Annotated in this window: 84 protein-coding genes, 9 tRNA genes and 2 pseudogenes; 28 read left to right on the top strand and 67 right to left on the bottom strand. The window is 45.2% G+C overall.

Annotated features, from left to right (window positions below):
• Positions 1-117 (top strand): annotated as a pseudogene (locus ACO0K1_RS08865) (IS30 family transposase); the annotation flags it as partial.
• Between the two features lie 222 nt (positions 118-339).
• Here the strand turns inward: ACO0K1_RS08865 and ACO0K1_RS08870 are convergent.
• A complete protein-coding gene (locus tag ACO0K1_RS08870; protein WP_423024810.1) occupies positions 340-924 on the bottom strand; it encodes a hypothetical protein in 585 nt (194 codons plus the stop codon).
• Between the two features lie 237 nt (positions 925-1161).
• Positions 1162-1596 carry a hypothetical protein gene (locus ACO0K1_RS08875; protein ID WP_423024812.1) on the bottom strand — a complete coding sequence of 145 codons (435 nt, stop codon included), beginning with the start codon at positions 1594-1596 and terminating at the stop codon, positions 1162-1164.
• A gap of 270 nt (positions 1597-1866) precedes the next feature.
• On the opposite strand from ACO0K1_RS08875, the gene ACO0K1_RS08880 reads away from it, so the two are divergent.
• Positions 1867-2439, top strand: coding sequence for a phage integrase N-terminal SAM-like domain-containing protein (locus ACO0K1_RS08880; RefSeq protein ID WP_423024814.1), 573 nt, complete (start codon positions 1867-1869; stop codon positions 2437-2439).
• Positions 2440-3054: 615 nt separating this feature from the next.
• Here ACO0K1_RS08880 and ACO0K1_RS08885 read toward each other — a convergent pair.
• From ACO0K1_RS08885 to leuC, 22 genes are all read right to left on the bottom strand, one after another.
• A tRNA-Leu gene (locus ACO0K1_RS08885) sits at positions 3055-3147 on the bottom strand.
• A gap of 70 nt (positions 3148-3217) precedes the next feature.
• Positions 3218-3291 (bottom strand) — tRNA-Cys (locus ACO0K1_RS08890).
• Positions 3292-3389: 98 nt separating this feature from the next.
• Positions 3390-3465, bottom strand: a tRNA-Gly gene (locus ACO0K1_RS08895).
• Positions 3466-3500: 35 nt separating this feature from the next.
• Positions 3501-3576 (bottom strand) — tRNA-Gly (locus ACO0K1_RS08900).
• Positions 3577-3606: 30 nt separating this feature from the next.
• Positions 3607-3682, bottom strand: a tRNA-Gly gene (locus ACO0K1_RS08905).
• A gap of 50 nt (positions 3683-3732) precedes the next feature.
• Complete coding sequence (gene pgsA, locus ACO0K1_RS08910; protein WP_423024816.1) at positions 3733-4314, bottom strand: CDP-diacylglycerol--glycerol-3-phosphate 3-phosphatidyltransferase; 582 nt, start codon at positions 4312-4314, stop codon at positions 3733-3735.
• 39 nt (positions 4315-4353) lie between these two features.
• Positions 4354-6228: an excinuclease ABC subunit UvrC gene (uvrC, locus tag ACO0K1_RS08915; protein WP_423024818.1), complete on the bottom strand. Its 1875-nt coding sequence runs from the start codon at positions 6226-6228 to the stop codon at positions 4354-4356.
• Complete coding sequence (gene acpS / locus ACO0K1_RS08920; RefSeq protein WP_423024820.1) at positions 6221-6631, bottom strand: holo-ACP synthase; 411 nt, start codon at positions 6629-6631, stop codon at positions 6221-6223. Before acpS ends, uvrC begins: the two co-directional genes overlap by 8 nt.
• A gap of 16 nt (positions 6632-6647) precedes the next feature.
• Positions 6648-7412 carry a pyridoxine 5'-phosphate synthase gene (locus ACO0K1_RS08925; protein WP_423024822.1) on the bottom strand — a complete coding sequence of 255 codons (765 nt, stop codon included), beginning with the start codon at positions 7410-7412 and terminating at the stop codon, positions 6648-6650.
• Positions 7409-8254 carry a DNA repair protein RecO gene (gene recO, locus ACO0K1_RS08930; protein ID WP_423024824.1) on the bottom strand — a complete coding sequence of 282 codons (846 nt, stop codon included), beginning with the start codon at positions 8252-8254 and terminating at the stop codon, positions 7409-7411. The genes ACO0K1_RS08925 and recO overlap by 4 nt, the downstream gene beginning before the upstream one ends.
• A 7-nt stretch (positions 8255-8261) precedes the next feature.
• Positions 8262-9164 carry a GTPase Era gene (gene era, locus ACO0K1_RS08935; protein ID WP_423024826.1) on the bottom strand — a complete coding sequence of 301 codons (903 nt, stop codon included), beginning with the start codon at positions 9162-9164 and terminating at the stop codon, positions 8262-8264.
• A 9-nt stretch (positions 9165-9173) separates the two neighbouring features.
• The gene (gene rnc, locus ACO0K1_RS08940) at positions 9174-10040 is read right to left on the bottom strand and encodes a ribonuclease III (protein ID WP_423024828.1); all 867 of its coding nucleotides are present in this window, start codon (positions 10038-10040) and stop codon (positions 9174-9176) included.
• 12 nt (positions 10041-10052) lie between these two features.
• Positions 10053-10448 (bottom strand): DUF4845 domain-containing protein, encoded by a 396-nt coding sequence (locus tag ACO0K1_RS08945; RefSeq protein WP_423024830.1) that lies wholly within the window; start codon positions 10446-10448, stop codon positions 10053-10055.
• 30 nt (positions 10449-10478) lie between these two features.
• Positions 10479-11390, bottom strand: a complete 912-nt coding sequence (lepB, locus tag ACO0K1_RS08950; RefSeq protein WP_423024832.1) for a signal peptidase I — start codon at positions 11388-11390, stop codon at positions 10479-10481.
• Positions 11387-13180, bottom strand: coding sequence for a translation elongation factor 4 (gene lepA, locus ACO0K1_RS08955; RefSeq protein ID WP_423024834.1), 1794 nt, complete (start codon positions 13178-13180; stop codon positions 11387-11389). Before lepA ends, lepB begins: the two co-directional genes overlap by 4 nt.
• Positions 13181-13348: 168 nt before the next feature.
• Positions 13349-14164, bottom strand: a complete 816-nt coding sequence (truA, locus tag ACO0K1_RS08960) for a tRNA pseudouridine(38-40) synthase TruA (RefSeq protein WP_423024836.1) — start codon at positions 14162-14164, stop codon at positions 13349-13351.
• A 74-nt stretch (positions 14165-14238) separates the two neighbouring features.
• Complete coding sequence (locus ACO0K1_RS08965) at positions 14239-17052, bottom strand: FimV/HubP family polar landmark protein (RefSeq protein ID WP_423024838.1); 2814 nt, start codon at positions 17050-17052, stop codon at positions 14239-14241.
• Between the two features lie 405 nt (positions 17053-17457).
• A complete protein-coding gene (gene asd, locus ACO0K1_RS08970) occupies positions 17458-18585 on the bottom strand; it encodes an aspartate-semialdehyde dehydrogenase (protein WP_423024840.1) in 1128 nt (375 codons plus the stop codon).
• 45 nt (positions 18586-18630) lie between these two features.
• Complete coding sequence (leuB, locus tag ACO0K1_RS08975; protein WP_423024842.1) at positions 18631-19704, bottom strand: 3-isopropylmalate dehydrogenase; 1074 nt, start codon at positions 19702-19704, stop codon at positions 18631-18633.
• A gap of 21 nt (positions 19705-19725) precedes the next feature.
• Positions 19726-20370, bottom strand: coding sequence for a 3-isopropylmalate dehydratase small subunit (gene leuD / locus ACO0K1_RS08980; protein WP_423024844.1), 645 nt, complete (start codon positions 20368-20370; stop codon positions 19726-19728).
• Positions 20371-20378: 8 nt separating this feature from the next.
• The gene (locus ACO0K1_RS08985) at positions 20379-20510 is read right to left on the bottom strand and encodes an entericidin A/B family lipoprotein (RefSeq protein ID WP_423024846.1); all 132 of its coding nucleotides are present in this window, start codon (positions 20508-20510) and stop codon (positions 20379-20381) included.
• A 21-nt stretch (positions 20511-20531) separates the two neighbouring features.
• Positions 20532-21935, bottom strand: a complete 1404-nt coding sequence (gene leuC, locus ACO0K1_RS08990) for a 3-isopropylmalate dehydratase large subunit (protein WP_423024848.1) — start codon at positions 21933-21935, stop codon at positions 20532-20534.
• Between the two features lie 75 nt (positions 21936-22010).
• On the opposite strand from leuC, the gene ACO0K1_RS08995 reads away from it, so the two are divergent.
• Positions 22011-22151: a hypothetical protein gene (locus ACO0K1_RS08995; RefSeq protein WP_423024850.1), complete on the top strand. Its 141-nt coding sequence runs from the start codon at positions 22011-22013 to the stop codon at positions 22149-22151.
• Positions 22152-22425: 274 nt separating this feature from the next.
• Here the strand turns inward: ACO0K1_RS08995 and aroC are convergent, their stop codons facing one another.
• Positions 22426-23523 (bottom strand): chorismate synthase, encoded by a 1098-nt coding sequence (aroC, locus tag ACO0K1_RS09000; protein WP_423024852.1) that lies wholly within the window; start codon positions 23521-23523, stop codon positions 22426-22428.
• A 331-nt stretch (positions 23524-23854) separates the two neighbouring features.
• Between aroC and ACO0K1_RS09005 the strand changes: the two genes are divergently transcribed.
• The 3 genes from ACO0K1_RS09005 (at position 23855) to ACO0K1_RS09015 (ending at position 28409) form a co-directional block, all read left to right on the top strand.
• Entirely contained in the window at positions 23855-26104 is a 2250-nt protein-coding gene (locus ACO0K1_RS09005) for a bifunctional diguanylate cyclase/phosphodiesterase (protein ID WP_423024854.1), read from the top strand.
• 237 nt (positions 26105-26341) lie between these two features.
• Positions 26342-27643, top strand: a complete 1302-nt coding sequence (locus tag ACO0K1_RS09010; protein WP_423024857.1) for a sensor histidine kinase — start codon at positions 26342-26344, stop codon at positions 27641-27643.
• Positions 27644-27650: 7 nt separating this feature from the next.
• Complete coding sequence (locus ACO0K1_RS09015; RefSeq protein WP_423024859.1) at positions 27651-28409, top strand: LytR/AlgR family response regulator transcription factor; 759 nt, start codon at positions 27651-27653, stop codon at positions 28407-28409.
• A gap of 85 nt (positions 28410-28494) precedes the next feature.
• On the opposite strand, the gene ACO0K1_RS09020 is transcribed toward ACO0K1_RS09015, so the two are convergent.
• The 7 genes from ACO0K1_RS09020 to rpsF all read right to left on the bottom strand — a co-directional run bounded on the left by ACO0K1_RS09020 (position 28495) and on the right by rpsF (position 33442).
• Positions 28495-29502 carry an inorganic phosphate transporter gene (locus tag ACO0K1_RS09020; protein ID WP_423024861.1) on the bottom strand — a complete coding sequence of 336 codons (1008 nt, stop codon included), beginning with the start codon at positions 29500-29502 and terminating at the stop codon, positions 28495-28497.
• Between the two features lie 110 nt (positions 29503-29612).
• Complete coding sequence (locus ACO0K1_RS09025) at positions 29613-30239, bottom strand: DUF47 domain-containing protein (protein ID WP_423024863.1); 627 nt, start codon at positions 30237-30239, stop codon at positions 29613-29615.
• Between the two features lie 177 nt (positions 30240-30416).
• Complete coding sequence (locus ACO0K1_RS09030; RefSeq protein ID WP_423024865.1) at positions 30417-31805, bottom strand: replicative DNA helicase; 1389 nt, start codon at positions 31803-31805, stop codon at positions 30417-30419.
• Between the two features lie 163 nt (positions 31806-31968).
• Positions 31969-32421 (bottom strand): 50S ribosomal protein L9, encoded by a 453-nt coding sequence (gene rplI / locus ACO0K1_RS09035; RefSeq protein ID WP_423024867.1) that lies wholly within the window; start codon positions 32419-32421, stop codon positions 31969-31971.
• A gap of 26 nt (positions 32422-32447) precedes the next feature.
• Positions 32448-32732 (bottom strand): 30S ribosomal protein S18, encoded by a 285-nt coding sequence (gene rpsR, locus ACO0K1_RS09040; protein ID WP_110252960.1) that lies wholly within the window; start codon positions 32730-32732, stop codon positions 32448-32450.
• A gap of 9 nt (positions 32733-32741) precedes the next feature.
• Complete coding sequence (priB, locus tag ACO0K1_RS09045) at positions 32742-33041, bottom strand: primosomal replication protein N (RefSeq protein WP_423024869.1); 300 nt, start codon at positions 33039-33041, stop codon at positions 32742-32744.
• Positions 33042-33073: 32 nt separating this feature from the next.
• Positions 33074-33442 (bottom strand): 30S ribosomal protein S6, encoded by a 369-nt coding sequence (gene rpsF / locus ACO0K1_RS09050; protein ID WP_186883681.1) that lies wholly within the window; start codon positions 33440-33442, stop codon positions 33074-33076.
• A 343-nt stretch (positions 33443-33785) separates the two neighbouring features.
• On the opposite strand from rpsF, the gene lexA reads away from it, so the two are divergent.
• Together lexA and ACO0K1_RS09060 are read left to right on the top strand one after the other, a co-directional pair.
• The gene (gene lexA / locus ACO0K1_RS09055; protein ID WP_423024871.1) at positions 33786-34442 is read left to right on the top strand and encodes a transcriptional repressor LexA; all 657 of its coding nucleotides are present in this window, start codon (positions 33786-33788) and stop codon (positions 34440-34442) included.
• A 954-nt stretch (positions 34443-35396) separates the two neighbouring features.
• Positions 35397-36179 (top strand): ATP-dependent Clp protease proteolytic subunit, encoded by a 783-nt coding sequence (locus tag ACO0K1_RS09060; RefSeq protein ID WP_423024873.1) that lies wholly within the window; start codon positions 35397-35399, stop codon positions 36177-36179.
• A gap of 375 nt (positions 36180-36554) precedes the next feature.
• On the opposite strand, the gene lon is transcribed toward ACO0K1_RS09060, so the two are convergent.
• The 7 genes from lon to ACO0K1_RS09095 all read right to left on the bottom strand — a co-directional run bounded on the left by lon (position 36555) and on the right by ACO0K1_RS09095 (position 47324).
• A complete protein-coding gene (gene lon, locus ACO0K1_RS09065; RefSeq protein ID WP_423024875.1) occupies positions 36555-38963 on the bottom strand; it encodes an endopeptidase La in 2409 nt (802 codons plus the stop codon).
• 229 nt (positions 38964-39192) lie between these two features.
• Entirely contained in the window at positions 39193-40464 is a 1272-nt protein-coding gene (gene clpX / locus ACO0K1_RS09070) for an ATP-dependent Clp protease ATP-binding subunit ClpX (protein ID WP_423024877.1), read from the bottom strand.
• 172 nt (positions 40465-40636) lie between these two features.
• Complete coding sequence (gene clpP / locus ACO0K1_RS09075; RefSeq protein ID WP_423024879.1) at positions 40637-41263, bottom strand: ATP-dependent Clp endopeptidase proteolytic subunit ClpP; 627 nt, start codon at positions 41261-41263, stop codon at positions 40637-40639.
• A gap of 21 nt (positions 41264-41284) precedes the next feature.
• Positions 41285-42634, bottom strand: coding sequence for a trigger factor (gene tig / locus ACO0K1_RS09080; protein WP_423024881.1), 1350 nt, complete (start codon positions 42632-42634; stop codon positions 41285-41287).
• A gap of 28 nt (positions 42635-42662) precedes the next feature.
• Positions 42663-42749: transfer RNA gene (locus tag ACO0K1_RS09085), tRNA-Leu, on the bottom strand.
• A 283-nt stretch (positions 42750-43032) separates the two neighbouring features.
• On the bottom strand, positions 43033-46149 hold the full coding sequence (locus ACO0K1_RS09090) for an efflux RND transporter permease subunit (protein WP_423024883.1): 3117 nt from the start codon (positions 46147-46149) through the stop codon (positions 43033-43035).
• Positions 46146-47324: an efflux RND transporter periplasmic adaptor subunit gene (locus ACO0K1_RS09095; RefSeq protein ID WP_423024885.1), complete on the bottom strand. Its 1179-nt coding sequence runs from the start codon at positions 47322-47324 to the stop codon at positions 46146-46148. Before ACO0K1_RS09095 ends, ACO0K1_RS09090 begins: the two co-directional genes overlap by 4 nt.
• Positions 47325-47479: 155 nt before the next feature.
• Between ACO0K1_RS09095 and hpnC the strand changes: the two genes are divergently transcribed.
• The 3 genes from hpnC (at position 47480) to ACO0K1_RS09110 (ending at position 49486) form a co-directional block, all read left to right on the top strand.
• Positions 47480-48289 (top strand): squalene synthase HpnC, encoded by an 810-nt coding sequence (gene hpnC, locus ACO0K1_RS09100; protein WP_423024887.1) that lies wholly within the window; start codon positions 47480-47482, stop codon positions 48287-48289.
• Between the two features lie 257 nt (positions 48290-48546).
• Positions 48547-48729 carry a hypothetical protein gene (locus ACO0K1_RS09105; RefSeq protein ID WP_423024889.1) on the top strand — a complete coding sequence of 61 codons (183 nt, stop codon included), beginning with the start codon at positions 48547-48549 and terminating at the stop codon, positions 48727-48729.
• Between the two features lie 52 nt (positions 48730-48781).
• Positions 48782-49486 (top strand): M24 family metallopeptidase, encoded by a 705-nt coding sequence (locus ACO0K1_RS09110; RefSeq protein ID WP_423024891.1) that lies wholly within the window; start codon positions 48782-48784, stop codon positions 49484-49486.
• Between the two features lie 104 nt (positions 49487-49590).
• Here the strand turns inward: ACO0K1_RS09110 and ACO0K1_RS09115 are convergent, their stop codons facing one another.
• Positions 49591-50478: a hypothetical protein gene (locus tag ACO0K1_RS09115; RefSeq protein WP_423024893.1), complete on the bottom strand. Its 888-nt coding sequence runs from the start codon at positions 50476-50478 to the stop codon at positions 49591-49593.
• A gap of 234 nt (positions 50479-50712) precedes the next feature.
• Here ACO0K1_RS09115 and hpnD point away from each other — a divergent pair, with 234 nt between their 5' ends.
• Together hpnD and hpnE are read left to right on the top strand one after the other, a co-directional pair.
• On the top strand, positions 50713-51546 hold the full coding sequence (gene hpnD, locus ACO0K1_RS09120; protein WP_423024895.1) for a presqualene diphosphate synthase HpnD: 834 nt from the start codon (positions 50713-50715) through the stop codon (positions 51544-51546).
• A complete protein-coding gene (gene hpnE / locus ACO0K1_RS09125; RefSeq protein WP_423024897.1) occupies positions 51539-52891 on the top strand; it encodes a hydroxysqualene dehydroxylase HpnE in 1353 nt (450 codons plus the stop codon). The genes hpnD and hpnE overlap by 8 nt, the downstream gene beginning before the upstream one ends.
• 16 nt (positions 52892-52907) lie before the next feature.
• Here the strand turns inward: hpnE and radA are convergent, their stop codons facing one another.
• Complete coding sequence (gene radA, locus ACO0K1_RS09130; RefSeq protein ID WP_423024899.1) at positions 52908-54287, bottom strand: DNA repair protein RadA; 1380 nt, start codon at positions 54285-54287, stop codon at positions 52908-52910.
• Between the two features lie 135 nt (positions 54288-54422).
• Here radA and lplT point away from each other — a divergent pair, with 135 nt between their 5' ends.
• Positions 54423-55685: a lysophospholipid transporter LplT gene (gene lplT, locus ACO0K1_RS09135; RefSeq protein WP_423024901.1), complete on the top strand. Its 1263-nt coding sequence runs from the start codon at positions 54423-54425 to the stop codon at positions 55683-55685.
• Here lplT and ACO0K1_RS09140 read toward each other — a convergent pair.
• From ACO0K1_RS09140 to tsaB, 4 genes are all read right to left on the bottom strand, one after another.
• The gene (locus ACO0K1_RS09140; RefSeq protein WP_423024903.1) at positions 55682-56689 is read right to left on the bottom strand and encodes a DUF1853 family protein; all 1008 of its coding nucleotides are present in this window, start codon (positions 56687-56689) and stop codon (positions 55682-55684) included. The genes lplT and ACO0K1_RS09140 overlap by 4 nt on opposite strands.
• The gene (locus ACO0K1_RS09145; protein WP_423024905.1) at positions 56689-57585 is read right to left on the bottom strand and encodes a uracil-DNA glycosylase; all 897 of its coding nucleotides are present in this window, start codon (positions 57583-57585) and stop codon (positions 56689-56691) included. Before ACO0K1_RS09145 ends, ACO0K1_RS09140 begins: the two co-directional genes overlap by 1 nt.
• Positions 57585-58031, bottom strand: coding sequence for a ribosomal protein S18-alanine N-acetyltransferase (gene rimI / locus ACO0K1_RS09150; protein WP_423024908.1), 447 nt, complete (start codon positions 58029-58031; stop codon positions 57585-57587). The genes ACO0K1_RS09145 and rimI overlap by 1 nt, the downstream gene beginning before the upstream one ends.
• Positions 58032-58128: 97 nt before the next feature.
• On the bottom strand, positions 58129-58818 hold the full coding sequence (gene tsaB / locus ACO0K1_RS09155) for a tRNA (adenosine(37)-N6)-threonylcarbamoyltransferase complex dimerization subunit type 1 TsaB (RefSeq protein ID WP_423024910.1): 690 nt from the start codon (positions 58816-58818) through the stop codon (positions 58129-58131).
• Between the two features lie 73 nt (positions 58819-58891).
• On the opposite strand from tsaB, the gene ACO0K1_RS09160 reads away from it, so the two are divergent.
• Positions 58892-59302: a thioredoxin family protein gene (locus tag ACO0K1_RS09160; RefSeq protein WP_423024912.1), complete on the top strand. Its 411-nt coding sequence runs from the start codon at positions 58892-58894 to the stop codon at positions 59300-59302.
• A 196-nt stretch (positions 59303-59498) separates the two neighbouring features.
• On the opposite strand, the gene ACO0K1_RS09165 is transcribed toward ACO0K1_RS09160, so the two are convergent.
• From ACO0K1_RS09165 to hpaR, 5 genes are all read right to left on the bottom strand, one after another.
• Positions 59499-59575, bottom strand: a tRNA-Arg gene (locus ACO0K1_RS09165).
• Between the two features lie 308 nt (positions 59576-59883).
• A tRNA-Arg gene (locus tag ACO0K1_RS09170) sits at positions 59884-59960 on the bottom strand.
• Between the two features lie 56 nt (positions 59961-60016).
• The gene (locus tag ACO0K1_RS09175) at positions 60017-61867 is read right to left on the bottom strand and encodes a potassium transporter Kup (RefSeq protein WP_423024914.1); all 1851 of its coding nucleotides are present in this window, start codon (positions 61865-61867) and stop codon (positions 60017-60019) included.
• 387 nt (positions 61868-62254) lie between these two features.
• Entirely contained in the window at positions 62255-63193 is a 939-nt protein-coding gene (locus ACO0K1_RS09180) for an exopolyphosphatase (protein ID WP_423024916.1), read from the bottom strand.
• 267 nt (positions 63194-63460) lie between these two features.
• Positions 63461-63916, bottom strand: a complete 456-nt coding sequence (gene hpaR / locus ACO0K1_RS09185; RefSeq protein ID WP_423024918.1) for a homoprotocatechuate degradation operon regulator HpaR — start codon at positions 63914-63916, stop codon at positions 63461-63463.
• A gap of 172 nt (positions 63917-64088) precedes the next feature.
• On the opposite strand from hpaR, the gene ACO0K1_RS09190 reads away from it, so the two are divergent.
• From ACO0K1_RS09190 to ACO0K1_RS09210, 5 genes are all read left to right on the top strand, one after another.
• Positions 64089-65030: a bestrophin family protein gene (locus tag ACO0K1_RS09190; protein ID WP_423024920.1), complete on the top strand. Its 942-nt coding sequence runs from the start codon at positions 64089-64091 to the stop codon at positions 65028-65030.
• Positions 65031-65149: 119 nt separating this feature from the next.
• The gene (locus ACO0K1_RS09195) at positions 65150-66703 is read left to right on the top strand and encodes an acetyl-CoA hydrolase/transferase family protein (RefSeq protein ID WP_423024922.1); all 1554 of its coding nucleotides are present in this window, start codon (positions 65150-65152) and stop codon (positions 66701-66703) included.
• A gap of 541 nt (positions 66704-67244) precedes the next feature.
• On the top strand, positions 67245-68411 hold the full coding sequence (locus tag ACO0K1_RS09200) for a response regulator (RefSeq protein WP_423024924.1): 1167 nt from the start codon (positions 67245-67247) through the stop codon (positions 68409-68411).
• A 122-nt stretch (positions 68412-68533) separates the two neighbouring features.
• The gene (locus tag ACO0K1_RS09205; RefSeq protein ID WP_423024926.1) at positions 68534-72715 is read left to right on the top strand and encodes a response regulator; all 4182 of its coding nucleotides are present in this window, start codon (positions 68534-68536) and stop codon (positions 72713-72715) included.
• Between the two features lie 472 nt (positions 72716-73187).
• Positions 73188-74870, top strand: coding sequence for a PAS domain-containing sensor histidine kinase (locus ACO0K1_RS09210; protein ID WP_423024928.1), 1683 nt, complete (start codon positions 73188-73190; stop codon positions 74868-74870).
• A gap of 261 nt (positions 74871-75131) precedes the next feature.
• On the opposite strand, the gene ACO0K1_RS09215 is transcribed toward ACO0K1_RS09210, so the two are convergent.
• From ACO0K1_RS09215 to ACO0K1_RS09240, 6 genes are all read right to left on the bottom strand, one after another.
• Entirely contained in the window at positions 75132-75626 is a 495-nt protein-coding gene (locus tag ACO0K1_RS09215) for an MCP four helix bundle domain-containing protein (RefSeq protein WP_423024970.1), read from the bottom strand.
• 433 nt (positions 75627-76059) lie between these two features.
• A tRNA-Ser gene (locus tag ACO0K1_RS09220) sits at positions 76060-76153 on the bottom strand.
• A 175-nt stretch (positions 76154-76328) separates the two neighbouring features.
• Complete coding sequence (locus ACO0K1_RS09225; RefSeq protein ID WP_423024930.1) at positions 76329-77579, bottom strand: aspartate kinase; 1251 nt, start codon at positions 77577-77579, stop codon at positions 76329-76331.
• A gap of 569 nt (positions 77580-78148) precedes the next feature.
• Positions 78149-78718, bottom strand: a complete 570-nt coding sequence (locus tag ACO0K1_RS09230; protein WP_423024932.1) for a DUF1415 domain-containing protein — start codon at positions 78716-78718, stop codon at positions 78149-78151.
• A gap of 199 nt (positions 78719-78917) precedes the next feature.
• Complete coding sequence (aceB, locus tag ACO0K1_RS09235; RefSeq protein ID WP_423024934.1) at positions 78918-80504, bottom strand: malate synthase A; 1587 nt, start codon at positions 80502-80504, stop codon at positions 78918-78920.
• A 74-nt stretch (positions 80505-80578) separates the two neighbouring features.
• The gene (locus tag ACO0K1_RS09240; protein ID WP_423024936.1) at positions 80579-81259 is read right to left on the bottom strand and encodes a haloacid dehalogenase type II; all 681 of its coding nucleotides are present in this window, start codon (positions 81257-81259) and stop codon (positions 80579-80581) included.
• 208 nt (positions 81260-81467) lie between these two features.
• Between ACO0K1_RS09240 and ACO0K1_RS09245 the strand changes: the two genes are divergently transcribed.
• Entirely contained in the window at positions 81468-82376 is a 909-nt protein-coding gene (locus tag ACO0K1_RS09245; RefSeq protein WP_423024938.1) for a LysR family transcriptional regulator, read from the top strand.
• 123 nt (positions 82377-82499) lie between these two features.
• Here ACO0K1_RS09245 and ACO0K1_RS09250 read toward each other — a convergent pair whose 3' ends face one another.
• The 3 genes from ACO0K1_RS09250 to ACO0K1_RS09260 all read right to left on the bottom strand — a co-directional run bounded on the left by ACO0K1_RS09250 (position 82500) and on the right by ACO0K1_RS09260 (position 85508).
• A complete protein-coding gene (locus ACO0K1_RS09250) occupies positions 82500-84236 on the bottom strand; it encodes a methyl-accepting chemotaxis protein (protein WP_423024972.1) in 1737 nt (578 codons plus the stop codon).
• 312 nt (positions 84237-84548) lie between these two features.
• Complete coding sequence (locus ACO0K1_RS09255; RefSeq protein ID WP_186910542.1) at positions 84549-84752, bottom strand: cold-shock protein; 204 nt, start codon at positions 84750-84752, stop codon at positions 84549-84551.
• A 288-nt stretch (positions 84753-85040) separates the two neighbouring features.
• Positions 85041-85508 carry a thioesterase family protein gene (locus ACO0K1_RS09260; protein WP_423024940.1) on the bottom strand — a complete coding sequence of 156 codons (468 nt, stop codon included), beginning with the start codon at positions 85506-85508 and terminating at the stop codon, positions 85041-85043.
• A 248-nt stretch (positions 85509-85756) separates the two neighbouring features.
• Between ACO0K1_RS09260 and ACO0K1_RS09265 the strand changes: the two genes are divergently transcribed.
• Both ACO0K1_RS09265 and ACO0K1_RS09270 read left to right on the top strand, forming a co-directional pair.
• On the top strand, positions 85757-86206 hold the full coding sequence (locus ACO0K1_RS09265; protein ID WP_423024942.1) for a hypothetical protein: 450 nt from the start codon (positions 85757-85759) through the stop codon (positions 86204-86206).
• 1 nt (position 86207) lies between these two features.
• Positions 86208-87254, top strand: coding sequence for a CapA family protein (locus tag ACO0K1_RS09270; RefSeq protein WP_423024944.1), 1047 nt, complete (start codon positions 86208-86210; stop codon positions 87252-87254).
• Here the strand turns inward: ACO0K1_RS09270 and ACO0K1_RS09275 are convergent.
• Positions 87232-87588, bottom strand: coding sequence for a 2Fe-2S iron-sulfur cluster-binding protein (locus ACO0K1_RS09275; RefSeq protein ID WP_423024946.1), 357 nt, complete (start codon positions 87586-87588; stop codon positions 87232-87234). The two genes, ACO0K1_RS09270 and ACO0K1_RS09275, sit on opposite strands and share 23 nt — an antisense overlap.
• A gap of 106 nt (positions 87589-87694) precedes the next feature.
• Between ACO0K1_RS09275 and ACO0K1_RS09280 the strand changes: the two genes are divergently transcribed.
• Positions 87695-88033 (top strand): hypothetical protein, encoded by a 339-nt coding sequence (locus ACO0K1_RS09280; protein WP_423024948.1) that lies wholly within the window; start codon positions 87695-87697, stop codon positions 88031-88033.
• A gap of 137 nt (positions 88034-88170) precedes the next feature.
• Here the strand turns inward: ACO0K1_RS09280 and ACO0K1_RS09285 are convergent, their stop codons facing one another.
• The 4 genes from ACO0K1_RS09285 to ACO0K1_RS09300 form a co-directional block, all read right to left on the bottom strand.
• Complete coding sequence (locus ACO0K1_RS09285) at positions 88171-88467, bottom strand: SCP2 sterol-binding domain-containing protein (RefSeq protein ID WP_423024950.1); 297 nt, start codon at positions 88465-88467, stop codon at positions 88171-88173.
• Between the two features lie 88 nt (positions 88468-88555).
• The gene (locus tag ACO0K1_RS09290) at positions 88556-89206 is read right to left on the bottom strand and encodes a class I SAM-dependent methyltransferase (protein WP_423024952.1); all 651 of its coding nucleotides are present in this window, start codon (positions 89204-89206) and stop codon (positions 88556-88558) included.
• Complete coding sequence (locus ACO0K1_RS09295) at positions 89199-90002, bottom strand: HAD family hydrolase (protein ID WP_423024954.1); 804 nt, start codon at positions 90000-90002, stop codon at positions 89199-89201. The genes ACO0K1_RS09290 and ACO0K1_RS09295 overlap by 8 nt, the downstream gene beginning before the upstream one ends.
• The gene (locus tag ACO0K1_RS09300; RefSeq protein ID WP_423024956.1) at positions 89999-90940 is read right to left on the bottom strand and encodes a CysB family HTH-type transcriptional regulator; all 942 of its coding nucleotides are present in this window, start codon (positions 90938-90940) and stop codon (positions 89999-90001) included. Before ACO0K1_RS09300 ends, ACO0K1_RS09295 begins: the two co-directional genes overlap by 4 nt.
• 94 nt (positions 90941-91034) lie before the next feature.
• On the opposite strand from ACO0K1_RS09300, the gene ACO0K1_RS09305 reads away from it, so the two are divergent.
• Positions 91035-93314: a patatin-like phospholipase family protein gene (locus ACO0K1_RS09305; protein ID WP_423024958.1), complete on the top strand. Its 2280-nt coding sequence runs from the start codon at positions 91035-91037 to the stop codon at positions 93312-93314.
• Positions 93315-93497: 183 nt separating this feature from the next.
• Here ACO0K1_RS09305 and ACO0K1_RS09310 read toward each other — a convergent pair whose 3' ends face one another.
• Both ACO0K1_RS09310 and ACO0K1_RS09315 read right to left on the bottom strand, forming a co-directional pair.
• On the bottom strand, positions 93498-94661 hold the full coding sequence (locus ACO0K1_RS09310; RefSeq protein WP_423024960.1) for an ABC transporter substrate-binding protein: 1164 nt from the start codon (positions 94659-94661) through the stop codon (positions 93498-93500).
• Positions 94662-94796: 135 nt separating this feature from the next.
• Positions 94797-95786 carry a fumarylacetoacetate hydrolase family protein gene (locus tag ACO0K1_RS09315; RefSeq protein ID WP_423024962.1) on the bottom strand — a complete coding sequence of 330 codons (990 nt, stop codon included), beginning with the start codon at positions 95784-95786 and terminating at the stop codon, positions 94797-94799.
• A gap of 227 nt (positions 95787-96013) precedes the next feature.
• Here ACO0K1_RS09315 and ACO0K1_RS09320 point away from each other — a divergent pair, with 227 nt between their 5' ends.
• The 3 genes from ACO0K1_RS09320 to ACO0K1_RS09330 all read left to right on the top strand — a co-directional run bounded on the left by ACO0K1_RS09320 (position 96014) and on the right by ACO0K1_RS09330 (position 99692).
• Positions 96014-97873 (top strand): DUF885 domain-containing protein, encoded by a 1860-nt coding sequence (locus tag ACO0K1_RS09320; RefSeq protein ID WP_423024964.1) that lies wholly within the window; start codon positions 96014-96016, stop codon positions 97871-97873.
• 224 nt (positions 97874-98097) lie between these two features.
• The gene (locus ACO0K1_RS09325; RefSeq protein WP_423024966.1) at positions 98098-98973 is read left to right on the top strand and encodes an HDOD domain-containing protein; all 876 of its coding nucleotides are present in this window, start codon (positions 98098-98100) and stop codon (positions 98971-98973) included.
• Between the two features lie 191 nt (positions 98974-99164).
• Positions 99165-99692 carry an NADPH-dependent FMN reductase gene (locus tag ACO0K1_RS09330; protein WP_423024968.1) on the top strand — a complete coding sequence of 176 codons (528 nt, stop codon included), beginning with the start codon at positions 99165-99167 and terminating at the stop codon, positions 99690-99692.
• A gap of 211 nt (positions 99693-99903) precedes the next feature.
• Here the strand turns inward: ACO0K1_RS09330 and ACO0K1_RS09335 are convergent.
• Positions 99904-100022: pseudogene (locus ACO0K1_RS09335) on the bottom strand (IS30 family transposase); the annotation flags it as partial.

Consider the following 100022-nt stretch of genomic DNA (forward strand, 5'->3'; position numbering starts at 1 on the left):
TGGGCGATGAACAGCTTAAATCATCGTCCCAGAAAATGTCTCGGCTTCAAAACGCCGCACCAAGTATTTATGAAGCAGTTACAATCGCATCAACATGTGGTTGCACTTCGAAATTGAATCCGCCATTTAACGTTTTAACGTTTTAACGTTTTAACGTCATGCACGTTATCAAGTGATGCGGATTAACGTAGAACCGCGACGTCTGCACCTGCCGGCACAATGAAATTCGGCAGGTTGGCGTTCCATCCCAAAATGACGAAAAATTTCATGATAAAGCGCGTGTGAATCCACAAAAAAAGGCCTTAATTGGTGCTCAAGATGTGTCATAGCGGTGAAAAGTTATAACTTCGCTGGAGATTGCAATACCGACCACTTGTCATCCTTAAATAGAAAAACTGCCGAAGATACACGCTGTGCTCCACTGGTTAAAAATAATTGAACCACACCTTTTTTCAATGCATCGACTGCCTTGATATCAGTTACGGGCGCATACAACAAACCACCTCGCTTTGGTACAACCACGGCTAATCCTTCAGGATATTTTTTCACTAATTTCCGCCAAAAATCACGATCTAAAAAATATGAACTGTCCAAGTCAGGCGATTTTCCAGCCACTTCGAAGATTCCACCAGTCCATGGTGTTGATGTTGGTTCACCATAAACACGTTTTACGTTTGCAATGGCTAACGATACTGCGTCTTCAACATTGAGTATGTTCAGCTTCGCAAGATCAGAAGGAGTCGCTACAGACATAGAATTCTCACCATCAAAGACGATCCGAATGTGTGTATCACCAATGAACTCCCATGATGCCATTTCAAGCTCAATTTCACGACCATCCTGAAGCTTTGCTTTTGCCTTACCAGTTGGCTTGAAGGATTCATCTTTTTTATCCGCACCAATAGACTCACGGACAACGACCATGAGATTATCTCTGGTTTTATCTGAAACGCTTGGGGATTGTGCATTTACATTCGATGGGAAGCTGGAAAACAATGCAGTTAAGGCGATGATCGACCGCGTAAATATGTCTCTAATTTTCATCCGTAAGTTACTTTCTGTGACACACAACGCAAAGCTAAGGGGCAGACACAGGCGGCGCACATAATGCGAAGCATGCGCCGATTGGGGCTGTCCAGCGAAGCGGCCTTGAGTGACTTGTTAGAGGTTTGTAAACCTGTTTTTAATGGCTTCAATAATATGGCTAGCTTCCGCTTCATCAAGTTGCGCCCCGAATTTATGGGTGCTTTGTCCGTAGTCAAAGGCAATACTGCCTCCTGTGATACCCCAAAACTCCATTCCATTTCCAGAGCCAAAGATTGACGTATTTTGTGGTTGCAGCCTTAATTTTGATATTGAAGATACTGCATATTCACTACTTCTATTAAACCCAGCAAGAACCTTGATGTGACTTAGCTCTGACGATGTTATGTCTACTATTTCCTTCCCCATAACATTCCAAAGCCACGCATATATGGCAAAGGCTCCACCGACAGTCCAGCCACCAAGCCACGCAATAAGAAAAAATTCCGGCACGCCATCCGTTGGATTTAATAATTCTTTTAAAACTGACACCTCACCAATTGCCCAACCCATTAGCCAAAAGCCCATGAAGACAATTAAAAAGAAATTCTTCTTGGACGGGATAGTAATTCGCAAACCATGATTGACACATAACTTTAATTAGGCGGACAGATGCCGTCCACCTAATTCAACTGGCTGCCACCTAATTCAACCAATTAAATCCTTGGAGAGGCTTGTCACACGGTCATTTGCGCAATTTACTGTATAAAAAACAGTATTAAATAACCATGAAAAACATCACTCCCACTGTACGGGCTTCAGACGCAGTTTTAAAACCAAAAATTGCTAGATCAACTCAAACGTTGCATACAAGATAAGTATTATATCTTACGCACCGAAGAGGTCTTTGTCTATTGGGCACGTTGGTTTATTCGCTTTCATGGCTTGCGCCACCCGGCAGAAATGGGTGCTCCCGAAGTGAAAGCTTTTCTTTCTTATCTCACGAATGGCCGGCATGTTGCCGTCGCAACGCATAAGCAAGCCTTGTGTGCATTACTGTTTTTGTATAAACATGTTTTGCAAATCGAATTGCCGTGGCTGGATGAAATATTCCGCCCAATACGCCTGCCGCGTCGACCAACAGTATTGACACCGAATGAGGTGGCATCTGTGTTCGAGTACATATGCGGCGCACACGCTTTGATGGCTAAGCTCATGTATAGCACTGGGATGCAATTGATGGAATGCATGACATTGCGGGTCAAGGAAGTTGATTTTGAACGGCGTGAAATTACGATCCGTCATGGCAAGGGTCGTAAGGACGGGATGACGATGCTGTCGCTTTCGCTGGTAGTGCCACTGCGCGAACAAATTGCACAGGCGAGGCTGGACTACGATGCGGATTGTTTGGGGTAGCGCATGGGCGTCATATTGTCGAATGCACAGGAACGGAAATATCCGCGCGCAGCAACCCAATGGGGCTAGTTTTGGGCATCCCCATCGGATCATTCATCAACGGTAGCATGTCCGCTTTTTCCGATCTTCATTGAATTTAATAATGTCAGGGTTAGGCCGCGCAGTGACTGCCCAGCGTCAGATGTCCTACGCTGCTGCGAGTAGTCTTGTATGTATATCGCGAATTACAGGCGTACAAAACCGACTCATCGAATCCAGTGACATCCGCAACGGCAGAATCGCGAAGGTCAAATAGAACGGCCTCCAATTTATCAAAACTACCCATATTCGTTCGACCGGTGTGTCGATGCGCTTGAGAACAAGGCCAACTTGGCCACACTACCCCAACCATGACAGCCCACTACGTTCGCCACCGAAAAGGGAAGCTCGTTAACCCCACAAAATAGCGTTTTGCGGAACTTTTCCCGAATTGCGGAACTGCACCAATTTTAAAAGCCTGTATTTAATACAGGCTTTTTCGTATTGATGATAAATCCAAGCACAAAACAAAAAACCCTGCAAAGCCTTGATTTCTCTAGCTTTGCAGGGTTTTCTGCGTTACGTCTGATGTCGATATGGTGCCCGAGGCCGGAATCGAACCGGCACGCCCGCTATTAACGAAGCGGCGGATTTTAAGTCCGATGTGTCTACCTGTTTCACCACTCGGGCCCATCACTACAACATGCAATCTAAGATTGCTTGCTCTTGCATAAAAATGCCAATCAGCATTTTTAAAATCTGGAGGCGGGGGTCGGGATCGAACCGGCGTCTACGGCTTTGCAGGCCGCTGCATAACCACTTTGCTACCCCGCCAGGGGTGCTATTAACGTTGGTGACTTCTCAGCCTCAGTTAAATCGCGGCACATCAACTACTGTAACAAAAAAGGGAAGCTTTGCTTCCCTTCAGAATCTGGAGCGGGAGAAGAGTCTCGAACTCTCGACCTCAACCTTGGCAAGGTTGCGCTCTACCAACTGAGCTACTCCCGCATTATACTGCCGATACTTCAGGTACTACGCCATTTTGGAGCGGGAGAAGAGTCTCGAACTCTCGACCTCAACCTTGGCAAGGTTGCGCTCTACCAACTGAGCTACTCCCGCATTTGCACTACATATTTCGCTGAGAAAACTTGGAGCGGGAAAAGAGTCTCGAACTCTCGACCTCAACCTTGGCAAGGTTGCGCTCTACCAACTGAGCTATTCCCGCATCAACGAAAGACCAGAATTATATAGCATTTCGAAAAACTGTCAAGTAAGCTACTTTAGATTCTCAGTCGATTCTTTAATTAATGGCCAGGCTTTGCGCAGATAATAGAACATCGACCACACTGTCAACACCGCCGCAATTAACATCAACAACAAACCCGGAAACACCATATCAATGCCAAACAAGGTGTCGTGATATAGGAGCATAGGAATTGCTGACATTTGCGCCGCAGTTTTAATTTTACCCAGCGAACTTACGGCAACTGATTTCGAGGCGCCAATTAAAGCCATCCATTCGCGCAACGCTGAAATAGTGATTTCGCGACCAATAATAACAAATGCAATCACTGCATGTACTCGTCCCAGATGTACCAATACCAACAGTGCACCAGCGACCATTAACTTATCTGCAACGGGATCAAGAAACGCACCAAACGACGATGTTTGATTCCATCTGCGAGCCAGAAAACCATCGAACCAATCAGTCACTGCCGCGACAATAAAAATCAAGGTCGACGCGAGACCTTGTTGAAATGGATTAAGCCAGGAATTTGGCAAATAAAAAACGCCGACAACGAGCGGAATCAGCGCGACTCGTATCCAGGTAAGCAATATGGGGAAATTAAATGGCATGACTTAATAATTTAAAATATTTCTATTCATTATATTGATCTAACGAAGCCGCTTGTAAATTTCTTCAGCTAATTGGCGAGAAATACCCTCGACACTGGCAAGTTCTTCCACACTAGCATCACTGACTCCCTTCAATCCACCAAAGCGCACAAGCAAACGTTGTCGACGCTTGGGGCCAACGCCTTCAATTTCCTCCAACTGGGATGTCTGCCTTGCCTTGTCGCGTTTTGCCCGCATTCCAGTAATTGCAAAACGATGTGCTTCATCGCGGATATGCGCAATCAACATGAGTGCAGAGGACTCTTTACCGAGCTCTTTTTCGGCACGCCCATCTACAAATACTAAAGTCTCCAGGCCAACCTTCCGCCCCTCCCCTTTAGACACCCCAACAATCAAGCTCGTGTCGAGCCCTAACTCGACAAAAACTTGCCTGGCTATCTCTACTTGCCCTTTACCGCCATCAATCAGTACCACATCCGGCATCGTCGGCGCTGCAGGGTCGTCATCGACAACTTTCTCATACCGTCGCGTCAACACTTGACGCATCGCAGCATAATCGTCCCCAGGCGTAATATCCTTGATGTTATAACGTCTATACTCACTATTTTGCATTGCATGATGGTGATAGACAACACATGATGCCTGCGTTGCCTCACCTTGAGTATGACTGATGTCAAAACACTCAATGCGCAATAATTCCATATTGTCGACGTCGAGTTCAAGCGCAGTTGCCATCGCACGAGTCCGCGCTTGCTGCGAACCCTGCTCAGACAATAACCGCGCCAAGGCCAACTCCGCCCCTTTTACCGCCATTTCCAACCAGGCACGACGTTGCTCTTGCGGTTGAAATGATAAATGAATTTTATGACCGCATTGCTCCGCCAGCACCAACATTAAATCAGGCGCATCCAAGGCAATGTTCATCACCAATGTAGAAGGAATGAATTGATCGACATAATGTTGCGCCAGAAACGCCGCCACGACTTCGGCCTCGATTGAATCGTCCGTCACAGCGCGAACGTCATCAACATGGCTCGGGAAATAAGCGCGATCACCTAAATGGCGGCCGCCCCGTATCATCGCCAAATTGACGCAAGCGCGCCCACCTTCAACGACGACAGCAATGACGTCGAGATCCGCGTTACCGGTGGTTTCCATGCTTTGCTGATGGAGCACTTTGGATAGCGCCGACATTTGGTTTCGGACGATTGCTGCTTGTTCAAACTTAAGCTCTGCAGAGAATCCAAGCATCTTTGTTTCGAGGTTTTGCATGACCTCCAATTGACGACCACGCAAAAAGTCCGCTGCGTTCTTCACATCTTGCTGATAATCTTCAGGCGCTATTAAATCAACGCAAGGCGCACTACAGCGTTGAATTTGATGCAGCAAGCAAGGCCGCGTTCGATTGGCAAACACACTATCCTCACAACTGCGCAACAAAAAAACCTTTTGCAGAATTTGCATTGATTCTTTGACCGCCCAACCGGAAGGAAAAGGGCCAAAATACTGATGCTTTTTATCGACAGCGCCGCGATAGTAGGTCATGCGCGGCGTTTTCTCGGCGGTTATTTTAAGATAAGGGTAGGACTTATCATCGCGAAATAAAATATTGTATCGAGGACGCAAAGCCTTGATCAGATTATTCTCGAGAATTAATGCTTCCGCTTCGCTACGAGTCACCGTGGTTTCCAAGCGCACGATCTTCTCGACCATCATTGCAATTCTAGGACTCGATAGCGTTTTTTGAAAATAACTGGTAACGCGTTTCTTTAAATCCCTCGCCTTACCCACATAAAGCACTTGATCCTGAGCATCAAAATATCGATATACACCAGGAAGGTGCGGCAATTGGGTGACCGTATCAATCACTTGCTGACGAATCTCTTTCGAAGGCTGGTCTATGTCGTTATTCATTTTGACCTCTGACAACCTGCTCAACGATAACAAAAGCAACGACGTGCAACACCTCATCACTCACTGACACATGGGCTTGCAAGTTACGTTCTGACATCCATCGTTGCAATTCACCACTCACGACCACTTCGGGCTTACCATCCGCATTACTGAGCGCTTGCATAGTGCGCAGTGTCATCGGCAAGCGAACTCCCGTCCCAATCGCTTTCGAAAAAGCTTCTTTGGCAGCAAATCTGGTTGCCAGATACCGAATACACCGCGTGGTGGATTGCTCTCTGCGTTGAAAAAATACCAGCAACTCTTCGTCGCCAAGCACTTTTCTTGCGAAGCGCCCCCCCCCACGCTGCAATGCGCGCTCGATTCGCGCTACTTCGACTATATCTGCACCGATACCGTAAATCACACTATGACCTCTATGACTACATTTGCCCATTGCTGAGTCGCGATTTGATCAAAAGCGCCGTCATCTCTCGCACTGCCTTTTCCCAACCGATCAAAAGAGATTGAGCAAAGACCGCCCCATCCACATGCACTTGCGTGATATCAGGCATCCCAGCGAGAAGCGTTATTTCTGGCAGAGCCAACGCGCCGCCAAGCGTCACAGATATTCCATAGCGAACACACTCAGTCACAGCGAGTCGTATTTTGACGAGTTCTCGTTCTCGTTCACTGCCATCTGTAGCATGCGCTAACGAAGAGCAATCCAATCTTAATCGAGACACGCCAACATTAGCCGCAGCGATAATCTGTTCCGGGACGGGTAAAATATAAATTGACACCTGCTTAGCTTGCGCGTGTAGCTCTTTGATTGCAGCTTGAACATGATCCAGGTCAGCGAGTAAATCAATCGCCCCAATTTGAGTCCCAAAAGGCTCACACGCAGAAACCAGACAAACGTTTTTTACCGGGACTTTAGCTAATTGATCCAGCATAAAACGAGTTGGCAGTACCTCCAACTCAAATGAATTGATCACCTGTTGCGACAATTGCCGAACATCCGCTTCCATATCCGGCCATTTTTGTTCAGAGACATAAAGGCCAATTTGATCAGCACCAGATTCTTCGGCATACAAAGCCAAACGAGAAAGATCAATAAAACTGCTACCAATATTTTCACGTGCATTCTGCAGTGAATTGAGGCTAACGCTTAATTGAAGCAATTGGCTCTGTTGATGGATATTCATAAATTTTGCAGATCAATCAAAATTTGACGTGTATTTAAAAAAGCACCATGCAAGTGATGCGACAGCAAGCTTCGCATCAACATTTTGCTCTGAAATTGGGTTTGTGGATCGCCATAGTCGCCGGCAACCATATCGAGTAGCGTTTTCCCCGAAATAACAGGTGCGGTATCAGACATCGATGCAGGTCTGGCGCCGAGTTCGGGATCAACAATGTAATTATCCGCTCCCAGCACACGCGTTCGCGAACTTGTGCAAAAACTCAGATCACTCAACAACCCCGATTCTCGCAATAGACTGAGTTCAAATTGTCGCAATACTGTGGGCGCTGGTTCAGCATGCGCAAGTTGATTCAATGTAGAGACATATTGATCAAAGAGTATAGGGTGCGGCTCATCGCGTACCATAAACTTAACTAGCAATTCATTCAAATAAAACCCGCATAAGAGAGCAGATTTCTCTAAGGGTAACATTCCCCCCACCCACTCAGCCGAGGTGAGAATACGGATTTCTGATTTACCTGTCCAAGCGAATTGTAGTGGCTGGAATGTTTGCAGCACACTCCTCAATTGGGAATGCGGGCGCTTAGCACCTTTGGCGATTAGTGCAATCCGACCATAATCTCGGGTCAACACATCAATGATGACACTGGTTTCTTTATAAGGCCAGGAATGTAACACGAAACCAGGCTGATTGAGAACCCGGCGCTCGCGTGTCTGGGACTTCGGGGCAGAGGAAATAGTCTTTTTTTTATTAACGCTCGGCGCTGTAGGAAGCAGGAGCTCATCCTCCGGATCGGAGGTCGTCACATTCGAACGTAACGCGACATTATCCCCTGCTGTCATGCTGTACTTATTCGTAGCCGTAAGCCCGCAAACCAGCTTCGTTGTCTGCCCACCCAGATTTTACTTTGACCCAAATTTCAAGATAAACAGGGCCGCCGAACAGTTTCTCCATATCGACACGTGATTGCGTCGATATGTCTTTGAGACGCGCACCTTTATTCCCAATGACCATAGACTTATGTCCGTCGCGGTCCACTAATATAGCAATGAAAATTCGACGCAAATTACCTTCTTGCTCAAATTTTTCGATCAATACAGTGCTGGTATAAGGCAGTTCGTCACCAACAAACCGGAATAATTTTTCTCGCACAATTTCAGTCGCCAGGAATTTCTCACTCCGGTCTGTAATATCGTCCTCAGCAAAAATCGGCGGATTTAATGGCAAATACTTTCTTGCCTCACCTTCCAAATTTTCCAATTGGAAACGCAAAGTTGCAGATACTGGAACGATCGCAGCAAATGGAAATAATGCCGCAATTTTTTGCGCAAACGGCATCATGACCGCTTTGTCTTTGACGCGATCAGATTTATTAATAACCAAAATACATGGTACATTTTTTGGCAAGAGATCGATGACCTGCTGATCAGCAGCACCGAAGGTACCCGCTTCAACCAAAAATAAAATAACATCCGCAGCCGTCAAAGTCGTAGTGACTGTGCGATTTAAGGTACGGTTTAAGGCATTTGAATGTCGCGTCTGAAAACCTGGCGTATCAACGTAGACAAATTGCGTATTGTCTTTGGTCTGGATACCTGTAATCCGGTGACGCGTTGTTTGCGCCTTACGTGACGTAATGCTCACTTTGGCGCCAATCAACGCGTTCATCAACGTCGATTTTCCGACGTTAGGACGCCCGACGATGGCGATGTACCCACAACGAAAATCGGGGTTATCTAAAAATTCATTCATGTGGGGTACTCAGGCTATCTTTGGGTGGTGATTCGGGTTTACCACAGTCTCTGTGGCTTTTTTTACTTCAGATTCTGCCGCACTTTTCTGCTTATCAGATCCATTGGCGATTCCTGGCGTGAGCTCATTCTGTGAGGTTGCAATCCCCGCTAATTTGAGCTGAGCCGCGCGCGGTTTGGCTTTTCGAGAGGCAGGTGTACGAGACAATACCTCAATCGCGGATTCCAATGCCAATTTAGCGGCCGCTTGTTCACCTGCCCGACGACTTCCACCAGTGCCAAATACTTGAATATCTAATTTAGGAACCAGACATTCAATTTCAAATTCTTGATTGTGCGCCGCTCCATGCGTGGCGACCACATTATATTGCGGTAACGCAATTTTTCTACTTTGCAGAAACTCTTGAAGCAACGTCTTGGCATCCTTACCTAGTGTGGTCGGGTCGACAGAATCCAAAATCGGTGCATACAATGCCCGGATTACTTCTTTAGCCGCATCAAAACCAGCATCAAGAAAGATCCCGCCAAAGAGGGCTTCTAAAGTATCAGCCAAAATTGACGGTCTTCTAAAACCACCCGATTTCAACTCACCCTCACCTAAACGCAGAAACTGCGATAACTCTATACGTTGCGCAATTTCATACAAAGTCTGTTGCTTAACGAGATTCGCACGTACTCGCGATAAGTCGCCCTCGTCGATGTCCGCAAAACTCTCGAACAATAAAGAAGCGACCACACAGTTCAAGACTGAATCGCCCAAAAATTCGAGGCGTTCATTATGTAAAACACTATGACTACGATGCGTCAGTGCCTGCTGCAATAAAGCTGAATTGCCAAACTGGTGACCCAGCCTCTTTTGCAATAATTGAAGATTCATACGTCAATCTATTTATTCTGGCTTCTTGGTGGGAATACCACTTTTCGCCGTTGTACCCTCGTATTCTAGCAACAACGTTGCAGGACCGAACAAAGGTATCTTTTTCTGATAAGAAAAACTGACATCAACATCATCGCCATTTCTGGCTATTATCAAATCTTTCCCGGTAATTGATGTAATATAGCCAACTTCTGCCTGTTTATTGAATGCAGTTTCAATTTCACGTGGCGTAGTACCGATATTTTTTGCGTAAACAATTGCTTTTTTAATTGAAAAATACTCAATCGCCGTCGGCACGACCTTCATAGCTAACATTGCAATCAATACCAATATCCCTAACGACAAAATCAGGCCAATAAGAGATATCCCACGTTGGGTTTTAAGTTGACGATGGTGATGTAAATTCATTGCAAATCAGCTCCAGGTTGAAGATAAAAATTACTGAAAACTACCGATACGTTTTATATTGCCGAGATTCATCCAAATAAAAAATGCTTTTCCAACAATATTTTGGTCAGGTACAAATCCCCAATAGCGACTATCAAGACTGTTATCACGATTATCGCCCATCATGAAATATTCGCCCTCAGGCACTACGCACGAAAACCCTTCACTATTGTAGGTACAATTTTCACGTTTAGGGAAATTATGAGGATCGTGCACAAACGCAGAAGCACGATCGTCATTCAAAATTCGATGGGTAACACCAGTCAGATTTTCAGCGTATTGCTTAAAATAAGAGAGCCGCTCTTCATCCAAAAAATCGGGCAATGCTTGATAAGACAATTCATTTCCATTGATGAGGAGCCGTTTATTCCGATAAACCACTTTATCACCGGGCACACCAACAACACGTTTAATGTAGTCCACTGACGGGTCTTCCGGGTACTTAAACACCATTACATCGCCACGTTGAGGATTACTAATATCAATGACTTTTTTGTTCAGGATAGGCAAACGAATACCATAGGAAAATTTATTAACTAAAATCAAATCCCCGACAAACAACGTCGGCAGCATAGAGCTAGATGGGATTTTAAATGGTTCATACAAAAAAGAACGCAGAAAAAACACCAGAGCTATGACCGGAAAGAAACTACCGGAATACTCTACCCACAATGGTTGACGCAGAATACTGGCTTCTATGTCAGCGCGTTTGCTTTCTTCGACACGGATACCTTCACTCACCAATTTAGCATTGCGCGCGTCGTACGCTGCCAACGCCGCATCCGCTGCAATACGGCGTTGCTTTGCCAAGAAAAAAACATCCAGAAACCAGACAATGCCCGTACCGATGGTCAGCACGAACAGTATCAAAGCAAAATTTCCTAAAATTAACTGAAAACTCATTTTTCATCCACTTGTAAAATTGCCAAAAATGCCTCTTGCGGAATTTCCACCGAGCCCACTTGTTTCATGCGCTTTTTACCTGCCTTTTGTTTTTCAAGCAATTTCCGCTTACGGCTAATATCACCACCATAACATTTTGCCAATACGTTTTTACGCAAGGCCTTAACGTTTTCGCGGGAAATAATGTTTGAGCCAATTGCCGCCTGAATCGCCACATCAAACATTTGGCGCGGAATCAACTCACGCATTTTGGCCGCCACCGCGCGACCGCGGAAGTGACTATTTGCACGGTGAACAATAATCGCCAGCGCATCGACTTTTTCGCTATTAATCAACATATCTACTTTGACGACGTCAGCGGCACGATTTTCTTTGAATTCATAATCCATCGAGGCATAGCCACGCGACGTCGATTTCAGCCGATCAAAGAAATCCAGAACAATCTCAGCCATCGGCATTTCATAGGTCAACTTCACCTGACGACCGTGGTAACTCATATCGAGCTGTACGCCTCGTTTTTGCGTGCACAAAGTAATTACGGAACCAACATACTCTTGCGGCATGTAAAGATTGACCGTGACGATAGGCTCACGAATCTCTTCAATTTTTGATGGATCAGGCATTTTTGACGGATTATCGACCATCAAAATACTGCCATCTGCCATCACCACTTCATACACCACAGTAGGTGCAGTCGTGATCAAATCCATGTCGAATTCACGCTCAAGACGTTCTTGAACGATTTCCATATGAAGCAATCCCAGGAAACCACAACGGAAACCGAAACCAAGCGCCTGAGAAACTTCGGGCTCGTACATCAACGCAGCATCATTCAGTTTCAGCTTTTCCAAAGAGTCGCGTAATGCATCATATTGATTTGCCTCAACCGGGAACAAACCTGCAAAAACTTGCGGTTGAACTTCTTTAAAACCTGGCAATGGCGCTTTAGCAGCCTTATTGGCCACAGTGATCGTGTCACCAACTTTAGCCGACTTCAATTCTTTAATGCCGGCAATAACAAAACCGACCTGTCCGGCAGATAATTGATCGCGGCTTAACGACTTCGGTGTAAATACGCCAACACTTTCGACTAAATGTTGGGCTTCAGTCGCCATGAATAAAATCTTATCTTTAGGGCGCAAGGTTCCATTCACAATACGCACCAGCATGACTACGCCAACGTAATTATCAAACCAGGAATCAATAATCAACGCTTGCAAAGGCGCATCGGGATCACCTTTCGGCGGCGGCACTTTGACGATGAGCGATTCCAACACATCAAGAACACCCAAACCAGTCTTTGCGGAGCAATGCACTGCATCTGTTGCGTCGATGCCAATTACTTCTTCGATTTCCGAACAAGCGTTTTCAGGATCAGCCGATGGCAAATCAATCTTATTCAAAACTGGAACGACTTCAACGCCCAACTCAATGGCGGTATAGCAGTTTGCTACCGTCTGTGCTTCAACGCCTTGCGATGCATCTACGACCAACAAAGCACCTTCGCACGCGGACAAAGAACGACTTACCTCATAGCTAAAGTCGACGTGACCTGGCGTATCAATCAAATTGAGGTTGTAAATCTGACCGTCTTTCGCCTTGTAATGTAACGCAGCAGTTTGTGCTTTAATCGTGATACCACGCTCACGCTCAATATCCATAGAATCAAGGACTTGCGCTTCCATTTCACGATCAGACAAGCCACCGCACAATTGAATAATGCGATCAGCCAGCGTGGATTTGCCGTGATCGATATGGGCAATAATAGAAAAATTCCGGATGTTATTCATTGAAATTACAAAAAAATACTAAGGTGAGGCGAAGACCAGCTAAAAAAAAGCGCTCCAGACTGGGCAATAGTCCCCAGGCGAGCGCCTTCAGTGCGGGTTTTGCAAAACGTCATTTTACCGGATTTCAGGGAGGAAATCTGAGAAATCACATTCCTAAGGAACAAAGCACTACAAAAGAGACAAGAATCCCGGTAATTCTATCGCGTCTGAGCTGGGCAAACCCCATTTCGGCTCATAATCAATTTTTGCCAGATAAAGACCGTCCGGCATAAATGTTGGGGCAGCAATACTGCGATCTTTACTTTCCAAGACCTCAGCCATCCAATCAGGCGAACGTCGCTGCATGCCCACAAATAATAAAGAACCAACAATATTCCGAACCATATGATGCAAAAATGCGCTGGCTTTAAGCGTAAATACAATTAGTTCACCCTGCTGCCGGATCGTGATCTCATACATCTGCTTTATTGGGGTCTTCGCTTGACAGCCAGACGCCCTGAAAGCTGAAAAATCATGCTCTCCCAATAATTTCTGCGCTGCAATACGCATTAAATCAACGTCAAGCGGCCGAAATGCCCACCCAGCTCTTCCGGCCCACATTGGCGAACGTATCTTGCTGTTATATAGAACATAATGATAAGTTCTCGCTCTTGCACTAAATCTGGCGTGAAAATTATCTTGAGAATTTTCATCAAACGCTAATTCTTTTGCCCATTGAATCGCAATACTCGCAGGCAGAAATGCATTTACACCGTTCACCCAAGAATATGACTCACGCTGCAATGGCGTATCAAAATGAACGACTTGCTCAATCCCATGTACACCTGCATCGGTTCGCCCAGCACATACCGTAGCCACTCTGGCACCGCAAAACTGGTGCAACGCACGTTCAAGCGCATCTTGCACAGTATTACCTGAAGGCTGAGTTTGCCACCCTTGCCAGCCGCTCCCATCATATTCAACACCTAAAACTAGACGCTTCACAAGCCAATCCATTCATTTAAAAAACAAAAACGGGCGCCAATAATTTGGCGCCCGCGGAATTTAACACATTGCTGTTAAGCTAGCTGCGCCAGCATATGGGCAGCGCGCTCTTTTTGCTCTGGAGTACCACCTTTGAGTACCTCATCCAATAGCTCTCGCGCACCTTCTTTGTCGCCGATTTCATGGTATGCAACAGCCAAATCGAGCTTGGTGGCCATCTCAGCATTGACTGGCGGCGCGTCTGTCGCGCCGGACTCACCCGTCACATCCATACGCGGCGCATCGGAAGGGAGATCCAGATCAATTCCCGACAAATCAAATTCAAATGCTGCAGCGACTTCCGGCATTGATTCAGCCCCGCGATGACCATTCTCGTTCGACTCAGGGAAAGTTAACTCCTCGCTTACCACTGGGATCTCAGACGCAAAATCCGCATCGAACGCTGCCTCACCACTTTTAGGCAAATCAAAATCCAGACTATGCAAATCTTCAGCATTCGCCTCAAGATTTGTTACCACTGAATTCGCCTTAGCAACAACAGGACTCACAGCACCGCCAAAGTCAAAATCGATCGAACCAAAATCGACTTCTGGATGCACCTCCGCCGTTTCATTTGTTGCCTTAGGTGTAGTTTGCAGCGGAAGTTGCGGCGCATCGTCAGGCGCACTACCCAGATCAAAATCAAGCCCACCTTCATGAGAAGGCTCAACAACGCCTGAGTGCGCTGGCTCTTGGGAGGAGTTTGCGTCGTCATGCGAAGCGATATCAATGATACTAATCGCCTCCAACATATCTCTTGAGAGAGAATTACCCAGTAAAGCATCAGGATCCAGATCCTCAAGCGGTTGCGTCGGGGAGCCTAAGCCTGCACCATAATAAGTATCAACTTTTGCCTTACCACCTGCATACAAAGGATTACCCGGCTCCAACACAATCCCCATCGACGCAGCCTGAGCCCACTCCTCACCTTGACCACTCGTCATTCCGTAAAGCTCGCTTGCCAATCGCTCAAATAATTTAGCATCTTTACGTGCAAAATAAATTTCCAGCAATTTCACTCTAACCGCATGACGATCTGGCTGCGTACGCAAGGCTTCCTTTAAAATTTCCTCTGCCTGAGAATCGCGGCCATAGGCAATATAGACATCCGCCTCAGCCACTGGATCAACTTCGTTGGCATCGAGCTGACTTGCCGACGGCGCAAAGTTTGAATTAAAAACACTATTATTCGTATCAACACTCTGGCCACCAGTAGAACCAAACATCGAATTGGCCTTCATGCTTGAGCCAGTCAAAATACTATCCTCGAACTGTTGAAGCTTTTTCTTACGCCTGTTCATCCAAACACCAGCACCCGCCAATGTTGCTAAAACAACGCCTCCTGCAGGTACCAGCCAGTCTGGCAAACCGTCGAAGAAACCGGGCTCCGGCGGTGGCGGTGCGACCGGACGATGTTTAGGCGGCTTCACAGGGGTAGAAGCAGCGGCACTAGCGGCAGCACTAGCAGCGGCAGGCATTGAGGAAGGCACAGATTCAGCAACTGCCGACGCAACTGAGGCTGAAGCGGACGCCGCGGATACTGCAGGATTCGATGCTACCGACGTCGCCGCGGTTGAGGCCGCTGTCGCTGTGGCGACTGATGCCGATGTCGCTTTGCTTGCATTTTCAATCGAAGAACTCGCTACTGCACTACTCGCCGCAGATTTACGATCACCCTTCTCTTTACTTCCTTTATCCGTTAACTCAGCCTCCTTGCTAGCCAAGTCCTTATTCTTAACGTCAAGCAAACGCTGCAAATCGCCGACATTTTTTTCCAGTTCTTTTAAGCGACCAGCAGCTTCCTCAGCCGCTTTCTTTTTGGCCAGCTTATCTTCTTCGGTACCACCTTTTCCTGTTGCTGATTTATCACTAGCAAGGGGTGAAGCTTTTGATAATTTCAGTTTATCCAGTGCCTCCGTTGTCGCATTAGGCACCTCTTTCACTTTAGCCGTAATTGCGCCTCCGGCACTTTGCTTCCCAGCCACATTTTTAGCGGGTGCAGAACGATCGACATGGTCGGCTAAATGATTACGGTACGCATTAAAATCTGCAGCATGCGCAACCACAACTGTATGAGCGCTAGCTTTACTACCAACACTTGTCTTGACGGCATCAGCATCAGGCACCGCGAGAACTTGTCCCGCTTTCAGGCGATTCAGGTTTTTACCAATAAATGCCTGTGGATTGGCGCGATACAAGCCAACAAGCATCTGATCCAGAGAAACACCTTCTTGCTTATAGACTGCAGCAATCTTCCCCAAGGTATCACCGGCCTTTACTGCATACTCGTCCGCAGCTTTACTTGACGCAGGTACATCCTTTTTTGCGGCATTTTGTGCACCAACAACGATCGGCGTGGACGAAGAGGGACGGTTTGTGGCTTGATTTGTGGCTTGATTTGTCGCTTGATTTGAGGATTGACCAGTTGCTTGACCTATGGGCTGGGACTGTCCCTTATTTACAACAATATTGGGGCTCGCTACTTGTGGGGACTGGCTATTACGTAACTCAGCCGGATCCAACAAGAATGTATATTCTCGCAACAACTTACCATTAGAGGAAGTGATCTCCAGCAACATGTCGACAAATGGTTCATTGATTGGCTGCACTGAAGACACTTTAATAACAAAACCTGAACCTCGGGGCTCTACTGCAAAGCGCAAATTTAACAATGCAGCATTGAAATCTATATTGGCCTGGCGAAAGGCTTCAGCAGAGGCAATTTTGGGTACAAGTGTATCTATCTCTTCTTTGTTGGGTGAAGTGAGTTCAATTTCTGCCTTGAGAGGCTGACCTAAAGAAGACAGAACTGTTAAACGCCCCATGCCAGTAGCATTGGCGTTTGACATGAAAAGCAAAGCTGAAGTAACAGCAACGCTCAAGACTTTATGTCCCAGAGAAATCACAGATGTTCTTTTTTGATTATGCATTTTGTCAGACATATTGGGAATTTTGCGAACAAAGTCCGCTGGGATGGCCTAATCGCATTGCCAAACGACGCTCTATATTATTTCACCATAGCATTACAACGTAAGCGCTGCAAGCTTAACGCGATTTAACAACATGGTAAATACATTCACACGACTACAAGTGATCAATCACATGTAAATGTTGTTAGCATTTAACAATTCACGAAGACTTGGCACCAATTTTCGAATTCAAAAATAACCGTGCATAAAAAATGGGAGACCTTAGCCTCCCACTTTTTACGCGATCAACTTCAACAGAAGCCAATCAATATTAATTTTACGCAATTAGTCGATCAAGATACGCAACATACGACGCAATGGCTCAGCAGCGCCCCATAACAACTGATCACCAACGGTGAACGCGCCAACATATTCAGGCCCCATCGCCAATTTACGAATTCGGCCAACCGGGATAGTCATTGTCCCGGTAACTGCGACTGGTGTCAGGTCGCGAACACTAGCTTCACGGGTATTTGGCACAACTTTCACCCATTCATTATCGGCAGCAATCATGGCCTCGATATCAGCGACAGGCACATCCTTTTTCAGTTTAAAAGTCAATGCCTGACTGTGGCAACGCATTGCACCGATACGAATACAGAAACCATCAACGGGAACGGCCGTCGTACCGTACCCTGCGCCTTGTCCGAGGATTTTATTCGTCTCAGCCATGCCTTTCCATTCTTCTTTTGACATACCATCACCGAGATCCTTATCAATCCAAGGAATCAATGATCCGCCCAGAGGAACGCCAAAATTCGCTGTTTCCGCATCAGTCAGAGAACGCTGTTTCGAAATAACCTTACGGTCAATCTCAAGAATTGCACTCTTAGGGTCATTCAGCAGGTCTTTTACTTCCGCATTCAAAGTGCCATATTGCGTCAACAATTCACGCATGTGTTGCGCGCCGCCACCGGAAGCAGCTTGATATGTTTGCGTACTCATCCACTCAACCAAACCAGCTTTATAAAGTGCACCAACACCCATCAACATACAACTGACCGTGCAATTTCCACCGATCCAGTTTTTCTGACCTTTTACAAGTGCATCTTTAATCACAGGCAAATTGACAGGATCCAAGACGATCACCGCATCATCATTCATACGCAAACTGGACGCCGCATCAATCCAGTGGCCATGCCAGCCAGCAGCACGTAACTTAGGAAAAACTTCGTTGGTGTAATCACCGCCTTGGCAGGTAATAATAATGTCGCACTTCTTTAAAGCATCAATATTATTTGCGTCTTGCAGCGTCTTTTCATTTTTTGCCATCGCAGGCGCTACACCACCCGTATTCGATGTAGAAAAGAATACCGGTTCAATATGAGCAAAATCGTTTTCCTCTTGCATACGCTGCATCAGAACCGATCCGACCATTCCACGCCAACCTACCAAACCTACCAGCTTCATCATATTTCCCTTTAACTATGCAGGACGCCCCTGCCAATCAACCACCAATCAATTTGCTAACGCTTGCACCACTGCTGCACCCATTTCGGCGGTACCAACCTTGGTCGTACCCGGAACATAGATATCCGGTGTACGCAAGCCCTGACTTAAGACTTTCTTCACTGCATTCTCAACGCGATCCGCTTGCTCCGCTTTATTCAATGAGAATCGCAACATCATCGCAGCAGACAAAATAGTTGCTAATGGATTAGCAATGCCTTTGCCTGCGATATCAGGTGCCGAACCATGCGATGGCTCATACAAGCCTTTGTTATTGATATCCAGCGAAGCGGAAGGCAACATACCGATCGAACCGGTCAGGCTCGCAGCTGCATCAGACAAAATATCACCAAAAAGATTACCGGTAACCACAACATCAAATTTCTTCGGCGCACGCACCAATTGCATCGCGGCGTTATCGATGTACATATGATCCAATGCAACGTCTGGATATTCTTTGTGTACATCAATCATGATGTCTTTCCAGAATTGCGAAGTCTCCAAGACATTCGCCTTATCTACACTAGTCAAACGCTTATCACGTTTTTGTGCGGCCTGAAATGCCACGTGCGCAATGCGACGTACTTCACCTTCGGCATAACGCATCGTATCAAAACCTTCGCGTTGCCCTTTAAATGGCCCATCAGGACATTCACGCACACCGCGCGGCTGGCCAAAGTAGACGTCGCCAGTTAATTCGCGGATGATCAACAAATCCAAGCCAGAAACAACTTCCGCTTTCAATGTCGACGCCTCTGCCAGCTCAGGATACAAAATAGCCGGGCGCAGATTAGCGAATAAACCAAGATTTTTACGCAAACCTAAAATCGCCTGCTCAGGACGCAATGCGCGTTCCAAACTATCGTATTTCCAATCACCCACAGAACCAAACAGAATCGCATCGGCTTCTTTTGCCAACTTTAAAGTAGCTTCTGGCAATGGATGTCCGGAAGCTTCGTACCCAGCGCCGCCGACCGATGCCGATTCCATTTCGAATGATTCGCCAAGTGCCTGCAAGACATTAACGGCTTGATCGACGATTTCCGGACCAATCCCATCTCCAGGGAGAATTGCTACTTTCATTTTATATTCCTCAACGCTAATTTAAATCGTGTTAGCCAACCAAGGCTGGGCAAAAATGTGGCGTTCTTCAAAAGCGCGAATTTTATCGGATTGACGCAGCGTTAAGCCAATGTCATCCAAGCCGTTGAGTAAACAGTATTTACGAAAAGGGTCAATCTCAAATGGGTAGCTAACACCACCATTCGTGACAACGACTTGCTTTTCCAAATCAATCGTCAAACGATAGCCAGGAAACGCTTTTACTTCATTAAAAATATGCTCCACCTGCACCTCGCTTAACACGATCGGGAGCAAGCCATTTTTATAGCAATTATTAAAAAAGATATCAGCAAAACTTGGCGCAATGACCGCCCTAAATCCAAATTGATCTAGCGCCCAAGGAGCATGCTCACGTGACGAACCACAACCAAAATTTTTACGCGCAAGCAGAATAGACGCCCCCTGAAAGCGCGGTTGATTCAATACAAAGTCTGGATTCAACGGACGTTTACTGTTATCCATGCCTGGCTCACCATGATCAAGGTAACGCCACTCATCAAACAAATTCGGACCAAATCCGGTTCGCTGTATCGACTTCAAGAATTGCTTTGGAATAATCGCATCTGTATCAACATTTGCCCTATCCATAGGGGCAACCAAGCCATTATGTAAGTTAAATTTTTCCATGACCTGATTTATTTTTTTCCAACACTCTCAACTGCTTCACCCGCTTTTTGTACATCCTTGCCGATACCTTGGACAGTATTACAAGCGCTTAAGATAGCGAAACAAGCAACACAAGATATGATTGCGAAGATTTTTTTCATTACTTTTTCCTTTTGCAAAAATTATGCGAGTGCTCGCACATCAACGAAATGCCCGGCAATACCAGCAGCGGCGGCCATCGCCGGGGAGACCAAATGCGTACGACCGCCCTGACCTTGACGGCCTTCAAAATTACGGTTTGACGTGGAAGCGCAACGCTCACCAGGTTCGAGTCGATCAGCATTCATCGCCAGGCACATGGAACAACCAGGCTCACGCCATTCAAAACCGGCATCACGGAAAATTCTATCCAGACCCTCGCGCTCTGCTTGTTCCTTGACCAATCCCGAGCCAGGAACAACCAAGGCAAGCTTGACGTTTGACGCGCGGAATTTACCGCGAACCACGGCAGCCGCCGCCCTTAAATCTTCGATACGTGAATTCGTACATGAACCGATAAAAACCTTGTCGATGCGGATATCAGAAATCGCAGTATTTGGCTTTAATTCCATATATACCAGTGCTTTTTCGATTGCATCACGCTTCACTGCGTCTTTTTCCTGATCTGGATCTGGCACGCGACTATCGATAGAGACCACCATTTCAGGCGATGTTCCCCAAGTTACCTGCGGTTTAATTTCAGCCGCATTCAGAGTAACGACCATATCAAACTTTGCACCCGCATCCGAATGCAAGGTACGCCAATATTCAACTGCTCGATCCCAATGCGGGCCAACCGGAGAAAATGGACGGCCTTTGACATAATCAATCGTGGTCTGATCAACCGCCACCATACCGGCACGTGCACCAGCTTCAATCGCCATATTGCAGACCGTCATCCGGCCTTCCATCGACAAACTGCGAATCGTTGAACCAGCAAATTCAATCGCGTAACCGGTACCGCCGGCAGTCCCGATTTTTCCAATGACCGCCAACACAACGTCCTTTGCCGTAACACCGACAGGCAAAACACCATCAACCTGAACCAGCATGGCTTTTGATTTTTTTGCAATCAGGGTTTGCGTTGCCAGCACGTGCTCCACTTCTGATGTGCCAATTCCATGCGCCAGACACCCAAACGCGCCATGCGTTGAAGTATGAGAGTCGCCGCAAACCACCGTCATACCTGGCAATGTTGCGCCTTGTTCAGGTCCGATCACATGCACAATACCTTGTCGCTTATCATTCATTCCGAAGTAAGTCAACTGATATTCTTTCGCATTACCATCCAGGGTTTCAACCTGCAACCGCGAAGTCGGATCATCAATACCGTTAGCACGATTTGTAGTCGGGACATTATGATCTGCGACCATCAAATTTGCAGAATCGCGCCATGGTCGGCGACCGGCAATCTTTAGTCCTTCAAACGCCTGCGGGCTCGTGACCTCATGTAGCAAATGACGATCAATATATAGAATCGCGGTGCCGTCATTTTCCGAGTGAACTACATGTGATTCCCACAATTTATCGTAAAGCGTTTTAAGCATAATCTAAAGCCTGAAAAAAGATCGTAATGAATGTAAAACGTGCAACTGCAACCCACTGAATGTTATAAAAACAACATGAAAGCAAGCGCTAAGAAAATTTTTGCATTTGATTATGCCACAATTGTGCGCCGCAAAACTAAGAAAACAAATCAAAAACCAAACCCAACTGCTCAATATAAAAATCAGATTTATGCATTTAAACCAAATTTCCAATAGCTTTTCGATCAATCATATATCTTTCACCAACAAATATTTTGGAGACATCTGTTTTGCAAGAAGTCCAAAACAATCACCGTAAATTCTGGCAATAAAAGATATACTCCCCTTGAGTATAATAAAATGTCAATACTATACCTTGATAATTTAAGTAAATTTCGACATACTCCCCCCCGAATTCAACATTGAATAGAAACAAAGTAGAATCAATGTAAAATCAAAGATGGAGCAAACCGAAGAAGCAAATATCCAAGGAAACAACGGATACAAAGTCTTACGTTGAAAACCCGAAAGCATCCGCGGCGACATCACCGCATTGTGCGCGATGGCGTAATGCGTGATCCATCAGAACCAACGCCAGCATTGCCTCAGCGATTGGTGTTGCACGAATACCAACACATGGATCGTGCCGACCAAATGTTTCAACAACGACAGGATTGCCGTCTTTATCGATTGAGTTACGCGGCGTGCGAATGGACGACGTCGGCTTAATTGCCATCGAAACGGTAATGTCTTGCCCTGTCGATATGCCGCCTAAAACGCCACCGGCATTGTTACCAACAAAGCCAGACGGTGTCAGCTCATCACCATGCTGAGATCCGCGTTGCGCGATCGACGCAAATCCAGCACCTATTTCGACGCCTTTGACCGCGTTTATACCCATCATTGCATACGCAATTTCAGCGTCTAATTTGTCATAAATAGGTTCTCCCAAACCAACCGGTACCTTTGTCGCAACGACATCGATTCGCGCGCCAATAGAATCGCCATCTTTACGCAAATCATCCATGTAAGTTTCCAGGCGCTCAATCAAAGCTGCATCAGATGTTGGGGCGAAAAATGGATTTTCAGCGGCGAATTTCCAATCCTCAAATGGAATCGCAATATCACCCAATTGGCTCATCCCCCCCTTAAACTCAGTGCCAAATTTTTCCTTGAGCCATTTTTTCGCGATCGCGGCGGCGCCAACGACAGGTGCAGTTAATCGCGCCGATGAGCGACCACCACCACGTGGATCGCGGATACCGTATTTATTCCAGTAGGTAAAGTCAGCGTGCCCGGGGCGAAAAGTCTCGGTGATATTGCCGTAATCTTTGCTACGTTGATCCTGATTTCGGATCAATAAAGCGATTGGCGTTCCAGTCGTTTTCCCTTGATAAACACCGGACAAGATCTCAACGGTATCTGGCTCCTGCCGCTGAGTCACGTGGCGAGATGTCCCGGGGCGGCGGCGATCAAGTTCCGGCTGAATGTCTTCTTCAGACAACTCTAAACCCGGGGGACAGCCATCAATCACACAACCAATTGCCGGACCATGTGATTCACCAAAAGTTGTAACTGTAAATAGCGTACCAAAAGTGTTACCTGACATAATATTTTGCGATAAAGGTTGAAAACGAAATTTAAATCATTTTAACAGCCTTAACGCTGACACTCTACGTATTCAACAGTATTAGAAATAGAAAGCTGTGTTCAGGCACTGCCGGGAACGCGGTCAAAATCATGGGGCTATGCAGATCAGCAAGCGTTAGAAACTACTCGAAAACGATCTAAAGCGCTATAAAGCACAAATAATGTTTTATTATTGCCAAAGAAGAATACATGACGCTTGGCGGCTATCACTTTTAGTGTCATAGTTCCATAAGAATCAAATAACGCAGGTCTTGCACAGAATATATGCCAAGCATGGAGCCGTATTTCAGATGAATTCAACGATCCACTCTTCCGAAGACGATCTGGTTTTTCTTGATGAACCAGAACAAGATGAGTTTTCGGCAGCGTCCAAGCCACATTCAAGCTGGCGGGTCATGATCATTGATGATGATCCTGATGTCCACTCCGCGACAACTTTTGCTCTTGGCAGCCTTGAAATTCAACATCGCTCTCTCAGCTTTCTGCATGCCTATTCTGCGGAAGAAGCACGCAACATTTTAAAAACTGAAACAGATATTGCGATTATTTTGCTTGATGTCGTCATGGAGCAAGAGGATGCCGGCTTGCAATTAGTGAACTACATTCGCAAGACCCTGGAACTGGCAGACGTTCGTATCATTCTGAGAACTGGTCAACCGGGTTATGCACCAGAGATAGACGCAATCCGAGATTACGACATCAATGACTACAAAACCAAATCTGAATTAACTCGCACTAAACTTTACACAGCGGTAACATCGGCAATTCGTTCCTACGAACAAATCTGTTCAATTAGCGCGAGCCGACGCGGCCTCGAGACCATTATCGCCGCGAGTACAGAACTCATGGCAACGCATGGCCTTAAAAATTTTGCAACTGGCGTATTGACTCAAATTACCGGCTTACTGGGATTGACTGCGCAAGGTTTTGTTTGCGCCCGACAAAACCCACTAGGAAAAGACACTGAAGCAGAAGAATTACGCATTATTGCTACCACCCCGCACTTCGCAACGATGCAAGATGAAGCACTGACCGCCGTCAATGACATCAATACACTCGATATCGTGTCCAGATCACTGGCTGAACACAAAAGCATCTACGAGAATACCGCGACGGCACTCTATTTTAACAATGTCGCAAAGAAAGACTTCACGCTTTACCTCGAAACAGGATTACGTCTTAACGAATTGGATAAACGTCTGTTGGACGTATTTTGCGGGAACGTCTCTGTCGGCTTAGATAACATTGTCTTAAATTCCCGGCTTCATAATTACGCGTTCTATGATTTGCTTACTGGTTTATCAAATCGGCTGAGGTTATTGCAGACGCTCAACGAAACTTTGGCCTCAGACTTAAAAGGTCGCAGTGCACTCTCATTGATTGACATTGATCACTTCGCCGAAACGAATGACGCGCTTGGACATCAATTTGGCGACCTACTTCTCTCGTCCGTCGCACAACGCTTACTCAAAACGTTTGGACAAACCTGCCATCTGGCGCGCGTTGGTAGTGATACTTTTGCCTTATTAGGCGACCAGGAATTAGTTTGCCCAGATAAAATTCTCGCGTTATTTAACACGCCTTTCGACGTGGATCGGCAAGAAGTTCAATTGACGGCGACCATAGGCCTCATCAAACTAGATGAATACGATGGCGATGGATCAGAAGCCTTAAAAGATACCAATATCGCACTTAAACGCGCCAAAACACATCAACGCGGTGGTTTTGAGTACTTTACGCGCAATATGGGTGTAGAAATTCGTGAACGAGTTTTACTGATGCACGCCTTACGCGCGGCGTTTGAACACGAACGATTATTTCTGGTCTACCAGCCTCAGATTGATATGGTCAGCGGCAAAGTTCTCGGTGCTGAGGCTCTGCTTCGTTGGAGGACAGATGAAGGAAAATTTGTTCCTCCGGATCAATTCATACCAATCGCTGAGTACTCAGGTTTGATCGTGGATATCGGCGAATGGGTGCTGCGTAGTGCCTGTCATGAATTGGTTCACCTGAGAAGTTTAGGCTATCTGGATTTCCAGATGGCGATTAACGTTTCTCAGGCTCAGTTTTCACATCCGCTTTTTATGCAGACCCTGCACAATGCTTTAAAAGAGACAAATGCACCGCCGGAATTTGTTGAACTCGAGATTACCGAATCGATGGCGATGAAGGATCCGGATCTTCTGATCAAAACCTTGCACCAAATAAAGCAATTGGGCGTCAGCATTTCAATTGACGACTTCGGCACTGGTTTTTCCTCGCTGAGCCATCTCCAAAAACTCGATGTCGATAAACTAAAAATTGACCGCGCTTTTGTCAATGACATACGACTCGACACGAATGAAGGCAGCATCGCAAAAATGATTGTACAACTCGGCCAAAATCTTGGGCTGGCGATCATTGCAGAAGGTGTTGAGAATCAAATGCAGGCCGATACTTTGGTAAGCTTCGGCTGTCATTTAGCACAGGGTTATTTATATGCAAAACCGCTAACACGCGACGATTTACATCTCTGGTTAAAGCAAAAACAAGCGAACTAAGCTTCGTTTTGATTTGCGCCACGACAATAACGAAAGCCAAACGATAGGCGCCGCGCCACAACCGCGTCGCCTATTTTTCATTCTATCCTCCTGATTTTGCTGTCTATCGCATAGCGATAGCGAGTTCAAACAGAATTCTCTAAAGTAACTCTACCGATTAAGTAACAGCAAAATGATGCTTAAATTTGCCACGGCTAACAATCAGGCGATTGCGCATATAAAAACTGAGGGCACATAATGAATCCGACCACTACCCAAACGATCAAAGATTTACTGAAAGATGTTCGCCTTTGGCTCAGTATCAGCTTCGACAAGACCGCCGCATGGGTCAGCAAACTCTCTTGGTGGAAATTCTTCCTATTCGCCGTTTTTACATTGACCGGGGGCGCCATTGTCCAAGACGCGCTTTTCCCCTCAGAAGAAAATGTTGTTATTACCAAAAGTAAGCACACGCCCAAATCAAAAAATAATGCCCCCATTTTGGATGGTGATACCAATATTGAGATTGATGACACCGGTATTCACATCAAAAAAGCCAACGGTAACGGCAAAACCAAGCAAATAGATATAGAGGGAACTAAAATATCTGGCGATACAGAAGTCGATACTTCTCCTGCCCAAACAACGCCACCTACACCACCATCTTCACCAGCGTCTGAAAATGACAAAGGCAATAGCCAAGGCCAGGACATTCATATTAAATTGCCACCGGAACTTGCAAAAGAGATTGGTGATGATATCAACAACGCCGTTGCCGATGCCGCCGATGAAGAAGTCCGAAGCTACAAAAAGACATCTTCCAAATGGTTCATGAATTTTGTACTACTCTCGGTCTTTGGCTTGTTTGGCATGAAGATACTAATGGGAGGTAAATTCAGAGCAGAAGAAAAGGCCAGAGCTGCGGGCTTAGCTGCAGAGCGCGAATCGCTTTTGCGACAAGTGAGCGAAGCACAAATGCAAATGATGCAAGCACAAGTGGAACCTCACTTTCTTTTTAACACTTTAGCTTCGGTCGAATATCTGATCGAAACAGATCCTCCACGCGCAGCAGCCATGCAACGCAGTTTAATCAGTTATCTGCGCGCCGTCTTACCACAAATGCGTGAAAACGCCACTACGACGAATTTGGGGCGTGAGGCAGATATGATTAAGTCTTACCTCGATTTACTAAAAATGCGCATGGAAGAAAGACTGAACGTCGATTTCGTCATGCCAGAAGGTCTGCGTAGCGCATCGTTTCCGCCAATGATGCTGCAATCATTGGTTGAAAATGCAATAAAACACGGTTTGGAATGCAAAGAAGATGGCGGCACGATCCAATTCAGAGCGGAAGTAGCCCATAATAAATTACGTGTTTCAGTCATTGATGACGGTCTGGGATTCGGCGCAATGCCTAGCAATGGCACTGGTCTTGGGTTACAAAATATCCGCGAAAGGTTAAAGTTGATTTATAAAGAAAAAGGCCAAATAATCATTACACCCAATCAACCTAGCGGTGTTTGCGTTACCATAGAAATTCCCTACGAATTAGCCAATTAATAATATTATGCCTACCGCAATTCTTGCTGACGACGAAAGACTCATGCGCGATCAACTCAAATCTCGCTTGGAACAAGTATGGCCAGATTTGGAGATTCTGGAAGAAGCGAAGAATGGAGAAGAAGCCATTCAACTCGTTGAGAAACACCACCCAGATTTGGTTTTTTTGGATATTCGTATGCCGGTAAAAACTGGTTTGGAGGCCGCCAAAGAAATCGGCAATAAAGCGCATATTGTTTTCATTACTGCCTATGACCAATATGCCATCGAAGCCTTTGATCATGGCGCAGTCGACTACGTTCTCAAACCGGCCGATGTTGAACGTCTAAGTAAGACGGTCGAGCGCCTCAAGACTCGCCTGACCAACCAGACGCAACCAAACGATATGAGCGCCATGCTAAGCCAACTGGCCAAGCAAATGGGCATCGTCAGCAAACCGAATTACCTCCAATGGATTCAAGCATCCATTGGTCAAGAATTGCGCTTGATACCTGTAGAAGAAATTTTATTTTTCCAATCGGACGAGAAATATACACGAGTACAAACAGCCACCTATGAGGCATTGATTCGTAAGCCCGTCAGAGATCTATCTGAAGAACTTGATCCAGCTTTATTCTGGCAAATTCATCGATCAACTTTAGTGAATGCAAAAGCAATCTCGGGCGTCGTCAGAGATTTACGTGGACGTCATCTGGTACAAATCAAAGGTTTGACTGAAAAGCTGGAAGTATCGAGAAGCTTCGTGCATCTGTTTAAGCAGATGTAATCAAGCAATTGCTTTAAAACAAAAACCGCATAGACAAAGTCTTATGCGGTTTTTTTATGCAATGTTAAGAACTCGGCTTAACCAATCACATAAGTTGATGTCCTATCCACCAAGCAACCGCAGCAACGAACGCTGATGCGGGGATAGTTAAAATCCAAGCCCACACAATATTTCCTGCGACACCCCAGCGCACGGCAGACATCTTTTGTGCAGACCCCACACCCACAATCGCACCAGTGATGGTGTGCGTTGTAGATACTGGAATGCCCATTGCAGTCGCTATAAACAACGTAATAGCACCACCGGTTTCCGCGCAAAATCCCCCAACTGGTTTGAGTTTGGTAATTTTTTGCCCCATTGTTTTCACAATACGCCAGCCGCCAAATAAAGTACCTAAACCAATGGCGGTATAGCAGAGCGCGATCACCCAAACAGGAATACTTTCATTTGGCGCAAGTCGACCACTTGCGATTAACAGCATCCAAATAATACCAATCGTTTTTTGCGCATCATTACCACCATGCCCCAGGCTATACATTGAGGCCGAGAACAGTTGCAAACGGCGAAACCATCTATCCACTTTACTCGGTGTCGAACGCACAAACAGCCACGACACGATAAGCATCATGATTGATCCAAGCAAAAAACCCAATAATGGCGAAACAACAATGAAAACGATGGTTTTAATCAGACCAGATGCAACCAAACTACCGGTACCTGATTTTGCCACTGCAGCACCAACTAAACCACCAATCAATGCATGCGACGAGGAAGACGGAATTCCAAAATACCAAGTAACCAGGTTCCAAAACACAGCGCCCATCAAAGCGCCAAAGATCACATATTGATCAACGATAGATGGATCTATCGTACCCTTACCCACCGTTGCCGCAACAGTCAATGGGAAAAATAAAACGGCAATAATATTAAAAACAGCAGCCATCGCCACAGCAGTTTGTGGCTTCAAGACGCCTGTAGAAACGACCGTTGCAATTGCATTAGCCGCATCATGAAAACCATTCATGAAGTCAAACAAGATTGCCAGAGCAATCAAAAAAACAAGTACTTGTATGCTAATCTGGAAGGTGTGCATGGGGAAAATCACTTCTAATTTAATTACCCTCAGGCGAGGGTAAAATTCTTCTCACAACAGTGCAGCATCACATGAAACTTTGCATTCATCGTGACACGTCAGCATTACAATCAGGCATTCTCAACAATAATGCCTTCAATAATATTGGCAACATCTTCGCAGCGATCGGTCACTGTTTCTAAGATTTCATAAATCGCTTTTAATTTTATGAGATTACGTACGTCTGGCTCGTCGCGGAACAATTTTGACATAGCGGCACGCATTACGTGATCAGCATCCGATTCGAGGCGATCGATTTCCTCACAGATCGTCAGAATTTCGCGTGAGTTACTCATGTTATTCAACAGAGCAACAGCAGCTTTCACTTTCATCGAGCAAGCAAGACATAACTCAGCCAGGCGTTTAGCTTCCGGAGTAATTTCACGAATATCATATAAGGAAATAGTTTGCGCTGCATCTTCCAGCAAATCCAGAATATCATCCATGCGCGTGATCAGCTTGTGAATATCATCGCGATCTAATGGTGTTATAAAGGTTTTATGTAACAACTCTATGGTGCTGTATGTAACAGCATCAGCTTGCTTCTCAATGGTTTCAATCGCGTGCACACGGATTTCAAGATCATCAAAATTCGTCATTAAAGCAAGCATTTCTTTTGAACCTTTTACGCATAATTCTGCGTGTTGGTTAAAGAGTTCAAAGAATTTGCCTTCGGTAGGCATCAAGCGTCCAAACATTTTTTTCTCACTGAAAATAGAAAACTAATCGGGTTATTACTCAAACACACGCCATGTAAGAACGTATGCGTTTAAAAACTAATGATAGATGAAAGATGATGGGTGATGAATGATGGTCATCGATCCATCCAACTTTACTCTAGTCACGTATTTTTATTTACTAATTATTGAAACCGTTTATTCGTTATCGCCAAACACCGACAAAGAACCAACGTAATTATCAAACTTGGTATATTCCCCGAGGAAGGTCAAACGCACGCTGCCAATCGGTCCGTTACGTTGCTTACCAATGATAATTTCTGCAGTACCTTTGTCGGGTGAATCAGGGTTATATACCTGATCACGATAAATGAACATAATCACGTCAGCATCCTGCTCAATCGCACCAGATTCACGCAAATCTGACATGACCGGTCGCTTATTCGGGCGTTGCTCCAGTGAGCGATTTAACTGAGAGAGCGCGATGACCGGACAATTTAATTCTTTTGCCAATCCCTTCAGATTTCGGGAAATCTCAGAAATCTCTGTCGCACGATTTTCACCAGCAACGTTGGCGGACATCAACTGTAAGTAATCGACAATAATCAAACCTAGCTTGCCACATTGCCGAGCCAAACGGCGTGAGCGCGCACGTAATTCAATGGAACTTAATGCTGGCGTCTCGTCAATGTACAGCTGTGCATCATTCATCTTTTGAATGGCGTGCGTTAAACGCGGCCAATCTTCATCACTCAACTTACCAACACGCAGACGACTTTGATCCAAGCGCCCGACAGAACCAAGCATACGCATCGCCAACTGTGCACCGCCCATCTCCATCGAGAATACAGCAACTGGCAAGCCACTATCAATCGCGACGTTTTCACCAATATTGAGCGAAAAAGCTGTTTTACCCATGGATGGACGGCCGGCAACAATAATCAAATCACCTGGCTGTAAACCAGAAGTCATTTTATCCAGATCGACGAAACCAGTCGGCACACCAGTAATATCGTTTTGATTATCACGGTTATATAACTCGTCGATACGCTCAACGACTTGCGTCAGTAATGGCTGAATCGCCTGGAAACCTTGCGCGCCACGCGAGCCCTCTTCAGCGATCGCAAAAATTTTCGATTCAGCCTCATCAAGCATTTGCTTAACTTCTTTACCTTGCGGATTAAACGCGTTGCCAGCGATTTCATCAGAGACCGTAATTAATTTTCGCAACACGCCGCGGTCACGCACGATCTCGGCATACCGACGGATATTCGCTGCGGAAGGAGTGTTTTGCGCAAGAGCATTCAGATAACTCAAGCCGCCAACATCGTCTGCTTTTCCAGCGCCATTGAGCGCTTCAAAGACGGTAATAACGTCCGCCGGCTTGGAACCATTGATCAACTTCACCATGCATTGAAAGATGATGCGATGGTCGTAGCGATAAAAATCATCCTCACCAATAAAGTCGGCGATCCTGTCCCATGCGGCGTTATCTAGCAATAAGCCACCGAGAACAGATTGCTCTGCTTCAATGGAATGTGGGGGGACGCGGATGGCGTCAAGTTGGGGATCAGAAGCTGCTTTCATGGCGCGCATTATACCTGCTAAATCGGCTTATGATAGGATACAACTAACGAGGACGACGCAATGTTTATATCAAACAACATTGTGATAATAATTTAAATCAATTATTCCATCCATAAAAAAAGCCGGGCGAACCCGGCTTTTTTTGAATTGAAAGAACAGCTTATTAAGCTTGCTCGCCAATTACGGCAACAGTAACGTTCACAACTACGTCTGTATGCAAAGCAACAGAAACAGAGTGATCGCCAACAGTTTTCAATGGACCTTGTGGCAAACGAACTTGCGATTTCTCAACAGCAACACCTTGCTTAGCCAACGCTTCAGCGATGTCGAAGTTAGTAACAGAGCCAAACAAACGACCATCAACACCCGCTTTTTGGGAAATTTGAACGGTAGAACCTTCCAGTTTTTCGCCTTGAGCTTGAGCCGCTGCCAATTTTGCTGCTGCTGCTTTTTCCAACTCTGCGCGCTTCGCTTCAAATTCAGCGATAGCCGTTGCAGTTGCACGGCGAGCCATGCGTTGTGGGATCAAGAAGTTACGAGCGTAACCGTCTTTTACTTTAACTACATCACCGAGGTTGCCGAGATTAACGACTTTATCCATCAGAATAACTTGCATATTTTTCTCCTAGTACTTGTCGTCAATTACGCTGTGTGCAGATCAGTGTAAGGCAACAACGCTAAATAACGTGCGCGCTTAATCGCTGTATCAACTTGACGTTGGTACAAAGCTTTAGTACCAGTCAAACGTGCTGGCATAATTTTGCCGTTTTCTTGCACGAAATCTTTCAATGTGTCGATATCTTTGTAATCAACTTTTTCTACATGTGCTGCTGTGAAGCGGCAGAATTTTTTGCGCTTGAACAAAGGATTTTGTTGTTGACGCTTTTGCTTCAATTTGCTTTTATCAAATTTTTTACCGAATGCCATGTCAGGCTCCTAATCTAGTAAATGTGTCCCGATTTCATTAATGTGAAACACGAGACTTTTGCTGTTGCGATTTTTGCGTGCTAAAAATCCAGTGAATTCCGTTTCAACATCCAATGGCAAGTCATTGAATTGTTTAGAAATAAGTCCAGCTGCCTGGGCATTAATTTCAAACTCGACGATTCGCTCAATGTTTGCTTCTCGCTGTTTTGCGCTATGCATCAGAATAGCTGCTGCAATAGGCACTCCAGCTGGCGTATACCGCAATGCTGATTTCTCAATAATGCGTGCCACAAGCTTGAATTGGTTCACTCTCTTCTTATACGACCTTTTTCAAATCAAAATTAAGCAGCTGGTGCTTCAACGCGTTGTGCTTTCGCTGCGTCTTCTTTTTGAACGGCTTTCATCATTGGTGATGGAGCTGTTTCAGCTTTTTTCATTTTGACTGTCAGGTGACGCAGAACGGCATCATTGAATTTGAATGCTGTTTCCAGCTCAAGCAATGTTTCTGCATCGCACTCGATGTTCATACAAACATAGTGTGCTTTAGCCAATTTTTGAATCATGTAAGCCAATTGACGACGGCCCCAGTCTTCAACGCGGTGAACCTGACCACCACGTGCAACAACGCTAGCTTTGTAACGTTCGATCATTGCAGGAACTTGCTCGCTTTGATCGGGATGTACAATAAATACGATTTCATAATGACGCATATATTCTCCTTGTGGACAATAAAAATAGCCTGCCTCGGCGTCAAGACGAGTGCAGGAAGAGGAAAGCCGATGATAATAACCCACTTTTTTAATTTATTCAATTATTTCAAGCACATAGATAGCAAATGCGCGCAAAGAAGGTGGCTTGATCAATTTTATACAACATTTTCTGATTAATACACCACATAGGCAACCTAGCGAAACCCAAAGAAACAGACCAGACACCAAGGATTACTTTTGTATAAACCCCAATTAAGTTAAAAATTTCCTTGCACATATTGCTGCACTGTATAAAAATACAGACTGTTTATACATACAGCGCTATCATGGCGCGGCACATCCCATGCTAAAGCTTACCGCCCGCCAGGAGCAGATCCTGAATCTCATCAAGGATGCCATCCAAAACACCGGCTTCCCCCCGACTCGCGCAGAAATCGCAACCGAACTTGGCTTTCGTTCAACCAATGCGGCAGAAGAACACTTGCAAGCACTCGCCAGAAAAGGCGTCATAGAAATTGCCGCAGGCACTTCACGCGGGATTCGCCTGTTAGAGTCAGAATTATCGAACCACATCACTGGAACATCATTCAACCTATCTCACCCAGCCATCACACAATTTAGCCTGCCACTCGTCGGACGCGTGGCCGCAGGCTCACCAATTCTGGCGAGCGAGCACATCGAAGCAAGTTACCAGGTAGATCCGGCCTTATTTTCAGCGAGGCCAGATTTTTTACTCAAGGTACGCGGCATGTCGATGCGTGATGCAGGCATTCTTGATGGCGATCTATTGGCAGTCAAGAAAACCGACAGCGCCCGTAATGGCCAAATTATCGTCGCCAGACTGGGCGACGATGTCACCGTAAAACGATACAAAAAAACCGGCAACCAGATCGAATTGATCCCGGAAAATCCCGATTATTCCACCATTAAAATCAGCGATCAGGAAGCAGATTTTTCATTGGAAGGTCTGGCAGTCGGCTTGATGCGAAACTGGGTTTAAGCCACCATCAATTAAGTTGAATTAAATCGGAAGTGTCCGTACAAAAATCATTCGATTGAATATTGGATGTAGCAGTACGGCACTGCAATAGTGATGATAATTTGAAGACCTGTCGACTGCGCTCACTACTCAGACGGCGCAAGCTACCAAAAAATCTAACCGGCTTAAAATGCCGAGCACCCCTAGCCTAATCTGGCGGCATTAAGAAACCAAGCCAACGATGCTTTTTACATTTACTGGCACGGTTTTGAAAAATGTAGACAGTACCATGTCAGGATTTCCGTCGTTTTAAATACTCTACGTTACGACATTGGATAAACTCAATTAACAAGACCACCTAACCAACAGTCGAATAAAAGTTAATTTAGCCATAGCCATAGCCATTTGCCATCCCGTCGCAAATACAGTGACTCCCAGATATACAGTGACAACACTGAAAACCCATACAAAATTCATCACTTCCGTCTGGCTTTCTCGCCACTTTGAATATAAAAATACTTTTTGTTTTGAGTCAAATATCTGAAAAATACCTTTTATCGCTGTCCTGCTACTAATTTGCAATAACGGTAACTGAATAGTCATCGGGTTCAGCGATCGTTGAGAGTTCAATGCAAAAAAACTTATTAATTTTTTGTATTTTTTAAGTTTTAACTTTCGTTATATCTCTCGCTTAGATGGTGCTATTATATGTCTTTTGTTGTAAATATAACAATTTTATGCATGAATAAATTTTAAAGTTATTTTGTCATTTCCACGCTACCACCAAATGGAAAGTAACTTTCACCCCAATAAACTGCTTTCATATATCTAAATTAGAAAGAGACTAAAATGCGAAAAATCGTTCCATTTGTTGTGCTCCTACTGCTATTGTGGCAATCAAATCCAGCGTTCTGCGAACATAAATTCCAGCCAAACGTTCTACGCGAGAAAAATGGTCTCAATTGGAACGCAATCATGTCAGATCAAGAGACTGGTCAGCTTAGTTTGATAGGTCAAATTTCCCCTAATACTGGTGATCTTTTAAGAGCTAGTGTTGAACCAAACCTGATGGCAAAAGATTTAATGATTGATTCTATGGGAGGCGACGCTGACGCAAGTTTCGCTATATCCAAAATGATGAAAAAAAGAAACTTAAATATTATCGTCGATGGTAGATGCCTCTCTGCTTGCGCCCAAATTTTATTTGTGTCTGCAAAGAAAAAAACTGTTCTAAAAGATTCGATTATCGGTGTTCACGAGCCATTTATTTATTATCAAGAGGCAGGTCAAAGAAAGGCAGTTGCCTACCAAGATGCAGAAATCGTCGTCACTGCAGCGAAGGACACACAGGCACTAGATGGGATTAAAAAAATGAAAGAGAATTTCCAAGACTTATACAAGGAAGCTGGTGTATCTGAAAATATGTATGCACCTTATTCACACTATTTATCAAATAGAAAAAAGATTTTTGGTGCCGATTTTTTGAATTTCAACGTCTTTTCACCAAGTTGTCCTGCTATTCGTATGTGGGCTTTAAATAAGCGCCAATTGATAGAATTCGGTGTAAAGGACATTGGCGATTTTTGGTACCCAAATACTCCACATGAACAAGAGCAAATAGTTGCTAAATTTAAGCTTCCAAAGGGATCAATATTTTTTGGAGAAGCAGATTCTCTCGAAAATCTGTGTAAAGAAAGCTCAAGTAATGCACTACTTAGGAAATTTTACGATGTAGTTGCGATTGCTCGAAGGTTCTAAAAAGTAAAGCTTATTTTTATGTGTTCAACGCCGAGAGTCGGGAGCGTGTTAAAAATTCTGCGTAGGTTTGGTAGTCTTATTTCGATAGTTGTCAGTTGCCGACATACAGATGAGCTCCGCTTTGAATAGTGAAAAACATATAGCTTGAAGCCTCTGCCGATTACCCCACCCTTTAGATTTGCCCCGCAAAAAAAGAACAACACATTCTAGCCATTCATCAACTCGGCCAATAAATTTCCACCAAGATAATATTTATAACGGCAACTCGCAATGGGCTCAAAATAAAGCCCGAGCTTGAAAACGAGTTCTAAAAATAAAAATGCCCGAAAATTAATCGGGCATTTTTAAGACTTCAAAAAGATTTCTTATTACTGCTTAATGTTTCACTACAGTTAAATCTTTTGTCGCATCTACTGCGGTAGCTGCAGCGACTTCTGCTTCGATTTCAGGCAAGGGCTCAGGTTGACGCTCCAGCGCAATTTCCAGCACTTTATCGATCCAACGTACTGGCACAATCTCCAGTTTGTTTTTGACGTTATCAGGTATCTCTGCCAGATCTTTTGCATTCTCTTCTGGAATCAAGACCGTTTTGATGCCACCGCGATGTGCAGCCAGCAGCTTCTCTTTGAGGCCACCGATTGGCAGCACTTCGCCACGCAAGGTAATCTCACCCGTCATTGCCACATCTGCGCGAACTGGAATGCCCGTAAACACGGACACCAATGCAGTGGTCATCGCAATACCAGCCGATGGTCCATCTTTTGGCGTTGCCCCTTCAGGGACGTGAATGTGGATATCACTTTTCTCGAAAACATCCGCCTTGATACCAAGTCGTTTAGCACGGCTACGAACCACGGTACGAGCTGCCTCGATCGATTCCTTCATCACATCGCCTAGTGTACCAGTGCGTATCACGCCACCCTTGCCTGGCATCGCTACGGCTTCAATCGTCAACAAATCGCCGCCAACTTCAGTCCAGGCCAGTCCAACCACTTGCCCGATTTGGTTGTCTTTGACTGCCACACCAAAATCGTAACGACGAACACCCAGGTATTTGTCGAGATTTTTTGAAGTAATCGTCGCTTTTTTCTCATTTTTCTTGAGCAAAAGCATTTTCACGACTTTGCGGCAAATCTTAGAAATTTCGCGTTCCAATGAGCGCACGCCAGCTTCGCGAGTGTAGTAACGAATGATGTCGCGAATCGCACTTTCTGCGACGCTGATTTCCGCTTCCTGCAAACCATTATTTTTGATTTGCTTTTGCAACAAATAACGTTGCGCGATGCTGGTCTTTTCGTCCTCCGTGTACCCTGACAAGCGTATCACTTCCATACGATCCAGCAAAGCTGCCGGAATATTGTAGGAATTCGAGGTTGCCACAAACATCACATCAGACAAGTCAAAATCAACTTCGATATAGTGATCAGAGAACGTATGATTTTGCTCGGGATCTAACACTTCCAGCAAAGCCGACGATGGATCGCCGCGGAAATCAGCACCCATCTTATCGACTTCATCAAGCAAGAATAATGGATTACGCACCCCGACTTTTGCCAGGCTTTGCAAAATTTTTCCCGGCATAGAACCGATATAGGTACGGCGATGACCGCGAATCTCCGCCTCATCTCGCACGCCGCCGAGTGCCATACGAACGAACTTGCGATTCGTTGCACGTGCAATCGATTGACCCAGCGAAGTTTTACCCACACCTGGAGGACCAACGAGACACAAGATTGGCGCTTTCAGTTTATCAACGCGTTGCTGAACAGCGAGATATTCCAAAATGCGTTCTTTCACCTTATCGAGACCGTAATGTTCATCCTCAAGTACTTTCTCGGCATTGGCAAGGTCATTATTGACCTTGGATTTTTTCTTCCAAGGCAAGCCAACGATGGTGTCGATGTAGTTACGCACTACGGTCGCTTCAGCGGACATTGGCGACATCATTTTCAGCTTCTTAAGCTCGTTTAAAGCCTTATCACGCGCTTCTTTAGGCATTTTAGCGGCGATGATCTTTTTCTCAAGCTCATCAATATCTGCACCTTCTTCGCCCTCGCCCAATTCTTTCTGAATCGCTTTGACTTGCTCGTTCAGATAGTATTCGCGCTGTGATTTTTCCATCTGGCGCTTAACGCGACCACGGATACGCTTCTCAACTTGCAGAATATCCAACTCACCCTCAAGCTGTCCGAGCAAATGTTCAAGGCGTTTGGCAACACTGAAAATTTCCAAAATAACCTGCTTTTGCTCCAACTTAAGCGGCAAATGAGCAGCAATCGTGTCCGCCAAACGGCCAGCATCATCGATACCAGACAAGGATGCCAAAATCTCAGGAGGAATTTTTTTATTTAACTTAACGTATTGATCAAATTGTTGAACAATCGCTCGGCGCATTGCCTCTACTTCAGAATCATCTTCCTCAACCGCTGCAACCGGCGTCAGATCAGCAGTGAAATGTGATTCGGAGTCATAAATTTTGTGGATACGGGCGCGTTGTGCGCCTTCCACCAATACTTTGACCGTACCATCCGGCAACTTCAGCATTTGCAAAATATTGGCAACACAGCCTATTTCGTAAATATCATCAGCCGACGGCTCATCTTTTGCCGCTGCTTTTTGCGCAGCAAGCATAATACTTTTACCTTGATCCATCGCTGCCTCCAAAGCCTTAATCGACTTTGGACGTCCTACAAACAGCGGAATAACCATATGGGGGAATACAACCACATCTCGCAACGGCAGCAGAGGCAGTTGGATTTGCTCGGGATTCAGAGTAGTCGTCATGGCGCACCTTTCGTAAATACTAGTTGTTAATGTTGGCGCACAAGGGCAAAACACAAGCCCATCACTTAAAAAACAATAAAAAAAGCCACGCAGAGTGAAACTCCGGGTAGCTTTGCGATTGAAGCTAAGATTTATTTGAACTTATTCTACTGCGAATCAAAATAAATCGCACAATAACCATAAAAAAAAGGGGAAATAATCCCCTTTTTAGCAAAAAACCTAATGCCAATTAATGTTGCGCGCCAGATACCTTAGGCTGATCCTGATAAATCAACAACGGCTTCGCACCGTTGGTAATCGTACCTTCATCAATAACAACCTTCTCGACGTTTTGATGACTAGGCAAATCGTACATGACATCGAGAAGCGCATGCTCAAGAATCGAACGCAAACCGCGCGCGCCAGTCTTACGTGCAATCGCTTTCTTAGCAATCGCCTGCAAAGCCGCCGGACGGATTTCCAATTCAGTACCTTCCATCTCGAGCAACTTGGCGTATTGCTTGATTAAGGCATTTTTTGGCTCAACCAAAATCTGGATCAAAGCCGCCTCGTCCAATTCGTTCAAAGTGGCAATCACTGGCAAACGACCTACCAATTCTGGAATCAGACCAAATTTGATCAAATCTTGCGGCTCAGCATCTTGCATGACCTGACTTGCACTCTTCTCAGTCTGACTCTTCACACTAGCAGAGAAACCAATACTGCTGCGCTCAGAACGGTCAGAAATAATCTTCGCCAAGCCATCAAACGCACCGCCACAGATAAACATGATGTTGGTCGTATCAATCTGTATAAAATCTTGATTTGGGTGCTTACGACCACCTTGTGGTGGCACAGATGCCATTGTGCCCTCCACCAGCTTAAGCAAGGCCTGCTGCACGCCTTCACCAGAAACGTCGCGGGTAATGGATGGGTTGTCTGATTTACGTGAAATCTTATCAATTTCATCAATGTACACAATGCCTTTTTGCGCACGCTCGACTTCATAATTGCAATTTTGCAGCAATTTTTGAATAATATTTTCTACGTCCTCACCAACATAACCAGCCTCGGTCAAGGTTGTTGCATCCGCAATCACGAACGGCACATTCAACATTCTTGCCAGCGTCTGCGCCAGCAAGGTCTTACCGGAACCAGTAGGCCCAACCAGCAAGATATTACTCTTCGCCAACTCTACATCATCCTTTTTACCTAAGTGCTTCAGGCGCTTGTAATGATTGTAGACGGCGACAGCAAGAATGCGCTTTGCATTTACCTGGCCGATCACGTACTGATCCAGCAAATCCGTAATCTCTTGCGGTGTTGGTAGCTCAGTTTTAGCACTAGCAATATTGTCGATTTCAGACACTTCGTCACGAATGATGTCATTACATAAATCTATGCATTCATCGCAAATAAAGACTGAGGGCCCGGCAATTAGTTTCTTAACCTCATGTTGACTCTTGCCACAAAATGAGCAATAGAGCAGTTTTTCACCACTGGAGGATTTTTTATCGGGCATAGTACGAATATGAAAAAACAAAATTAATTAGGTCGGAATTGAAAGCATATTACCTGCAAAAACAGTTTTAGTCATTGCATGATCTAAGTTTGCCCTATATTCCAATTCTATAGAACTGAATAAAAAAACGCCCGACCTTTTTAGGAGCGGGCGTTCATCCAATTCAGTGCGATCAAGCGCGATGCGTCAGCACTTTATCAATTAAACCGTATTCGACTGCTGCATCAGCTGACATGAAATTATCACGATCAGTATCTTTTGCTATTTGATCAAGACTACGACCAGTTTTTTCAGCCAAAATACCATTTAAACGTTCACGTAAATACAAAATCTCACGAGCCTGAATTTCAATGTCAGACGCCTGACCCTGAGCACCACCTAGTGGCTGATGAATCATCACGCGTGAATTAGGCAATGAAAAGCGTTTACCTTTAGCACCAGAAGCCAGTAAAAATGCACCCATTGACGCTGCCAATCCAGTACACAAAGTCGAGACGTCCGGCTTGATGAACTGCATCGTATCGTAGATCGCCATCCCTGCAGAAACAGAACCACCGGGAGAATTGATATACAAAGAAATATCTTTATCTGGGTTTTCGCTCTCTAAAAACAACAATTGAGCAACCACCAGATTTGCGGTTTGATCATTAACCGGACCAACCAGGAAAATCACACGTTCCTTAAGCAGACGTGAATAGATATCATAAGAACGCTCACCACGCCCACTCTGCTCTATCACCATAGGCACCATGCCCAGCATATTTGTATCCAACGCCGAATTACGGATGATGCCTGTCATGTGATTTCCTTTTATTCAAACTTACGCTTGCGCGTTGTTACCCATCAATTCGTCGAATGGCAAAACTTTGTCTGAAACTTTCGCTTTGCTCAGTACATAGTTAACGACGTTTTCTTCTAAAACAAGGGCTTCAACTTCCGCTAAACGATTACGATCGCTGTAGTAGTATTTTACAACTTGCTGAGGATCTTCGTAGCTTTGAGCGAAATCTTCGACTTGCGCTTTGATTTGATCAGCCGTTGCCTGCAAATTATTAGCCTTAACCAATTCAGCCAAGATCAGACCCAAACGTACACGACGCTCAGCTTGCGCAGCAAACAACTCCGCTGGGAATGGAACGTCTTTGACGTTCATACCACGTTGCGCCATATCTTGACGAGTCATCTCAGCCAGACGTTCGCCATCTTGTGCTACCAAAGTTTTTGGCACATCAAATTCGACCGCCTTAACCAATGCGTCCATGACGCTTTCTTTGGTTTTAGCCTTAACGCGACCTTTAACTTCGCGCTCAAGATTTTCTTTAATGTCAGTGCGCATTTTAACCAGATCACCGTCTTCGACACCCAGCATTTTGGCGAATTCTTCGTTAACTTCTGGCAAATGTGCCGACTCTAACTTGGCCAGAGTGATAGTAAATTCTGCTGTTTTACCAGCCACATCTTTACCATGATAATCTTCAGGGAATGCCAATGGGAATGTTTTAGATTCGCCAGCTTTCAGACCAATCGTTGCTGCCTCAAATTCTGGCAGCATGCGACCTTCGCCCAGCACGAAAGCGAAACCTTCAGCTTTGCCACCAGCAAATTCAACACCGTCAATCGTACCAACGAAATCGACGGTAGCACGATCACCATTTTGCGCAGTCTGATCAGCGCCGCCGTTGCCGTGCGCGCCCTCTTCGCCTTTAACGTGGAAATGCACGCGTTGCTTGCGGAGAATGTCGATTGTTTTGTCGATTTCAGCGTCGGTCACATCTGACTTAACTTGCTCAACTTCAGCAGCAGACAAATCGCCAACGACGATTTCTGGATAGACTTCGAACGTCGCATTAAACGCCAATGTGCCCTCAGCAACACCTTCAGTCGTGCTTGGCTCAATGTTAGGATAACCAGCTACGCGCAAATTATTTTCGTTAGCCGCAGCAGCGAATGCCTGGCCAACTTTGTCGTTCAATACTTCGTTTTCGACTTGATAGCCGTATTGCGCAGCAACCATTTTCATTGGCACTTTGCCTGGACGGAAGCCCGGTGCTTTGGCCGTGCGTGCACGGACCTTCAAACGCTTTTCAACTTCTGATTTCACATCAGCGATTGGAAAAGAAATCGTGAGGCGGCGTTCCAATTTATCTAAAGTTTCGACTGCAGTTGCCATGAAAATCGTCCAAATAGTAAAAATTCTGTGGTGCGAGGAGGGGGACTCGAACCCCCACACCATTGCTGGCGTCAGGACCTAAACCTGGTGCGTCTACCAATTTCGCCATCCTCGCGGGATGAGTAAGTACATGCTGAAAAACACCCAACACGGCCATTACAAAAGCAAAGGGCGACCCGAACATCTATCGTCGCCCGAAACTTGTGCATGTGGCATTACAACTCCAGCCCGATATTCTACTGGATTTTGAATCGGCATGTCTTATTTTTTTAATGCTTTTAAAAAAATATACCAAAAATTCCGTAAATTAATAACTTAAGTCAGTTTTGAGCTGGCAATTTCAGCCATCGGCGGCTACCTTGATCAAATCGAATGACCACAGCCACCGCCGCAAGTAACTACTCTGCAGACGAGATTTGCGAAGCGCTAGCCTTCCGAACCTTAAACCACGCCGCATATAACGCGGGCAAAAACAGCAAGGTCAAGCCAGTTGCGATAATCAAGCCCCCCATAATAGCAACCGCCATAGGTCCCCAAAAAACTGACCGCGACAAAGGAATCATTGCCAACACTGCAGCAGCGGCAGTCAAGATAATCGGGCGGAAACGTCGCACCGCTGACTCAATGACAGCAGTCCATGGGTCAACTCCTACACCGATATCGTGCTCAATCTGATCAATCAAAATAACAGAGTTACGAATGATCATACCGAATAGCGCAATCACCCCTAATTGCGCGACAAAGCCAAATGGTCGCTGCAGTATAAGCAAGGCCATTGCAGCCCCAGCTACACCTAACGGACCTGTCAGGAACACTAATAGCGAACGAGAAAAACTATGCAATTGCAACATCAGTAACGTAAAGATGATAAAAATCACCAGTGGCACATTAGCAGCAATAGAATCCTGCGCCTTACCGCTATCGGCGGCGGCGCCAGCCAATTCGACTTTATATCCCGGCGGTAACGCAGCGATAATCGGCGCCAATTTCGGCATGATCTGACTCGATACAGTTGGCCCCTGAATGCCATCAATCACATCCGACTGCACCGTAATTGCCCATTCGCGGCCATAACGCCAGACCACACCCGGCTCCCAAACAAGCTTAATCGTTGCCAATTGCGATAAAGGAACTGATTTTCCGCTTGCGGTTGGCATATTGGAATTGGCGAGTGCTTCAATCGTTGAACGTTCATCAATTGGCTGACGGACCACCATATCGATCAACTTATTCCCATCGCGGAACTGCCCTACCGTCGTCCCCGAAAGAATCGTATTAGCCGCCCGCATCACCGACTGCGACGTCACTCCGAGCGCGCGCAACTTATCCTGGTCGAGATCAATACGAACCACTTTGACTGATTCATTCCAGTTATCATTCACCCCGGCGGTATTTGGATTTGCCCGCATCACTTCTTTTACCTGATCAGCGATAGCGCGCACCCCAGCCACATCCAAACCCGTGACCCGGAATTGCACCGGATAGGGAACAGGTGGACCATTCGGCAATAACTTAACCCGCCCGCGAACTTCCGGAAAATCAACTTTAAATTGATGCGCGATTTTCAGACGCAATTGCTCTCGCATCTTCAGATCTTTGGCGAGCACCACGATTTGAGTGACGTTTGTTTGCGGCAAAATCTGATCTAAAGGCAAATAGAAACGCGGACTACCATTACCAACGTAGCTTGTCACACTTTCCACGCCGTCTTGCTTCTGAATAAAAGCTTCAAATTTCTTCGTTTGTTGTTCGGTTGCTTTAAAAGACGAGCCCTCGGGCAACCACAATTCCACCATTAACTCTGGACGACTTGAGTCCGGGAAAAATTGTTGTTCGATGAACTTAAATCCAAATACCCCAAGACCAAATATCGCCAAGGTAATGGCAATAGTCGTCTTACGCCATTCGACACACCACGAAACCAAGGTCCGAAACCGACTATAAAACGGTGTATCAAACAATTCATGAGACTCACCACCAACCGCGTGCGGCTTTACTTTGAGTAAAAGGAAGCCAAGATAAGGCGTGAACAATACGGCGGCAAACCATGAAATGAGTAAGGCTAACGCATTCACCGAAAACATAGAAAAGGTGTACTCTCCTGCTGCCGACTTTGCTAAGCCAATCGGCAAAAAACCCGCTGCAGTGATCAAAGTACCAGTCAACATAGGCATCGCCGTGGAGGTGTAGGCGAACGTTGCTGCATCAAAACGCGAAAACCCCTCCTCCATCTTTCTCACCATCATTTCGACGGCAATAATGGCATCATCGACCAATAAACCAAGTGCAATAATCAATGCGCCCAGCGATATTTTATGCAAATCAATATCGAGGATGTGCATAAATAAAAACGTGATAGCAAGAACCAATGGAATGGTTAAACCAACCACCAACCCCGGCCAAATATCAAGACGGAACGGCTTAGTATGCAATCCGAGCGCCAAAAAACTGACCGCCAAAACGATCACAACCGCCTCAATTAGCGTGTGAATAAATTCACCGACCGATGCTTTGACGGCATCAGGTTGATTAGTAACCTGCTCCAACTGTATTCCAACGGGTAATTTTGCTTTAACGACAGCGATCGTAGCCTGTAAATTTTTACCCATCTCAACGATGTTTCCGCCCTTCTCCATTGAGATGCCAAGGCCAACAACCTCCTTACCGTTAAAACGCATTTTGTCGCGCGGTGGGTTTTGATACTCGCGCTTTACGGTGGCAAAATCACCCAAGCGAAACGTCGTACCATTTGCCCGCAGTTGCAGACTTTCGAGATCTTTGACGGTCAATAATGCGCCCGTCACCCTTACCTGCAAATCGTTGCTGGAGGTGGTTAAGATGCCCGTTCCCTCGATGCCATTTTGAGAATTGATTTGCGAAACGATGGCATCAAAAGAGATACCCAGCTGCGAGAATTTTTTCTGCGAAAATTCAATATTTATTTTTTCGTCTTGAACACCGAATAATTCAACCTTAGCGACGGTTGGAATACGCAAAAATTGTTGACGCACAAAATCCGCGTACTCTTTTACTTGCTCCGTCGTAAAACCATCTCCAGAAAGAGCAAAAATTGAACCATAGGTATCACCAAATTCGTCATTAAAAATTGGCCCGATCACACCAGGCGGTAAGGTGCTGCGTATATCGCCTATTTTTTTTCGAACCTGATACCACGCTTGCTGAACTTCTTTCGGCGGTGTTGATTCTCTCAACTCCAACGTAATCAACGTTTCACCAGGTTTTGAATAACTCCTGATTTTTTCAATATAAGGTGTTTCTTGAAGTTTTTTCTCTAACTTATCAGTCACCTGATCGGCCATTTGCAATGCTGTTGCACCCGGCCATATTACTCGCACAACCATCGCTCTGAATGTGAACGGTGGGTCTTCATCCTGCCCCAACTTACCGTAACTAAATATCCCGCCTAACAATAAGGCTACGATCAGATATCTAGTGAGTGGGATATGCTCTAAAGCCCATTTCGACAAATTAAAACTGCCTGATTTGTTACTCATTTGGCGACTCCGGTCGTCGATGTATTGGCCTCATTAACGGGCGCTGCATCGGCAGCAAGAATTGTGACGTGCTGACCAGCTTTCAGAAAATTAACGCCCGCAGTGACGACAGTTTGCCCACTAGCTACGCCAGCAGCAATCAAGACATCTTCACCCGCAGCACCAGCAATCTGCACTGGCACCAGTTTTACGACGCCTTGCTCTACCACCCAAACAGAAGTGCTGCCCTTGTTTTGCAATAAAGCCGTCATTGGCAGTTTTATTGCTTGATTTGGATTGCGGGCAATGAAACTAACATTCGCCGTCATGCCTAAGCGAACATCGTTTGCATCTGCTGGCAATATCACTTTTGCAGTATAAGTACGCGTCACAGGATCAGCAATTGGCGACAACTCACGCAACTTTGCCGTCATTACTTTGGTTGGTTGCGCCCACATGCTGACATTAATATCAGTCATCTGGCGGATGACATTAATTTTATTCTCTGGTATTCCCACAACGACATCCATGTCACCAGCTTGCGCCACCCGGACAACAGGCGTCCCAGCAGCAACGACCTGCCCGACTTCCGCGTCGATGCTAGTCACAACACCGTCAACATCGGATTCGAGACTTGTATAGCTAGTCTGGTTACTTTGATTTTTATAGGCTGCAAGTGCTTGCTCATAGCTCGATTGGGCAGATTTATACGCCACGTCTTTACTATCCAGGACTGTCGCAGCGACGAAATTTTTAGAGCGCAATTCTTGATAGCGTTTCATTTCAGCCAAGGCTAAATCGCGATTACTTTCTGCTGCCGCCAGCGCTGCTTTTGCTTGTGTCTGCGCTAAAGCCAGATCCTGAGGATCTAACTGCATCAGAAGTTGACCACGTTTAACCACGGTACCCAATTCAACTTTGCGACTCACAATTTTACCGCCCACCCGAAATCCAAGGCGGGACTCGATACGAGGGCGAACTTCGCCGGATAATTCCAGTGCTGAATCTGCAGTGCCATTTTTTACCACAATTGCCCGCACTGGCCTCACATCTTCCGATTTTTCAACTGATTTCGAACATGCGCCTACACTAGCCAGCAAAATCAGCCCCGCAAACATCATTGGCAATTGCAACACGCCATGAGTCAATTCACGAGATTTTGCCTTCTTCAAGACGGTGGATTCTGGTGTTAACACTGGAATTTCCTTTACTATGCTAGCTGTTGTGGCGGATGCAACATGCAACCCGCGCAAAAATAATATCTAATAAATGACTCAATAGTTAGTTATTATAGTTAAGCTCCTTTTTTTTGCCAATGACTTTTAAGTCATTTATATTTTCCAGATCAACTATGTCAGTAGAGCACTACGAAAATTTTCCAGTTGCATCCCTATTGTTACCAGCAAAGCTAAGCCAAGCGGTCAAGCATATCTATGTTTTTGCCCGCACCGCAGACGATTTGGCCGATGAAGGAAACGCTTTACCGAACGAGCGACTTTTTGCATTAACCCAATATGAAAATGAACTCGATAACATCCAGTCTGAATTAGCGACTCAAATACCACTCTTCAGTGCCTTAGCAACGACTATTAAACAACATCACCTGCCAATTCAACCATTCAAGGACTTGCTTTCTGCGTTTAAACAGGACGTTATTACCCCACGCTATGAGAATTATGATGAACTTTTAGATTATTGCCGTCGGTCTGCCAACCCTGTTGGATGCTTGATGCTGCACCTGTATGGCAAAGCAACACAAGAAAATTTGCGCGATTCAGATGCCATTTGCTCGGCACTTCAATTAATTAATTTCTGGCAAGATGTTGCGATAGACTGGGAGAAAAATCGTGTTTACCTACCTCAGGAAGACCTGCGAAAATTCTCAATTAAGCAAACCTCTCTCGCCGACTTAGAAAAGAGTGAAAACTGGCGTCAAATGATGCGATTTCAAATCCAACGTGCACGTACTTTAATGATTTCTGGAAGCGAGTTACACAAAAATTTGCCGTGGCGATTTGGATGGGAGCTCAGATTAGTGATTCAGGGCGGCTTGAGAATTGCTGAAAAAATTGACCAAGTTGAGGGCGACGTTTTTAATCGTCGACCAAAATTACAAAAATTTGACTGGGTAATCTTGGTGTGGCGTGCCATATTTATGTAACTCAGCGGGTCGGATAACCCCACTAGAAAGTAGGATCAAATGATATCCATAGTCTCCCTTAATTTAATTACCTGATGCAATAATATCAATCTTTACTATGGCATTTGATGTTTGCGCTTAAAACAAGATTCATACGGGCAACAGTAAAATAAAGCATAATGCGATAATCTAGCGCGGAAGTTTTGAAGCGTTTCGCTACTAAACTCCTAAGATCATCTGCCACCAGCAAATTCACACTTTTTATCCTGGTTACCATCATGCAAAAATGCGTAAAACTCTTGTGTTTCATGGCCTGCATCCTATCCTTGAATGGCTGCGTTGTTCTCGCAGTCGCTGATGCAGCCGCAACCACGGCTGTTCATGTAGGAAGTGCTGTCGTAGGCACAGCAGTTGATGTGACAAAAGCCGGCGTCAGCGCCGTCACCAGTAGCAGCAAATAAGCCTAAAACGCCTGAAAATGGGCGCATGCTTAGTGAGATTACAAAGAACTCTATGCCAACTCAACTCGACATTGACCAACATCGCCTGGTGCAGACTGCGGCCAAGTCGGTTCTTGCCAAGTTAGAAAGCCTTATTACTGCCGACGACACTGAGAAAAGTATCGCTTCCACAGCGCACCAATTGCTGATTGAAGAAGGTTATCCAGAAACCTGGTATTACGAATGCCCCGCGCTTGTTCTACTTGGCTCTCGCAGTTGTGTGTCAATTTCAGGTAAAGAGTACGAGCCGCGGGAAGAGCGCGTCGGCACGTCAAATCTGGTCACCATAGATTTAAGTCCAGTGAGAAATCATTGTTGGGGCGACTGTGCACGTTCATTTGCCATAGAAAACGGCAAAGTAACGAACTCACCACAGCTACTTGAGTTTCAAAATGGCATGGGTTTTTTAGAACAAATGCATGCACAAATGGTAAGACTAGTTCGCCCACAAACTAGCTTCGGGCAACTCTTTGACTGGGCAAATATGCGCATCCGGCAGAATGGCTTTGTTAATCTCGACTACCGCAGCAATGTAGGCCACAGTATTGCAACGGATAGGGATCATCGGCAGTTTATCGAATCCAATAATAATGCATTGTTGGCAGACGTACCGTTCTTTAGTTTTGAGCCTTTCATCCGACTTAAAGGAGGAAAGTGGGGATTTAAACGTGAAGGAATTTTTTATTTTAACGATTTGGGTATTTTGGAAGAACTTTGAAGGCGCAGCTTTTAAAATAAGTTAATTCTTTATTACTTTCATATTAATAAAAAACCAGCTAGTTTGCGTAAAGCAAGCTAGCTGGTTTTTATTTTACTTTCAACTTACTGGCAGTTAACCAACACATTCGCTGACGCGGAAGGATTGCCCAAATTAGCCGTTCCAGTACCGTTTTGTACAGTACAAGTTTGCCCTGTCGGTTGCGTCGTCACGGCCACAGAATAAGGCATGCCAGTCAGCAAACTCCACGAGAAATTGTAAGTGCCGATTGTTGTTACAGTCAACGGATCCGTACGAGCAGTTGAGGTATTCGTTAAAGTAACAGAATTGCCCGCCGTCAAGCCAGTTACCGTAAATGTTACTGGCACCGCTGCAACGCAATTAACACCGATCGTTTTTGCAGCAGCAAGATTCGTATTGTCTGCGACGCCAACACCATTAACCACAGTGCAATATTGACCTGGAGGTGGCAAAGCAACGCCGACGTTGTAATTGTAGCCATTAACAACCCATGTAGGCAGAATAAAGGCGCCATTACTTGAGATAACCCCAGCCGTCGTATTATCTGCATTGACGTTGATATTTAACGGAGGGTAAGTAATATTGTTAATTAAATACAACTTACTACCATCGGCCAAACCGCTCACGGTACCGCCAACTGGCACGTTCGGAACGCAAGTCACCGCGACATTCGCTACCCCAGTGGAACTATTCATCGTCCCAGTGCCATTTGCCACCGTGCAATTAACGTACGCAGGTTGCGACGCAACTGTAATCGAGTAATTGGCGTTACTTGCCTCTGTGAATGAAAAAGAGCCATCAACACTCAGGGATTGTTTGTAATTGCCTTCATTTTTCAACACAAGGGCGTTAAGACCTGTGGTACCTAAGCCTGTTACTGTGCCACTCACCGTTGTGTAAACAAAGCCACCACATCCGGCGAGGGCAATTGCCACGCCGCCTAAGATTCCAGCAATTTTCGATTTATTCAAGATATTTGTCCAAATTTAGAGTTTTGTACCAAAAGCAAGCTCATTTTTCATTGAGCGATAATATAATGCGCCCATTATTATACGAGCTAGCGCATTTTGGATTAATAATTCTGTGCCCTAATTACATTAAGATACTTGATGCGCATTCTGCACAGCAAGTACATCAAGGTTGCACGAAGTTTGTTAGCATATCGACTTTACTTGGCTTTGTGCCGATTACTTACATAAAAAAGCATGTCACCTGACGAATATTGCCAGCAAAAAGCAGCCCAAAGTGGCTCCAGTTTTTATTACAGCTTTCTATTTTTACCCGTAGAAAGAAGAAAAGCAATTACTGCACTCTATGCATTCTGCCGCGAAGTTGACGATGCCGTCGATGAAAGTAGCGACGATATGCTCGCCCGTACCAAGTTAGTATGGTGGCGCAAAGAAATTCAAGCAATGCTTAACAATGCGCCGACTCACCCTGTTACTAAGGCATTATTGCCACACATGGCGATCTACCAGTTACAAGGCGACCACTTACTTGCCATCATTGACGGCATGGAAATGGATCTCAACCAGACTCGCTATCTGGATTTTACCGCACTACAAAAGTATTGCTGGCACGCTGCAGGTGTCGTTGGAATTTTATCGGCTAGTATCTTTGGCATATCCAACCCACAGACGCGGGTATTTGCCGAAAAGCTCGGTCTCGCATTTCAAATGACGAACATCATTCGCGATGTTGGAGAAGATGCGCGAAAAGGTCGCATCTACTTGCCAGTTAATGAACTACAAGAATTCAAAGTTACCGCGGCAGAAATTTTAAATGCGAAACACACACCACAATTCGAAGCACTCATGAAATTCCAATATGAACGTGCACAAAAATTGTATGACGACGCATTCGCGCTATTGCCACCCGAAGACCGCCGGGCACAACGAACTAGTCTGATTATGGCATCGATTTATCGTACATTATTAATAGAAATTGAACGTGATCGGTTCCAGGTACTGAATCAACGAATATCTTTAACGCCGATTCGAAAACTGTGGCTCGCCTGGAAGACTTACGTCCGTGGCTAAGTCACCATTGAAAAATATCGCCGTCATTGGCGCTGGATGGGCAGGATGCACGGCGGCTGTTGAACTTGTAAAACGCGGTCACAAAGTACAAGTATTTGAGACAGCCAGAACGCTTGGTGGCCGTGCGCGCCAGGTCGAATCACACCAACTGACGCTCGATAATGGTCAGCATATTTTACTTGGCGCGTATCGCCAAAGCCTGCAAGTCATGCGTGATGTTGGCGTAGATATCAACCAGTCTTTTTTACGTCTGCCGTTGCAAATGATGTATCCGCCTCTTGACGATGGGATGCAGTTTTCCGCACCAAGTTCTCCACTACTACCCGCTCCGTTGCACCTGCTCATTGCATTGTGGCAGTCCAAAGGCTTAGAAAAAGAGGACAAGCTGGCTCTCGCACGGTTTTCGTCCACCGCGCGCTGGATGGGCTGGAAACTATACGAGGATTGCACTGTTAATGAGCTGCTGCAACGTTTCGGTCAGACCGAAAGACTCTGTAAGCTCATGTGGTACCCATTATGCATTGCTGCATTAAACACATCGCCCCACAAAGCGTCGGCACAGGTGTTTCTGAATGTTTTACGAGATAGCTTAGGGGCGAAACGTTCGGCATCCGATATGCTGATTCCCAAATTAAATCTGACTGCTCTCTTCCCAGAAAAAGCCGCCGTATTCCTACAATCCAAAGGGAGTCAGGTCACTTTAGGTAAGGCGGTCACGCAAATTACCAAGAGCATCAATAATCCAAAGCAATGGTCTCTGGCATTCAGCAATGAGGAAACAATGGTAGAGTCAAACACTGGTTTCGATGCCGTCGTTATTGCAACCGATGTTAATAACGCTCAACGTTTACTAAAAAGCGCGTCTTCATCGAGCACGTTACCAAATTTTGAGTTTGAAGCAATTACCACTTGCTACCTCCAGTATCCAGTCAGTGTCCGTTTACCTCTACCGATGTATGCCCTACGAGATGATGTTCCCCGAAAAAAATGGGGGCAATATGTATTTGATCGTGGCTATTTGCACGATGATCAGACTGGTTTGCTGGCGGTGGTTGTCAGCGCACCTGAAAATATCAGGGCAATCGACCATACCGACTTAGCACAGGCGATCGCATTACAATTAGCAGAAAGCCTCGGGTTACCAGCTTTAGAGCGACCACTATGGCATCAAATCATCACCGAAAAGAGAGCAACTTTCAGTTGCACACCAGGATTGACGAGACCGCCGAATAGCACCAGTGACCCCGGCCTTGTCATCGCAGGCGACTATACTTCCGGCGACTATCCGGCAACGTTAGAAGCAGCAGTAAGAAGCGGCATTGCAGCTGCCGAACTCTTGCAATAAATCGCACGCCTGCAATTTAAGTCGCATCGTCAACATCGCGAATCTTATTCATTGCTTCATCAATACGATCAACGGCAATGATGGTCAGGCCTTCTATTTTTTGCTTAGGTGCATTTGCTTTTGGAATCATTGCAATTTTAAAACCCAATTTTGCTGCTTCTTTTAAGCGTTCCTGCCCGCGCGGTGCAGGGCGAATTTCGCCAGCTAAGCCGACCTCACCAAATACGACGAGACTACGTGGTAATGGCTTATTGCGCATCGAAGAATTAATCGCCAGCAGCACCGCCAAATCCGCGGCTGGTTCAGCAATTTTGACGCCACCTACCGCATTGATAAATACATCCTGATCAAACGCAGCCACCCCTGCATGTCGATGCAGCACCGCTAACAGCATCGCCAAGCGATTTTGCTCAAGACCGACAGACAATCGTCGAGCATTTGGCGCATGCGAACTATCGACCAATGCCTGAATCTCGACTAACAGGGGACGCGTACCTTCCTGTGTCACCATGACACAGGAACCAGCAACTTGCGCATCGTGTTGAGACAAAAATAACGCTGATGGATTTGAAACCCCTCTTAAACCGCGCTCCCCCATCGCAAACACACCCAATTCATTGACCGCGCCAAAACGATTTTTGATCGCACGTACCAGACGAAAACTCGAGTGAGTATCGCCCTCAAAATACAAGACGGTATCCACGATATGTTCCAACACTCGGGGGCCAGCTAATGCACCTTCTTTGGTAACATGGCCGACGAGTATCATCGTGATATCCATGGTTTTCGCCACGCGCGTTAACTGCGCAGCGCATTCCCGAACCTGAGCGACCGACCCGGGAGCGGAGCTCAATGCGTCCGAATACAGGGTTTGAATCGAGTCAATCACAACCACTTGGGGTTTATGATCGGACAAGGTATTCAAAATTTTTTCCAGCTGAATTTCTGCTTGTAACGCAAGTCCCTTCGTGTCCAGGCCAAGACGATTGGCCCGCAGAGCAATTTGGGCACCAGACTCTTCACCACTGACATACAAGACTTTTTTAATTTTCGCGAGATTTGAAAGTGCTTGCAATAACAAAGTTGATTTACCAATCCCTGGATCACCACCAATCAACACCACGCCACCTGGAACCAAACCGCCACCCAACACCCGGTCAAACTCTTCAATCCCCGTCCCAAAACGCGGCACATCAGATGCTTCAATATCGGATAAGTTAAGAACCGGCGCAGTTTGAGCGAGACTTTGATGCTTTCCGGAAAAACGATTTCCAGCAGCCTCAATTACGGTCTCTACGAGCGTATTCCACTGCCCGCACGACGGACATTGACCAGCCCATTTATTGACTATGCCACCGCACTCGGTGCAAGTGTAATTTGTTTTTGCTTTCGCCATATTTTTCCAAAAACCAGGTAAACACTGGCATTTTACTCAGTATTTGACTATTAGCTTGCGCTAATTCACATTGGTTTTGAGTTTTTCATGGTATAAAGCTGACCGATAACTCTTTGTAACAGGCAAATCATAAGCATGAAACGCGGTTTCTATACGATTATGGCGGCACAGTTTTTTTCTTCGCTGGCCGACAACGCATTGCTCATCACTTCGATGGCCTTACTGGCATCCATGAACTCGCCGAGCTGGATGACGCCACTTCTGAAATTATTTTTTGTCCTGTCATACGTCTTACTAGCGGCGTTTGTTGGCGCGTTTGCTGACTCATTACCAAAAGGCAAAGTAATGTTTATCACTAACTTGATCAAAGTTGGTGGTTGTGGGTTAATGTTTTTACATGTACATCCTTTACTTGCCTATGCAGTGGTCGGATTTGGTGCTGCTGCATACTCTCCTGCAAAATACGGCATCCTTACCGAATTATTGCCTCCTGAACATCTGGTTGCTGCAAATGGTTGGATCGAAGGTTTAACCGTTTCCTCCATCATTCTAGGAACGGTACTTGGCGGTGCCCTTGTTACTCCGCATATCTCGGCGATGTTGCTCAACATTAAATTGCCTTTAATCAGCCTCCCAATTAATACACCAGCGGAGGCTGCACTAAGTGTCATTATCGTGTTTTATGCGTTGGCAGCATTGTTTAATTTGAGAATACCGGACACCGGCGCTCGCTATGCGCATCAAAAGCTGCAGCCTTTGCAGCTCATTTCTGATTTCGCCGGGTGCTTTAGCATCCTTTGGCGAGACAAGCTGGGGCAAATCTCACTCGCGGTTACGACACTATTTTGGGGTGCTGGTGCGACCCTGCAATTCATCGTTCTAAAATGGGCGGAAGCTTCTTTGCACATGCCACTTAACGAAGCCGCAATCTTACAAGGCATTGTCGCCGTCGGCGTTGCACTTGGTGCTTGTGCAGCGGCAAAATTTATCCCATTAAAAAAATCATTATCTGTCATGCCTTTGGGCATCGCGATGGGTGCAGTGGTGATGACCATGATCTTTGTTCACACCAAGGAAATCGCCTATCCACTACTGGTACTTGTCGGTGCTTTATCAGGATTTTTTGTCGTTCCTATGAATGCATTATTGCAACATCGCGGTCACGTTTTGATGAGCGCCGGGCATTCTATTGCGGTACAAAACTTTAACGAAAATTTGTCTGTTCTGACCATGCTGACCGTCTACGCCATCATGGTTTCAATGAATTTGAACATCCAAGTTGTGATCGTTTTGTTTGGTGGTTTTGTTATGACAACGATGTTTGCCGTAATGAAAAAACATCAGGCCAACCAACGTGAGCACGATTCATTGGCGCTCATTGGGGAACACAAACACTAAGGATCTTGAGGTGGCAGCAAACGTGCGCTAGCCGAACGTGCCTGCTCCCACCAATCATCAGGCACAAGCATTCCACGACAAATCTCTCTGGCAAAACCCTGCTGCACCTCAGTGATCGCCAGCATGACTGGCGTTTTTATTACGGAAAATAAAGTCATCGCTTTTTCAAGCAATTCTTGCTTTGACATTGATTCATGAGGCGAAATTTGAACAGGTGCTAACCAAGCCAAACGTTCCAAAATTACCCCTGAAAAGTCTGCCATCTGCTGCAAATCATTTAAACACCAGATATACCCTCGACAATGCTCATCCGCAATGCCATCTACTAATTCAGCTGATGCGAATGCTTTTGCATCACGGTAAAACAGCCAGCCCTTAATGAATGCCTGAACTGAAAATAGTGGTGAAGGGAGTACTTTTCTCGCTTCCAAAGTTTCACCCAAGCGTAACTGCTGATACACAATTTTATGCATCTTTGCGCCTAAGGTATCAGCCAGATTTGGGCCCAGGTAGTTAAACAAATTTACCTTATTACTTGTCGAACTCATCGCCGCATTTGATGCAACATCCGGCATCTCATCAAAAAACAAATAGAACTTTGTGGCCAATTCCCAATGCACCAAGCCTTCTGGCTGGCGTACCAAAAAATCAAACTCGCCGATTGTTCTTGCCCGTCCATCATGAATCTGTAAACCGTGTGCATACAAGTCGTAAAAATGGGCTAAAAAAAAGGCTAACAAAGTCTCGGCGTATAAACCAAGTCGCTTGGTTGGATGAGTCTTCAAACACAGGTGCAGGGCTGCAGGATTCTGATCTAACGAAGTCAAAAACGCCGCGACATCAACCATTGGGGGCATAGTCGGCGCTACATTTGCACCATCCCATGTCAACGGATCTTGCTTAAGGAGGTGCGGCGAGCTCAATAACCATGCAAGCGAACGGACGTGAGGATCCTGTAAATGTCCCCAGTCATCATGAAACTGTTGTTGTGGAAAAAAATCCACTATAACTTCCCGTCAAGCGTATCACGGGCGAGACATAAATCCTGCCATGCTTTAGCCTTTTCGAGAGGTTTGCGCAGCAAATACGCCGGATGGTAAGTGACAACCATAGGGACATCGCCAATCCGATGTACTTTTCCTCTTAGTTGAGCCACCGGGGTTTCCGGATCAATACCCGATAAAGCGATTGCCGCGGTCTTACCCAAAGCAACAATGACTTGTGGCTGAATTAGACTAATCTGACGGTGCAAATAAGGTAGGCAGTTGGCAATCTCATCTGCAGTTGGCGACCGATCATTACCCGCATCGTCTGTTGCACGACATTTGACCACATTGGCAATATAGACACGATCGTTTCGGCGTACACCCAATGCAAGAAGCATGTTATCCAATAACTGGCCTGCAGCACCAACAAACGGCTCTCCCTGAAGATCCTCATGATATCCCGGCCCTTCTCCGACAAATAGCCAAACCGCAGTCTGAACGCCGTTCCCAAACACCGTTTGTTGGCGTCCACGACATAAGCCACATGCGTGACAAGAAGCGACGACATGCTCTAATTCTGCCCAGTTCAGTGCGGAAACGCGATTCTGCTTCTGCGAATCAATGCTTGTCTCGGAATACAAGGCATTTGCGACGGCAACATCATCGGTCGTCAACGAAGGCGACGCAGCAGCAATATCAGTTGAGATATTCTGCATTTTCGATCTAAATGTTGACGCGGCATCCTGCGACAAAACATCGACGTTGGCAGGATGAGCATTCTGGAGCGTTGGCGAACCCGAGACCTCAGGAACATCAGTGTTCGTATAGCGCGGCAACCATACCGGGCCCAAACCCATTTCATTCAGAATTTGAATGCGTGTTGCCGCACGATTACTGCTGTTATTTGAGTGCATTAGCATATTCTCCGCATCACAATCGCATCCTCGCGCGCATCACCTTCAGCCGGGTAATAGCCTTTACGCCGCCCAATTTCTTGAAACCCGTCACCCAAATAAACCTCAATTGCCCGATAATTGCTACGACGCACCTCAAGCAAGATGGATGCGTAACCATGCTCTTTCGCATAGGCATGCATAAATTTCAGCATTGCACTTGCATAACCTTGCTTTTGATTTTCGCTCCTGACGGCAAAATTCAACAGATGTAGTTCATCGACCACTGGCATCACCAGGAAATAAGCAATGATTTCCTGAACTTCATTGCGAATACCAAAAGCGTCATGGCCGTTCATCAAAGAGTCAGAAAAATTCCCGCGTGACCAAGGGTGAGAATATACCGCTTCTTCTATCGATAAAATCTGATCAATATCAGCAAAACCCAGTCTTACAAATTCGTGCATATTTTATCCATCCGACAATCATGACGCTTCCGGCTCAGCCCCGGATCGCAAAACAACACACGTCAACACCCGTCAACACCCCTCTACAGGTCAATACCTACATGGAAGCTTTGGCGATACTACGCTCAACAGTGGTTAAGGCTATTTTGTTCCGCAAATACAGGGGCTGCGCATATTCGGGCGCCACACTTAATCCAGCATGAAATCCAAATAATCCCAATTTAGCAACCTGTACTGCATGCGGCATGAATTTTACGTGAGCACAATGCGCCAGGTGCGACGGCAGTTCCAATCCATTACCTAAAACAACAAGCACCTGGGGTGCATAATCTTGCAGCAGAACACCGTCAAGCCGCGATAAAGTGGGCGGACTCAATTCCACACATTCATTGCCTGAAAACCGGTAGTGCGCCCAATAAACTTCATTCATACGCGCATCTAAAACGCAGACATAATCCGTCATAGAACTTTGTTGTGCAGCGGCCAGCGCCATAGCATGCAAACTTATGACCGGAATCACGCCAAGATCAGCACCAAACGCTAATCCTTGCACAATCCCGCAGGCTGTTCGAATGCCAGTAAAAGCACCCGGACCGCAATCGAAAGCGATAGCGTTGCAGTCAGCCAGTGAAATACCAGCCTCTGTCAACAAACTCTGAATTGCAGGCAAAATCCCTTGCGAATGCGTCTGAACGCCTGATAATTCACGCACATACATCTGATCCTCGACAAACAAAGCTGCCGATGCGAGTTCTGTCGTGGTTTCTATTGCTAAAATCGTTGTCATAGACGTATTTTACCGTGTTCACCCATCAACAAGGCTTAATTTCTCCAGGCCACGGATAGGTTAAAATTGAAAAATGACTGCTTATATTCACACTGATGACCTGGAACAGGTTAAAACACACCTCTCTGACAAGGATTGGCTGATCGCATGCTTGTGCGCCGCATGGTGCGATACATGCACCGCGTACCGATCTGCGTTCAATACCTTAGCAACTCAACATCCGGATAAATGCTTTACCTGGATTGACATCGAAGATTGCGCCCATCTTGTGGAAGAGATAGACATTGAAAATTTTCCGACGATACTGATACAGCATCAAGATCAGGTTGCGTTCCTTGGTACCATGTTGCCAGATACGGCACAGCTTCATCGACTCATAAACTCCCTCGACGATAGTATCAAAGTTGGCCCAATCAAACGCAGTGCACTCAACCAGGCGGCGCCTGAAGCGTGGAGCCTCAGAAGAATGATCCTCGCCGAATAAGCATCAAACGCATTTAAATATCGATTAAATATCAATTAAATATCGATTTAAATTTTGATTTAAATGTTAACTTCAAAACCAACTTGAATGCTAAATCCAGTCGCCAGTTCCAAATGGCGACATTGTCATCAAAAACAAATAACTTCTTACCAGAAAAAGAAAAAAGGGACTAGATTTGCATCTAGTCCCTTGAATCTGGTGCGGCTGGCAGGAATCGAACCCACGACCCCTTGGTTCGTAGCCAAGTACTCTATCCAGCTGAGCTACAGCCGCGAAGAACAAAATTATAGCAAACTCAGACAGTATTGAGAAGCCCCCTGCCCTAAAAACTTTAGCGCAACAGGCCTAAGACTTGATATACGCCTTTGAAATCAAGTTTCCAGACAGGAGACCAAACACCAAAAGCAATCGAGCAAAAGCCCCGCTGCGTCGTTGATACGACAACAATATGATCAATTTCACAATAAGGAATAATATTGATCGATATAACAACGTCGAAAAATTACGCTTTGAACAGGATTCCAACATATCGAGCATCAAAAAGAAAAAAGGGACTAGATTTGCATCTAGCCCCTAAAATCTGGTGCGGCTGGCAGGAATCGAACCCACGACCCCTTGGTTCGTAGCCAAGTACTCTATCCAGCTGAGCTACAGCCGCGAAAAACAAAATTATAGCACAGGGGTTTGGATTTGATAAGCCCCCATGCCAAAGTTTTAAATTTCGACCTGCGAGCCGACTTCAATCACGCGATTAGTAGGAATCCGATAGTAGTCCGCAGCATCACGGGAATTGCGAGACATCGTGACAAACAGCCATTCGCGCCACAATGCCATGCCGCGCTCAGGTTTGGAGACAATCGTCTGTCTGGAAATGAAGTAGGAGGTTTCCATTGGCTCGAAGGTCAACCCCTTAGATTCACACAAAGCGAGTGCCTTAGGGATGTCAGGTTCATTTTTAAAACCATATTTCACATCAACCTGGAAACAGTTATGCCCAAGATCAGTGACGTGCACACGATCAGCCACTGGCACCCAAGGAATTTCCTGATTATGTAACGTCAAGAAAATCACGCGTTCGTGCAAAATCTTGTTGTGCGACAAGTTATGCAGCAAGGCGTGCGGCACACCATCCGCTTCCCCGCGCAAGAAAATCGCGGTTCCGGCAACGCGCAACGGTGGCGACACAAACAGGGAATCGAGGAATTCGCTCAATGGGATTGCGTGTTTCTTGAGATTATCAAAAACCAATTCACGGCCACGTTTCCATGTCATCATGACGACAAACATCACGACGCCCAACACTAACGGGAACCAACCGCCATGGAAGATTTTTACCGCATTCGCAGAGAATAAGGAAAAGTCGATGATCACAAAAAAACCGGTCGCCAGGAAACACAGCAGCGGGTTATATTTCCAGCCGTAACGAATGACGAAGAAGGTCAGTAGCGAGGTGACCAACATCGTTCCGGTTACAGCAATACCGTAAGCAGCAGCGAGGTTAGATGAGGAACCAAAACCGACCACTGCAGCAACCACGGCAAGCAATTGCATCCAGTTAACCGCAGGAATGTAAATTTGGCCGATTTCCTTGGCAGACGTATGAATAATCTGCATGCGCGGCATAATGCCGAGTGAAATCGCTTGCTTAGTCATGGAGAACGTACCGGAAATCGTCGCTTGCGATGCAATGACCGTCGCCACAGCGGAAATAATGACCAGTGGATAAACGCTCCATGCGCCCAATTGCTGATAGAAAGGATTACTAACCGCTGACGGTGTCACGATCAAGAGTGCACCCTGCCCCAGATAATTCAAACCCAAAGCAGGAAAGACCACGAAAAACCATGCTGTGCGTATCGGCTTCGCGCCAAAGTGCCCCATATCGGCATACAAGGCTTCAGCGCCTGTAAACGCCAAAACAACAGCGCCCAAAGCTAAATAAGCAACCCAACCATGAAATTGCATAAAGCGAAGGGCATGAATTGGATTCAAGGCGCCGACAATGCCAGGGTTTTTGGCTATGTTGTAAAAACCCATGCCTGCTAAAGCAATAAACCAAATCAACATAATGGGTCCAAACAAATTGCCAATCCCTGCTGTGCCTTTATATTGCACCGCATACAGCATAACAATCACCACTACGGTGATTGGAACTACATACGGGTCAAACGCTGGTGTCGCCACCTTCAGACCTTCAATTGCTGACAGCACTGACACCGCTGGCGTGATTACCCCATCACCATAAAACAACGCAGCGCCGAAGAGGCCTAGCACAAACAAGGTCAAATGTAGCTTCGACGATTTACCAACCGACTCCAGCGCCAAGGCGGTCAGGGCCATAATACCGCCTTCACCACGATTATCAGCACGTAAAATTAGTGTGACGTACTTAAGCGCCACAATAATAATTAACCCCCAGAGTATCAACGACACAACACCGAAAATATTGAACTCGTTCAATGCAAGGCCATGTTCAGGCGAAAAGACTTCCTGCATCGTATAAAGGGGACTAGTGCCAATATCGCCATAAACGATACCTATCGCGGCCAGAGACAAGGCAGCCATGCTGCTCTTTGTATGATCTTGATGATTTTCCAATTGCGTACCTTATTGTTTTTGGTGCATTGCACAGTAGGCCAATACAGAGACGATTTCAATAGCACAAAGCAAAAAATCTCTTTATAGAATTTTTACGCAACACTTACCAACCCGAATAACTCGTTTTGTGATAGCCAATCGAACAAAAAAAGAAAATCCCACACCTTACATTGAGCGGTTAATCATTAAATTGCATTCGTTTAATGTCGGCAAACTCAAAATCAGCGAACTCAAAGTCAGCGAACTCAATGTTCATGTGGTAATTAGAAATTCAAATGTTGCTTAGGGTGATTTCACCAATCGTCGCACGAGAGTCCATTGCAGAACATGCGAAAGACGCCCGAATACCTGGCCTTACCCGTCAGCATTGATACGGTTGATTAAAACTGATAATACATCTTTGACCACATCATTTTCAATTTGACAAGTTCCTGCATTTTCGTGCCCTCCTCCGCCGTATTCCAGCATCAATGAACCGATATTGGTTCGAGATGTACGGTTCAAGATGGATTTACCAGTCGCCAAAACCGTATTTTGTTTTTTTAATCCCCACAGCACATGAATAGAAATATTCGTCTGAGGGAACAATGCATAAATCAAAAATCTGTTTCCCGCATAAATAATGGGCTCGTTACGCAAATCCAGCACGACCAGATTGTGGTGAATCGTTGAGCAGCGCACAATCTGTTCTTTGCACTTGTCCTGATGTTCAAGATACAAATCAACACGTTCTTTGACATCGGGATTCTGCATAATTTGAGTAATCGTTTGTGTTTTACACAAATCAATCAACTCCATCATGAGCGCGTAATTCGATATTCTGAATTCACGAAAACGTCCCAAACCAGTCCGCGCATCCATCAAAAAATTCAATAGGTCCCAATCGTCAGGATTAAGCACCTCTTCCCGGTTAAATTGTGCCGAGTCACCTTTGTCAACGGCCGCCATCATGTCATCCCATGACGCCGGAAATGCTTTTAAACCACCATAAAAGTTATAGACAACGCGTGCGGCAGATGGCGCATCGGCATCAATGATATGGTTGTGGCGCTCACCGAAATTACGAAGCTTCTCCGATGAATGGTGGTCGAATACCAGATGAGCATCAGCGACGTAGGGTAAATTTGTACTGATGTCATTATTGGTTACAGCGATTTTCCCATCTTGCATGTCTTTAGGATGAACAAATAAAATCTCATCGATCATCTCTAAATGTTTCAACAGGACAGCGCAAACCAAACCATCAAAATCACTGCGCGTGATGAGCCTGAACTTCGTTTTTTCGGTAGACATAAAACTCCCTTTTGCGAATTGCAACACGGAAAACAGAACGAATTACTCGAAATTCATTGAATGAAGTAACAAGATAGGACGACTTACTACCCCACTGGGAAGCGGCAGAATATCTACATCGCTAACCAGCCGGAATTTACGAATCTCACCTTCAAAAATCCAGCATTCAATGTAGTGCCTTTTGTTCACAATGTCTATTCATTCGCAAGCTATTAAGTGAAAGCCATTCTATTAAACCCAAATTTCACGTTGCAGCGCTAAAATCGGCTACTTTAATTCCACGTGCTCTACCAAATCCTCGCTCACAGCATTAAATTTTTCAAGGGTGGCAACCAATTCATTCATCGCCATCAACCCAAAGGTCTGCTCAATATGCTTATATTGCAAATCAATCAGAGGTGCCATCTGGGTCATCAACGCATCACCCGCATCCGATAATCGAATAGAAAGCCGCCGTTGATCACCACTTACCGCACTGCGCACGATCAAATCGAGATCCTCCATACGTTTGAGAACACCCGCCATACTAGGACTTGATATTTGGCACAGGTCACATAGTTCTCTCGGTTCCAATTGTTCGTATTCATCCAACACGCGCAGAATCCGCCATTGCTGATCAGTCAAACCAAAATGACTGAGAATTGGCTTGAAATGTGCCATTAAATTCCCCCGCGCTTTTAAAAATAGCTGCGGTAAATTGCGATAAGCAATTTTGTGCGTCATTACCACTCCAATCTATTAGTAATTTTCATTACGACTAAGTTTTGGGAGCCATTGTATTGCAGTTAGCGCAGCTCTGGCTGATTTGACTTACTAACATATTAGTGATTTAATTCACTAATATGTTAGTAATTAATGGAGAAATTTTGAATCACGAATTTTGTTTGGACCAAACATGATTGTCCGCGACCGCCCTTCAGGCTTTCGTCTATTTTTGCTCATACGCGGCTCAGTATTGCCGCGGATATTGCCAGCATTGATTGTCAATATACTCATAGCGACTTTGGTTACGATTTCGCACGGCGATTTGTTTAAACTAAAAATCACACTGACAACGATTCCCTTTACCTTAATCGGCTTACCGATTTCGATTTTTTTAGGTTTTCGTAATAACGCTGCTTACGATAGATTCTGGGAAGCCCGCAAATTATGGGGAGAGCTGCTTTTACGCAGTCGAAACTTATCGCGCCAATGTCAGAGTTTGATTGAGTATCCCGATGAAGCAATTGCCCGGAATGGTTTCAATGACATACGGATTCGCATGATTTTTCGCGCCATTGCCTATTGTCATGCACTAAGGGATCTGCTGCGCAATCAACAAACAAAATCAGAAATGCAAGAATGGTTATCCCCTTCTGAAATTAAACAACTTGATACCAACAGAAATAAACCCGATTTACTGATGCTGAATATGGGACAAGATCTGCGCCAAGCGATCAAGGAAAATCGGATCAAAGATTGTCTTGCTGCAAATTTGGACAATACGCTGTCTGCCCTGACCGCAGCAGGAGCGGCCTGTGAACGCATACGCAACACACCCATTCCATTTTCTTACACCTTACTACTGCATCGTACGGCATACATTTATTGCTTCTTATTACCGTTCGGGCTCGTCGATTCGATCGGATTTATGACACCTTTCGTCGTTGCAATCGTCGCCTATACGTTCTTTGGCCTCGACGCTTTAGGCGATGAAATCGAAGAACCATTTGGTCTTGAAACCAACGATCTTCCGCTGGACGCCATATGTCGCACTATAGAAATCGAATTACGCGAATCTGTACAAGACACCAATATTCCCGAACCGCTGAGACCGATTAACTACTGCGTAAATTAAATTCAAGTTACGTGTAATTTGAATCTCTCCGCAAGATATCAGCTTGGCAAAAACACACAATAACAGATCACAGATCCCCATTACGACACCATCCATTTTAAGAGACATAGGAAATCAGCATGCCGGACATTCAGCCAGACCAATCAATGCAGCAAATTCAGGAACAACGGATACGTCTACCCAAATTAAGGGATCGCATCACGACCGCAACACATGCCGCCTCATGGATCGAAGATGGTATGACAATCGGTATGAGCGGTTTTACACGTGCTGGTGATGCGAAGGTAGTGCCGTTGGCGATTGCAGAGCGCGCAAAAACAGAAAAATTAAAAATTAGCCTGATGACAGGTGCATCACTAGGTAACGACGTCGATAAAACACTCACGGAGGCTGGCGCCATGAGTCGTCGAATGCCCTTTCAAGCCGACCCGACCCTTCGCGCTGCGATTAATCGAGGCGAGATCATGTACGTCGACCAGCATTTATCCGAAACAGTTGAGCAATTGCGCACACGTCAAATCAACGCCATTGATATTGCCATTATTGAAGCGATCGCTATTACTGAAGATGGCGCTATCATCCCTACTACGTCGGTTGGTAATAGTGCGAGTTTTGCTATTTTGGCTGATCAGGTGATCATCGAAATTAATCTCACTCAATCGTTGGAACTTGAAGGTCTTCACGATATTTTTATTCCTAAACATCGCCCTCGAAGAGAGCCTGTCCCCATCATGGCTGTCAGCGATCGCATCGGCAGTACAGCGATTTCCATACCACCTGAAAAAATTGTCGCTATCGTTATTACGCAAAAAACTGATAGCGCATCAACCATACTGCCGCCAGATGAAGAGACGGCACAAATTGCCAGCCATCTGGTTAATTTTTTCAAAGAAGAGGTACGCGACGGTCGCTTAAGCAATAACTTAATGCCATTGCAAGCTGGCATTGGAACGATCGCCAATGCCGTAATGATGGGTTTTATCGATAGTCCATTTGAACACTTGACGATGTATTCTGAAGTTTTACAAGATTCGACGTTCGATTTATTTGATGCAGGAAAACTCGATTTTGCATCAGGCTCTTCCATCACTCTTTCGGCACAAAAAAGTAATGACGTTTTTCAGGATATTGCAAAATATAAAGATCGACTTATTCTCAGACCGCAGGAGATCAGCAATCACCCTGAAGTTATCCGCCGTTTAGGTTTAATCGCAATCAATACCGCGCTGGAAGCCGACATTTACGGCAATATCAATTCCACCCACGTCCTTGGGACGCATATGATGAATGGCATCGGTGGCTCGGGTGACTTTGCTCGCAATGCTTATCTATCGGTGTTTGCGACCAAGTCCATTGCTAAAGGCGGAAAAATCTCCAGCATCGTTCCGATGGTTACTCATGTCGATCACACCGAGCATGACGTCGATATTATTGTGACTGAAATCGGTCTGGCAGATTTACGCGGATTAGCCCCCAGGGAACGAGCACAAAAAATCATACAAAACTGCGTCGCTGAACCGTATAAAGCAATGTTATTCGCGTATCTGAGAGAAGCTGAGGTAAGAGGCGGACACACACCTCATGTTCTTGAAAAGGCCTACGCATGGCATTCTCGGTATCGCGAAACGGGTACCATGCTCGAAACGCTCGAACATCTCAAAGCAGCGGCCTAATCCAAAACTCTAAAAATAATCGGAGCGAACGTGCTCCGATGATGATTTTTTATGATCTTTTCTTAATGTGATTTTTAACGATACTCAGTAGGCAACAGGTTAGGTAACAGTTACTGCCAGACACAAATCAAAGCAACACTAAAATCACACCAATTTATCTTTAACGAAAAAAGCGCCCCTCCCCCAACCCCTCCCGTTCAAATTCTTGCATCCCTATTCAAAAGTAAGCCAGCCATTAATTGCAATGATCATTAAAACTACAGCAGAGTACTATTTCTCAAACAAAATTTATACCACTCAACTTAATTAACAATTCTCTACATTCTGAATAAAATTTCGTTGTTTTATTTCGTAGACAAACTTAAAAACAACTCGTATGCTCAAAGCCGAATTAAAGACGACTAAAAACGTTTCCCTATCCGGTCTAACCATCACACAATACTCTAAAGTTTTGAAAAATGATGACAGCGACCAATCACAAATAACTTCACTTGCGACATAAGGTAACAAAGCCCATTGTAAGCAACATCAAGGATGCATCATGTCAACCTCACCCAACCCGAATTTTTCCGCAAAAGCAACTATTCTGGTCGTTGACGACACTCCAGACAACTTGACTTTAATATCCGAAATCTTAAAGGATTTGTACAAGGTCAAACTAGCCAATAATGGCGAACGAGCACTGAAATATGTTATCGGAGAAAATAAGCCCGATCTGATTTTGCTCGATATTATGATGCCTGGATTATCCGGCTACGAAGTCATATCGATACTCAAGGCGAATCCAGAAACACATGACATTCCCGTCATCTTTCTTACCGCGATGGGGACATTAAAGGATGAAAAAAAAGGCTTCGATTTAGGCGCGGCAGACTACATTACCAAACCAATTTCTCCGGCGATTTTAGTAGCTCGTGTTAAAACACAACTTGAGAATAAGGCTGCTGCAGATTTTCTCAAAGATCACAACACTTATCTTGAAGCGGAAGTCGTTAAAAGAAGTCGTGAAGTGGCCATGATCCAAGACGTCACAATACTAGCAATGGCTTCATTAGCGGAGACACGCGATTTAGAAACTGGCAACCATATCCAACGCACACAACATTACGTCAAAGCCTTAGCAAGCCATCTTCAATCACATCCTCGTTTCTCGCATTTCTTATCAAATCACAACATTCATATGTTGTTCAAATCTGCGCCACTACACGATATAGGAAAAGTCGGCATACCTGATCGAATTTTATTGAAACCCGGGCGCTTAACGCCCGACGAATTTGAGATCATGAAGACCCACACGACAATAGGACGAGCTGCCATTATCAAGGCTGAGCAACAACTTGGACTACAAGTTGACTTTCTGAGTTTCGCCAAGGAAATTGCTTACTACCATCAAGAGAAATGGGATGGCAGCGGATATCCGACAGGCATGAGTGGCGATGACATCCCGATCTCGGCACGCCTTATGGCTGTCGCTGACGTCTACGATGCATTAATTAGTCGCCGCGTCTATAAAGAGCCGATGCCGCATGCGGTGGCAACGCAAATTATTCAAGAAGGAAGAGGCGTGCATTTCGATCCGGCTATCGTCGATGCATTTCTTGCGCTACAAAATGAGTTCCGCGCCATTGCCGCACGATTCGCTGATAGCGACTTCGACATCGCTGAAAAAGTGAAACACGTCCAGACATCGTTAGGCACATCAACCTGAATGACTAGATAAGCAACTAACAGTTTACGTTACCAATTCGTCGATACACAAAATATTCACCTCTTCTATTGAGGAAGTTGGATGGTCTACCTGCATTTTCAAAATTACCATAAGGTCAACTTATGAAAAAATTCACACAGCTCATAGAACGGTCACAGCTCACGACAAAGCTAGTAATCGGATATGGCTTTATCATGTTGATTGCTTTGGCCACAGGAATAAATGGGCTAAGAAGTACTGCGCAAATAAAACAATCAGCACAAAGTGGGTTTGAAAACGATTTGTTTGGCATATCGCACATCAAAGAAGTCAATATCAATCTCATCTATATAGAACGAAGCCTTCGTCAATTGGCGCTATTAAGCTCACCAGAAAAACGACAAGCAGCAAAGAGAAGAATTCAACTTGCGCGCGAAACATTGAAAACTGAATTGGATGCGGGACGCAAGTTAATCAGGATTGAGATTGCAAAAGAAAAGATCAAAGAATTTGATACTTTGTACTCAATCTACTTAATTAAAGTTGATCAAGCGATCGCAATGATGGATGCAGAGACAACGGAGTCTAATAAAGACTCTGCCATTGCACAGTTTCTTTCAAGTCCTGAATTTACGCAAGCCATCAACAATCCCGACAACTTACTTACTGAACTTGCCGTTCAAAAAGAAAATAGTGCAATCGAAGCGATCAATCTGGCAGAGGCACAATACCAACAGGCACAAATCATTTCACTCCTACTTATGATAGTAGGATTGTCTGGCAGCGGATTCATTGCATGGATGAGCGCCCGTTCGATACGAAATCCATTAAAAAAATTAAGTATCAATATTGAACATCTCGCGGATGGTCAACTTGATATCACCATACCTTATACCGACTACCATAACGAAATCGGCAGTATCGCCAAATCCATACAAATTCTTCAAGTTGGCGCACAGAATATCAATGTTGAACGTCAGATAAAAGAGCAACTAGAAGTCATTAATCTGGCGCTTCAATCTGCATCAAGTTTTAAAGAATTTGGTGATACCTTAACTACTGAATTAGCGAGAATGATGGGTTTAGTTTATGGTGCACTTTATATTGCCGATACGACTCAATCTAAACTAAACAAAGTTGGCGGCTACGGCTGCGACGATGCGATTCATCACACCGTATTTGAATGGGGCCAAAGTCTTGTTGGACAAACGGCACAAAGTCAACGCGTCATTGATCTCACGATTCCACAAAGCGAGCCTATTTTTGTGAATACAGGGCTCGGTCAACTGAATATCAAAACATTGCTTATTGCTCCGATCATACATCGCACGAAAGTAGTGGCCGTCATCGAAATTGGCGCTCTCACGCGTTTCAACGCGAGAGAAATGACTTTATTTAATCATTTGCTTACAAGTATTCCAGAAAAAATTCAAATTCTTGCCGGCAATGTATCAACCCGTGAATTACTCGATAAAACGCAAATACAAGCTGAAGAATTGGCGACCTCTGCACTGCAACTCCGCGCCCGACGCGATCTACTTGAAGAAAACAATGACAAACTGGCGCAGCAAGCGAGGCACCTTGAAGAACAAGCTAATGAACTTGAGCAACAGAAATTAGTCCTATTAGAACAACGACACGAACTGCAATTAAGCCGCGAAATACTGGCACAGACAGAAGAACGTACCCGCCTGATTCTGGGATCTGTCGGAGATGGCATTATCGGATTGAATACAAAAGGCGAAGTTACCTTTGCAAATCCCGCAGTTTTTTCTCTATTGGGTTATTCAGAGGAGGAATTTATTGGAAGAAGCATGCACCTCCTTGTCCATTATGCCGATCCTGACGGACGCCCTTTCCCCATCGAAAACTGCTCTATGTACATGAGTACTGTCGATGGCAAGACACGCCACGCTGAAGACGAAGTGTTATGGCGCAAAGATGGCACGCCATTATCTGTCGAATATACCACCACAGCACTTTTCAAAGACGACGAGATTCAAGGAACTGTCGTTGTCTTTCGTGACATTTCGGAACGAAAACAAACTGAAGCAAACTTACTAAACGCCAAATTAATAGCTGAGGAAGCAACTAAAGCCAAGAGTGATTTTCTGGCTAATATGAGTCACGAAATTCGCACACCAATGAACGCTATCATTGGTATGTCGCATCTTGCCCTCAAAACCAACCTCGACCCAAAACAGCGAAATTACATCCAGAAAGTTGCCTCTGCAGCCAAAAATTTACTTGGCATCATCAACGACATCCTCGACTTCTCAAAAATCGAAGCGGGAAAGTTGTCAATGGAAAAAACAGATTTCTACCTTGACGATGTAATGGAACAAGTAGCAGATTTATCGACACTGAATGCGCAGGAAAAAGGTCTGGAGCTACTTTTCGATATGGAACCAGATTTATCAACAGCACTCGTGGGTGACTCGTTGCGATTAGCTCAGGTGTTAATCAACCTGGTCAACAATGCGATCAAATTCACTGAAAGCGGAGACATCACCGTTCGCATACGAAAAATAGCAGCCACAACCAACGAAATTCAATTACGTTTCGAAGTAAAGGATTCAGGTATCGGACTCAATGAAGAACAAACTCAAAAGCTCTTTAATGCTTTCTCGCAAGCTGACGAGTCAACTACAAGAAAATATGGCGGAACTGGCTTAGGTTTAACCATCAGCAAACGCCTGGTAGAAATGATGGAGGGAGAAATAGGTGTAGAAAGCGAAGTCGGCGTTGGGAGTAATTTTCATTTCACTGCCAAATTTGGCGTTCAGACGCAACAGCGTCAATTATCTATCAATGCCCAAGATATTAGGGATCTTCGAATACTGATTGTCGATGACAATGCGACTGCGCGCGAAATTTTTCTCAATATTTTAGTATCACTGAAATTTGATGCGACAGCTGTTGATAGTGGTGCGAAAGCCTTATTAGAACTACAAAAAGAACAACTAGCAAACCGTCCCTATGGGCTAATTCTAATGGATTGGAATATGCCAGGCATGGATGGCATTGAAGCGATAAAGCAAATCCGCGCAACAAAAAATTTATCTCTTACGCCAGCTTTTATCATGGTCACAGCGTATAGCGGAGAAGATTTACAACACAGCGCCAAGGGAGTTCACATTGATGGCATATTGGTGAAGCCAATCAGCCCATCCACCTTGCTGGATGGCATACTCAATGCCTTAGGCAAGGAAAGCGTACAACGCACGCGCAAAGCAGATAGGGTAGCCATTTACAATGAGGCAGCAGACCTAATCAAAGATTCAATCATCCTGTTGGTCGAAGACAACCCTGTGAACCAAGAGTTGGCACTGGAACTTTTGCAGGGTGCGGGCTTGCAAGTCGAAGTCGCGAACAATGGCTTAGAGGCGGTAGAAAAAATTTCGCAGAACTACTATGACGCTGTGCTCATGGATTGCCAAATGCCTATCATGGACGGCTTTGAAGCGACGCGAAAAATCAGAGAAGATGGACGTTTTACTCATTTACCGATACTCGCCATGACAGCCAACGCCATGGCGGGAGATAAAGAAAAATGCATTGCCAGCGGCATGAATGACCACATTGCAAAACCGATCGACGTTACTCAATTATTCCTGACCTTGTCAAAATGGCTGCATTCAAAGTCTGTTAGCGAGCATACTGGCAAAATACCTGCCATCAGGTCATACAACATTTACAATGAGGATCATATCCCCGATATTGAAGGTTTGGATCTTGATACAGCACTAATCAGGGTTGGAGGAAACACAAAACTCCTGCGCAAGCTTATCCTTCGTTTTTGCGAAACGCAAGCAGATGTCATCCAGAGAATTAATGAAGCACTTGCAAATGATCATCATGATAGCGCTGAATTGAGTGCTCACACGTTAAAAGGATTGGCGGGCAATATCTGTGCGACACATCTCGCTGAACACGCAGCAGTAGTGGAAAGATTGGTCAATATCGGGGATCGCGAAAAATTAGCAAAAGCAATCGAAGCTATGGGGACGGCACTTGCCCATCAAATTTCAAAAATTACTGAGGTGATGAGCTTAAAGGGAATGATGCAAGAAAATCTCCCCAGTCCACCGATGACGAACGTAGATATGAATAAACTCGAATCAGGTTTGCGGATGCTTGCAGCGCAGCTAGAAGATTTCGATGGAAATGCCAACGCAATGCTAGAGTCCATAATCCCTCAGCTGATTGCCTTAGGTCAAAGCAAAATAACAGAGGAAATGTTGAAACTAGTAGAAAATTTTGAATTCGATTCGGCACTCATTCAACTTCAAATAATTGCAATGAATATTGGAATTTCGCTTTAAGGATTTTAAACACGGTGAAAATAAGTGTGTTGCTTTCGATTTAATCTGGCAGTCGATCCTTGCAAAAGGAGAGATTACCCGGTTTGATAGAGGTGCGAATCGTTATTAAACCAGCACGAAAGTGCCATAGGAGTAATCTCGTGAGTTGCATATTGAATTAGTCTCAAACAAAAAAGCATCTTTAAATCCATCACATATTTCGCAATAATTTACATTAGTATTTTATTGTTCATAAAAAATGAGACAGACAGTGGAAATTGTGATGGCTAGCACAAATAAGCAATGCAATTTCCTTGTTGGCGTTAATTTTATGCCACGTTTTTTCTCTGAAATTGCGAAGAAGGGACAGTAATGTATTAGTTTTAAATTAGTTTTAATGTAGAGTAAGGACTCTATGGTACGTCATTCCAGAAGCATAAATAAAATACCCGTCGCAACTATCAGCCCGACATAAAAACTACAAAGATCCAATATGGGACTTCTCTCAAGGATATTGCCTGATTCTCTCAAACGTTGGATTGTGACCGAATTGGGGGACGCCGAAGAAAAATTCACGCGCGTATTTCATACCAGCGCTGACTGGATTGTGATCACTCGCTTAAGCGACAGTAAAATTGTCGAAGCAAACAGTGGTTTTGAGGCAATAAGTGGCTATCGTCGCGAAGAAGTTCTTGGTCATCCCATTCGTGATTTCAATGTCTGGGCAATCCCGGAGCAACGTGACGAACTCATTGAAGAGTTGATGAAGAAGGGACAAGCACGCAACTATCTCGCCAAAATGCGTACCCGAGATGGGAGTATTCGCGATTGTCTGGTGAATTGCACACTGATCGCACTTAAAGGAGATATCCATTCCCACGCGGTATGGATCGCGCGGGACATTACGGATCAACTCATTGCTTCTGAGCAAGCATCTGCGGCTTTTCGCCTGACTCCAGATTGCATGACGATTTCAAATTTGAGAGACGGTACCTACATTGAAGTGAATAGTGCCTTCGAAAGAGAGATGGGATTACACCGCAAGGACATCATCGGAAAAACATCACAGCAACTCAACGTTTGGCAAGACGCTGAAGAACGCGCCCACTTAGTTATGTTATTGCGAAAAAATTCGACAGTGAGTGACTTTCCCGCCACGATCAAACTTGGCAATGGCAAAATCAAAGAGATGCTGATTAACTGTGCTCTTTTTGAGTCACGCGGTGAAGAATTAATGATTGCGTTACTCCATGACGTCACCGAAATTCGTGCCGCAGCACGTGAAATTTTAAACCTCAATGCAAACCTGGAATTGCGTGTCGCCGAACGGACCACTGAACTGCAAAAGAAGAATTTTGAACTCAACTGTGCACTAGAAACGTTGAATATAGCGAAGGACCAATTGGTGCAATCAGAAAAACTGGCAGCACTTGGAGCGCTCGTTGCTGGTGTCGCGCACGAACTCAATACACCAATTGGGAACAGCTTAACGGTCGCCAGCACGCAAGAAGAAATGATAAAGAAAATCGCTAGCCAGATCGATACCGGCATCAAACGTTCCGACCTTAAAAATTTTCTCGCAGAAATCGGTTTGGCAACAGATATTTTGATGCGAAATCTCACTCGTGCCGGCGATCTCGTGACAAGTTTTAAGCATGTAGCTGTTGACCGCACCAGCTCAAAAAGACGAAAATTTTCTTTGTCAGAACTGACAGCGGAAATTCTATTAACGATGAATCCAACTCTATCTCAGGAAAAATGTCGAATCGACACGGACATCGATCCAACGATTATATTGGACAGTTTTCCAGGCCCATTAGGCCAGGTCTTAATTAACCTCATTAACAATGCAATCCTGCATGGATTTGAATCATTTGCGGTTGGTACTATCAGGATTTACGGTCATTATTCTGAAACTGGGGAAATTCAAATCAGCATACACGACAATGGAAAAGGTATTCCAGCTGATAATCTTCGCAGAGTTTTTGAGCCATTTTTCACAACTCGCCTCGGACAAGGCGGCTCGGGCATGGGGCTGCACATTGTTCACAACCTGGTAACTGGATTACTAGGAGGACAAATTATGGTAACAAGCAATCAAGAAAATGCCGGAACACAGTTTCAAATTACTCTGCCGTTAGTTGCCCCCTATATTGATGTTGCAATCAATGAATAAACCACTAGTTGTGGATGTCGTTCTCTTCTCAAAAGTAACGCCCGAGAAAATATAAATCAATCATTTCCTGTCCCAGAACGATAATCAAATCTTTACAAGTCGCCAACTACTGTCAACCGGTATATTTATAAAGACCAATCGAATCCGCATTGCGATTTAAGAAATATCGGGATTTTCATTCATCTCTTCAATGCTACCTTGAGCATAATTTTCGAATAACCACCTGGCAAGCAAATCAGCAGCAACAATCATCATAAAAATTTAAAAGGCTAGTATTAACCTGGCTAAAACCACACCAGACGAATCAGCCATCTTGGCTTCTTCAACCATTTCCTCGATTTGCTTTTGCTGATCATCGACCAAGTCCCTCAACGACTGCAACAATTCTGCTTGCAGTTGATACTTTGAGCCATCGAGGACTTTTGCCGATGCATCGCTCGCCCCCTCCTTCATTGCAAGCTCCATCATCTCTACATTGTATTCGTTGTAGACTTTGCGAGCATTTTTTATATTATTCATAAATTGAACATCCTCATCCTGCTTCGATGTGGCATCTAATTTTCGGATCAACTCATCGATACGACTAGAATTTTTCTCGTATTGGTTTTTATTTGAAACAATCGCCTCAGGTTCTTTATTAAAAATTAAATTGCGAACAATTCGAGCACTATCGAGAGCCAGATAAGATACCTCTCGAGTCTGCGCTTGGTTGATGTATAGACTCTTTATATGTTTGTTCGCGTCATCATCTGATATGGATGGGGTTTAAGCTTCCTTAAATGCGATCCATAGCACCAACATCACAATGCTGCCACCCCCTAGTGCAAGGCGCGTTTCAAGTTTTAAAGTTTTAAACTTTTCAATTTGCAACTCCACATTCGACATTGATTCAGCCCATTTACACGAGTCGATAATTTTTCAAACCGACTAGGGATAATTCTAATTTTCTTTTTGAAATTTACTAATCGCCAACATTGAGAATACTTCAACTGATTTCAAAATCCACAAAAGGAAGGCGTATAGCTAGGTTTGGCGGATCAAATAGATTTAGAGAATCTGATAAAAAATGAAGTGGATAATTTGATCGTCAGCAAAGCACCGACGCGGGCTCATGCAGCACCACAATGCAGGGAAAAGATGCGCAAAAAAAGAAAAACCCCTTGATCTCTCAAGGGGTTTTCAAAATTACTGGCGGAGGCGGTGAGATTCGAACTCACGATACAGGTTTAAGCCCATATGCTTCCTTAGCAGGGAAGTGCCTTCGGCCACTCGGCCACGCCTCCACACTATTACCAACCTTACCCTAAAGCTCGGCAGTAATCGAGATCAAGATAATAGCGGTTCAACTGCCTTTGGTCAACTATTGCGGCACACAAAAATGATTTTTTTCAAACTGTCTTACGTTAAACAAAAAAAAACAAGTCGCAATTGAGACAATTTCTGCTATTTCAACTTTATTCAGGCGTTTTCAAGGCCAAATGCCTTATGCAAGGCACGTACTGCAAGTTCCATGTATTTCTCATCGATCAGTACCGAGATTTTAATTTCAGAAGTAGAAATCATCTGAATATTGATACCCTCTTCCGATAACGTGCGGAACATTTGGGATGCAATACCGACGTGGCTGCGCATTCCAACGCCAACCACGGAGACTTTCGATACTTTGGAGTCACCGGCGATACTGGCAGCACCGATATGTGCTTTAACACTACCCTCGAGAACATCCATCGCTTTTTGGTACTCGCCGCGTGGAACAGTGAAAGTGAAGTCTGTTTTTCCTTCGACAGATTGGTTTTGGATAATCATATCCACTTCAATATTCGCATCGGCAACAGGTCCCAGGATTTGGTACGCGATGCCAGGACGATCTGGTACGCCCAAGACGGTAATTTTGGCCTCATCACGGTTAAACGCGATGCCAGTGATGGTAGCTTGTTCCATGTGTGTATCTTCCTCAAACGAAATCAGTGTGCCGGATTTTGCTTCTTCTTCCAGCGGCATTAACGGGTCAGTCAGTGACGATAAAACCCGGGTAGGCATACGGTAGTTACCTGCAAACTCCACCGAGCGAATTTGCAAAACTTTTGAACCCAACGATGCCATTTCGAGCATTTCTTCAAACGTCACTGTATTCAAACGGCGCGCATCAGACACCACGCGCGGATCCGTCGTATATACACCATCAACGTCGGTGTATATCAAGCACTCTTGCGCTTTTAAAGCGGCCGCAACGGCAACCGCTGACGTATCAGAACCGCCACGACCAAGAGTTGTAATATTTCCTAAGTCATCAACACCCTGGAAACCAGTAATGATGACAATCTTACCCGCATCAAGATCAGCCTTTACTTTGGCATCATCAATAGATGCAATGCGAGCTTTGGTATAAGCAGAGTCAGTCTTGATGGCGACTTGCCAACCCGCATACGACACGGCCTGTTTGCCAATTGCTTGCAATGCCATCGCCAGCAAACCAACAGACACCTGTTCGCCTGTGGAGGCGATCATATCGAGTTCACGAGGATCAGGTTGCGCCATAATTTCTTTAGCGAGACCGATGATACGATTTGTTTCGCCAGACATAGCCGATGGCACCACAACTATCTGGTGACCGGCATCATGCCATTTGGCGACGCGCTTGGCGACGTTCTTGATGCGTTCAGTTGAACCCATCGACGTACCGCCGTATTTGTGGACGATTAAAGCCATAGATATAGAAGACTAAAAGGTGAAAAATGAGGTAAAACAACCCCTTACTCTACATGCTGCCCTGCAAAATAACAAGGAGCTTTTAGGCAAAAATTCTGAAGAAAGCGCGGTCGCGACGAGATACAAAACAAATTTTCCACAGAAAATAAGGCAAACAGATAAGAAAATTGAAATGTCAAAAATCAAATAATGCCGCACTCGAAAACAGAGAAATTGAACAGCTCGCCTTCTGCAAATCAACACTTAGAGGGAGTATAGGCAATATGTATCGATATATCATTGAAGAATAAGGGTGCGAAAATATACTCCCCATGAGTATCCAAATATTCCAGCTACATTCGTAAGTAAAATCAGGATTTCACGCAACTAAACGGAGCGACTATTACAAACAAATAATCGAAAAGTTAGATATGACTATTTCATATATCGATATAAATAATTAATTGCATTCAAGCTCTTAACGCACCACATTATTTGCTGCAATTGCGCAAATAATGGATAGATCACGCACGTATCGACAATCGTGCTGCCCTCATCTTCAATGCGATTACTACCCGGCAACGCCGGTCTTATTTATGCAAATAGGACAAGTTCAGTTTATCCCAACCCTCAAATCCCAAGGCCTGCATAGTCTCTATATTTTTTTCATAAATCATGCCAGCGTCTGGGAAAGCCGCGACGGCGCGATCAATGCTTTCTTCTCGCAACAAATGCAATACGGGATACGGCGACCGATTTGTGTAATTTTCGATGTCGTCCAAATCGGTACCTTCAAATTGAAAATCAGGATGAAAACTTGCTACTTGCAAAATGCCATCTAACTCCAGCTCCTCCAACAAGCCGTCAGCAACATCCATAAAATCATTAAAATCCAGAAAATCGGTCAACACATGCGGATGAATCAAGAGCGTGGTATCGATTTTTTCCGGACTAGTTTCCGCCAATAGTTCAAGTTCAACATGCAATTGCTCCAACAAGGCTTCTGGCGTTGCGGCTTCACTGACAACGTAGCGGATTTGCTTCTTCACCTGAACCGCTTTCGCAAACGGACAAAGGTTAAGACCAATAACCGCTTTTTCCAGCCACTCTTCCGTGTGAGCGACGACAGTTTCAGGGGCGATGGGAGTGAATTTTGGCATGATAAAACGCTTTCAAAGGGCTGTACGACAAGAGGTCGAAAGTCAGTGTAGAAAATAAATCGACAGTATGCCATTACAATAAAAAACAGCCCGATTTTTTTCGGGCTGTTTTGATCATCTACGCTAAATTCAACGACGATTTATAGCTAAAGTACTGCACTATTTCGTCGCATTATTTCGTTGTATTAAAAGGCTAGATTTAAATTTCTTCGTACAAAGGCAACGTCAAGAACTCAGCGAAATCTTCGGAAGTCGACATTTCTTCAAAAATAACCGCTGCCCGGTCATAAGTCGGCCCCGTTCCGGCAACTTCTTTTACTTTCGCTAATTCTTCAAGAATCATGGCTCGCACCATTTCAGCAGTGACTTTACGGCCATCTTCGAGATTGCCCTTAGCAGAACGAATCCACTGCCAAACTTGAGAACGGCTGATTTCTGCTGTTGCAGCATCTTCCATCAAGTTATGAATCGGTACGCAACCATTACCGGCCAACCATGCGCCCAGATAATGAATGCCAACGTTAATGTTATAACGCAAACCAGCTTCAGTAATTGGCGTCTCCGGTTGGAAATTCAGCAAATCTTTCGCCGTTACTTCGATATCAGGACGTTGCTTAGAAATCTGATTAGGCGCATCGCCCAATACTTTTTTAAATTCCGTCATCGCCAAGTCAACCAGGCCTGGATGCGCAACCCAACCGCCATCGTAGCCATCAGTTGCATCACGCGCTTTATCATTACGAACACCGCCCATGGCGATCTCATTTTTCTCCGGATCATTTTTGATTGGAATCAATGCTGCCATACCGCCAATCGCCGGTGCATTGCGCTTGTGGCAGGTTTTCAGCAACAGCAACGCATAAGAGCGCATAAATGGCGCAGTCATAGTGACTTTAGCGCGATCGGCCAAACAGAAGTCTTTGTCGTTTTTGAATTTTTTGATGCATGAGAAGATATAATCCCAGCGCCCAGCATTCAGGCCTGAACTATGCTCACGCAACTCATACAAAATTTCATCCATCTCGAATGCTGCAACGATGGTTTCAATCAATACTGTCGCTTTGATCGTGCCCTGTGGAAGGCCAATTTCGTTTTGTGCCATCACAAAAATATCGTTCCACAAACGCGCTTCCAGATGGGATTCCATCTTTGGCAAATAGAAGTAAGGGCCTGCGCCACGTGCCAACTGTTCTTTGGCGTTATGGAACAAGAATAAAGCAAAGTCAAAAATACCACCAGATACGCGTTTTCCATCAACTAAAACGTGCTTCTCATCCAGATGCCAACCACGTGGACGAACGACCAATGTCGCGATTTTATCGTTCAGTCTGTAGGATTTACCATTCTGTTCTAAGCTAATTGTGCGACGAACTGCGTCACGCATATTGATTTGACCAGTGATCTGATTATCCCAGTTTGGGGTATTGGAATCTTCAAAATCGGTCATGTAACTGTCTGCACCGGAATTGAAAGCATTGATGACCATCTTGCGCTCAACAGGACCTGTAATCTCTACACGACGGCACTCCAATGCCTTAGGGATAGGTGCAATCTTCCAATCGCCTTCCCGGATGTGTAAAGTTTCTGGCAGAAAATCGGGTAACTCACCAGCATCAAGACGTTTCGCACGCGCGACACGTGCTGCCAATAATTCTTGACGACGAGGCTCGAACGCGCGACTCAATTTTGCCACCAAAGCCAATGCTTCTGGTGTCAAAATTTGTTCAAAACCTGGCTTGATTTCGCCAGTAATTTGCATTCCAGCGGGTAAATTCAGTTGCGTCATTTCTATCTCCAAGCGAAAAAATAAAATAAAAATTTAAAATTTAAAATTCAGAATTTAAAATTAAAAAACAAAATTTAATGCCGATATTTTTCTACAAATTCGAGCACATCGGCCAATGTGGTGCCAGTACCATGTGGTGTCACGCCCAACTCTTCAAGCGGCGCACCGGCGCGATTGACCCAAAAAGTGGTATACCCAAACCAAGTCGCACAGCAAACATCCCAACCGTTACTAGATACAAACAAAATATTCCTTGCTGGAACACCAAACACGTCTGGTCCCAATTGGTAGGCCTCCGGTGCCGTCTTATATTTCCTCACAGCCTCAACAGACATCAAATGACTAAAAATGCCCTGCATGCCGGCTGCATCGACCGCGGACTGCAACATTGGCGTAGTCCCATTTGATAAAATTGACAGCTTATAACCCGAAGCTCGCAAGCTTTTCAATACTGCTAAATTTTCTGAAAAGGCATCGAGTCGTGCGTATTGTCCCATCAAGGAATTTTGTGCATCCAGACTCAAATTCAGCCCCATTTTTTTGCATACAAATACCAGCGCGTCCTGCGTAACTTCCCAAAAAGGCTTGTACATACTGCACATGGTGCGCAATTGTGTATATTCAATCTGCTTCGAGCGCCACAACTGCGCTAACTCGACACCATGCCCCGGGAAAAATTTTTCTGCCAATTGACTGATCGAGTACACATCGAACAGTGTGCCATAGGCATCAAACGCAATTGCTTGTATCGTCATCGTCATTCTTTCCACAGTCGGTATCTCAGTGTTCAAAACGTAGTATATTCAATAAAAACCAGCATAAATAATTAGTTTTATCACTTTATCTTTTACTTTTAGTTAAAAATAGATGGATTATTATGCTGATATACCACTTAAATAGATGTGAATAGTTAAAACCCATCTAGTACAAGATGCGCAAAAATCGCTCAGAGAATAGAAAAGCATGGATCAATTTAAACAAATCACTACCTTTGCTGAAGTCGCTAACCGCGGAAGTCTATCAGCGGCCGCACGCGCAGAAGGTGTCGCCCCAGCGATGATCAGCCGACGCCTGGACGCTTTAGAAGAACGCCTTGGCGTCAAACTGATACAAAGAACGACACGCAAAATTGCACTCACCAACGAAGGTGCCGCATTTTTGGATGATTGCATGCGGATCCTCGCCGACCTCGAAGAAGCCGAAGCATCCGTCTCAGAACGTAGCGCTCATGCAAGTGGCACCTTGACTATTTCGGCACCCGCTGGATTTGGCAGGCAACATGTGGCGCCGCTGATTCCGTCGTTTCTGGCTGAGCACACCGATCTCAAACTGACCCTAAGTCTGAATGACCGTGTGGTCGACCTCATTGGCGAAGGAATTGACGTGGCAATCCGCATTGCCTCGCTGACGGACTCCAACTTGATTGGGGTTAAACTGGCAGATAACAAGCGAGTTGTTGTCGCCTCACCCAATTACATTAAACGGCACGGCGCACCAAAAAGTATTGATGAATTAAGCGCTCACAATTGTCTGGCATTTAGCAGCGATGGCAGCCAACGCGGTTGGACTTTCAGGCAACACGGAAAAAATGTCACGATCAAGGTAGACGGTAACATGGTCTGTAATGATGGCGAAGTTTTACATGACTGGGCGATCTCGGGTAAAGGACTAGCGTGGCGCTCGATGTGGGAAGTGGGCGCAGAAATCGAATCGGGTAAGCTCGTCACAGTGTTAGATGAATATACCGCACCGGGCAATGACATTTATGCGATTTTTGCACAAAGACGCCATTTACCTTTGCGCATTCGCTCGTTCATTGATTTTTTGCGACAAGCTTACAGCGACCCCTTTTACTGGAAGAAGATCACTTGATTAGCAATACAAAAAAACGGGATTAAATCCCGTTTTTTATCGCTACATAAATATGAATAATTAAGAATTAAGAATTAAGTATTACAATTAAAAATCAAAAGCCATTGCTCATTCGGCCTTCAATCAAAACTCTTCCCAATCACTTCCCTGATCAGATGCTGATGGCTTTTCTCGGACTGTACTTGCCTTTGCATTCGACGCGCTACTCAATGCTTTTACCGTCTTCATACTTGCTGATGCTCCGGCCTTTTTAGGCGCAGCCTTGGGCGGTTTAGCGGCAGATAAAGGTGTCGAGCTGGAATTTCTTTGCTCAATACCCGCCTCGAGCTTAAATATTCCAACGGCATGATTTAGTTTATGTGCCTGTTCTCGCATGCTGCCCGCAGCGGCGGCAGCTTCTTCTACCAAAGCGGCATTTTGCTGAGTCGCTTCGTCCATTTTTGTAATGGCCTGATTAACTTGCTTAATGCCATCACTTTGCTCTGCACTCGCAGCCGTAATTTCTGCCATGATGTCAGCCACACTTTTAATTGACACTACAATTTCATCCATTGTTTTACCGGCATCGTCGACCAAACGAGAACCCTCTTCGACCTTATCAACAGAGTTACTAATTAACTCTTTAATTTCTTTCGCCGCACCCGCTGATCGTTGCGCCAAATTGCGAACTTCTGTCGCCACCACCGCAAATCCACGCCCCTGCTCACCTGCGCGGGCAGCCTCAACTGCCGCATTTAAAGCGAGAATATTGGTCTGAAACGCGATGCTATCAATGACGGCAATAATATCAACAATCTTTCTCGAACTTTCCTTAATCGACGACATGGTATGGACGACATCACCGACGACTCGACCACCTTTGCTAGCAACATCTGATGCCGTCAATGCCAGGGTATTTGCCTGTCTGGCGTTATCCGCATTTTGTTGCACAGTCGAGGTTAATTCTTCCATTGACGATGCTGTTTCTTCCAAACTGGCAGCTTGTTGTTCTGTACGGGACGACAAATCCATATTGCCAATCGCAATCTCTTCAGATGACACAGCGATCGAACCACTACTCTGACGCACCATGGTGACAGTTTGCACCAGACTTTGACGCATATTTTCTAAGCCCGATACCAGTTGCCCCATTTCATCGTTGGATTCCGGCTTCAGTTGATGCGTAAGGTCTCCATCACCAATAGCCGTGAATTGCACCAGGGCTTGTTGTAGAGGGTGAGAAATCGCGCGTAGTAAAAAATAAGCTGAAATAAAGACTGCAGTTAAACCAGCAATTACGCCAAGAATATCAACCCACATAAATATTTTGAAGTCATCCTGACTTTTCTTCAGCATCGCTGCTGCGCTGGCGAATTGATGATCGACCAAAATTTTAATCTTATCTGAATAGGCAGAATACCTGGCGGGAACCAGCGTCACATTGATCTTATCCGCTTCTTCTTTATTGCCCGCTTTAATCGCTGCCAACATCGGCAGGTGCGCCTCTTTTTCATAGGCGTCGCGAAGCGCCGCTACTTCTGCAGCCAGCTTTTTCTCGTCCTCATCTTGCGGCAACTGCTGATATTTCTTAAAGTTCGTATTTGATTCGGCAAAATACTCTTCCGACTTACTGACAGTTTGCGCGAAATCAGCTGCATCAGGATGGTCGATCGCTCTATCCAATGCGACACGAGAGCGCAACAACCAAACCCGCGACTCTTCCAAGCCACCAACGGAGGGCAATTGGTCTGAAAATAATTCTTGAATGACTGCATTACTATTGCGGACGCCATAGATTCCCATTAAGCCGCCGATGGTCAACATGACTGCCATAAAAGCCATCGTCGCAATAAGGCGCAATCGGATCGTTACATTAATCATCACATCCCTCTCAATCAGTTTTTATCTGAACAAGTAAGCGTACAAATTACAGGGAACTTAGTATTGATTAAAAACAAGAATTAATGTTGCTTCACATCAATTAACAACACTAATTTTTTTGCTGCGGATGACTGTGATAAAGATACATCGATTACTTCAAGAAAATGAGCAACAACGTGTTGATTTATACACGCTCAGTTAAGTATAGAGTTGATTGAATGAAAAGTGTGTAATTTGTACAGACAAAAAAAAATCCCCGAAAATCGGGGATTTTTATCGCAAGGCTGTTAAATCAGCCCACCGACACTCTTATTACAGAGGGGCGATGTTGGAAGCTTGCTTACCTTTTGGGCCTGTCGTTACTTCGAAAGAAACGCGTTGGTTTTCTTTCAAAGATTTGAAGCCGGAGGATACGATTGCGGAGAAGTGAGCGAACAAATCTTCACCACCTTCATCAGGAGTAATGAAACCAAAACCTTTAGAATCATTGAACCACTTAACAATACCTGTTGCCATTACTATTTCCTATTTCAGTTAATTTGGGCATATGCCCGATAGATCGTTTCAACCAAGTAAGAAATGACAGACTGATACTGCACTACCACTTTGAATCTCAACGACTAGCTGATTATACGCACAATCGATACGTGAAAGTACATAAAAAATGCGCAAAACTACAAATATATTCAACTTTTAGCGTTTGTATCCACATTTAATCGACACGACGCCATTTTTTTCAGTCAAATGGCAGCCTATTTATTATTTTTTTGATATTTTTACATCAACTCTTTAAATATACTGTCCTCAACTCCGCCCGTGCAACATAAATGCCGCAGCCCCCGTCGCAATTCGATCGCCCTTTTCATTACGTAAATCCATCAACACATTAGCCACCCGTTTTCCAAGACGCGTGACTTCAGCATTTGCAATGAAACTGGCGCCTTTACCCGGCATTAAATAGTCAATGCGCAGATCAATCGTACTCATTAACCCAAATTCTCTTAGCTGCGAAAAAGCATCTTCCTTCGGATTTTCCGCAGTCATTTTCAATAAAATCGCAATCCCTGCAACACTATCTAAAACAGAAGCAATTACGCCCCCATGCAACATTCCTTGCGCGAAATTACCTAATAGCTCTTCACGCATATCAATACGCAATTGCGGATGCTGCGGATCGAGGCTTTCCACCTTAATGCCCAATAAATGGCAAAAAGGGATCTTATCTTCCAATACTTGCTTCAACAAACTTTGGAACTCCGGATTTGAAATCATCTCTTGTTTCATTTTTTACTTTGATTAGGGCCATCATAAATAAAGCATTCCTTACTAAGCACTATTTAGTAAGGAATGTAGTAAGGAATGCCATTAATTAAACACAAGGAGGAGGAAATTGCATTTTATTTACTTTACCTGAAATTATCGGTCTAGCGGTGTTACACGACAAATTTTCAATCAAATATCGGACGCTGGCGGGCGTTGGCGTTATGATATGCGTCCGTCCTTTCGCTACTAATCAACGAATGCAAGAAAACCCTTTATCTGGCAAATTACCATTGTCAATGCGCACCATATTAGCCGTCATATGTTTAACTTGCGTTACTGGAATCACGTTTACATCTACGTCGGCACACGCTGCCCCGGTATTACTCTGCTATGCGACCTATGCGGGTGAAACGACATTCATTGAAACGCCACTCACTTCTGATCCCTATAAAATTGAAACGATCGATATTGGCGGACGCTTTACATTCAAAGCAGAAATGAATGGTCATCTGAACGCGATCAATTACATCAAAATTTACGCTTACTTTCAGACTGATCATGGCGACATACCAATTCATGAGGCCAATTATTATCCGCCTTTCGTTTTGCAATCCATGCCAAAGCAAATAACGCCTTTTAATCGACTTTACGCAGGGCCGCTGGAGCGTGAACTGCAATACCATTGCACTTTGCAGGACAAAAAATAAAATGACAGCTTTCTCAGAACTGCATTGCAAAATCCGATGCTTACCCGTGTTGCTCGGCGCTCTAATCGCCGCTATCGCGCATCCAGGCTTTTGTGCTGCACCAGCCACGCCAACCGTGAGTTTGTTATTTGCCGGTGATATCGTCATGGATGGCGTTCCCGCACAATGGATTGCTGAACACAAAGACCCTCTGGAATCTTATGCCGAGATCCTTTCCAGCACCGATATTCGCGTCGCCAATTTGGAATGCGTCATAGCTACGTCAGGCGACAAGGCCGCGAAGATCTTTACTTTCCGAGGCAATCCCAATACCTTGCCGGTGCTTCATCAGCATGTCGATGCGGTTTCTTTGGCCAACAATCATTCCGGCGATTTTGGCAGGGGTGCATTTAGTGAAATGCTGGGACATTTAGAAGCGCAGAAATTACCCTATTTTGGCGGCGGCAGAAATTTAAAAGAGGCGCATACACCACTCATCATCGAACGCAAAGGGATAAAAATTGCATTGCTCGGTTACGACGAATTTATGCCGCGCAGTTTTGAGGCAACAGCCACAGAAGCAGGCGTCGCGTGGAGCGAGGACGACGAACATGTGGTCGAGGATATTCACGCTGCACGTCAAAAATACCATGCTGATGTTGTCATTCCTTTTATGCACTGGGGATGGGAAAATGAAGCCAAGTCCGGTCAGCGGCAACATGAACTCGCTCACAAAATGATCGATGCTGGCGCCGATGCCGTCATTGGCGGGCATCCGCATGTCACCCAGGACATTGAACAGTACCAAGGGAAGCCTATCATCTACAGCATTGGCAACTTTATGATTGATTCTTTGGATAATGAGCCGCAGACCCGCGGCTGGATCGTCAGGCTTGAAATTAGCGCCTCAGGCGTTCAGGCCTGGGATACGCGCCTGGCTAAAATCTCCGATGACGGTATTCCATCGCCAGTCAAGGAAGCAATGACGCCTTGCTGGCATGGCTCAGGCGAAACGGTGCAATTATGCAGCAATGCTGAATCCAGATTTAATCCTCATCAGACACCTTAACGGCAAGTGGCGCTTGTATGACCAAAGGGTTTTGTGTCATTGCGCCCACTGAGGCCACTGAAACCACTGAAACCACTGCGACTACCGCGACGCATGGCAACATCCAGGCGTCGGCTTTTTCATCGAAGCTTAAGCCTGGCCATTCAATGCGATAAGTAATCTCCCCTTCAACCAGTTTGCAGATACATGCACGGCAAGTGCCGTTTCTACAGGAACTTGGCAGACGAATTCCTGCAGCTAATGCAGCCTCTAAAATACTCTGGCCATTCGCTATGGGGCACTGCCATCCATGAGGCAATATGGTTAAATTAACTGGCTGAATACTTTCTTCCATAAGATTTCAAGCTGTCCTTGTTATTCCAGCTAAATTTTACTAAATTGAGGTGCGCCCTTGATTTACCGACGAAGTTCCGGCGCGTGAATTTATTTAGGAGTCCAACATGAGTCATGTTAGCAGCACTTTGTCGGCACCGCCCTCCAGCCTGTCAAGTGATCGCAGAAACACGCGCGCACCGGCATTTATCCTTTTAGAAGTCGATCCCAGGGACGTCATTGAAGGCGCTCTGATCGAAGGTGGATACTACGCCGAGGATATTCAAGCAGTAGGGAAAATGCGGGAGCATTGCCCGTATTGCATGAACGTACAACTTCAATTGGTTTTACGATACAAACATGTAAAACGCTCGCACTTATTTTGCAATTCATGCACACGATGCTTTGATGCCCTGTATCCCGATGGAACATCAGCGCTAATCGTCGGTGCAATGTCGCTGGTGTAAACTAGCTTAAATTCGGCTTAAATTCGGCTTCAAATCAACTCAAAATCGGCTCGAAATCGGCTAAATAGCCACAATAAAAAACCGCAGCATCATAAAATGATCTGCGGTTTTTTAACGCAAGCAGGCTTAATGTAATATTAAACGACGGTTTGCAGGCGCATTGCGACGCCCATGTCACCAGCAACCTTCAATTTACCCATCATAAAACCATTCATCGGGTTCAATTCGCCGGTCAACAGCGCAGAAAGATTTTCCAGAGAAATCGTGATGGTGCAAGACGCATCTGTATTTTCATTAGAAACGGTGTTAGGTGTCGCGGTGGCATCCACGAATACCACACCATCGCTACCACAATCAAATTTCAACGTCGCGTTCAAGCCACTATTATCACCAACTTTAGTGCGAATTGTCTCAGTGCATGCTTGTAAGTCCATGTCTCTTCCTTTAAGTTAAAAAACGCAAGCAATGTAGCATGGCTTCCTTTCGAGGAACAATACTAGACGCCCTGCATAGAAATACGTTTTATTTCAAGATACAACTCAAGAGCCAATAATGCTGATTTCTAAAAATTCGAATATCCCTTACCGCAGGGCCAAACTTCTTGCGCAGAGCACTGTCAGTCGGAAAATTTTTCAGAATACCAACACGCTCACCATCCTGCCGAATCCGGAATTGATAGGTATTCCCTTCCGCATCAGTGCGGGCGATAGGTGTACTGCTGCCTTCGATGTAATTATTGTCTATCAGCACCAACAAACTACCCTTCCCTGCGCTTTTACTCAGCTTCGCCAATAAGCTGGCTTGCTCTTCACGCAAGACATGGGACCAGAAAAAGCCAGCGAAGCAAGCGGAGTATTGCCCCGTCGCCTCCGGTAAATCATACAAATCTGCGATGGCAAATTCAACTTTATCGGTCGGATAGGATTTAGTTTGCGCAACGTTGAGCATTGATTGATTGATGTCAGTTGCCTGCACCGAAGCAACGTGCGGGGCGAATTTTTCGGTCCAATAACCTGTACCACAGGCTATTTCGAGGACCCGATGGTCTTTCAATAAATCACAAACACGTTGTTGTATTTCAATTAAATCAGCCTGGCGCTCTGGACGCTGATACACCTGCTCTAAACTTTGTGCGCGCTGAGCATAGTACTCGCGCATGGTTTCTTCATTCATTTTGTTCATCTAATAAAAAGTTAATCAGTTCGACAAAACCAGCGCCGCACGCCTGTTCTGTCACAAAGCGCGGATGCGGTTCAAATCGATCCAGGTATTTCTTGACGTTAGCAACACCAACCGACCAAGGATAATGCGCAAACATGCTGGCATCATTCGGCGAATCGCCAACAAACACACAGCACTCCTGAGCCGCCAGATCATCAATAGCAAAAACGTCGCGCAACAATCGCTGCGTCATCGTTTGCTTAGAAAAATAGTCAACTGATGCGTGCGCATGGATGCTGCTTGTTGTTGCATATAGACCATGATTGCGCATTAAAGCGACGATCGCCTGCACTCTCGCTAAAGGTAAAGCTGGAATTTCCTCGCCAATATCAAACGCCAAATCACCAATGCGTTGCGGTGCATCGGAGGCGACTTTCACCTCTGGAAAACTTGCCTTTAACTGGAGCGCAAAATCCTCTAACTGGCATCGATGTTGCTGGCGAACTTCGGCATCTGCGTAAAACATTCCCTGCTGCTGCCCAGATTCGTTAATCCAAAATGCACTAGCGCCATTTTCTGCAATGACAGCATCAAAATTACATAGACGCAGCAACGGCAAAGTCCAGAACGTTGGCCGCCCGGTCACGGCAATACGTATCCAACCTTTCTGCTTGGCGCTATCGAGCGCATGCAAGGTTTCTGCACTTAATCTGCCATTTGTTGTGAGGGTATCATCAATATCCGTCAACACGACTCTAAGTTGACGTCGCTGCCCCCTAGGCCAATCGCGCAACGGTTGCATACTCATAAATCGTAATTATCTTTATTACCCTGAAGTACACCATCCACCATTTTACGGGTTAATGTCGGATTAAGCAGCTCGATAAACGTGTACACATAGCTGCGCAAATACGCCCCTTGCTTGATTGCAACTCGGGAGATATTCATGCCAAACAAATGTCCGACGGAAATAGCACGTAAATTTTTGTCACGCTCAGCGTCAAATGCCATACCTGCAATAATACCTACGCCCATACCCAACTCAACATAGGTCTTAATGACATCGGCATCGATGGCTTCTAACAGAATATCCGGTTTCAAGTTGCGGATCTGAAATGCCTGGTCGATTTTACTTCGTCCTGCAAACGCCGCATCATAGGTAACCAAAGGAAATTGTGCTATTTCTTCCAGCGTTATATTTTTAACTTTGAGCAATGGGTGATCAATCGGCACAATCACGACATGCTCCCATTGATAACATGGCAATGAAATCAAACCATCAAAACCGGCAATAGATTCTGTCGCGATGACCAGGTCGGCCTGATCACGCATCACCATTTCGGCAATTTGTTTGGGATTACCTTGCAATAACGATAAGCGTACCTTCGGATATTTTTGCATGAATGCTTGCACCACCTTCGGCAGCGCATAGCGCGCCTGCGTGTGTGTGGTAGCAATGGTAAAACTACCGCTGTCCTGGGCGGCATATTCTTTACCAATTCGTTTTAAGCCGTCAATTTCTTGCATAATGAGCTCAACAGACTTCAAAACAGCTCGGCCTGGCTCAGTCAATCCGCGGATACGTTTGCCGTGGCGGGTGAAAATATCTACGCCCAGTTCTTCTTCCAGTTCAATAATGGCCTTGGAAACGCCAGGCTGAGAAGTAAATAAGGCCTTCGCAGCCTCAGTCAGATTAAAATTCTGCCTGACGGCTTCCCGGACAAAGCGTAATTGATGTAGGTTCATGAGTCGCTAAAATAAGTTGGCTTATGCTATTAAACTTCGGTAAAACTAAATTGATATACTTCTAGCAGTATATAGAGACCACGACAAGAATTCCATGCACAATCAAAGATACCCGCGCCTGAAACGCATTTTTTTTAATGCACTGACTACTTTGATGTTAATTTCATATTCTTTTTCTGCAAAATCCGAAAGTCTGACCGCACAAAAAGAACAAACCAGGCCCCTCAAAGTCTGCCTGGCATTGTCAGGCGGTGGCGCCCGAGGCTTTGCGCATATTGGCGTACTTAAACAATTGGAGGCAATGCATATCCCCATCGATTGCATCGCAGGCACCAGCATGGGTGCTGTTGTCGGCGGCCTTTATGCTGCGGGAATGTCGGCGACAGAGATCGAAAATAAACTCCAGAATCTCAAACTAAATGATATCGCACTCGATCGTGTCGATCGACGCTCACTGCCACAAGCGGTCAGAGAGGAAAACGACCTCTATCCTCTTGGCGCAACTTTGGGATTAAGTGAAAATGGCGTACGCCTTCCGGCGGGCGTGGTTCAGGCCAGCCAGTTTCAAGAATTAATTCAAAACTGGACGGCACATTTACCACCAGATATCAGCTTCGATCAATTGCCAATTCCATTTCGCGCAGTTGCTACTGACCTCGAAAGTGGCCAAATGGTCATTTTCGAAAAAGGCTCCTTGCATAAAGCTATTCGCGCCAGCATGGCTGCACCTGGCGTATTTGCGCCAACTGAAATTGATGGGCGATTATTGTCAGATGGTGGCCTGGTGCGCAATCTCCCTGTCGACATTGCTCGCAGTATGGGCGCCGATATTATTATTGCCGTAAATATTGGAACGCCATTATTACCAAGAGATAAGTTACAAAGTTTATTTAACGTCAGCCAGCAAATGGTCAACATTTTGACTGAACAAAATGTGCAAGCACAAAAAGCCTTACTGAAACCTGGTGATATTTTAATTGAACCAGACCTGGGAACTATTGGCTTCATGGATTTTGCGCGTTCGCACGATGCCAGTACTATTGGTGAAAACGCCGCTATAACTATGCGTGCACAATTACAAGCTTTATCCTTGCCAGATCGAATTTTTGCCAGTTCACAGCAAATGCGCCTCAATCCTCAATTACCACCGATCAAAATCAGTTTTGTGGACGTTAACAACAAGAGCAGCATTCCAGATGCTGATATAAAACGACAATTAGGAATTCGAATCGGCAGTATTTACAACGCAGACGAGTTAAACCGTAAATTAGCCGAGCTCAATAATGCCCGTGAATTTGATGGCATCAGTCATGAACTCGTCCAGCGTAACGGAGAATATGGTATACAAGTCGATGCACGCGGTCGAAATTGGGGACCACATTTCCTTCGATTTGGCTTGAATTTATCCAGCGGCTTCGATGGTGCCGGCGGATTCCGCCTGCAAGTTGGACACCGACGGCCATGGCTCAATGATAGCGGCCTGGAATGGCGCACCGATGCGGAATTCGGCAACGAAATCAAATTACACACCGAACTCCGTCAGCCGCTATTTGAACGCGAAGGTATGTTCGTCTCACCCTATGTTGAATTTAATGACACCACACTTAATCAATTCCTGGGTGATACTCGCATTGCAGAATACGATTTGCGGGCAGAAAAAGTCGGTGCCGATCTTGCATTCAAAATCGGGGAACAAAGCAAATTAGGTGAGGCGCGGATCGGCTTTAACTTCAACCGTTATAGCGTGCACCCAAAGTTAGGCGGCTACCTCCTTAATCAGGACGGCTCGATATCGAGCACCAATTTGCCGTCGGGTAGTTTGCAACAAGTCGGAATAAAGACGGCAATCGTCATCGATCAATTAAGCGACCCTAATTTCCCAAGAGATGGCTATAAAGTAGCAGGTAGCATTTTCTTTGGCGTCAACAAGAGCGAGCAAAACTATCAGGAAATGTCATTCAACAGTGAATGGGCGAAAAGCTGGGATAGTCATAGTGTTAATTTGAAATTGAGCGGTGCCGGCCTTTTCCAATCAAGCACGCAACTGCAAGGCATTGGTTCAACCCTGGGAGGTTTCCAAAAACTTTCGGCATACCAGCAAGATCAATTCAGCGGCAACTATATGCTTTATGGAAGTGCTACTTATTTACTGCGTGCAGTTAATTTTGAGATGGCGGGGCAAAGCCTTTTTCTGGGCTCATCGATTGAAGCCGGCAATGTCTGGGATATAGGCAAAGCCATTACGATCCCATCGCTAAGAAAAAGCATTAGTCTGTTTGCTGGTTTTAACAGCTTTATGGGCCCCATCTATCTGGGATTCGCGATTGGTCAAAATGGTGCAAAAAATGTGTTTTTCCAAATGGGAAGGCAATAAACACATCATAGAGCTGCTTATTTAAGGCCAAGAAAAAGGTGTGCAGACGGTCATCATGCACACCCTTTTCGTAACCATAATTTGTCTCAACCTGTCTTTGTGTAAGCAAGCCCTTGTGTCAATCAGCGGGTGTGTTCTTACCTATCATCTTACCTCGGACGATCAATCTCAGATCGTTAGTAACTAACCGCCATACGCATAAACAAATTTCCCCCCCTGTATTTTTGCCATGACACGCGAACGCTGATCAAGTCCGACATGATCGGTTGTACTCATGCTTACCACCCCTTGGGGAATGACTAAGTCATGGGTATTTTCAAGACTGGTTCGTAACGCAACTCGAAAAGCCTTCGTACCTGGCCGCGCTACTTTTAATGCATCGGGAATAGCGTGCGCAACCAGCAGATAGGCGCCCCAAGCGTCAGCAGCAAATTGCGTGACCCCATTCATGCCACGTTCATCAACATAAACAGCCTGATATTTCTGAGAAAATTCAACAGCCACTTTTCTTACTGGATTATTCAAAGGCAATTGCGTGGCGACGACTGCCGGACCGGTCGGGAACAATGTCCCTTCAATGTCCTTACCACCAAGCTTCAAAAACTCTGCACTTGCAATGCCGTGGGTCTGATAAATCTGACCTTTATACCCACGTTCTACGAGTGTTTTTTGGGGCAAAACGGCGGGTGTACCAGCGCCAGCAATTAAAATCGCATCCGGTTGCGCTGACATCAGTTTCAAGACTTGCCCCGTAACGCTGGCATCTGTTCGTGCATAACGCTCGTTGGCGACAATTTTTATTGTCCGGATCTCAGCCAATTTGGAAAACTCATTCCACCAACCCTCTCCATAGGCATCAGAAAAACCAATAAAGGCAACCCGCTTGACACCACGATCAGCCATATTCTGGGTCAATATAGTCGCCATATGGGTGTCATTCTGCGGCATTTTAAAGACCCATTTTCGTTTTTCATCCATCGGTGAAACGATAGAGACAGCCGCAGCAAGCGTAATCATTGGCGTCGCACTATCGGCCACACTATCAAGCATGGCCAATGCAGCCGACGTTAAATTGGGGCCAACGAGCACATCAACTTTGTCTTCGGTGATCAACTTTCGGGCGTTACGCACGGCATTTCCGGGGTCACTGGCGTCATCCAAAATAATGTATTCCACTGATTGGCCTGCAATTTCTTTGGGCCACAGCAAAATCGCTTTTTTAGATGCAGCACCAATTGCAGCCGCCGGCCCCGTCATCGATAAATCGACACCTACTTTAATTTGCGCCGCTGCCTGGGTGCTCGCAACAGCCAACGCTAAGAATAAGACAGTTTGGAACTTAGACATCTAATCTCCATAGTTGAAACAATTGACCTTCAACGCTACAACAATGCAACATTGCAGCATTGCAGCATTGCAGCATTGCACATGATCATCACCTGAAAAATACGACCTCGCCAACGAGCCTTATCGAGTGTTCATTTATTTAGATTCAGGTTCAACAACGCTCTGCTCAATTGCGCCAAAAATCGACTTACCATTTTTGTCTAACATCTCAATTTTGATGCTATCGCCAAATTGCATAAAGGGTGTTGCTGCCTCACCGGTGGCGATCATCTCCAATGCGCGTTTCTCAGCGATGCAGCTATAACCTTTCGCCGCACCTTTATTCGATACGGTACCGGATCCAATGATGGTTCCTGCGCGGGCATTGCGGGTTTTGCACAAATGAGTAATCAATTGCGCGAATGAAAAAACCATGTCGACGCCAGCATTCGGTTGTCCCACCAGATTTCCATTCCATGTCGAACGCAAGGGCAAATGGACTTTGCCATCTCGCCAGAATTCACCCAGTTCGTCCGGGGTCACTGCAACTGGTGAGAAACTCGATGCAGGCTTTGATTGAAAGAAGCCAAAACCTTTCGCCAACTCTGAAGGAATCAAGTTGCGCAGCGAAACGTCGTTCACCAGCATGAGAAGTCGGATATGCTCCCCGGCATACTGCACCTTCACGCCCATGGGAACATCGCCGGTAATCACCGCAAGTTCGCTCTCAAAATCGATGCCCCAATCTTCTGATGCAAGCACAATGTCATCGCATGGACCGATGAAATCATCACTACCACCCTGATACATCAAGGGATCATGCCAAAAACTCTCGGGCATCTCCGCATTCCGCGCTTTACGCACCAGCTCAACATGGTTCACGTAAGACGAGCCGTCTGCCCATTGGTACGCTCTCGGCAACGGTGCCATACAATTTTGAGCAACAAAATCAAAGCTATTCACTGCGCGCCCGGTGTTTAGCCGAACATATAATTCGTCTAATTGCGGCGCAATAAAATTCCAGTCATCCAATGCCCGCTGCAAACTAGGCGCAATGCCGTTGGCAATGCAAGCTGTCTTTAAATCACGGGAAACAACGATTAATTGACCATCACGCGAACCATCTTTAAGAGTTGCAAGCTTCATACATTTCCTATTTTGTCGTCATCACCATGATTTTACATGAACAAAATCCTGAATTTCATGGATTGCGCCATTTATGCCCGACCTACGATGCCTAGATCTGAATAAACTGTGTCATACGAGCATGACTGGTGATACTTAATGGATCAGCTCGCGTAAAATAGCGCAACCCTTTTCACCTAGAGGTGCCCATTGGGCATCGTTATTGGGCATCATTTTTTGGAATAAGTATGAATAAAATTCACGGTATTCGCCCAGCGCTGACTTTTTTTAACCCCTTGTTGATTGCAGTTTTGCTGAATGCAGGCTTGGTCGGCAATAGTTTCGCGGCAGCGGGCGCGCCTGAAACCCCAAGCAATGTCGCCACTCAGTCCCGCTCTCAAGCGGATGGCGATCGCCTGCAAAAGCTTGCGGACTACTATTACGATCAGCAAGCACTATTCGAGCCAATCTCGTCTACGTACAATGGCGACAATCGTTATGATGATCGCTTGCCACAAACGCTTAACCCAGCGATCAAAGCCAAACACACTTTTGTATTACAACATATTGCAAAATTACTAAATCAAATTCATCGTGATCAGTTGAATGCCAACGATCAAGTCACTTACGACTGCCTTAAATATGAAGTTGATGCGGCCCTCAATATGGCAAAATTTGATGACATCCTGATGCCCATTAATCAAATGGACAGTATTCCCGTCGCACTCGCCCAATTTGCCAGTGGTCAAAGTGCACAGGCTTTGACCACTGTGGCGAACTACGAAGCGTACTTAAATCGACTCAAGCAACTGCCGGCATGGTTAAAACAAGCAACGATCAATATGCGCCTCGGCATCCGGCGTGGCATCGTATTACCGAAAGCATTGGTCGTTTCAACCTTGCCTCAATATAAACAATTATTAGCAAGTAAAGCGGAAGATCAGGCCTACTTCCTTCCAATCAAAAATTTCCCTAAAGATTTCTCAGAACGCGACAAAGCGCGCTTAACTAAAGCCTATAGAGACGTTATCAATCTGATGACACTGCCCTCCCTGCGCCAATTTGATCAATTTCTTAATCAGGAATATTTGCCTGCCAGCCGCACAACGACTGGCTGGAGTGCCCTTCCAAATGGCACACAATGGTACCAGGCATGGGTTGCCGATCAGACGACTACACACCTGACTCCAGAACAAATTCATGCGATTGGACTCAAAGAGGTCGCGCGCATACAAAGCGAATACATCACTCTTGGCCCGCGCCTCGGTTATAACGGTGAAGCAAAAGGACTGCCGACCTGGATGGAGCAACAAACCCAATATCGCCCTTTTAAAACGGAAAAAGAAGTTCTGGATGGGTATCGCGCGATTGATGCGCAAGTCCGACAAAAATTACCCGAATTATTTGGTCGCATCCCAAAAGCACCGCTAGATATACGCCCGGAACCTGAAATCAGCCGCCAGACTGCATCTGACCATTATTCAGCACCAGCAATTGATGGCTCACGTCCCGGCGTTTTCTGGGCAGTGATCAACAATCCAGCCGATTATGCGACAACCGGGATGACAACCCTGTTTCTACACGAGGGGCAACCTGGACATCATTTCCATTTGGCGACGCTGCAGGAGCTAGACGTTCCTAAATTCCGCAAAGTTGGTGGTAACAATGCCTATACCGAGGGTTGGGCTCTGTACGCAGAAACTTTAGGAACAGACATGGATCTGTACCAAAATAATCCAAGCGCCTATTACGGCCACTTGAGCGATGAAATGCTGAGAGCGACACGCTTAGTTGTGGATACCGGAATGCATGCAAAGGGCTGGACTCGTGAACAGGGAATTCAATATTTACAAGAAACCTTAGGTTATAGTGAGGTATCTTCGCGCCAATGCATAGAACGCTACATGGCTTGGCCAGGACAAGCACTTGGATACAAAATTGGCGCCTTAAAAATTTTGGAATTACGCCACAAGTCAGAGGCAGCATTAGGAAGCAAATTTGATCTGCGTCACTTTCATGATGCAATTCTGAGTGACGGAACCCTTCCATTATCTTTACTTGAGGCTAAAATGTTGAAATGGATTGCCCAACAACAGGCCGCAAAATAAGAACTGGCAACAAATTATTGAGATGCTTGATTGACCTTAGCAATTAAGTCGAGCAAAATGCAACGGGTATGTTTCTTTTTGGAAAATCGCACTAAATTCCATTTTCGAGCTGCCTGCCATGAAAGAAATCATTTAGCTTCCTCGAAAAAGGATTTTTTTGATTTATCTGAACCTGATCGATGCACAAACCTATTCGATACTCAACCCTATGACTGACCTCTGCGATGAACAGATCTAAAGCGCTCAAAAGCATAGTTGAACAGGCAAATCGAGGGGACTTGGTATTCCCTACCAACGTTTCTGCCTCACTAAAAATTCAACAAGCACTCGATAATCCGGATTGCGCGGTCGATATTGCGACAAAACTCATTATGAATGAGCCCTTGTTAGCAGCACGCGTGGTCGCGATTGCCAACTCTGCAGCCTTTAACCGTGGAAATGACGTAACTAATGTCAAAGCAGCCATTAATCGCTTAGGTTTTCGCTCATTGCGAACGATTGTCGCATCAGTCATCGTGCGGCAACTAGCAGGCACAAGTAAAGACCATACGATTCGCTCAATGACGAATAAATTGTGGGAGCACACAGCGCAAGTTGCCGCACTTTCACAAGTTGTTGCCCGCCGCATCACAAAACTCGATGCTGACACGGCCATGTTTGCAGGCATCGTGCATGAAGTGGGAAATTTTTACCTGTTATCGCGTGCTGAGGAGTTTCCTGCTTTACTGCAGCCAGAAGGATTTTCAGACATTGATGATAAGTTACCCGACTTCGCCGACACGGTTATCGATGTGGAATCTAGTGAAGCGATTATTGGTCGTGCTGTTATCAAAAATTTACATTTACCGGCCGCAGTAACGGAAGCCTTGGAAGGCTTATGGTTTGGCTTACGTGCTATGCCGCCAGAAACCTTAGGCGATACAATTTTGCTTGCGAATGAGCTAGCGAGTACCTTTTCGCCATTTGACTTCAATTCCTACTCAGAATCAGAACGCTTTAGTTCAGAAATTGATTTTGTGGTCGGCGACGGCACCCTCAATAGCATCCTGGAAGAATCCGACGAAGAATTACGCTCCCTCACTTCGGCATTAATGACTTAAATTAATGGATTAATGGACGAAGGGTTGAACGTATCTGCACAACGCCCAAAAGACCTATAAGTTCCAAGGCTATTCTCATTCAGGCCATATTTGAAAGTTATGATTAGCAATTAAAAAATAATTTTGACAAATAATTTTGATAAATAATTGTCATAGCTTACTCATAACCAATCTTCAAATAGGGATATGTCATGAAAATCGTTGCTTTTGCAGCTTCCAACAGCCGTCAATCGATTAATAAGAAATTGGTGAGCCACGCCGCAAGTTTGATACCAGACGCGGAAATTGAGATTCTCGATCTAAACGATTTTGCTGCGCCGATTTACAGTCAGGATCACGAAGTTGAGCACGGTCACCCACAACAAGCAAAAGACTTTTTAGACAAAATTAACGCGGCGGATGCGCTTCTGATTTCTTTTGCGGAGCACAATGGTTCTTACACGGCAGCGTATAAAAGTTTATTTGACTGGTCGTCACGCGTACAACAAAAAGTTTTCAACGGAAAACCAGTCATTGCACTGGCGACATCACCTGGACCTGGCGGCGCCAAATCTGTATTACAAGCTGCAACGACCTCATTGCCATATTTTGGCGCTATAGTGAAGGCGAGCTTGTCAATTCCGTCATTCCATAGCAATTTTGACCTAAGTACAGGTGAATTGACTAATGCTGACCTAAAGCAAGAATTGCAAAAAGCACTCGCTACTTTATCTGCTTAAAAAAAGTCGCATTACAAACATCCGGCGGCCTGCAGGGATGTTCGTGCACGACTGTTCCCGGTTGATGCAAAAACCCAGTGGGCCAACTAGACAATGATTCGCAGTTGAAACTAGTGGCGCAAAAATGAAATCGGCACCCATTTAAAAAACAGGCGCCGCTGAAATCAATAGGGCTAGTTTATTATTTTAATGATTTTAATGATTGGCGGATTCAATTTCGAAGTGCAACCACATGTTGATGCGATTGTAACTGCTTCATAAATACTTGGTGCGGCGTTTTGAAGCCGAGACATTTTCTGGGACGATGATTTAAGCTGTTCATCGCCCATA

Source organism: Undibacterium sp. SXout20W (assembly GCF_049340285.1).
Lineage (GTDB): Bacteria > Pseudomonadota > Gammaproteobacteria > Burkholderiales > Burkholderiaceae_D > Undibacterium.

Coding starts and splice junctions, on each gene's coding strand:
- ACO0K1_RS09180 (WP_423024916.1), bottom strand. CDS start 63,193: ATGTCTACCGAAAAAACGAAGTTCAGGCTCATCACGCGCAGTGATTTT.
- ACO0K1_RS09190 (WP_423024920.1), top strand. CDS start 64,089: ATGATTGTCCGCGACCGCCCTTCAGGCTTTCGTCTATTTTTGCTCATA.
- era (WP_423024826.1), bottom strand. CDS start 9,164: ATGAATGAATTTTTAGATAACCCCGATTTTCGTTGTGGGTACATCGCC.
- ACO0K1_RS08965 (WP_423024838.1), bottom strand. CDS start 17,052: ATGTCAAACGCCAATGCTACTGGCATGGGGCGTTTAACAGTTCTGTCT.
- uvrC (WP_423024818.1), bottom strand. CDS start 6,228: ATGAATAACGACATAGACCAGCCTTCGAAAGAGATTCGTCAGCAAGTG.
- ACO0K1_RS08875 (WP_423024812.1), bottom strand. CDS start 1,596: ATGGGTTGGGCAATTGGTGAGGTGTCAGTTTTAAAAGAATTATTAAAT.
- ACO0K1_RS09195 (WP_423024922.1), top strand. CDS start 65,150: ATGCCGGACATTCAGCCAGACCAATCAATGCAGCAAATTCAGGAACAA.
- ACO0K1_RS09230 (WP_423024932.1), bottom strand. CDS start 78,718: ATGCCAAAATTCACTCCCATCGCCCCTGAAACTGTCGTCGCTCACACG.
- ACO0K1_RS09310 (WP_423024960.1), bottom strand. CDS start 94,661: ATGTCTAAGTTCCAAACTGTCTTATTCTTAGCGTTGGCTGTTGCGAGC.
- rpsR (WP_110252960.1), bottom strand. CDS start 32,732: ATGGCATTCGGTAAAAAATTTGATAAAAGCAAATTGAAGCAAAAGCGT.
- ACO0K1_RS09330 (WP_423024968.1), top strand. CDS start 99,165: ATGAAAATCGTTGCTTTTGCAGCTTCCAACAGCCGTCAATCGATTAAT.
- leuB (WP_423024842.1), bottom strand. CDS start 19,704: ATGAAAGTAGCAATTCTCCCTGGAGATGGGATTGGTCCGGAAATCGTC.
- leuD (WP_423024844.1), bottom strand. CDS start 20,370: ATGGAAAAATTTAACTTACATAATGGCTTGGTTGCCCCTATGGATAGG.
- pgsA (WP_423024816.1), bottom strand. CDS start 4,314: ATGCCATTTAATTTCCCCATATTGCTTACCTGGATACGAGTCGCGCTG.
- ACO0K1_RS09260 (WP_423024940.1), bottom strand. CDS start 85,508: ATGATTTCAAATCCGGAGTTCCAAAGTTTGTTGAAGCAAGTATTGGAA.
- rpsF (WP_186883681.1), bottom strand. CDS start 33,442: ATGCGTCATTATGAAATCGTATTTATTGTACATCCCGATCAAAGCGAG.
- ACO0K1_RS09175 (WP_423024914.1), bottom strand. CDS start 61,867: ATGGCTGCCTTGTCTCTGGCCGCGATAGGTATCGTTTATGGCGATATT.
- lexA (WP_423024871.1), top strand. CDS start 33,786: ATGCTAAAGCTTACCGCCCGCCAGGAGCAGATCCTGAATCTCATCAAG.
- ACO0K1_RS09025 (WP_423024863.1), bottom strand. CDS start 30,239: ATGTTTGGACGCTTGATGCCTACCGAAGGCAAATTCTTTGAACTCTTT.
- ACO0K1_RS09060 (WP_423024873.1), top strand. CDS start 35,397: ATGTCAGATCAAGAGACTGGTCAGCTTAGTTTGATAGGTCAAATTTCC.
- ACO0K1_RS09030 (WP_423024865.1), bottom strand. CDS start 31,805: ATGAAAGCAGCTTCTGATCCCCAACTTGACGCCATCCGCGTCCCCCCA.
- ACO0K1_RS09020 (WP_423024861.1), bottom strand. CDS start 29,502: ATGCACACCTTCCAGATTAGCATACAAGTACTTGTTTTTTTGATTGCT.
- ACO0K1_RS09265 (WP_423024942.1), top strand. CDS start 85,757: ATGCAAGAAAACCCTTTATCTGGCAAATTACCATTGTCAATGCGCACC.
- ACO0K1_RS09205 (WP_423024926.1), top strand. CDS start 68,534: ATGAAAAAATTCACACAGCTCATAGAACGGTCACAGCTCACGACAAAG.
- ACO0K1_RS09210 (WP_423024928.1), top strand. CDS start 73,188: ATGGGACTTCTCTCAAGGATATTGCCTGATTCTCTCAAACGTTGGATT.
- ACO0K1_RS09225 (WP_423024930.1), bottom strand. CDS start 77,579: ATGGCTTTAATCGTCCACAAATACGGCGGTACGTCGATGGGTTCAACT.
- ACO0K1_RS09275 (WP_423024946.1), bottom strand. CDS start 87,588: ATGGAAGAAAGTATTCAGCCAGTTAATTTAACCATATTGCCTCATGGA.
- ACO0K1_RS09090 (WP_423024883.1), bottom strand. CDS start 46,149: ATGAGTAACAAATCAGGCAGTTTTAATTTGTCGAAATGGGCTTTAGAG.
- ACO0K1_RS08995 (WP_423024850.1), top strand. CDS start 22,011: ATGAAAGCAAGCGCTAAGAAAATTTTTGCATTTGATTATGCCACAATT.
- ACO0K1_RS09110 (WP_423024891.1), top strand. CDS start 48,782: ATGCCAACTCAACTCGACATTGACCAACATCGCCTGGTGCAGACTGCG.
- ACO0K1_RS08945 (WP_423024830.1), bottom strand. CDS start 10,448: ATGAATTTACATCACCATCGTCAACTTAAAACCCAACGTGGGATATCT.
- leuC (WP_423024848.1), bottom strand. CDS start 21,935: ATGCTTAAAACGCTTTACGATAAATTGTGGGAATCACATGTAGTTCAC.
- lepB (WP_423024832.1), bottom strand. CDS start 11,390: ATGAGTTTTCAGTTAATTTTAGGAAATTTTGCTTTGATACTGTTCGTG.
- ACO0K1_RS09295 (WP_423024954.1), bottom strand. CDS start 90,002: ATGAGTATGCAACCGTTGCGCGATTGGCCTAGGGGGCAGCGACGTCAA.
- ACO0K1_RS09010 (WP_423024857.1), top strand. CDS start 26,342: ATGAATCCGACCACTACCCAAACGATCAAAGATTTACTGAAAGATGTT.
- hpaR (WP_423024918.1), bottom strand. CDS start 63,916: ATGACGCACAAAATTGCTTATCGCAATTTACCGCAGCTATTTTTAAAA.
- tig (WP_423024881.1), bottom strand. CDS start 42,634: ATGGCAACTGCAGTCGAAACTTTAGATAAATTGGAACGCCGCCTCACG.
- ACO0K1_RS09005 (WP_423024854.1), top strand. CDS start 23,855: ATGAATTCAACGATCCACTCTTCCGAAGACGATCTGGTTTTTCTTGAT.
- rplI (WP_423024867.1), bottom strand. CDS start 32,421: ATGCAAGTTATTCTGATGGATAAAGTCGTTAATCTCGGCAACCTCGGT.
- ACO0K1_RS08985 (WP_423024846.1), bottom strand. CDS start 20,510: ATGAAAAAAATCTTCGCAATCATATCTTGTGTTGCTTGTTTCGCTATC.
- recO (WP_423024824.1), bottom strand. CDS start 8,254: ATGACAGCAGGGGATAATGTCGCGTTACGTTCGAATGTGACGACCTCC.
- ACO0K1_RS09255 (WP_186910542.1), bottom strand. CDS start 84,752: ATGGCAACAGGTATTGTTAAGTGGTTCAATGATTCTAAAGGTTTTGGT.
- radA (WP_423024899.1), bottom strand. CDS start 54,287: ATGGCGAAAGCAAAAACAAATTACACTTGCACCGAGTGCGGTGGCATA.
- clpX (WP_423024877.1), bottom strand. CDS start 40,464: ATGCCCGATAAAAAATCCTCCAGTGGTGAAAAACTGCTCTATTGCTCA.
- ACO0K1_RS09270 (WP_423024944.1), top strand. CDS start 86,208: ATGACAGCTTTCTCAGAACTGCATTGCAAAATCCGATGCTTACCCGTG.
- ACO0K1_RS09320 (WP_423024964.1), top strand. CDS start 96,014: ATGAATAAAATTCACGGTATTCGCCCAGCGCTGACTTTTTTTAACCCC.
- ACO0K1_RS08925 (WP_423024822.1), bottom strand. CDS start 7,412: ATGAATATCCATCAACAGAGCCAATTGCTTCAATTAAGCGTTAGCCTC.
- ACO0K1_RS09105 (WP_423024889.1), top strand. CDS start 48,547: ATGCAAAAATGCGTAAAACTCTTGTGTTTCATGGCCTGCATCCTATCC.
- ACO0K1_RS09280 (WP_423024948.1), top strand. CDS start 87,695: ATGAGTCATGTTAGCAGCACTTTGTCGGCACCGCCCTCCAGCCTGTCA.
- ACO0K1_RS09145 (WP_423024905.1), bottom strand. CDS start 57,585: ATGCACTCAAATAACAGCAGTAATCGTGCGGCAACACGCATTCAAATT.
- hpnD (WP_423024895.1), top strand. CDS start 50,713: ATGTCACCTGACGAATATTGCCAGCAAAAAGCAGCCCAAAGTGGCTCC.
- rnc (WP_423024828.1), bottom strand. CDS start 10,040: ATGAATCTTCAATTATTGCAAAAGAGGCTGGGTCACCAGTTTGGCAAT.
- ACO0K1_RS09290 (WP_423024952.1), bottom strand. CDS start 89,206: ATGAATGAAGAAACCATGCGCGAGTACTATGCTCAGCGCGCACAAAGT.
- ACO0K1_RS09160 (WP_423024912.1), top strand. CDS start 58,892: ATGACTGCTTATATTCACACTGATGACCTGGAACAGGTTAAAACACAC.
- aroC (WP_423024852.1), bottom strand. CDS start 23,523: ATGTCAGGTAACACTTTTGGTACGCTATTTACAGTTACAACTTTTGGT.
- hpnC (WP_423024887.1), top strand. CDS start 47,480: ATGTCAGTAGAGCACTACGAAAATTTTCCAGTTGCATCCCTATTGTTA.
- lepA (WP_423024834.1), bottom strand. CDS start 13,180: ATGAATAACATCCGGAATTTTTCTATTATTGCCCATATCGATCACGGC.
- ACO0K1_RS09245 (WP_423024938.1), top strand. CDS start 81,468: ATGGATCAATTTAAACAAATCACTACCTTTGCTGAAGTCGCTAACCGC.
- lon (WP_423024875.1), bottom strand. CDS start 38,963: ATGACGACTACTCTGAATCCCGAGCAAATCCAACTGCCTCTGCTGCCG.
- lplT (WP_423024901.1), top strand. CDS start 54,423: ATGAAACGCGGTTTCTATACGATTATGGCGGCACAGTTTTTTTCTTCG.
- ACO0K1_RS09250 (WP_423024972.1), bottom strand. CDS start 84,236: ATGATTAATGTAACGATCCGATTGCGCCTTATTGCGACGATGGCTTTT.
- ACO0K1_RS08870 (WP_423024810.1), bottom strand. CDS start 924: ATGGTCGTTGTCCGTGAGTCTATTGGTGCGGATAAAAAAGATGAATCC.
- ACO0K1_RS09240 (WP_423024936.1), bottom strand. CDS start 81,259: ATGACGATACAAGCAATTGCGTTTGATGCCTATGGCACACTGTTCGAT.
- clpP (WP_423024879.1), bottom strand. CDS start 41,263: ATGACAGGCATCATCCGTAATTCGGCGTTGGATACAAATATGCTGGGC.
- ACO0K1_RS09325 (WP_423024966.1), top strand. CDS start 98,098: ATGAACAGATCTAAAGCGCTCAAAAGCATAGTTGAACAGGCAAATCGA.
- ACO0K1_RS09015 (WP_423024859.1), top strand. CDS start 27,651: ATGCCTACCGCAATTCTTGCTGACGACGAAAGACTCATGCGCGATCAA.
- ACO0K1_RS09300 (WP_423024956.1), bottom strand. CDS start 90,940: ATGAACCTACATCAATTACGCTTTGTCCGGGAAGCCGTCAGGCAGAAT.
- ACO0K1_RS09315 (WP_423024962.1), bottom strand. CDS start 95,786: ATGAAGCTTGCAACTCTTAAAGATGGTTCGCGTGATGGTCAATTAATC.
- rimI (WP_423024908.1), bottom strand. CDS start 58,031: ATGCACGAATTTGTAAGACTGGGTTTTGCTGATATTGATCAGATTTTA.
- asd (WP_423024840.1), bottom strand. CDS start 18,585: ATGATGAAGCTGGTAGGTTTGGTAGGTTGGCGTGGAATGGTCGGATCG.
- ACO0K1_RS09285 (WP_423024950.1), bottom strand. CDS start 88,467: ATGGACTTACAAGCATGCACTGAGACAATTCGCACTAAAGTTGGTGAT.
- tsaB (WP_423024910.1), bottom strand. CDS start 58,818: ATGACAACGATTTTAGCAATAGAAACCACGACAGAACTCGCATCGGCA.
- aceB (WP_423024934.1), bottom strand. CDS start 80,504: ATGACGCAACTGAATTTACCCGCTGGAATGCAAATTACTGGCGAAATC.
- ACO0K1_RS09200 (WP_423024924.1), top strand. CDS start 67,245: ATGTCAACCTCACCCAACCCGAATTTTTCCGCAAAAGCAACTATTCTG.
- ACO0K1_RS09305 (WP_423024958.1), top strand. CDS start 91,035: ATGCACAATCAAAGATACCCGCGCCTGAAACGCATTTTTTTTAATGCA.